Genomic DNA, 115,343 nt, shown 5'->3' with positions numbered 1-115,343 from the left:
CGTAACGCTGCCGGTGGGCCAAACGTCGGGCAATGCAGGCAGGATATGCATGGCCCCATCGGCGCTTTGCAGCAGCATTTCTGTCATGCCCGACGTACAGCCGAAATTGCCGTCAATCTGGAACGGCGGGTGCGCGTCGAACAGATTGTTGTATGTGCCGCCCCCTTCTTTATTGACACCCAACGGGGTAAGCTGATTTTGAATTAAGGTGTAAGCATGATTACCATCCTGCAAACGCGCCCACCAGTTCACTTTCCAGCCCATGCTCCAGCCGGTCGATACGTCGCCCCGGTGGATGAGCGATGTCTTGGCCGCGCTGTAGAGTTCAGGAGTTCGGTACGGGGAAATCTGGTTTGACGGAAACAGGCCGTACAGGTGCGAAATATGCCGGTGTTTGTCATTAGGGTCGTCGATGTCCTCTAACCACTCCTGCAACTGACCGTGCTGACCAACGTGCATAGGCGGGAGCTTACTGCGCTTTTGTTTCAGCGTATCGACAAAAGCGGCATCGGTTTTCAAAATCTCGGCGGCCCTTATTGTCGTGCTGAATACATCGAAAGCAATCTGATTGTCCATCGTTGTACCCGCATCCAGCGATGAACCACCGTGAGCTGCGGGGGCGTTTTCGGGCGAGGTGCCTGGATTGACTACCAGCCAGTGGTACTTAGGGTGTTCGACCAGATAGTCCACATAGAACAGAGCCGCCCCTTTAAGAATGGGGTAAACCGATGCCAGATACGCCTTGTCGCCGTTGTAGAGGTAATGGTCCCAGAGGTGCTGGGCTGTCCAGCCGCCACCGGCTATCCACATACCCCAGGTAGCCCCGTCGATCGCGCCGGTAGTTCGCCAGATATCGGTATTGTGGTGGGCCATCCAGCCCCGGGCTCCGTACATGACGTGGGCTGTTTCCTGTCCCGCTTCCGACAGTTCTTTCACCATCCGCAGGAACGGCTCGTGCAGCTCAGCCAGATTCGTTTTTTCAGCGGGCCAGTAATTCATCTGGGCGTTGATGTTGATGGTGTACTTGCTATCCCAGGGCGGTCGCATCCGGTTATTCCAGATTCCCTGTAGGTTAGCGGGCTGCCCCGTTGGCTGCGAGGACGAAATCAGCAGGTAGCGCCCGTACTGGTAGTAGAGTGCCGCAAACTGCGGGTCGTTGGCGGTTCGGAAGTTTTTCAGCCGCTCGTCGGTGGGTAGCTTTGTGGCTTCGGCGGATGTTGAGCCGAGATCCAGCCGTACCCGGTTGAAATAGTTCTGATACGCACCGACATGCGGAGCCAGCATGGCCGCGTACGATTTTGAGTAGGCGTTGTTCAGATACGATGCCGCCCGGGCGTTTTCGTCTCCGCTAACGTCCTTGTGATTTTTGAAGTTGGAGGCAATCGAGATGTATACCGTTGCGGCCGTAGCGCCTTTTACGGTGAGCGCGGTGTCATTGGCCGCCAAGCTGCCGCCTTCCGTCCTGATGCGGGTAATGCTCTTGAAGCGCACCATGCCTTTCACGCCCTCGTGGTCCGACGTAGTGCCGGTAAGGGTGAGTTCGTTGGCGGGTGTTGTTTTTTTATCTGCGGTGTTGTGCTGGGTTGAGTAGGAAGCCGAGAAGGCAAGCCGTCCCGGTTGACTGGCCGTAAGGTGCATCACCAGTACCTGATCGGGAAATGATGCGAAAATTTCGCGGGTGTAGGTAACCCCATCAACCGTGTATGTCGTTCTGGCAACGGCCCGTTCGATGTCCAGCTCCCGGTAATAGTTGGTGAACTGGTCGTGCCCCTCGAAAGTCAGGTGCAGATTACCCACGGGCTGAAACATCTGTCCGTGTGCCTTCTTGGTAATGATTGCTTTGTTGGCCAGTTGCTCGGCTTCTTTCTGCTTCCCGTCAAAGATTAATTTGCGGATCTCCGGCAAAGCCGCCAGCGCAGCCGGATTGTCGTTCCGGTTAGGGCTACCACTCCAGACGGTGTGTTCGTTTAATTGAATCGTTTCCCGCGCTACGTTACCATAGACCATAGCTCCCAGCCGACCGTTGCCAATGGGCAGGGCATTCTCCCAAACCTGGGCAGCGGGCTTGGCGTACCACAGCTTCAGGGCGGACTTGTTTTGACAAAACCCGATGGTAGATACTGAAAGAAGGGAAAGACAGACGAATAGTCTCATAGAAGTACTTGCACATTATAAAAAAGCATGCCTTTTAAAGGAAGACGTAAGAGGGGCAATTTCTAACCCTCTTACGTCTATCACTACGTTAATTAAACGCAAGTTCTCAGTAACCAGGGTTCTGTGGGAACTTAGGCCCCTCAACTACTCTGTCAATCTGCGTTTGTGGAATAGGTCGCAGCATATGATAATCCTGTACGTAGGGAGCTGCTTCCGGGTTCCATGCCTTCACGCGACGCACCAACGAACGCGTCCGCACCAGATCATGCCAGCGTTGCCATTCTCCGAAAAACTCGCGGCTACGTTCATCCAGAATAAAATCGACCGTTACGTCGGCAGCCGTAATGGTCATGGCGGTTGCTGCAGTTGCATTCTGAGCGGCTGTGTTCGTTTTACGGAACGAAGCCCGACGTCTTACTACGTTAAGTAATTCGGCCGCCTTCGTGGCGTCGCCTGCTTTCAGATACGCTTCGGCCCCCGTCAGATAAACGTCCGAGAAACGGTACAGCACAACAGGACGGGTAGAGGGATCATTGAAGTTAGCCCCCCGACTGGGATCCATAAATTTCTTAAGGGCCGGGAAGATCCCGTTATCCCACAAGCTGGGTGGTACCACTAGTCCCTTGAAGGGCCGTGTTCCGACAAATTGAGGAGCGCCTTCTACTTCAAAATCGGGCAACCAAACAGCGGTATCTGCCCCTACCACTGTGGTATAGCCGATACCCCGTTTGTTGTTAGCCGCTGTAGGTGTATTCGTCACAGCAGTGTTGGCGATGTAAACCGTATAGAATGAGTTCTGAAACCGCGAATCGGCGTTCCGGTTCGTGAAGGCCTGATCCAGAAAATAGTTCTTACCAGCATTACCACCTGAAGGCCACTTGTAGCTGTTTGGACGCATCCGAACATAAGGGCGTCCATACTGCGAATCCCGGAGCATCAGCGAGGTGCCGCTGTTGACGTAAGCCCCTGCAGCACTCTTGTAGGAGTTGATACCGCTATTGTTTGGGTAATTCCAGTTCGTGAACCAAGGGCTTAGATTTTGCGCGAATCCTCCACCTGCTGCCGCTCCAACTTGGTAGTAACCATACTTTGGATCGAGTACATGATCACTGACAAACATGGTTTCTTTGCCGTAATCGTTAGCCGGTACAAACGCATCACCATAATCCTGCCATAAATCGAGCCCATACGTTGCTTTATTCGCTATGATTTCGCTACAAATGGTAGCTGCCTGCGTAAAATCAGCGGCCGTGTTGTTAAGCCAGCCACGGGTCAGATATGCCTTTGCCAGCAGCAATTGGGCCACGGGTTTGGTGGCTGCTTTACCCAGGAAAGGAGCGGTCGGCTGGTTTGGTAAATCAGCGGCTGCTTCAGTCAGGTCTTTAATAATCAGTTCATATACTTGAGCAGCGGGCTGACGGGAAGCGGCCTGAGAAGGGGTCGTTATAAATTCAGTACTGAGCGGTACGTCACCCCAGGTCTGCACCAGATAAAAATACCAGAACCCGCGCAAAAACTTGGCCTGAGCCAGATACTGTTTCCGGGTAGTTTCCGGCAGATCAATCGTCTGGCCGTATTTAAGTACCCCGTTTATTGTATTAATATCCTGAAACGCTGTGCCCCAGGCCGCTCCGAAGTTACTTCCGTTCAACCCATTATAAGTATAAGGTGGAACTCCTCCGCTACTGGCTCCCTGTAAAAACTCGTCGGTACCCGCCTGCATCTCCACAGTAAAGCCTTCGGTTCCCCACTGGCCCCGGATGTCGTTATAAACACCGGCAATTCCACCTAATACGCCAGATGGACTATTGAAATAAGAAGGAACAATCTGGGACTGGGGATTCTCCTGTAATATTTTTTCGCAACCCGTGCTAAGTATAGCCGTCAGGCCAAGCACGGCACCAACTTTTATTGCTTTCATAGTAGCTTTCAAGATTAGAATTTAAAGTTTACCCCGAGGGTGAATTGCCGTACTGGTGGGTTGTTCAGGTTTACGGCGATCTGGCGCTCTGGTGTACCACGTTCGCTGGCGTTCTGTGGATTCAGAGTTGACTGACCACTTGCATAGCTATTTCCTTCCGGATCAACAGCAAGGTTCTGGCTAACCAATGGGGAGTAAAGAATAAGTGGATTGGTTGCGTTGAAATAAACCCGTGCTGAACTCATCCCAATTTTCCGGATTAGTTCTGAAGAGAAGGTATACCCCAGGTTTATACTTCTAACTTTAATGAACGACCCGTCGTAATAGCCTAACGTTGAGCCAAACCAGGCTACCGCGCTGCCAGCATCGGGTGCCGGGAAGTTGTTGGTCGGGTTTGCTTCTGTCCAGTAATCCGTTTTTATTTGGTTTACCCGGCCCTGGTTATAGAACGCAAAACCGCCCGAACCGGTAGAGTTACCCGTTAAGTAAGGTACAATCACCTTCATGCCCATACGGGCAAAAGTCACAATCGACAGATCAAAGTTTTTGAAGCTGAAGCGGTTGGTAAGGCCACCTTCCCAGGCGGGTTGGAAATTGCCGAGGATCTGACGGTCAGCGGGATCAATCTTCCCATCGCCATTTACATCCTCCACCCGAATTTGGCCGGGGAACTGAACCGGTGACGTTTGTCTAGCTAACGTACCGTTTTCTTTGTCTGAAGTCTGCCAGAGGCCAATTTTTTTATAGTCATAGATTACTGACAGAGGCTGTCCAACAAACCAGCCCGCTCCCAGGTTGGCAAGCTCAGTTGGCGTAGTGAGCTGGGTAATCTTCTCCCGGTTAAAGAAATACGTAACATCGGCGCTCCAGTTAAATCCTTTGGGGTTTCTGAAGATGTCAAACGTCAGCGCGGTCTCCAGCCCTTTTCCTTCTGTTCGTCCCAGGTTTTTCAGGGTCGAACCGGCTCCGTTGCTCGGTGGCAGCGGTACAGACAACAGGATGTCTTTTGTTTGCTGGTGATACCAATCGACAGTACCCGTGATTCGGTTGTTCAGGAAGCCGAAATCAATTCCAAGGTCTACCTGAGCTGTTGACTGCCAACCCAGACCGGTGGCTGGTAGACTGGTAACGGTGTAAGCAAGCTGCTGTCCGGCCGTACCCGTTCCGAAATTGTAGTAGCCAGCCGATAGTGCGCCCAGTGTTGCGTAAGCCCCAACGTTTCTGTTACCCGAAATACCCCAGCTACCCCGTAGTTTCAAATTCGATATGAAAGGAACCCCTTTCATAAAGTTCTCTTCGATTACGTTCCAGCCAGCGCCAATAGCTGGGTAATTAAAATACTGGTTGCCCGGCGATAGGGTAGAGGATCCATCGCGTCTCAGCGTCAGGGTCAACAGGTAGCGATCATTGTAGCTATAATTCACCCGGCCCATGTACGAAAGCAGACCAAGTTCAGAGAATGAGTTGCCAAAATCTGAATTGGCGACGGGGGTTCCGGAAGCCAGCGAGAAATTCGACGTTTTGATGTAGTCGGCCGGTACACCGGTTATCGTAAAGCGGCTGCCCAGTGAATGGTTTTTGGTGATTTCGTACAGCCCGGTAACACCAAATCTATGCTTTCCAATGGTCTTATCGTAATACAGCAGGTGCTGAAGGTTGATGTCCCAGTACTCAGTGTTTCTGATCTCGGCAGAGGATGACGACTGGACCGTGGCGTTGTTGAAATAAGTCAGTGGTCCGCCGTATCCATTGTAATTCGACTGGCTGAAGTTCAAACCCGCATTCATCCGATAGCGTAGGCCGGGTAGAATGTTTACCTCTGCGTATAAGCTGTTAAAGGTACGTATCGACCGGGTACGGCCCAGGTACGAATCTTTCTTGGTAAGGATCGTCAGGGGGCTAACCGAAGCGGCATCAATCGATCCTTCCGCAGGGAACAGGTTCACCGTTCCGTCTGCATTGTACGGCGCTGCCAATGGCGTTAATCGTACTAAACCGCCCGGAATACCGCCACCACCCGGTGTGTTTTCGTAAGTAAGCGTATTCAGCGTATTCAGGCCGATTTTGATGCGTTTCCCGATTCGCTGGTCGATCGTCGCCCGGATGTTGTATCGTTCAAACTTTTGACTCGGAACAATACCGGTTTCATTAAAGTAACCCAGCCCCAGTGAGTATTGCGTATTTTCAACTCCACCCGCCATGCTCAACTGGTGGTTGGTATTGAAACCCTGCCTGTACAGTAAATCCTGCCAGTCGGTAGAGATGCCAGCCGCTAAGGCGTCTTTTTCTTTCTGGGTAAGCGGGTAGGACGTAGTGCCGGGACTGGTGCGATTGTACTTAGTGGCATCCTCTTTGAACTGGGCATACTCGGGCCCATTCATTACGTTGAATTTCCCCATGATATTGGTCACCCCATGATAGCCGTCATAGCTAAATACAGGCTTACCGATCTTACCGCGTTTGGTGGTAATCAGAATAACGCCACCTGAGCCCCGCGAACCATAGATGGCCGTGGCAGACGCATCTTTCAGGATCTCGAGATTAGCAATATCATCCGGATTGATGTCATTAAGACCACCATAAGGTATTCCATCAACAACCACCAACGGCCCGTCCAGCCCGTCTGCCGAACCTGAACTAGTCGTCAGGGTCCGGTTACCCCGGATCCGGATTTGCCCCTGAGAACCAGGTGTAGACCCGTTACTAATAACGGTGACCCCTGCCGCCCGGCCTTTCAACTGATTGACCAGGTTAGGAGCCGGTACTTCTTTCAGCGTAGTTTCATTGACGGAGACAACCGAGCCCGTAACATCCCGTTTACGCTGCACACCGTACCCAACGACCACCACTTCGTTGAGCGTTTTGTCGTCGGCAACCAGCGTGATGTTTACGGCCGACTGAGCGCCTACCGTTACTTCCTGCGTCGCATAGCCAATATAGGAGAAAACAAGTACAGTGCGGGTATCTTCCGGAATGGTGAGTTTATACGTTCCGTTTACATCCGTTGTAGTCCCCCGCGTTGTGTTCTTTATCTGAATGTTTACACCCGGTAATCCCTCGCCGTTTTCGCCCGTAACCCGGCCAGTCAATTGTCTATCGACGGCAGATTCCGTGTTAATTTCGCTGGTAGCATTCGACTGAGGTAGCGTCAGGGGAGCCGCGTCTCGTTTTAAGATAATCTGTTCACCAACAACTTCATAGCTCAGATTGAGTGGCGACAGAATGTGAGCCAGTACCCGCGAAAGCTGTTCGTTTTTGGCCTGGTAATTAATTTTTCGTTTGGATTGAATGATTTCCCGGCTGAATAAAAACTGTATGTTAGCCTGTTTTTCGATGCGTTTGATCGTAACCTCAACATCCTCATTCTGAACGGAAATACTGATTCGTCGGCTCAGTAGTTCCTGCGCCTTGCTGTCGAGTGCAAAGCCTACATGAGCTAGAGTAAAGGCAAGCAGGAGCGGCAGGCATGACATTCTCATAATCCTGATCCAGCCGTTGCAATTGATAAAACGGTAATGCATATAGGTATGCGGTTTTGTTGATTTTAGGAAAAAATGACAAAAAACTTGGCCTTTCTCAGAATAGAAAGGTAATGTGTGTATTTGACACATTTATAAGGCATATAAGCGATCGTGTTGGTCGTACTATCGCTTTTCTGGGGAAAAGAAGATAGATCGTTTTACACCATAGGCACCAGATTAATTAAGGGCACATGAACAATTAGCTACACCCGTGACTGTGAATAACCACGTGGTTGTCAACAACATCGAACGTCGATTCAATGGTTATGCAGATAAGCCGTATTTTTTCCAGAAACGGAACATCATTGAGCTGCCCGGTAAACGTGCAGTTTTTGAGCAACTGCCGATCAAACTGAATCGGCATGTGATAACTCGATTCCAGTTGAGCCAATACATCAGGTACGGGCGAAAACTCGAACTGAAACGATTGATTAACAGGAGCCGTCGGGTTTTCTTTCGACGGGTGGATACGGCCTTTAACAACCTTGTCGGTGCTGGTTTCAAGACTTAGCTGTTCGTTTTTTGTCAGCAGAATCAACCGGCCCGGTGAATCGACTGGAGTTACCGAAACTTTGCCCGCCTTTACCTTCACGTAACTGGCTGGTTCCCGGTCAAAAGCACGTACCTGAAAACTGGTTCCCAGCACTTTTGTAGTCAAATTGGTTGTGTAAACGACGAACGGTTTGGCTGGATTTTTGGCCACTTCAAAAAAACCTTCTCCCCGTAAATACACCTCCCGAAGCCTATTCGGACTTTGTTTGAGATACCGTAACTGGCTGCCAGCCGATAGCAGTACCGAGGAGTTATCCGGCAGGAGCACCACCAGTGGCTGCTCCGTTACGTTCTTTACCAGTTTCCAAACCACCTCGTTTTGCGGTGATTTGTTTGGTTTCGTTCGGTCAGTTAAAGGGCTGAAATCGAATTTGCCAGCCTGCCATAACACAATGATGCTGACTACGGCGGCTGCGGCTGCCCAACGTCCCCACAGCCATATTGGTTTTACGACCGTGAACGGTAAATTAAGCTGATTTAGAATTTCTTTTCTCTTCTCCTTAAGCTGTTGGTTTGATACATCAACCCGCTTCCCCTGAAGCACCAGTAAAGTAGCGACAGCCTGCTCGTACAGGTCCCGCTTTTCGGGATGCTGGTCTAACCAGTGTTGCCAGAATACCGCATCGTCCGGACGTCTTTCCCGAACCCACCTCTGAAATGTGGCGTCTTCCAGGAAGTCGTGGACAGTTGAGAAAGGCTCAGGCGGCAGATTCATTGGTACTTTTCTCTGATTTTTATTGATAGTATGAAGTTGCCGCCTACTTATACCCTACATCAGAAAATTATTTTTGAAAAAATACAAAGCGCCAGTAAGGCCGAGACCTGCCACCGTCTGCGCAGCTTGTTAAGTGCCTTCTGTAGAAAGTTAGAAACCGATTGGCGATTGACGTTCATGACGTCGGCAATCTCCGGTATAGGTAGGTTTTCGTAATAGCGCAGGTATAGGGCTTCTCGCTCACGAACGGGTAAAGCAGTTAACTGATCCTGTATCATTTTCGTCATACTACGTAATGATTCCTGACGAATCAGTAAGGTTTCGGAGTCAATATCTTCCGCCACTGACGTATCCCAGTCCAGTTCTTCATAGCTCAGGCGTTTTTGTTCTCGTAGATGCTGAAGAATATGATGGCGGATTGATTTCAGAAGATAATGTCTGACCGAATCGGTTTCATTGATCTGTAGGCGGTTCTGCCAGAGCTGTAAAAATAGTTCCTGTATACAGTCCTCAACGACAGTTTCCCCAACCATGAATTTCAGTCCATAATGCTTCAGCACGCCATAATAGCGTTCAACGAGCAATCCTAAGGCCTGTCTATCGCCTGCGCGATACGCTTGCCAAAGGACGTGATCTAGGGGAATAGGTGCTGTTTTCAAACTTTGACTAAATAGTTACAATCTATTACTATCAATTTAATGATGTCTATCTGACACAATTTAGCAACTCAAAAAAATACATGTTATTAATTTGACAATCAGCTGTTTTCGTCAGGACAAGCCTAAATAAATTTGGCATGTCTACTGGCAGCATTTTGTACATCTTATGCAGACAGTGAATGCATTGGAAATACAATTTTACAAGGATATAATTATAAAATCTAGAAGGTATTCGATAAATGTCAATTATATTTTAACGGTTTGTCCTTTAGAATATAAAAGAATGCAGTTCTATGAGTTTATTTTTCGTTTATAAGTCTTTAAAACTCACAGGCAACGCTAGAAATCACTTCCATCGACAAGAACCAATTGCGAATTCTTTCTGGTGGAACGGCAAGAGTGATTTTCTGGTCTCTGAAGATAGGGGAGCGCTTTGATTAAATCAGCGAGAGCTTTCAATTAGCGACTGATACACTGTCGCACTGGCATCGATACCATACTTAATCCAATCATGGACGTTGACACAGACCTTCAGACTTTTAGTAGAGAGCAGCTCATCGACGAAATCAAACGATTGAGAGCCGGTATTCGTGAACACCGGGATAGTACAGGGCATGATTTATGCTGGCATCATCCTAAGCTATGGTCACTGTTGCCCGAAAGGACTGACCCTAACATAGCTGTACCTCCATGGCCCGAATTTATGCGCGGTTGCGTTCAATATCGCCAATCGCTTGAAGAGCAGAAACCTAATTCCTGACTACCGTGCTATCTTCTGTATATGCTGGTTTGGATTGGTACTACGTGTAGTTTAATCAGATCAGAATTTGATTTGTTGGTGAGCATGGCGGCTTTGCGCTTTCTATTTTTAGCAAAAAGGGACTAACGTAGCAATGGAGAGCGCGAATGCGCCCGGTGCGCTGTTGTAAGCATTAGCCCCAGCTTATTCGAGCCGTATCCACATGGTGCCTGACATCGTTTCGCCCGGGTTCAGCACAACTAGTCCCTCTCCGTTGTTAAACGCGTTCACATTTGCCGTGCAGGGTTCAATAGCCAGGCTGTCGTGGCGAGGGGGCGTAAAGCAGACCAGGTAATTCAACTTCCCTTCGCCCACCTCCTGACCAACAATCAGCCGAATACCGGTTTTTGTCGCGGTTAGCATTGTTTCGGCAAATGGTGAGCCGCTGGCTGGTACGCCGGTTGGTTCGATGGCAAAAGGCGTATCGAACTTCACGTCGCGCAGACTAAACGTTTCGGCGTTTTCCAGCGGTTGCCGATCGCCGGGCATCATATCGTCATCGAGGTCAATCCGGGAGCGGGCAGGCAGCGAAAGCGTCGTTTCGCTGAGATTTTCTCCGGAAAAAGTAAAATAAGGGTGCCAGCCGAAGGCGGCCGGGCAACGCTTTGTTCCGGCGTTTCGGGCCGCGTAGCTGATACGTAATGCGCACATCCTGTCGGCTTGGGGGTTGCTGCCGTAGTTTAATAAATCGGCCTGAATCAGTTCGTACGTAATCGTAAGGGAGAACGGGAACGGATAGCCCGCAAGATTGCCTGCATAATCATACCGCAAAACGAGTTGCGCATGGGTAGGCGTTACGTCCTGGCTCACGACGGAAAATGTCTGGTCATGTACGAGCCCATGGATGGCATTATAACGCCTGGTTTCGTTGATCGGCAGCGTATAATCTTCACCTTCAAAATGGTACACGCCATGACGAACACGGCTGGCGAAGGGATACAGAAACGCGCTGGCGTAACTTTCGTTGGCCAGCAGGGCCTGGGGTGACTCGGGTGCCTGAATCAGCGACATTAACTCGTTGCCTTTACGTAATACGAGTCGGCGGAGGATTGCTCCATGTTCAGGGATAACACTGATAAATTCGCCTGATTCTGTATGCTCAAGCACGTACTCGGTAAGCGGAGTTGCTTCGGTTGCTAACGGACCGAAGGGTTGGGTGGTGATCTGAAATGGCATTAGCAATCAACAAGTCAGTATGCAATATAGTAAATTCGCGGGGCCGGTTATTGTTTATTCGGTTTATCAAACAGCCTGAACTCAATATGCTTTACCGGGCAACAAGGGGGCCTACATTTCGCCCTCGACCCCGAGACCAAACAAGGCAAAGTCATACTTAACGGGGTCTAGCGGATCAAATTGACGTAACGCTTCGGTAAGCTCCAGCGCGGCTTTCCAATCGGTTTGGGGACGATGTAATAAGCCCAGTAAACGGGCCACGCGGTTTACGTGAACATCAATGGGCATGATGAGCTGACTCGGTTGCAGCCGGGTCCAGAGACCGAAATCAACACCGCGATCGTCCTGCCTGACCATCCACCGCAGAAACATCAGCAGACGTTTGCAGGATGAGTTCCGCGCCGGTGTCGCAATGTGCTTACGGGTACGGACCGGGAAGAAGGGATCGCAGCAAAACCGATAGTGAAAAGCGATTAAGGACGACTCAACGGATGGAACTGCCGTCGGGCCAGCGTTATTTCCAGCCGTTGGGTTTGGCACGAATGCATCTTCCAGCGACTCGTTGGCTTGATAGTACTGATGAAAGAAATGCAGGAAGTAAAGCGCGTCAGTGGCATTAAACGTCCGATGCTTAAACGCCATAAACCGCTTTAAATCGCTTTCTTCATGATTACGCACAAAGTCGTAAGGAGCCCCGTCCATGAGCGCAACGAGTTCGTTTGATTTCTTGAGAATAACCGGACGCTGCCCCCAGGCAAGCACCGCTGCCCAAAACCCCATGATCTCAATATCCTGCTTCCGGCTGAACTGATGCGGAATGCTGATCGGGTCGCGCTCAATGAAGAAAGGCCGATTGTACTGATCGGCCTTGTGGTCAAGAAAATCCTTTAACAATTGATAATCCAGTGCTTCGTCTGCCACTCGATACCTGCTTATTTACTGTTCCCCCCGCTCACGACCCAGGCCATTGCTTTGGAAACGCCCGAAAACAACGCCAGAAACGCCGACATCACGAAGGTAAACACGGCAATAAAAGGATACGCTAACGTAAACATGATGCTGAAAGTGACGTAGCCGGGTGAGGCTTTCATCTGCGCATCCCGCTCCCGGTGGCGACGGGTAATTCGATCTTCTTTCGTTTCTTTTTCCATAACTCGGCTCGTTAGCGAACAATGTAACTTACCTCAGCCCGAAAACGCCGGTCTTCCGGCGAAAGTTTCGCAAAGGCCTGAGCCGACAGTTTAATTAGAATCTTGTCGTTCACGCCTGTATTGGGTAACCGGCCAATTACCTTCACCCACATGCTCTGATTGTTGAATTCGTTACGTACCTGCACTAACGTTCCAATCGGAGCGGTACGGTGCAGGGCGAGGTATTTACCCGACTCGTCGCCTTCAATCATTTCGGCAACACCACTGTCTGAAATTCGCCGTCCGCGCGTAGGCATAGGTGCATCGTTACCCGGCCGGGGCGACTCAACCTCTATTTCAGAGGCCTTTTCGGCTGGCTTTTCCGCCGGTTTGCTGGGGCTTGTCGGGGTTGGTTCCGTACGGCGCGTTTCGGCAACAGGTGTGGGCCGTTCGGGCTTTGACTCGGGCTGACTTTCGGTTCGACGGGTGGGCGTGGGCTTCGGTTCAGAAGGGCGAACGGGTTCGGGCCGGGTAGGTTCGGTGCGATTCGGGGTCTCGGACGTCTTGGCCGCTACTGTTGGACTTGGTGAAGAAGGCACGCGTGCCTGATACGCCTTTTCTGAAACAATAAGGGCCTGGCCAATCAACACATTGTTGCTGGAAAGGTTATTCCATTTGCGTACATCTGATTGCGAGACGCCGTATCGAACCGCCAAGCTATAGAGCGTTTGACCGGGTTCGACCACGTGAATACCCGACCCAGCGGGATCTTCGGCTTTTTTAACGTCCTTTTCCGGGCTTTTGTCAGCCTTCATAACGGCCGATTCATCAACGGGCGTTGGTTTGTCGGCGGCTTTGGCCTCGCGTTTTTGTTCTTTTTCTTCTTTGCGAATGGCTTTGTCGATGGCTTTTGCTTCTTTGCGCGAAAGGCTACTCTCGGGAATCGGAATCCTGACAACCTGATCGTACCGCACGGCGTCGTTCATGTCCGGATTAGCCGCTTTGATCTCGGCCACCGAGCGTCCATACCGGCGGGCTATGGCGTACAGGGTCTGCCCTTCGTCGACGCGGTGGATGATATACCGTTTGCCATCTTTCTTTTCAAGACCGACCGAATCGACAGGTATTGATCTCGGCACCGACGTAACAAACCGGGCCTGCGACGCCTGACAATACCCTACACCAAACAGTAAAATTGTAGTCGAGATAATATGAATTTTCTTCATGAAGCATTCATCAGTAAACGGCCTTCCTTATGGACCTGTCCAGCAGATACGAGTAGAGGCCGGACGTAAATTTACGGTAAAATAGGGCTAATTTCAGTAAAGAACGGATTTTGATCTGTTTTCCGATTATTTAACGAAGCCGCTCTTACCCAGAATTTACCGAACGTAGTGAATAGGGGCTCAGCCAGTCAGTCGGCGCTGACTTTTCTCCTGAACATAACGTCACACGAACTCGAATTAGTGGGGCAACCCGCTCGTCTGGCATTGTTAAAAAACCTTAATACTGAACCGCGCGAACAGAAACCAGCGTTTGGTGTTAAACAAGGAACAGATTTTTCTTTCCCCGCCGGGTACCACTACCAATTAGGCCTGGAACGAGTAAACCTTAATGAACGTATGCAAAATTATTCGATACTTTGGGCTGACGACGAAATTGATCTGCTGAAACCGCACATTTTATTCCTCAAGAATAAAGGCTACGACGTTACGTCGGTAAACAGCGGGGCCGATGCGCTCGATCAGGTCGAACAGGCGAATTATGACGTTGTGTTTCTGGATGAGATGATGCCGGGCATGACCGGCCTGGAAACGCTCTCGCAGATTAAACAACTGCGGCCAAATCTGCCGGTTGTGATGATCACCAAGAGCGAAGAGGAACACATCATGGAAGAAGCCATCGGCTCGAAAATTGCCGATTATCTGATTAAGCCGCTGAATCCCAACCAGATCTTGTTGTCGGTCAAGAAAATACTCGATAACAAACGGCTCGTAACCGAACGGACGAACATCGGCTATCAGCAGGACTTCCGGAACATCTCGATGCAGTATAACGACCGCATGAGTTTCGAAGAGTGGGCCGACGTCTACAAGAAGCTGATTTACTGGGAGCTTGAACTGGATGGATCGCAGGATCGGAGCATGTCGGAAGTCATGAATATGCAGAAGAGTGAAGCAAATGCTACGTTCTGTAAGTTCGTAATGGACAACTACGAAGACTGGCTGAACGAGCCTAAGATGGAGAGCCCGATTATGTCGCACCAGTTGATGCGCAAGAAGGTGTTTCCTCTGCTGGATCAGGGCACCAGTAATCCATCCCCCTTGTTTTTTATTCTGATCGATAACCTTCGCTACGACCAATGGAAGGCCATTGAGCCGCTCCTGGGCGAGTACTTTACGGTAGAAGAAGAATCGTCATATTACTCCATTCTGCCGACCACGACTGGTTTTGCTCGTAACGCCATATTTTCGGGGATGATGCCGAGCGAAATGGAACGCAAGCATCCTGATCTGTGGGTGAACGACGACAACGAAGATGAGGGCCTGAACAACCACGAAGATGAGTTCCTGCGTCGGCAGCTTGAGCAGAGTCGGCTGAACATCAAGATGTCCTACCACAAGATCCTGAACGTAAACCAGGGAAAATCGTTGGTCGACAACTTCAATAACCTGCTTCAGAATCAGCTAAACGTTGTTGTATACAACTTTGTGGACATGCTTTCGCACGCGAGAACCGATATGGCCATGATCAAAGAGCTGGCTCCTGACGAATCGGCGTATCGTTCGATCACCCGGTCGTGGTTCCAGCACTCGCCTTTGCTGGAGTTTGTGCAGAAGATTGCCGCTAAAGGCGGTCGGCTGATTATTACCACCGACCACGGTATGATTCGTGTGCAGAAACCCGCTAAAATTGTGGGCTACCGCGAAACCAACACAAACCTGCGGTATAAGCAGGGTAAGAACCTGGGATTCGAGGAAAACCACGTATTTGTGGGCCGCAAACCTGAACTGCTTTTCTTACCGAAGCCTCACGTATCGACAGCGTACGTGTTTACGCTGGAAGATTACTTCTTTGCTTATCCGAACAACTATAATTACTACGTAAATCATTACCGGAATACGTTCCAGCACGGTGGCGTCTCGCTGGAGGAGATGATCATTCCGTTTGCGTATCTGCGTGCGAAGTAACTAAGCAAAACAGCATAATAAACAAGTCATGGTATAAATGGATGAAGAAGCACAAGCCTCTCTCAATCATTTATACCGTGACTTTTTAGTGTCTTATCTAACCATTTAACTCAACAACCTGGCCATCCTGACAGCGCAGGACCCGAGCGGGGTACTTGTTGAGTAAATCGTAGTTGTGCGTAGCCATGAGCACGGCTGTGCCCGCGTTGTTAATCGCTTGAAACACCTTCATAATCTGATCCGATACGGCCGGATCCAGGTTTCCGGTCGGCTCATCCGCAATCAAAATCTGGGGTTCGTTCAGCATGGCCCTGGCGACAACGACCCGTTGCTGCTCACCGCCCGAGAGCTGATGCGGCATTTTCTTCTGGGCAGTACCCAAACCAACCTGCATCAGAACGTCGGCAATCCGATTGTTCATCAACGCCTTATCCTTCCAGCCGGTTGCTTTCAATACGAACTTGAGGTTGTCTTCTACCGAACGGTCAAAAAACAGTTGAAAGTCCTGAAAGACAATGCCAATTTTTCGACGCAGCTGGGGGACATCGCGCGGCTTCAGCGAATCGAGCGGAAAGCCCGCAACCCGCCCTTTACCGTTCTGGAGCCACAAGTCGGCGTATAAGGTTTTCAATAGCGACGACTTACCGCTGCCGGTACGCCCGATCAAATACACAAAATCGCCCTTATCTATTTCAAACGATACGTCACCTAAAACCAGTTTCTGGTCCTGGTAAATATCGGCATGATCGAGGGTAAGAACGGGCTCGGAGGAAAACATAGGAGAGACGATTTACGATTTACCGTTTACAACGCTGCTCAGGGACAATCGTCTTGTAAACGGTAAATCGTAATTCAACATTATTTCACGGGCAGATTCGCCTTCTCGTGGTCAGCCAGGAATTTAGCCAGGCCACTGTCCGTCAGCGGGTGATTCAGCAGCGCTTTGATTACGCTCAGCGGAGCCGTCATCACGTCAGCACCGATTTCGGCGCACTGGATGATGTGCATGGGGTGACGTACCGAAGCGGCCAGCACTTCCGTCGTGATCCCGTAGTTGGTGAAAATGGTGACGATCTGCTCGATCAAGGCCATACCATCGGTTGAAATATCGTCCAGACGGCCCACAAACGGCGATACGAACGAAGCACCGGCTTTAGCGGCTACCAGCGCCTGACCCGCCGAGAAAATCAGCGTACAGTTCGTCCGAATGCCTTTTTCCGAGAAATACTTGATTGCCTTCACACCATCGGCGGTCATTGGGATTTTTACGACGATATTCTCATCGAGTTCGGCCAGTTCGTCGCCCTCTTTGATCATCTCATCGTATTTAACCGAAATAACTTCGGCGCTGACGTCACCTTCTACGATTTCGCAGATTTGTTTGTAGTGGCGCATTACGTTGTCTTTGCCCGTAATGCCTTCTTTGGCCATCAGCGATGGGTTCGTGGTTACACCATCAAGAATCCCCATATCCTGGGCTTCGCGAATGTCAGCCAGGTTGGCTGTGTCGATAAAAAATTTCATAGTTTAAATTAGAGTTAATCAGTTGGTTCGTGGTTAAGTTGGGTCGCACCAACGACGTCAGCCTATACCAACAGATGCGCAAACTTACTCACTAACCGAGTGGCTAACAACCTGCGTTCCGTTCTGAATTTTGCAGACGTGAATGTACGTATCTTTACCGGTTCTGGTCTTATATTCTTTTGTGATCAGATCTGTGAAGTGGGCGAGTGCATCTTCGCGAATCAAATTGATGGTGCATCCGCCAAAACCGCCACCCATCATGCGTGCGCCCAGTACTCCCGGTTGCTGCCGCGCAATGTCGACAAGAATATCCAGTTCGGAGCAACTCACCTCATACCAGTGGCTGAGGCCCTCGTGTGACCCGTACATCAACTGGCCGAAAGCTGTTACGTCTCCCGATTCAAGGGCCGCTACGCCCTCGAGCAGCCGTTGGTTTTCCTGTACCACGTAGGCACACCGGCGATAGATCAGGGGTTGTGTGTCGCGCAGATGCGTATCGAGCATATCCATCGTTACGTCGCGTAGACTCTTTATATCCGGATAAAAAGCCTGCAAGGCGCGAACGCCAGATTCGCACTCCGCCCGGCGGGTATTATACTCCGACGTAACGAGGGCGTGTTTTACGTTGGAATCGCAAAGCACAATGCTGATACCTTCCATCTGAAGCGGAGCGTAGGAATAGTCGAGCGACCGACAGTCGAGTTTGATGACGTGATCGGCTTTGCCCATCATGCTGGCGAACATATCCATGATGCCTACTTTGGCTCCGACAAATTCGTTCTCAGCCCGCTGCGACATCCTGACCATGTCAATGCGTGAAACCCCCAGCGAGAAAAGTTCATTCAGGGCAAAACCAACGGCGTTCTCCAGGGCTGCCGAGGACGACAAACCCGCACCCATTGGAATCGTGCCCGCGAACACACAGTTGAAGCCCCTGAGTTGGTGACCCGCCTGGTTGAACTGCGCTACGACGCCCAACAGATAATCGGCCCAGGTCCGGGAAGGAGTGAGCGACGCCAAAGAACCCTGGTAGGTTTCGTTCAGGTCGTGCGCTACAAAATGAAGTTCCTCGTCCTGGCGCGGGCTTACGGCTAAATAAATGGCTTTATCAATGGCAGCCGGTAAAACGAAGCCTTCGTTGTAGTCAGTATGTTCACCAATGAGATTAACGCGGCCGGGGGAACAGATCAACAGCGGCTTGGAACCGAACGTGGCTTGAAATGACGCGTTGAGTTGGTTGAGCAGGTCCATGGTAGTTTAAGAAATAAAGCGACCTGATCCGCTTAACGTATACAAACCGCTAAACAAAGCAACGGCCCAGCGGACATGGGCGGAAACAAAAAATGGCAAACCAATGTCTCACCGCTACGACCACCTACCCTTGCTTCGGTCAAGACCTGGGGGATTCAGCAGGAGCTGGTAGCACCGATTTGCCGATGCAAAGTTAAGCATTTGTTAGTCAAACGACCAAATTTCCCTCATACCTTTGCCTTTAAAATCAGAGAACATGAAGCGTTTATTGCCGAGTATCGTTAGTATAGTATTCATTCTCAGTGCCTGTAATTCCTCAGAGGAATACGTTGAGCAGGGTAGAAATTATTTAAAAGAAGGAAAATTTCGCGAAGCGATCACGTCATTGAACCAGGCGATCGAGGCTGACGATGACAACGCCGAAGCGTTTAACTCCCGTGGGGTGGCTTATTTTGAGTTGAAGGAGTACGCCAACGCGACCCTGGATTATGATCAGGCGATCAAATTAAAACCCGATTATTACCGACCGTATTACAACCGGGCGCTCCTGAAGGTTGCTCAGAATGATCAGGCCGGAGCCTTGAAAGACTATTCGGATGCCATTCGGTTCGCCCCTGACACCAGTAAAAGCATCAGCGCCGATCTATACGTGAACCGGGGGCAGCTATTTGCGGCACAGGGCCAGATCCAACCCGCTTTAACGGATTTTTCCCAGGCTATTTTGTTAAATTCAACCAACGTACTGGCTTTATATAACCGGGGAAACCTCAGGTTCCAGCAGAAAGATCTGCCGGGGGCAACGGCTGATTTTCAGCAGGCGGTTCAGGCAGATCCGAAGTTTGGGAAAGCGTTCTATGGGTTAGGCATCGCCCAGATCCTGCAGGAACAGCGGGAAGCAGGTTGTTTGAGCTTAAAACAGGCGCAGAACCTAGGTTACTCGGATGCTGCTGCGGCCATCACGGCCTACTGTGACTAAAACCCTGTTTGTTTTGTTATTCATTAAACTTGAACGAACGTGCAAAAAATTCTGAGCATCATTTTTGGCCTGCTGTTCCTTTTATTTGCTGCTTTTCAATACAATGACCCCGACCCCGAAATATGGGTGCCGATTTATGGATTCGCGGCCGTAGCCTGCTTCATGGCCTATGCCAGTGTCGGGCGTTGGTGGTTCTTTGCCGCAATGACGGTGATTTATCTGGTCGCAGCGTATTACCAGTGGCCTCCTCGGTTTGAAGGCTTCTTATTCGATGAGCTGGGTATGCGAAGCGTAAATATTGAAATGGCCCGGGAGGCTGGGGGACTCGCTATCTGCGCGGCTATTATGCTGATGTTCGCCATCCTTACCCGTCAACCCGCCCGCCGATGAAACTGGTCGAATGCCCCCGCGATGCCATGCAGGGTTTGCACCAGTTTGTGCCGACCGCTCTTAAAATCAGCTACCTGAACAGCCTGTTGCGGGTTGGTTTCGATACCCTGGACTTCGGCAGCTTTGTGTCGCCGAAAGCGGTTCCGCAAATGCAGGACACGGCCGACGTACTGGCCGGTCTGAATGTGTCGTCTACTACAACCAAACTGCTGGCCATTGTCGCGAACCTGCGCGGGGCTGAGCAGGCTGTTGGCTATTCGGCGGTTCAATACGTCGGGTTTCCGTTATCGGTTTCCGAAACGTTTCAGCAGCGAAACACCAACAAGTCCATCGCCCAGGCTCTGGACGAGGTGAAGGAAATCCAGAACCAGTGCGTTAGGGCGGGTAAAAAACTCGTAGTGTATCTCTCGATGGGATTTGGCAATCCGTATGGTGATCCCTATAGCCCCGACCTGGTTGGAGCGTTTACTGAACAGTTGGTGCAGCTCGGAGTAGGGACGATAGCCCCATCGGATACGGTCGGCTCATCGACTCCGGAGGCCATTGAAAATCTGTTTCGGCAGTTGATCCAGGCGTTTCCGCAGGTTGAATTTGGTGCGCACCTGCACGCCAAGCCCGGCGAAGCCGCCGGTAAAGTCAGAGCCGCTGTCCGGGCTGGGGTTCAACGTATTGACGGAGCTTTACGGGGCTTTGGTGGGTGCCCGATGGCGGCCGATGACCTGACCGGAAATCTGCCGACCGAAGAAATCATCCAGACACTGACTACCGAAGGCATAATCGTACCCATCAATGCCGATGCCTTTCAGCAGTCACTGGCTTTGTCAACGGGGGTGTTCTATTGATTTGGCCGCTTACATAAACATGGTCTGTATCTCTTCTTTCACAGCTCTTAAAGCCCCGGAAGTGGGTTGCTTTTCGCGCTGAATGATCCGTTCGAAAATGCGCTTCGACAGGTCCAGCGCCGGAGCTTCGGGGCTCGTATCGCCGGAGGCCTGATTGATGAGCGTAATGACCTCGTTCATGGCTCCCTGAATCTGATCCCATACCGCCTGGCTCATGTATACCTGCTGCGATAGATTGTGGTTATACTCGTCCCGAATTTCCTGAAGCAGCCGCTGCTGAAACTCGAGCACGGTGGTGGAACTGCCGCCCAGCCGAAGCAGCAAATTGTTGGGACTGATCCGTTCCAGAAACAACACCATCCGCTCGTAGGCCTGCAAACGAATCGGTACTACGGTTTCGGTATACCGCGTTTTGACTTCATACTGATGCCGATCGGCTTCTCGTTCCAGCAATAACTTGACCGTTAAATACATTCCGTACAAAACCAGGCCAGCCGGGACAATTAACTTCAGAAAATCACTTAAAAGCTCCATGTAAAGAACAACGTTGTTTTAACAAAAAAAGGTAACTTTGAAAAAAGGCTATTAGTGAATTGGAGTATGTTTTCGATATGAGTTACCTGGTAAACTATGCGAAAACGTAAGTAAACATAATGTAATGACACTTGAAAATCCCGTTCGTGTACGACCCGACGCGCGACAACAGATTCTGGACACGCTGCAGGCCAACCGGATTCCCGAAGAATATGGCCTGAGGGTCGGTATTCGGGGTGGCGGCTGCGGATCGTCCTGGCTCCTGGGATTCGATCTGCCAAGCCCTGCCGACGAAGTATATAACGTAGAAGGCGTGCGTGTCATTATTGACCGGAAGCATTTGCTGTATGTGCTGGGCGCTGAGATTGGCTACGAAACCGGTGGCTATACAGTTGAAAAAGATACCGCTGCTCCTTGAAAACCAGAGTTGCTAAAACGTTACGTTCTAGTAACTCACCCGAAATGTCTCTTTAACGACTCGCCGGTCAAGATCGTTAAAACTGGCATGATTTTAGGTCTATTCCTGACCAAGAAACTTCCTCCGGTATTGTGAAGCGTATCGAAGAACATATTTTTTTGTTGCTGGCTGTTCTGGCCGTTAGTCTGTCAGTGCTGTGTTTTCTGTTCCTGGAGCAGAACGCGCCGGGGGCCACCGACGAACAATATTTAAGCGCTGTTCAGCAGCGGGTGAAAGAAGAAACGCTGGTAAGTGCCAACGAACTGAGCATTGTTGTCTCCATGCTCAGGGAGAAGCGGAAGCCTGATTTCTCTGATCTTGATACCACAACCCGGTATCCGTATTTCGTGTTTAAAAACGGGAAATTGGTGTTCTGGTCAGATCATCGATTCATTCCTGAGTACGCCCGAATTGCCTCCATAAAAAGCCCTAAACTAATCGACTTCGAGCAGGGACGGTATATCGTTAGTCATGAGCCCGTACGGGCCGGTACCGATCGACTGGATGTCTTTTCGCTGATTAACATATACCGGACGTACCGTAGTACGAACGCGTATTTACAATCAGGTTACAATCCGGAGCTGTTTGCGCTTGACCCGCAATTGATCACCGATGAGCGAAAGAGTACGTTATACGCCATCTACGACCATGCTTCCGATTTTCTGTTCTCGGTAATTCCCCCAAAGGTCGACGCCTACCGAAATCATTCGACCCCGGTTAATACGGTCATTCTGGCGTCGCTGGGGGTAATTTTTCTGGGACTGTATGTTTTGCGGCTCATGAAAAGGCTGAAACAGCAGCGCCGGTACGAGGTCGGGTTTGTCTGGCTGGCGGGGTACCTGATTCTGTTGCGGGTTGTTATGCTCTACTTTGGCGTTCCGTTCCTGTTCGTCGAGACGGATCTGTTCAACCCGAAATTTTATGCCTCTTCGTTACTGGTGCCTTCACTGGGTGATTTGCTCTTGAACGCGGTGGTTGTTGCCATATTGGCCTTTTACTGGGTTAACCACTATTACCGGTCCAGGAGTTATGGCTTGCTGGTCCACCTGCCCGAAGGAGCCAGGGCCGTTATTTCGGTAGCCTGCGTTGTGCTGAGCTACGGTATATTTGCGATATGCTTCGCCGAGTTAAACAATATCTATGAGAAGTCGCAGTTTACGCTCGACATCACGCTGAACATTCGGTTTTCCTTTCTGAAGGTGGTGTGCCTGCTGGTTTTCATTACCATATCCTTTATTTACTTTCTGCTGACGCATCTGCTGGCTATCCTGTTCCTGCGGTATAATCGACTGAACAACGTAGCGCGTGGTGTTTTGCTTTTCCTGGGAGGGACTGGCATTGCCGCTGGCTTGTTGATTGCCTTCGACGTTACGTTAGCGTGGGTGTTTCTGCTGAACGGCGTGTATTTCCTCGTGATTTACATTAGCCAGTTGCCTAAGACGCTCTATACATTCCGGTATAAAACCTCGATCTACCTGTTTCTGGCCGCGTTTATCTGTGCGGTTACTACCTCCAACGTAGTGTATAACCAGGAGATCAAAAAACAACTGGCTCACCAGCGGGATTTTGCCGCTGAACTGCTGGCCGAAAACGACAAGTTTGGCGAGTTTCTGTTGAGCAAAGCCCGGGAATCGCTATCCAGAGATGCCGACATTGCCCGGGCGCTGCGGGCCGATACCCTACTCGTCAGGGAACGGATTCAACAACGGGTTAAAAGTGTGCACCTGGACAAATACTTCGACAAGTACGATGTAGAAGTATTCTCGTTTCGCTCCAATGGCTACCCGCTCGACATCAGCCCGAACGCTTCCGCCTTTGCATCGTTCGCGAAACGGTACCGCAAGCCGATATACAAGACTGAATACCCGGGCGTTTATTTTGTGAATGAGGTTGGCAATCAGTTTATCAAGCAATACGTATGTTTCGTTGCCATTCCGCGGTCGGCTTCGTTGTCGCCTGCCTACCGCTTAAACGTACCCGCATCCGATACCATTGGGTACGTTGTTCTCGATCTGCGGCAGCGGGGGGAGTGGCCAAAGAGTGTGTATCCTGAGCTGTTGTTGGATACGAAGTTTATCCAGACGGCCGATGCGCAGGAGTATAGCTACGCTATTTTTGCCCGCCAGCCTACGTCTCAACCGGCGGGACATTCCCAGTACAGCATGACGTACAATAATCCGGGTAGTTACAACTACGACCGGAAGTTTCCGATGCGCCTGCTGACAAATCCGGTATTGTTTACGGATGGCATTTCGGTGAATAAATACCTGCACGTTGCGCAGCGGGGCCAGAACGGACGTATCGTCGTTGTATCGTCACCGGGTTATCCCCTGCAAAATGTATTTTCTAACTTCTCGTTCCTGTACCTGCTTCTGGTGCTTACTGTCATCGTCGTTATTGTGGCTTACGCGGTCAACTACGGCTTTTCGGAGTTTAAGGTCAATTACTCGACCCGGATTCAGATTCTGCTGAACGTCGCGTTTTTCCTGCCGCTGCTCTTCGTTATCGTGATTGTGCTGAGCGTAATCAGCTCGAACTATATTACTAATCAGGAGAACACCTATATCACGAATACCCGGAATATAGCAGTCAATTTTCTGACGTACCTCGACGAGCACATGCTGGCCAAGAAACGCAGTAAAGCGTCGATGGAAGAGGAGCTGAGCAAAATTGCCCGCGACGCCAATATTGACATCAACCTGTTTGATACGCAGGGTCGGCTGTATACGTCAACGCGGCCACTGATTTACGAAAGTGGCTATCTCTCCAAACGCATCAATCCGGAGGCTTATATTCACATTATTGAAGGAAAAGAGAACCAGTATCTGGCCAACGAATCGCTCGGCGAAAAACAATACCGAACGGCTTACGCCGGCATCAAATCATACGATGGGCGGCTGCTGGGCGTATTGAGTGTGCCTTATTTTTACGCCGGGCCTGAACTCGACCGGCAAATTATTGAGGTCATTGCGTCGGCCCTAAGCATTTTTACGGCGCTGTTTCTGTTCTTCCTGGTGCTGTCGTACTTCGCGTCGCACGTGTTGACGAAACCGCTGCGGCTACTTACCCAAAAGATTCGGAAAACGAACCTCGAACGGCCCAACGATCCGCTGCCCTGGCAATCTGACGATGAGATTGGTCTGCTGATTCGGGAGTATAACCGGATGCTGGTTAAGCTCGAAGAAAGCAAACAGGCCCTCGCCCAGAACGAAAAACAGTCGGCCTGGCGCGAGATGGCCCGGCAGGTTGCCCATGAGATCAAGAATCCGCTGACACCGATGAAGTTGACCCTGCAGCATCTACAGCGCACATTCCCGAACACCAACGGCGGCTCGGTCAGCACCAACGACTCGGCTACGCGCCGGGTTATTCAGCGCACGTTCGATTCGCTGCTGGATCAGATTGATAACCTGAGCGATATTGCTACTTCGTTCTCGGACTTTGCGAAAATGCCGATGCCTAAAAAAGAAGTATTCGAAGTTACGTCGGTGCTGAACAAAGCCGCTGATCTCTACGCGGATGATAACAGGATTACGCTCCGGCGCCAGATCACTGCCGGACCCGTGATGGCCGAAGGGGACCGGCAACTGATTGGTCGTATCCTTACCAATCTGCTCATCAATGGGATTCAGTCGGTGCCGTCTGACCGCAAGCCCACGATTGACTTGCGACTCTACACCAACGGCGAAGAGGTACAGATTGAGGTGCACGACAACGGCGCGGGTATTCCCGAGGCCATACGTACGAAAGTGTTTTTACCCAACTTCAGCACCAAACGGGGTGGTTCCGGGCTTGGACTGGCTATTGCAAAACGAGGAGTTGAACACGCAGGCGGTACAATCTGGTTCGAGACCACCGAAGGCGTTGGTACGTCGTTTTTCTTCTCCCTGCCGCTGGCTAACGTAACTGAACCAACAGCTCTGAGTCCGGTGAGGTAACAGGAGGCCAGCTTATAAAAAAAGTCAGCCGGTCTGGAATCCAGACCGGCTGAAACTTATACTCTCAAACATCACTTAAATTTATTTCAGAAAGCGCAGCCCTACTGACTGCGCAACGAATGACTGACCATATCGTCGTCAATCGTTACGTGCTTCCAGTTCTCGCCCGATCGAATGCGGTTTAATTGGGTATGCGTAATGCCGAATTGCTTGGCGATCATTTTCAGCCGGTTTTTGTCATTACGTAACAGCTTCTTGATAATCTTCACCTTGCTCTCGGTCAGCTTATAATTGCGGGTTTGACGCGGAATCTGACGATTCTTGAGACTCGGATTGTTCCGATTGTGCTCAATCATATCCTCCTTTGTCACCCAACGCAAATTTTGGTAATAGTTATTCTGCTTGTCGTGGTCGAGGTGAATCACAAACGTTTGCTCGTCCTGATCGCGACCGACAAAGTGCTCGGCGACTAACTTATGAACGTACCGGTTGAGCGTTTTGCCTTCGGTACGAATGTTTAACGAACGATAGCCCTGGATAACCGACCCTTTAATCAGCGTGCTCTTCGGGGTGTCGCTGCTCGGGCTACGCCGACGAGTCGATGCAACGGCCTGGAAGCTACGCAGCCGTCCGTAATTCGAGACTTCATAGTGGGGTGGGTTCTCGATACCGTCGAACACGATAGGCACCCACTTTTCATTCCAAAAGCTCTGGTTTTTTTTATCCTCCATGGCCGGGCGTTCGTAAAACGATTTAAATAAGCGATGAAACGAATCTTGTTTTGTTTAACAATCTATTAACAAAGTTATAACAAAATGGTTGAATAATCGCACCATAAAATTTCTGATAATCAATCTGATAGTCAGATTTGGCAACGTATATACCCCTGTTCAGCAGGAAAGGCTAAGTTTAAAGATGAAAAATAGTTTACCAAGGTTAAACAAATGTAGGGGCACGGCTTTGTCTTGAAACCGGTTGGCGCTCCGGTACGTTATCGAAACAAGATAACTCAATTATTCCGACAGAAACCGATGGATACGCAAGCAAAGAAAACACTTATAGTTGGAGCCACTGAGAACCCAGGCCGCTACGCGAACCGGGCTGCTCACAGTCTACTTCGATATGGTCATAATATTGAGTTGTTAGGCTTACGAAGCGGTGAGGTTAGCGGGCATCCGATTCAAACCGGCTTTCCCGATCTCGATGGTGTTGATACAGTGACTATGTACGTAGGAGCGCGTAATCAGCCACCGCTTTACGAATACATAAAGCAGTTAAAGCCCCGGCGCGTCATATTCAACCCCGGCGCTGAGAACCCTGAGTTCGAGAAGGAGCTGAAAGCGCAGGGCATCGAACCCATTGACGCCTGTACGCTGGTCATGCTTTCTGTAGGGACGTATTAACCAAGAAAGGCGGAAAAGATTGCTCTTTTCCGCCTTTCTTGGTTAATACTGGGTGAGATCACCATTTGATCAGCGCCGATGCCCAGGTAAACCCGCTGCCGAAGGCCGCCAGGCAAACCAGATCACCGGGTTTGATGCGGCCCTGGTCATAGGCCTCCGTTAAAGCAATCGGAATTGAAGCCGCTGTGGTGTTGCCGTATTTCTGAATGTTGTTAAACACTTTCTCGTCGGGCAGCTTCATCTGCTGCTGAACGTAGCCCGAAATACGGATATTCGCCTGGTGAGGAACCAACAACGCCAGATCGTCGGCCTGGAAGCCATTGGCTGTCAGGCTTTCGTTGATAACTTCCATAAAACGAACCACAGCGTGTTTAAATACGGCATTGCCGTTCATCACTACGTCGAAACCGCCTTCGTCGACCATCTGCTTCGTAGCCGCCCGATCGGGTCGGCTGCTGCCCGGCTCTTTCACGTACAGATCTTCGGCATAACGTCCATCGGCGTGTAAATGCGTCGATAGTACGCGATGTTCTGGGTCAGTGGTCGCTTCAACGACGGCTGCGCCCGCTCCATCGCCAAAAATAACCGCGACGCCCCGGCCAGCCGTACTCTTGTTGATCCAGGTTGACTGAATTTCGGCACCGACAACCAGTATGCGTTTATACATACCGGTTTTGATGAACTGATCGGCAATAGACAGCGCATACACGAAGCCTGAACATTGGTTACGGATGTCAATGACGCCGATGCCTTCCAGCCCCAGTTCGCGTTGCATCAGGAACGCCGATCCCGGAAAGAAATAATCCGGGGTTATGGTGGCATACACAATCAGATCAATATTGGCAGGGGTCAGATTGGCTCGTTCAATGGCCATACGCGAGGCAGCTGTGGCCATGCTGGCGTTCGTTTCTTTTCCATACGTAAAGAAACGCCGTTGCTGGATACCCGTCCGCTCCTGAATCCAGGAATCGGAGGTATCCATATATTGTTTCAGGTCATCGTTGGTGACGACATTGTCAGGTACATAATACCCTAAGCCCGTAATTTTTGAGTAAACCGTATTCATTCGTTGATGGAGACCAGTCGGCAAAAATAGTCTTTTTTCGGGAGGGTATTCTCCCATGTATACCGGCTGTTCAAAGGAAAACCGAATTTAGCCTATTTCGGTGCTAGGCTGCATGAAGTTCAAACGAATAATTCTCCATGATGAGATTGGCCAGTAGCTGACGGCAGGCGGAATCAACGGTTTCACGCGCTTTTTCTTCTGTTTCAGCGTCGACTTCCAAGCGGACGTGTTTTCCGATACGTACGTTGTCAATCGAATCCATCTGGAGATTGTGTAAACCCAGTTTAACGGCTTTTCCCTGCGGGTCCAGAATTTCCGGGCGGGTCATGATGTTAATTTCAGCGATGTATTTCATTTGTAAAGAGTGAATGAGCGAAAGAGTGAATGAGTGAAAGGATATAGGCTTACCCGTACTTTGTTAACCGCCGGGCCGCTCTTTCACTCATTCACTCTTTCGCTCATTAAAAATTAGTGAAACAAGGATATAAAGCAGAATGATCAGGGGTATGGCTGCAAACTGCAAAAATATGAGCAGAAGGGCAGATGCCAGCAAAAAGCTGAACTTAATCCGGTTCTCCGCCCAGCTGAAGGATTTGAATTTCAGGGCGAAAAGCGGTACGTCCGAAACCAGCATAAATGAGAACGCGATCATCATGCCCAGGGCAATGTCGTTTTGCCAGATCGCATCAAACTGAGGCTGGTAACGCCCCATCAGCGGAAAGGCCCCAATCAGCATAGCGTTCGCCGGAACGGGAAGTCCAATGAACGATTCCGACTGGCGCGTATCGATGTTGAAATTAGCCAGCCGCAGCGCCGACAGCACGGCGATCAGGAAGGCCAGGTAAGACAAGGAACCTAACTCCTGAAACCAGCATAGCTGGAAGACGATCGTTGCCGGAAGAACCCCGAACGTAACCACATCGGCCAGGGAATCCAGCTCTTTGCCAAAAGGTCCCGATACGTTAACCAGCCGAGCGACAAAGCCATCGCCAAAATCGAGAATGGCGGCAATTCCAATTAACCAGGCCGCCCACTCCAGGTGACCGCGTAAGGCCATAACCAGCCCGATGCAGCCGCACAGCAGGTTGCCGCAGGTCATGGCGTTGGGCAGGTGTTTCAGTAGTGCTTTCATGCCCGTACGAATGGATTAGTGCGCTTTTCCTGCCCAATCGTTGTGGGGTCCATATGGCCCGGATAAACAACGTAATCGTCGGGTAAGGTAAAAAATTGCGTTCGAATGCTGTTAAGCAAGTCGGCGTGGTTGCAATAAGGGAAGTCCGTGCGGCCAACGCTGCCCCGGAATAAAACATCGCCCCCGACAACGTATCGATCGGCGTGATTGATAAACGCTACGTGGCCCGGCGCATGACCAGGCGTAAACACTATGTCCAGAACGGTATTGCCCACGTGAATCTGTTCGCCTTCTTTCAAAAACCCATCGATGGTAGAGGGTTCGTAGGCACGCAGTCCATACAGCGCGCAACGGGCGGGTACGTCATTATAAATCACCATATCCAGCTCGTGCAGGTACGCCTTAACCCCATATTTGCGCTTCAGGTACGCACAGCCGAACACGTGGTCGAGGTGAGCGTGGGTAAGCAGGATAGACTTGACCGTTAGCTTACGCTCGTCGATGAAGCGGCTAAGTGCTTCTTTCTCCGCTTGTTCGTAACAGCCGGGGTCGATCACGACAGCCTCGCCGGTTGCGTCATCGGCGATCACGTACGTATTTTCCTGAAAAGGCGAAAACTCAAAAGCCTGAATCATAAGCTAACGCGGATGAAGCCGCGTTTGAGAAGAATAGGAGCGGGGTTGGGCCGCGTTACGTTACAAAAGTAGGAACACCGTCGGTTTTTTGCGCAAATCGGGGGTCTGCGATTTCCATTCCCGAATCGTCAGCGTGCGTACGAACGCATCCGGAGCCGTTACGTTACAGGCTACACACAGGCGTGTGTTGGGCTGGCAGTTTGCGACTACATCTGCGAACAGAGCATCATTTCGGTACGGCGTCTCCATGAAAATCTGAGTTTGCTGCCGTTGCTGCGCTTCTTTTTCGAGGTGACGTATCGACCGGGCTCTGTCCTGCCGGTCGATGGGTAAATAGCCATGGAAGATAAACGATTGCCCACTCATGCCGGAAGCCATGAGCGCCAACAGAATTGAGGAGGGGCCTACTAGCGGCTCTACACGCCACCCCAGCGTATGAGCCATACTGACAACAACCGCACCTGGGTCGGCTACGCCCGGACAGCCTGCTTCGGAAAGCACTCCTGCGTTCTGTTTTCGCTCCATCAGTTCCTGAATCTGTCGGCGCGTATCGGCAGGGGGGGTGTCTTTGTTGAGTTCGTGAAACAAAGTCCCGTCGATGACGCGGCTCGTTTTCAAGCCCGTAATAAACCGACGGGCCGACCGGAGGTTTTCCACAAAATACGCATCCGTCTTATCAATTATTTCCCGAATAGTAGGCGGAAGAACCTGCTCGAACGTATCGTCGGCGAGGAGGGTAGGAATCAGATACAGCGTTGGCATTCGTAAGCTTTAACTGTGTTCAACAAATTTTATCAGCGTTTCGACAAACTCAACCGGTTTTTCGGCCTGCACCCAGTGGCCTGCGTCCTGAATGGTTTCAATCTGCGCCTTGGGAAACATACTTTTAATGGCGGGAATATCGGTATCTAGGATGTACGGTGACTCACTGCCCCGGATAAACAGCGTCGGTTCCGTCACGATACGTGGATTTGTAAGCTCTTCGCCAATGCCGTGCAGTTCCCGCTCAATAACGGGCAGGTTCAGTCGCCAGTCAAATCGCCCCTGGCTATCCCGATACAGGTTCTTCAACAGAAATTGACGTACCGTCAGCAGCGGCTCGTACTTACTCAAAATGGCGTCGGCTTCGCTGCGGCTGGTTATACCGGCCAGGTCAATCGCTTTCAGGCCCCGTATGAGCTCAGCGTGGTGAACCGGGTAAAACTTAGGCGCAATATCGACCACAACCAGCTTCGCGAACGTACCCGGATAAGCCATTACGTACTGCATCACGGCCTTTCCGCCCATCGAATGGCCCACCAGTATAGGGCGGTCGATCTGGTGGTCAATTAGAAATTCGTGCAAATCATCGGCCATACCGTGATAGTCGTGATCTTCAGCGCGGGGGGACTGACCGTGGTTTCGCTGATCAAGCGCGAATACGCGGCAGCCTCGGGCGGCTATTGCTTTGCTGGTGGTGAGCCAGTTGTCCGATGAGCCAAAAACGCCGTGTAGAATGACTATAGCCGGACCCGTGTCGCCCGTTTGTCGATAAAATAGCTTCATATTCGTTCGTAAGGCTGGGTCAGATAACCAGAGGACGCCAACCTTTTCTTGGTTGATTTACGCTCAACTTTCGAGAATGGTTCGAAGTCTCGTTTTTTTCTAAATCTGAGCAAAAAGTGGCTTAACACAAACTTAACATATAAGAATAGCACCTAAACCGCTAGATTTTGGCTTATTCCACGTTTTTTGGCCGAAAACTTATTATATGTAGTATTATTTTAAGGAGAGATGCTTTGTATGCCCCAAAAAAATAACTGATCTTTGCATTAAAATTGGACCGTTCCCTAAGTAATGGACCCCAAACAAAAATCAATCAAACCAAACACTTCTATGTTTAAAAAATTACTGCATGGGAAGGCAGCCTCGTTGCTGTTCAGCAGTATGCTCTTCGTGCTATTCTGTAGCAGTGGGGTGATGGCACAGGTTACGACCGCAGTGATCAATGGGCAAGTAAACGATGATAAAGGCGCGCCATTGCCCGGTGCTACCGTGGTCGCCATTCACGAACCTTCCGGGAGTCGGTATGGGACCACGACAAACGCATCAGGCCGTTACACGCTTCCTGGTGTTCGCGTGGGTGGACCTTTCCGGATAACGACTACGTTTGTTGGTTTCAGGGATCAGGTTAAAGAAGGAGTCTTTACGAATCTGGGTACTGCCGCTGACGTAAACTTTATTCTGTCAGATGCTAGTGCGCAATTGCAGGAAGTTGTTATATCAGGCACCCGGAGCGATATTTTCAGTTCCGAACGGACTGGTGCAGCAACCTCGTATGGTCGTCAAACGATCAATACCATTCCGACGCTGGGCCGGACTATCAACGACATTACGAAGTATAACGCTTATGGTAATGGCCAGTCATTTGGTGGTCAGGATCCTCGCTTCAACAATATCACTATTGATGGGGCGGTTTTTAATAACGGATTTGGATTAGGTAGTTCAGCACAGGCTGGTGGTCGCACAGGTACTACGGCCGTTTCGTTGGATGCTTTAGATGAAATTCAATTAAACGTAGCACCTTATGATGTTCGCCAGACGGGCTTCTCAGGGGCTGGTATCAATGCGGTTACTCGTTCAGGAACGAACGATTTTTCAGGATCGGTTTACTACCTATTCCGTAACAACAGCTTAGCTGGTAAGAAAGCGGATGGCAGAGATCTGCCTCCGGTTACGATCAACCAGAAGACGCAAGGCTTCCGGGTTGGTGGTCCGATCATTAAGAACAAACTGTTCTTCTTCGCAAACGTAGAACAGTACAACAGCAGCAATCCCGCTTTGGATTGGGTAGCTAATCGGCCGGGTGCAACGGGTAACGTTTCTCGCGTAACAGCGGCTGATCTACAGGATCTTAGCCAGTTCATGAAAACGAACTTTAACCGTGATCTTGGCGCAATCGATAACTACAACAATGACGTTAAAAGCATAAAAGGGCTGCTACGTCTTGACTGGAACATCAACGACAATCATAAACTTGCGGTGCGGTATTCTCACCATAATTCTGAGTCGGATCAGTCGATCAGCAACAGTAACAGCAGCGGTACCGCAGGTTTTGGTAACCGTACCGGTTATTCTACCGGTGCTTATTCTGGTAACCTCGCTCTTTCTCCGCAGAATACAGGCTATAAGATTGCGGATAACACCCGCTCGATTGCTGTAGAATTGAACTCTACGTTCGGCGGTAAGTTTGCTAACAAATTAGTCGCTACGTATAACAAGCAAATCGAAGACAGAACTTATCGGACAGATATATTCCCGACCATCGATATTCTGAAAGACAATACGACTTATACGTCGATTGGCTTTGATCCCTTTACGCCAAACAACAAGCTGAACTATTCGACGCTGAATATCACCAACAACTTCAGCTACTTCGCAGGAAAACACACGCTGACGTTAGGTCTGTCGTACGAGAAATATACATCGAACAACGTGTTCTTCCCGGCGTCGAACGGTGTGTATGTGTATAACTCGATTGAGGATTTCAAAACTGCAGCGCTGGCTTCACTAGGTGGAACACCACCTGCTACGTCGCCTGTAACGGTAAGACAGTATAACCTACGTTACTCGCTGGTGCCAGGAGGAGCTGAACCACTGCAAACGTTGCGTCGGAGTACGTATAGTGCATACGTACAGGACGAGTTCCAGGTCAATCCTACGTTTAAAGTGACCGCTGGTGTACGGGCGGATATCTTCGCTTATGATAACTCAACGGCTGCCAACTTTAATAACCCACGGGTAGCCGAGCTTAATTATAAAGACGAAAACAACCAGCCATATAAATTAAACACGGGTGCATTCCCTAAAGCGCGTCTGCTGGTTTCGCCCCGGGTTGGTTTTAACTGGGATATTAAAGGAGATAAAACCACGCAGCTTCGGGGCGGTAGCGGTATCTTCGTTTCCCGTATCCCTGAAGTGTTAGTTTCTAACCAATTGGGTAATAATGGTGTAAATACTGGCGTATATAACTTCCAGAATACCAACATTCCATTTGTTACGGATCCTAGCAAATTGCCAGCCGGTTTATTACCCGCGGTCACCACTGATGTCCGGAGTTTGACCGGTTATGCGGTTAATGCAACTGATCAAAACTTAAAATACCCAATGGTTTGGAAAACGAACCTGGCTGTCGACCAGCGTTTACCCTGGGGTTTGATTGGAACGGTTGAAGCCATTTATAATAAGACAATTCAGGCACTTCGTTATATCGACGCTAACTTAGCTAGCCCAACCCGTCAGTTGAGCGGCCCAGACACACGAAATCTTTTCCCGGCTTCAGGTGTAACAGGTACTGCTGCAATTAACACCGCTCGTTACATTAATTATCCATACAATACGAATGCCTTTGTGTTGAAAAATACAAACGTAGGTGATTCATATACATTGACTGGTAAGCTGGAAAAACCCGCCGTAAATGGTTTTGGTGGAATGGTAGCGTACACCTATGGACAGGCAAGAGACTTGCAATTAGTAGGTAGCACGGTTGTTGGTAACACGCCGACCATACAGGGTCAGAACTATCTGACCATGTCTTACGGTGACAACGATCTGCGTCATCGGATTATCGGCTATGTGAACTATCGGTTGAACTACGGTGGCAAATTCGGTGGTTCGACCACCTTTACGCTGGGTATGCAATCAACCAGTGGCTATAAAGCTTCTTACGTCGTTGGTGGCGATTTGAACAGCGATGGTCAGACAAGCAATGACCTGATCTATGTGCCAAAGAGCGCATCTGAGTTGACCTTCGCTCCTCTAACCGTAGGATCGGGTACATCAGCTGTAACCTACTCGCCTGAACAGCAGCAAGCGGCTTTTGATGCTTATATTAATGGTAATGAGTACCTGAAGACTCGTCGTGGTCAGTACGCTGAACGGAACGGTGGTTACGCGCCCTGGTTGACCCGTTTTGACTTCACGGCTATACAGGAGGTTTACGTACGCGTTGGTTCTAAAGGAACCCGCCATACACTGCAATTCCGGGCTGACATTCTGAACGTTGGTAACCTGCTCAATAATAAATGGGGTGTAGGCTGGCAGAATACATCATCGAGCCCATTGTCGCTGGCGAGTGTTAGCGCAGCTGGTGTACCAACCTACCGCATGGGAACGCAGTCAGTTGTCGAAAATGGCACTAACCGGACAATCCTGTTGAGAGATTCGTTTGTAAAGAGTATAACGATCGATAACGTTTGGCAGGCTCAGCTTGGCGTTCGTTACTTGTTCTAACTAATTGCTCACAAGTAAAAAGGAAAACCGCCGGATTGCTCCGGCGGTTTTTTTATACCGTGTTGAAACCTACATTCGGTCCTTCTTATTTTGACCGTTTATACGAGGCTGTACACACGGAGCTGCAGGCCTTCAGAGTCCGTGTTCGAAAAAGTGTTAGCGTATCGCCCTAACCGGGCAAAGCCAGCTGACTTAAGGCCTTTTTATTACGTTAACAGGAACAGATCAGGGTAGAACGGGCGCTTCACTGTCCAGCGTTCGCATACGCAGTACGTCGACACCTGCCTGATAACCCGCTACGATTACGCGGCCGATGTCTTCAGACGTAAATTTCATCAAATTAAGCGAGAGCGGCTCGGTAGGTCGAATGATGGTGAGTTTCAGCGTTCGGCCGTGGAGGTGTTCTCGCTCCGCAAATCGTTCGGCCCAGGCAATGTCATTGTTTACCAACTGATTGACGGTAATATCTTTCACCCGATCCATCAGGTTAAGCAGATTCCGGTAATTAAATTTCTCGTTGTAAATTTTCTTCGCGTGGCAGGCGACACAGGCGATGTCGGTGGCACCATCTTCAATCGCAACCCGTAAGGGAGCTACCTCCCGTAACCCGCCGTCCAGGAACGCTTTTCGGTGATCGCCCCCGATCTGCACCGCGGGCATTAGAAAGGGTAGCGAACTGCTGGCGTACACAAAGTCGAGAAAGTTCGGGTCATTCGCATCGGCATACAGCATATCGCCATTGACAATATCGACGGCACCCACTTTAAGGCAGACTGGGCCGGTTTTGAGGGCTTCCAGGTCAACGTGATTACGAATCAGGTTCTGAATAGGCGAGTTGTCGAGCAGGCCGTCAAAGCGGCTCATGAGCGTATTGTAGCCCATCCGGAAGCGCGATCGAATAACCGCTACGTCGTCGGGTTTGGTAATATTCCGAATCCAGAATTCGATCAGATATTTGCCAACTTTTGTCCAGTTGACCTGCCCGGTTTCGGCCTGCTGGCGAGCCGCTTCGTTGGCAATAAACGTAGCGTTCAAACTACCTACTGAGATACCGTACAGCTGATCGGGCACAAAGCCTGACTCGAAGAGTGCCATGGCCGCCCCCGCCTGGAAAGCCCCTTTCAGTGAGCCGCCACCCAGAACGAGTGCTTTGCGAGGAGGAATGGATGGCGAGGCCGCTGCGTTGGAGGAGGGTGAAGGTGGGGTTGGATTATCGATCATAGAAGAAAGGGCTGCGCCACAGTACGGTAGTAAGTTGGCAATTTTTGATTCGTAAACAAAACGAATTTTACCAGACAATACGTAGTCACCGATCTGCTTTTGCGGGTGCGTTTTTTCCGGTCTGCACTTTCCTTGCTATACTTGCCAAAAATTAGGCGGCTGTTTTTCGGAAGCGGTGAACCATTCATAAGCGTTCATTCCTTTTTAGTGTAAACCGCCCACCGAAGATTACCACCTGCTTCTTAAAAATGGCCCTTACCGTCGCTGACATCCAAGCTCCGATTGCTGCTGAAATGAAGTTGTTTGAGCAGAAATTCCGGGACTTAATGAAAAGTGACGTTATGCTGCTCGACCAGATCATGAATTATATCGTGAAACGGAAGGGTAAGCAACTGCGGCCCATGTTTGTGTTTCTGACGGCGGGCGTGTGCGGTCAGATTACCGAATCTACCTACCGGGGTGCCTCGCTCATTGAACTGTTACACACGGCTACCCTCGTCCACGATGACGTAGTGGACGACTCGAACTACCGGCGCGGTTTTTTTTCCATCAATGCACTCTGGAAGAACAAAGTTGCCGTTTTAGTTGGTGATTATCTGCTGTCGCGCGGGTTACTGCTGTCGGTCGATAACGGGGATTTTGAATTGCTTCAGATTGTGTCGACTGCGGTGCGCGAGTTGAGCGAAGGCGAACTGCTGCAAATCGAGAAGGCCCGTCGGCTGGATATTACCGAAGCCGTTTATTACGAGATCATTCGCCAGAAAACAGCCTCGCTGATTGCGGCCTGTTGTGCAGTAGGCGCCCGTTCGGCGGGTGTCGATGCGGAAACAATTCAAAAAGCCCGGTTCTTCGGCGAAAAAGTAGGCATTGCGTTTCAGATCAAAGATGATCTGTTCGATTACGGCACGGCAGAAGTTGGCAAGCCGCTGGGTATCGACATTAAAGAGAAAAAAATGACCCTGCCACTTATCTACGCGCTTAACAAAGCTGGTTTTCTGGAAAAGCGCCGGGTCATCAACATTATCAAGAACGAGAGTGGTAATCCTAAAAAAGTGAATGACGTCATCGCGTTCGTCAAAAACTCAGGAGGTATTGAGTACGCAACCGAAGCCATGAACCAGTACGTAGCGCAGGCTCAATTACTATTAAATTCCTTTCCGGAATCTCCCTACCGGCAATCCCTGCATCAACTGGTGCAGTACACCATCGACCGAAGTAAGTAATCGTTGGTTCGATACGTTCATCCCTTCATTAGTCAGACTCTACTTTCTTCGCCGTCTTCTGCGTGAAAAGTTTGTGAAAATCCGGGCTCTCAGTGTTCATCCACTTGTCCCAGAAGGTAAAGTACAGCCCATAATTGAACCGAAACTGAGCGTGGTGCAAACTATGATGCGTTGCGCCAATGAGCCAGCGCCCCAACCAGTGCCGATCGAAATTGCGCGGATAAATTTCGGTGTTCAGGTGGTTTACGGCGCTCGAAACAGTCATAATCAGCAGCAACAACCCTACGGCTGATAAGTGAAGTGGCAGAATGAACGTAAGCGCCGGAATCACAATGGCCTGCAACGTGCTTTCGGTCGGATGAAACGAAAAGGCCGTCCAGGGAGAGGTTGTAATACTGTCGTGATGGGTTTTATGCACCCACTGATACACTCCGGGTCGGTGCATCCAGCGGTGCAGCCAATAATAATACGTTTCGTGAATGAACATGACCAGAACGATACTAACCGGGTACCAGATCAGCGGATACGCCCTGATATCCGTATAGATCCTGGTGTAGCCGTTCTGGTACGCCAGGATCAGGCCGACGGCAATAGCCGTGAAAATGAGCGATGTCAACAGCGACCAGCCTATTTCCCGCCGATCCTGACCGGGTTTGCGGGGGCGCGTCTGCACGGCACGATGCGCAAACTGCTCTTTCATGGATACCTTAAACAGCCACCAGAAAGCCAGAGAAAATAAAACGTATCGCCCAAAAATCGCCAGGAAAAACAAGAGGGCTGTTAGCCACAATGTAGCCGGGCTGTTAATTTCAATCATGACACCAAAAGCTAGTTGCAAGGCTCTAGTATACTCAACTGAATCGGTTCGTCAGTGTTCACTCAGTCGGAATGTAACCCAATCAATTTAGTGAAAATCGTTAGAATCCGGTGCATTACGTTCGCCAAACGCGGTGCGGCTACCCACTAAATTGTTTATACATTTGCGGCAGTTTCTAACCTTCAACGGAACGGCCCATGCGTCTGCGTCTTTCGATCTTAATGCTACCGATGTTTGTGGTAGCGACCTCTTTTGCCCAAACCCCTAAATCAGCTGGAATTGCCCGTCCTAAACTTGTTGTCGGCATTGTTGTCGACCAAATGCGGTATGATTACCTCTACCGCTATTACGATAAATATACGACCGGCGGGTTCCGGCGTCTGATGGATGGTGGCTTCAATGCCCGTAACAACCACTATCATTATGCCGCTACGTATACCGGTCCTGGCCATGCCGCAATTTATACGGGCTCGGCACCAGCCTTAAACGGTATTGTTGGTAATGATTTTTATGATCACCGACTTGGTCGTATTATGTACTGCGCCGAAGATACTACGGTCACTACGGTAGGAAATACCGGATCAGCCGGCAAGATGTCGCCCCGAAACATGCTCGTAACCACCATCGGCGATCAGTTGAAATTAGCGACCGATGGCCGGGCTAAAGTAATTGGCATTGCCCTGAAAGATCGGGGGGCTATACTACCAGCGGGGCACGCAGCTAATGCCGCCTACTGGTTCGATTCGAAAGACGGTAATTTCATTTCGAGTACATTCTATCAGAAGGAATTGCCGCAGTGGGTGCAGGCGTTTAACGCGCGCAAGCTGCCCGAGCAATTCATGCAACAAAAATGGACTCCGCTGCTGGCGCTTGATAAATACACCGAAAGTACTACCGACGATCAGCCCTACGAAGCAACGCTGCCGGGCGAACCGAAACCTGTATTTCCGCATGAATTTGTGGTGCAGACTGGCAGCAACAAATATGAGGTGCTGCGGTCCAGCCCATACGGCGATCAGTTGACCAAGGAATTTGCCCTGGCCGCGTTGAAAGCCGAAAAGCTCGGTCAGCGCAACGTAACGGATATGTTATGTGTGAGCTTCTCATCACCCGATTACATCGGTCATGCTTTTGGTACCCACGCCATCGAAACAGAAGATCAGTACCTGCGGCTTGATCGGCAACTAGCCGATCTGATGAACCAGCTCGATGCTACGGTCGGCAAGGGGCAGTGGGTCGCATTTCTGTCGGCGGACCACGGAGCGGCCGATGTGCCGGCTTTTTCCCAGCTGTACCGGATCCCAGCGGACGTTAAGGGGTATGGAGAGGTGAGCGAAGCGGTCAAGTCAGCGCTCGAAAAAGCATACGGTCCGGGGCAGTGGGTGCTCACGTACCTGAATCAGCAGATTCACATGAACCATGCTCTGCTGGCCGAAAAGAAAATTGCGTTACAGGACGTATATGAACTGGTTCGGACTACTTTGTTGAAACAGCGGGGCGTGGTGAACGTAATAAACCTGCACAATCTGGGGGCAGTAGCTATTCCTGAACTTCACCTAAACCTGTTCCGGAACGTGTATCATCCCAACCGAAGCGGTGATTTCTACGTCATGCAGCAGCCCGGCTGGTTTGAAGGACGTAGCCGGGGCACTACACATGGCACCGTATACGCCTACGATACACACGTGCCTTTTCTGCTATACGGCTGGGGAGTGCGGCCCGGACAACTGCTTCGCCGGACCCACATTCATGACATTGCGCCGACCATTGCCGCTTTGTTAGGCATTCTTGAGCCAAGCGGCTCGATCGGCAATCCCGTACCCGAAGCCATCGCTACGAAGTAAACACTAGCTACTAGCTCCTCACGGACCTTCGTCCTCAGTTAACACAGTTAGCTCAGGACGAAGACAATCTCTTTAAAGTCAAATGTCTTCTCGCCGGTAACCGTCGACACAACGAGTCTGCCTACGGCGTCTACTCCCGTGATGATACCGCGAAAAGAGATGCCATTCGCCACGAAGGGATGTTCTTCCCGATACCGGAACAGACTTTGCAGGTACGCGGCTTTTAAGGCGTCGCGCTGCCCGGCTCTGAGTTGCAGGTACCGCTGCTCGAGGCTTTCGCTCAACCGGCTTAGCAGGCCCGGCAGATCGTACCCGGCGGATAGTGGGGCTTGCTGTTGCAGGGACGTTGCGGTTGGATACGTAAATTCTGTCTGATTTACGTTCAATCCGGCACCAACTACCGACCAACCGATGTTATATCCCTGCAAGGTGTTCTCAATCAGTATACCGCCCAGCTTTTGATTGCCAACGTAAAGATCGTTTGGCCATTTAATGCGGACGTTGTTGAGCAGAGAGGCCAAAGTGTCGTGGATGCCCAGCGAAACAGCGATGTTTAGCCAAAACTGTTCAGTAGCTGACAAAAACGACGGCTTTAAAATCAGCGAGAATGTCAGATTCTCGCCGGGTTTAGCTTCCCATTGGTTACCTCGCTGCCCCCGACCGGCTGTTTGGTTATCCGTTACAACGATTAAGCCTTCGGCCGGATCCTGAGAAGCAATCAAATCGGACGCTTCGTCGTTAGTTGACTGACAGCTTGGCAGGTATTGGACTATTTGCCCAACAAAAAGCGTTTTGGGATGGATTTTGTACAAAATTTGTTTAGTTTAGTAGAGGGAAGCAAATGAATGGTGCCGGGGGTATTTGAGCCCGCAAGCAACGCACCCGCTGATACGCTTATCGTGCAATGTTAAACCGAAAGCATGAGAATTAACAAAACCAGTGAATACACCGCCGAGCAAATCCGGGATTTTGTTGTCCGGGGCATGCAGGAAAAAAAAGGGCAGGACATTGTAATCATGGACCTGCGCAACGTTAAAAACGCCATCTGTGATTACTTTGTAATCTGTTCGGGAAATTCCGATACGCAGATCGACGCGATCTCAACATCTATAGAAGAGGAAGTTTACAAAATAAGCCATCAGGACCCTTGGCACCGGGAAGGTAAGATGAACCGGGAATGGATTCTGCTGGATTACGTAGACGTAGTGGCCCATGTGTTCAAGAAAGACCGACGGTCGTTTTATGATCTTGAACAGCTCTGGGGCGACGCCGAAATTCAGTACATTGACGATAACGACCTGGTACCTGTATCTTGATAGCGTTTTGATAAAGAGGCCTTTGATGGCGGGCAATTGTTCCGCATAAATGGCCGTTTATGGGATGAGTTTACCGCTTGTCCTAACCGTTTCACAGCAGAAACAATCGGCTGTGAAACGGTGTTACCCTTTGAAATCCGTTTGTACAACCTGAGGAAATGGCAGAAAACAATAATAGAAATCCTTTAGTACCCCGTGGAGGCCCACGCAAGCCCAACTTTCAGGGGTGGATTGTTGCGTTGCTGATTGCCGCCATCCTTGGCATTACGTTCTTCAATAAAAGCTCAGCCACTCGTGAAACCTCGCAGAAGCGGTTTGAGCGAATGGTTAAAGATCGTGAAGTAGCCGAAGTGGTGGTCGTCAACGATAAGATTGCTGAAGTTACGCTTACGCAGCAGGCTGCGCAGAGTCCTAAATACCGTAACTTATTTTCCGATAAGCCGTATTTCGGTTCCAACCATGGCCCGCACTTCCAGTTTCAGATTGCATCTGGGGAGACTTTTAAGAAAGACTTAGACGCTATCCAGCAGGGCGTTCCTGACAACGAAAAGATTGATTATCGATTCGAGCAGCGAAGTGACTTTGGCAGTATCATCAGTACGTGGGGATTCCTGATTGTGATGATTCTGGCGATGTACTTTTTGCTCGGACGTATGTCTGGAGCTGGTGGCCCCGGTGGTCAGATCTTCAATATTGGTAAATCCAAAGCGGCTCTGTTCGACGCCGATAACAAGGTGAAAATTACCTTCAACGATGTAGCGGGTCTGGATGAAGCCAAGGAAGAAATCAAGGAGATTGTCGATTACCTGAAAAACCCGACGAAGTTTACCAAACTCGGCGCTAAAATTCCGAAAGGAGCTTTGTTGATAGGCCCTCCGGGTACGGGTAAAACTCTACTGGCGAAAGCCGTTGCCGGGGAAGCCGGTGTTCCGTTCTTCTCCCTGTCGGGTTCTGACTTCGTCGAGATGTTCGTAGGAGTCGGGGCGGCACGGGTGCGTGACTTATTCAAACAAGCAAAAGAGAAAGCGCCTTGTATCATCTTTATCGATGAGATCGACGCGGTTGGTCGCTCGCGGGGCCGTGGTTCAATGCCGGGTGCCAACGATGAACGCGAAAACACGCTGAACTCGCTGCTGGTAGAGATGGACGGGTTTGCCACTGATTCGGGTATCATTATCCTGGCTGCCACCAACCGCCCGGACGTACTGGATTCGGCTTTGCAGCGTCCCGGCCGTTTCGACCGTCAGATCAGTATCGACAAACCAGACATCGTTGGTCGTGAAGCCATTTTCCGGGTTCACCTGAAGCCGATTAAACTAGCGTCTGATGTAGATCCTAAAGAATTAGCGGCTCAGACACCGGGTTTTGCCGGGGCTGAAATAGCCAACGTTTGTAACGAAGCTGCGCTGATTGCCGCACGTAGTGATAAGGAAGCCGTCGATATGAAAGACTTCCAGGACGCTATGGACCGGGTAATTGGTGGGTTGGAGAAAAAGAACAAGCTCATTTCGCCGGAAGAGAAAGAAATCGTTGCGTATCACGAAGCGGGCCACGCAGTGGCTGGCTGGTACCTTGAACACGCCGATCCGCTCGTGAAGGTGACGATTGTACCCCGCGGTGTTGCCGCACTTGGCTACGCTCAGTACCTGCCGCGTGAGCAGTATCTGTACCGGACCGAGCAGCTAATGGATGAAATGTGCATGGCGCTGGGTGGTCGGGCGGCCGAAGACCTTATTTTTGGTAAGGTCTCGACAGGAGCTTTGAGTGATCTGGAACGGATTACTAAGCTGGCCTACAGCATGGTAACCATGTACGGTATGAATGATGTGATTGGTAATGTTTCATTCTATGATTCGAAACAATCGGACTATGCGTTCAACAAGCCGTATTCGGAAGAAACAGCCAAGCACATTGACGAAGAGGTTCGTAAGATTGTTGACATAGCATACAATCGCACCAAAGATTTGCTGACCGATAAGCGGGAAGCCTTGGAGGTGATTGCGAAGGAATTGCTTGAAAAAGAAATTCTTTATCAAAATGACCTCGTTCGCCTGATTGGCAAGCGTCCGTTCGAGCGCGAAACCGTTTATCAAGCCTATAAAAACAAAGGTGTTGCTGAAGAAGTGAAAGAGGAAATTGGTAAAGAGGCAAAACCTGCCGAAACCGAACCCGAATCACTGCCTTTATAGAGTATAAATTGTTTAGCAAAAAGCCCCTGCTCACTGAGCAGGGGCTTTTTGCTGTAGATGGTTTCACGCTTTATCGTTTGCCTAACTCGATCGCCTGCATATCGGTGACACGACCCGCATCTAATGTAAAACGAACCGCCGTTCGGGTTAGATGAAACCCGGTTTTGCCAGCCGCTCCCGGATTAATGAATAAAAGATTGTTTCTGGCGGAGTCACGGGTAACCTTTAAAATATGGGAGTGCCCACACACAAATACATCGGGCGGGTTAAGCCGAATCTCTGATCGAACAGCCGGATTATAGGTTGGGGGCGTACCGCCGATGTGAGTCATCCAGACCCTCACGCCTTCGAGGGTAAAGTGCAGATGGGCGGGTAGCTGAATACTCTCCTGATCAATGTTTCCGCTGACAATTCGCAGGGGGCGGAAGGCACTCAACTGCTCAACGATAGCTAAGTTGCCGACATCGCCCGCGTGCCAGATTTCGTTACATTCGGCGAAATGCGTAAAAATCTGCGGGTCGAGGTAGCTGTGTGTGTCAGAAAGTAAACCGATACGTATCATAACAGGAAGTAGCCCAGATTCATCCGGGCTACGTTTTACTCGATTGAAGCTGATCCTAAAATTAACTCTTTCATCTCGGCCCGTATCTTTTTCTTATCGATTTTGCCGACACTTGTTTTAGGGATTTCCGGAACGAAAACAATGCGGTCGGGTACGTACCATTTGTGAAGTTCGCCCGTATCAACTTTGGCTTGCAGATCTGCCTTGATGCCTTCGGAAGAGAGCGTATAGCCCGGTTTTTGCACAATCAACGCGTGTGGGCGTTCGCCCCAGCGTTCGTCGGGCAGTCCGATAACCGCCGATTCAGCCACGCCCTCAACCTGCGACAATACGTCTTCCATATCCAGCGACGATACCCATTCGCCCCCGGTTTTTATTACGTCTTTAGTGCGGTCAGCAATCATCACCCAGTAGTCGGGCGTAATACTGGCTACGTCACCGGTATGCAGCCAGCCACCTTTCCAGAGTTCGGCGCCCCGCTCGGCGTCGTTATAGTACCCCTGCGTTGCCCACGGACATTTAACGACAATTTCGCCCAGGGAATGACCATCGTGCGGAACAAAGTTACCGTCATCGTCCATCAGGCGCATCTCCACAAAGGGCGAAATGCGACCAGCCCGCGTCCGTAAATCGATCTGTTCATCAAAGGAGAGTTGCTTTTCAAGTTCGTTTAAATACACAATGGCGGTCACAGGAGCCGTTTCGGACATGCCATATCCCTGCGAAACGGTAATGCCCAGTTCCGTAGCCGCTTTAGCCAGCCCTTTTGTGAGTGCAGAGCCGCCAATCAAGACTTTCCAGCGGCTCAGGTTATCTCTGTATTTCTGCGCGGCCGGACTACTGACCAGCATGTTCATTATAGTGGGTACACAGTGGGATAAGGTTACGCCTTCCGTAACCAGTAGCTTTAGCAGAAGCTCCGGCTCATAACGACCTGGGTATACCTGTTTGGCTGACATCATCGTCGCCAGAAACGGGAAGCCCCAGGCATGTACGTGAAACATGGGCGTAATGGGCATATACACGTCTGTAGACCCTTTGAAGGGCATAGCTTCGTACCCGATAATGTAGGTTAAAAGTCCAACCGTGTGCATGAACAACTGGCGGTGTGAAAAATAAACGCCTTTTGGATTACCCGTTGTACCCGTTGTATAGAACGTAGTAGCCCAGGTATTTTCGTCAAAGTCCGGAAATTCGTATTGATCGGAAGCACTCTTCAGCATGGCTTCGTATTCGCCGGAAAAGCCTTCGGAGACTTCGGTGGTTGCAGCAGGGGCTGTATAAACCTTATCGCTGAGCAAGACGTATTTCTCAACCGTGGTCAACTGCCCTTTGATGGCCGTTAAAATGGGTAGAAAGTCTTCATGAATCAGTACGATCTTGTCTTCGGCGTGATTCATCGTGTACAATATCTGCGTTGGGGATAGACGCACGTTGACGGTATGCAACACAGCTCCCATACTCGTTACGCCAAAAAAGCACTCCAGATAGCGGTGGCTGTCCCAGTCAAGCATCGCAACCGTATCGCCTGGTTTAACCCCGAGTTCAGTCAGTACATTAGCCAGTTTCCGAACGCGCTGATTGAACTCGATATAATTCATCCGAAACAGATCACGATAGACAATCTCGCGCTGAGGTTCGTATTTTAACGATTGAGCGAGCAGACTCTTAATTAGCATCGGTGGTTCATGGGCCTCAGCCGTGCGGGGAATCAATTTGGTTTGTATCATGGTCATTGACGGTACATAATGTCTATATTACTAGTAACTCTTTGAATAAACCAAAAGTATGGCCGAATAAGCCTACATGATAAAGTTGGAAACAAAAGTTAATTTTAGACAATCTTACTGGTAGTATACAAATGAGGCTGTTACTCATCGTGTTCCTGTTCAGCGCAACTCTGGCTCAAGCCCAGTTTGCGAGCAAAATTACCTGCTTCTTTCCGAAAGCCTGGAATGGTAAACAAGCGATTCTTGTCAGCAGTCCGCTGGGACGTAAACAGGGTATTGATACCGCTACGATTGACAACCGGAGTGCTACGTTCATCGTAAAGCTCGCCGAACCCTGCCCTGCCTACGTTTGGGTGGAGGGCAACAAGGAAGATATTACGTTGTTTCTTGACTCGCCCCAAATCGCTGTTGCCTATGATCCAGAGGCCGCCGTTCAGACTGTGATTTCAGGATCCCCGGAATCAGAACTGTGGCGTCAGGAGAAAAATAAAGCTTCTGAGAGAAATGAATTCGCGACGGAACTGTATAGGCAGGCTTATGAAGCGTTTAGTGCGAGCGATTCGTTAACCGGCCTGCGCTACAGGAGAATGATAGATTCTCTGCAGGTTGTTATAGAAAAAATGCTTGTGCAGCAAATAGAAAACAACCCTACATCGGGCCTCAGTTGGTACAAGTTTAGTGATAGCTACAACAGATTTCCGTACAAACAGGCCTGGAGTTTATTCATTAAGCTATCCACCTTTTCAAATTATCCGACTTACAAATCCATCCAGCAGGTATTGTTGCAAAGACAACCTGGTAAAAAAGCGCCTGATTTCAGTCTTATAAGCCTGACTAATGATACGATAACTTTATCAAAATTAGAAAGCCGATTAATCCTGATTGATTTTGCCAGCCTTACGCTGCATACGTGCCAGGAACGTCATTCTGCGTTAAGAAAGCTCTATGAAACGTACCATTCACTTGGACTGGACATAATCACGATCTGCTTTGAGCCTGACCGGCAAACTTGGCAAGCGAATCGGGTAAGAGATTGCTTGCCGTGGCGTCAAGCGTTTAGCTTGTTGAAGCCTTCAGACCCGGTCATAGACGCGTTTGCGGTTAAACGGATGCCCGACAACGTACTGCTCGGCGCAGATAAAACGGTGCTTGAGCGTGATCTGTCTGTATCCGAACTTGACGCCAAACTAAAACAGCTACTTAACAAACCCTAATTTGTTGAGTAGCTGTGTGAAAGCTGCATGAATCGAGTCGAGTTATAGCAACAGACCGGCCAGCGTAGCCGACATATAGCTGGCGAGTGTGCCGCAGATCAGAGCTTTAAACCCAAGTCGGGCGAGGTCGCTTCGGCGATGGGGGGCTAACTCACCAATACCGCCCACCTGAATAGCGATTGAGCTGAAATTGGCAAAGCCGCAGAGCGCAAAACTGGTAATGGCAATGGTTTTCGGGTCGAGTGTTGACCGAATTTTTATGAGATCCAGATAGGCTACAAACTCGTTAACTACCATTTTGGTACCCATCAATGCCCCGGCGGCCTCAATGTCTTTAGACGGTACGCCCATGGCCCAGGCGAACAACGAGAATAGCTTGCCTAACAGCATATTCAGGCTGAGGTTGTCCATACCCAACACATAAAAGCCAAACCGGAACAGCAGGCTGTCGATCAGGGCGATCAAAGCAATAAAGCCAATCAGCATGGCTATTACGTTAAAGCCCACTTTCAGGCCTTCACTGGCACCAGCGGCAATGGCGTCCAGCAGGTTTGCGTGCGATTTTTTGATTTCGACCTTAACCGTACCCTGCGTTTCGGAAACGCCAGTTTCGGGCATTACGATCTTGCTGATTACTAACGCACCCGGAGCGGCCATAATACTAGCGGCCAGCAGGTAGGGGGCGGGCACCCCCAACGAAATATACACGGCTAATACGCCCCCGGCAATACAGGCGAACGACCCACTCATTGAAGCCAGCAGCTCCGAGTTCGTCATCCCGTTCAGATACGGTTTCACCATGATCTGAGCTTCGACTTGACCAACGAACGTACTGGCCACGTTCGAGAGTGCTTCTGCACCGCTTACCCCCATCAGCCACTTCATGACCCGAGCCATTACCGCAACGACCCGCTGCATAATGCCCAGGTGATAGAAAATGTTCACCAGCACCGCTACAAAAATGATGGTCGGAATAATCTGGAAAAAGAAAATTAAATTATTGTCGGTGCCGAAAGCCTGGGAAAGTAAATACCGCTTCACAAGCGGACCGAAGACGAACTCAGCACCAGCACCCGCCTTTTGCAGGAGCTTGTCGACATACACGCCGAGCGTCTGGAAAACTTGCTGGCCGACGGGGGTTTTTAGAATAAACACCGCAAGGCCAAACTGGAGCGCTAAGCCAACGCCGACGGTACGGAAATTTATAGCTTTACGATTATCAGAAAGGGCATAGGCTATGCCAAGAATTAATACAATGCCAATCAGGCCGGTAAAACGATCCATTAATGAAGGTAAGACGAAGTTTCAGTTAAGTTGGCGAAGATAACGAATTCAGCGTTAGCAGCGAGGAACGGACAGAGAGAATAGTACCTCAACCTGGGAGGGCAGAAACCTCCGATTTGCTGACTGCTAACGCTGCGTTCGTCATATATTCGCGATGGCCCGTTCGGCCCCTTCCTGATATTCCTCCTCAATCTGAGCGATTTCTGCTGGCTTGATTTGGGGATCAAACAGCCGCGACTCCATCACTTCCTGTTCGGTAACGCTAAAAAACCGCTGGTGCATGTTGAAGGGCTGCACATTGGCGGGTACTTCACATTTCTTAAAGTTACCGTCTTCTTCCAACTCGAAAGCGTTGACGTTATCGAGCAAATTATACGTTAGAATCAACGTAGCTAACTGCTTAACCCGCGGATCGGCCAGGAAAAATAGGGATTCGATACGTCGGTCGAAGCTACGTACCATAATGTCGGCGCTGCCACCGTATATTTTTGGATCGCCGTTGTTATGGAAATAGTAGATCCGGGTGTGCTCCAGAAAATCGCCAACGATTGAGCGAACCGTAATATTTTCGCTCAGACCCACCCGATGAGGACGCAGGCAGCAAATGCTGCGAACGATCAGCCGGATAGGCACACCCGCCTGCGAGGCTTTGTACAATTCGTCGATAACCTCTTTGTCTTCCAGCGAGTTGACTTTGATGCAGATGCCGCTGGGCAATCCATGCCGTGCGTTTTCGGCCTCCATCTGAATCAAGCCCAGCAACTGCTGGCGCATACCGCGTGGGGCCGTAATCAGGTACTGGTACTCGTTCGGCAACGAGTGGCCGGTAATGACGTTGAAGAACTCTGATATATCGTGGGTGTAGATTTCGTTCGTCGTTAACAGGCCAATATCGGTGTACAGGCGTGAGGTATCCTCGTTGTAGTTGCCAGTCGCCATGTGTGCATACCGCACTACGCGGCTTCCTTCATTTCGAACAACCAGCAACAGCTTTGTGTGCGTCTTATACCGGCTGATGCCGTAGATAACGAAACAGCCCGCTTTTTGAAGCCGCTGCGCTTCACGTATGTTGTTTTCCTCGTCGAAACGGGCCTTCACTTCAAACAGTACTGATACGTGTTTTCCGTTTTCGGCCGCTTTCAGCAAGGCTTCCGTAACGCGTGACCGTTTCGCCAGTCGATATACGGTAATCTTTATAGCCAGCACATGCGGATCTTCAGCAGCTTGTTCAAGTAGCTGCAACACTGGCTCAAAATTGTTGTAGGGATGATGGAGCAGTAAGTCGCGTTGCTTAATTACTTCAAATATATCATCGGTTTTATCCCGCCCCAGTCCCAGCGGAGGAACCGGTGCCTGTGGACGCGGCATATCGTCTTTGAAGTCCGGATGGCCAATGATCTGCCAGAACGCCGAAAAATCAAGCAATGTCTGGGTTTCGAAGATGTTCAGATCATCAATTTCCCAACGCTTCTTTAATAAATTAAGCATCCAGGGCGAGCCGATTGAATTCTTAGGACTCGTTTCCACCTCAACGCGCGTAACTCGCCCTAACCGCCGATTCTTAATTTTTTGACGAACTTCGTCGATAAAATCAACTTCGTCGTCGTCGTTCTCATCAAGCGTAAAATCGCCATTACGGGTAATCCGAAACAGATTGATCGACAGGATTTCGATGTTTCGGTACAGCTTTTTGATATTGTGCCGAACGATCTCCTCAATAGGAACAAATACCATTCGGTCATCCCGCTCGAACGACAGGAACCGGGGAAGGTTGGCGGGAATCTGAACGAACGAAAGCCGCTGCCGCTCGTCTTCATCTTCCGACCGTAGACTTTTCAGATCGGCACCATCCGGGTTTTGTGTGACAACCCCGAAAATGAGAACTTTTGCCAGCAACACTGGGAACGTATGCGTGTAGTCGTACAGCATTGGCGTCAGCGTCGGGTAGATAGCGCGGTCAAAATAATCGGTAGCAACGTCCTGTTCCTCAGCGGTTAACTCTTCGTACGTAGCTAACTCAAGGCCATTCTCGGCAAACAATGGCAGCAACTGTTCCAGGAAAACGGCTTGCTGGTCGCGGCAAAATTGCTGAGCGGTTGTGTACAAGGCTTTCCGGAAGGGTACTTCCCGCAAACCGGAGTAATCGACCCGCTGCTTATGGTAATCCAGATAGTTATAAAGACTACCCACGCGGATCATGAAAAATTCGTCCAGATTAGAGGCTGAAATAGCTAAGAACTTTAGCCGTTCCATGAGCGTACGGTTTGTACGACGAGCCTGATCCAGAACGCGCTCGTTGAATTTCAGCCAGCTGAGGTCGCGGCTAAGGTAGTTGCTCTGATCAATAACGCTGCTAACTTTTTCGCTAACCTTTGCCATCTTGTCGGGTACCTGTTCAGGGGTATTTGCCTGTCGATGCGTGAGTTTGGAAACTAAGTTGCCCAAAATTGTACGGTTGGGGTTTAAGGAATAACGCATACACGTATTTGAACTTTGAATTACAACAAAAAAGCGGGCATTTCGGCCCGCTTTGTGTTATCATTCGGTTAAACATCCACTCGGGCGTATTTCGCGTTTCGTTCGATGAAGTCACGTCGGGGAGCGACTTCGTCGCCCATCAGGGTTGAGAAGACGTGGTCGGCATCGGCGGCCGACTCGACCGTAACGACTTTCAGACTGCGGGTGTCAGGATTCATCGTCGTACTCCAGAGTTGTTCGGCGTTCATCTCACCTAACCCTTTGTAACGTTGTACACCGACATTTTCTTCCCGGCCACTGCCTGCCAGTTCTTTCACCGCTGCTTCGCGCTGAGCCTCGGTCCAGCAGTACCGCTCTTCTTTACCTTTCTTAACCAGATACAGGGGCGGCTGAGCGATATAGATGTAGCCGTTGTCAATCAAGGCTTTCATATTCCGGTAGAACAACGTCAGGATCAGCGTCCGGATGTGGCTGCCATCGACGTCGGCATCCGTCATGATGATGATCTTGTGGTAACGAAGCTTATCCAGGTTCATCACCGTCTCATCGTCTTTTTTCTCCAGCCGGACGCCCAGGGCGGTCCAGATATTCTTGATCTCTTCGTTCTCGTAGATTTTGTGCTCCATGGCTTTCTCTACGTTCAGGATCTTGCCACGTAACGGCAGAATAGCCTGGAACGCCCGGTTACGGCCCTGTTTCGCCGTACCGCCCGCTGAGTCACCCTCTACCAGGTAGAGTTCACACTTTTCCGGATCGGTGTCGGAGCAGTCGGCCAGTTTGCCGGGTAAACCCATGCCACTCATAAAATCTTTACGGTCGGCCATGATACGTTTATACGCCTGTTCAGCCGCAATACGTGCCTGAGCGGATACCAGCACCTTTTTGACAATGCCCTGGGCCGTTTTGGGGTTCTCTTCCAACCAGGTTTCGAGCAGATCAGCCATCGCCTGACTTACGGCGCTCACTACGTCCTGATTGCCCAGTTTGGTTTTTGTCTGGCCTTCGAACTGAGGTTCCTGTACCTTTACCGATACCACCGCTGTTAATCCTTTCCGGAAGTCTTCGCCCGTAAAGGTCAGTTTGCCGAGGTTTTTAAATTTGTCCGTGTTTTTGTCCGCGTAATTTTTCAATACGCGGGTCAGCGCCGACCGGAAGCCTTGTACGTGCGTACCACCCTCGTGGGTGTTGATGTTGTTGACGTACGACAATACGTTCTCGCCTGCTTCGTAGTTGTAAACTAAAGCTACCTGAACGGGTGTGCTGCCTTTGGTGCTTTCCATATACACCGGTTGCATGCCATCGAGCGAAGGGCGGGTTTCGTCCAAGTACTTAACGAACTCTACTAAACCGCCTTCCGAGATAAATTCAGTCTGATTGATGGGCTCACCCTGTTCGTCAAGCTCACGCATGTCTTTCAGGGAAATGCGAATGCCTTTGTTCAGATAAGCCAGTTCGCGCAGGCGGCCTGCTACGGTATCGTACCGATAAACCGTTTCGGTGAAGATGCTGCCATCGGGTTTGAAATGCGTAATGGTGCCGGTATCGTCAGCGTCGCCAATTACACGCACGTCGTACTGGGGAACGCCGATTTTGTATTCCTGCTCAAATATTTTGCCTTCGCGGTGTACTTCTACGCGTACGTCGGTTGAGAGTGCATTCACGCAGGAAACGCCCACACCATGCAAACCGCCCGATACTTTATACGTGTCTTTGTCGAACTTGCCACCGGCGTGCAGCACCGTCATTGCAATTTCAAGCGCTGACTTACCAGTTTTCGTATTGATGCCTGTCGGAATGCCCCGGCCGTTGTCCCGCACCGTGATGGAGTTATCGGCGTTGATGGTTACGTGAATCGTATCACAGTAACCCGCTAACGCTTCGTCAATAGAGTTGTCGACGACTTCCCAAATCAAGTGGTGTAAACCTTTCACGCCAACGTCTCCGATGTACATGGCCGGACGTTTGCGGACGGCTTCGAGACCTTCTAAAACGGTAATGCTGTCTGCTCCATACGCCTTAGCTTCTGGAATAGCGACGGGAGCATCTGCTTCAATCAGTTCGTTGGTCATAGTATGCTATTAGATGTCAGAAAGTATACTTTATCGGGCTCTTATTCTGGTCCCGTAAGGTGGGTTTACAGATTGTAAAAATACAAAAAAAAACGATCGTTTCCTACTCATTTCGGCAAGATTGCCTGAATATACATAAAATTGATTATACGCCCAATTGTTCGCCATGTCCTTGGTTTTTCGAGCGCAAAAAGGCCTAAATCATAACGTTGAGCGCGTTTTTGAAATCAGTTGTATCGACCGGATAAACCCAAGACAAATGGATTACAGGCCGTTGGGCTAAATCATGGAAAAGTATTATTATGGACGAGGGTAAGCGGAGGTACGAACGACAGCGCTGTCGGCTTCCGGCCGGTGTATTGCTCAGCAGGAACATTGTCTAAAAGAAAAAGCCGAATCAGCAACTGATTCGGCTTATAAACAAAGCTGAAAACGGGTCAATCTTCGGGGTAGGGGACATACACAAAACCCGCAAAGTCACCGTGAACGACAAACAGGCAGCAATACTCGTCCGGCTTTTTGTAATTCTCTTTCCACAATTCGATCGACTCCTGTCCAATCAGGGCGCGCTGAATAAACTCGTCAAGAAATGAGGCCTTATAGGTCCACTGGTTTTCGAGTTCCTGGGGGCCAATCAGCAGTTGCCCTACGGGTACCTCCCGGCGGGATGCGACAAAGACCGGATACTCCGAGAAGCCGCGTGTCCGAATCTGATACGACGCTTCTTTCAGTTGGTCGGCCACTTTTACAAAATCTGACGAAATCTCACCCATCAACCGTTTGTTAATTTCGGGAGAATTTGCGTCGTCGAGTATGGTATTTTCGTTGCTGTGGTGTATCATTTTACGGGAGTTAGAAGTGGGGAGAGAGGAGTGAGAATAATCTTAAGTGTCGACATTCTCGCTCCTCTCTCCCCACTTCTACTGACTAAAAGTTAAAACCTCGCGGCCAACAGTAAATCAAGGTCCTTGAAGCGCATATTGAACTTCCGGGCGATATACGCGTTGGTGAGCGTTCCTTTATGAGCATAAACACCTTTCATAAACCAACGGTTCGCGTACATCATCTGCTCAATACCACCGGTTGTGCCCGTTTCGAGCAGAAAAGGCAGAAAGATATTGCTGAGTGCCATGCTAGCCGTATAGGCCACGCGGGCTGCGATGTTTGGAACGCAGTAGTGAATGACATCCATGTGCTTGTACGTAGGCTGCTTGTGGGTCGTCATCCGGGACGTTTCAAAGTTGCCGCCCTGATCGATGGATACGTCGATGATAACCGAGCCTGGTTTCATACGTCCGATCATTTCTTCGGTTACCACAACGGGGCTCAGGCCGTCTTCGGCCCGCATAGCACCAATTACTACGTCGGCCCGCTGGATGGCCTCGGTCAACGTATCGGAGTCGATGATGGACGTGTAGATGTGCTGGCCAACGGCGTATTTGAGCCGCTGGAGTTTATACAGATACTTGTCAAACACTTTCACGTCGGAACCCATGCCGAGGGCCGTTCGAATGGCATACTCCGTAACCGTTCCGGCTCCGAGCATCACCACTTTCGTAGGCGGAACCCCCGTGATTCCTCCCAGGATAATGCCCCGGCCGTTATCGGCATTGCTGAGGTATTCGCCCGCGATGAGCATAACCGTACTGCCCGCTATTTCGCTCATGGAACGAATAACGGGCATATTACCAGCTTTATCTTCAATGTATTCGTAACCGAACGCGGTCAGGTTTTTTTCGTTGATTTTTTCGAAATAACCCCGTTCGTGAGCCGGTAGATTAAGGGCTGAGATGACGGTACTTCCCGATTTGATGTGCTCGAATTCACCGTCGATGAGGGGCTCGATTTTTAGAATCAGATTAGCCTCGTACACCTCCTGGGGGGAATACGCGATCTGAGCGCCCGCTTCACTGTATTCACTATCCGGAAATTTTGCTTTTTCACCAGCTCCCTGCTCAACGATTACGTTATGGCCGTGTCGGACAAGGATGGCAACCGCTTCCGGGGTGAGCGCGATGCGGTTCTCCTGAAGAGAAACTTCCTTCGGTAACCCGATGAGCAGGCTATTCCGGCTTGTTTTTACGGCCAGTGGCGCTTCCTTCGGGTAAAGGGCCGTTTGCTTGGCCAATTCCTCAAATCCAGTCAATGCGATGACGTTTATGGGTTGGGCTTACCGGCGAGCCTTGGCAACTCACCGGTAAGCTTGCTTAGTCGACTAATTTAGTTTCTACCGTTCGACGACCGTCGGGGTCGGCCGACAGCTGTACCTGGAAATACGTGGCGGGCCATAATGACGTGATGCGTTCCGGCCATTCAATAAAACAGTATGCGTCTGAATCAAAATATTCTTCGATACCAATATCCAGCGCTTCGGCTTCATTACGTAGCCGGTAGCAATCGAAATGATACACCGATTTGCCTTCGTGTGTAGTATACTCGTTTACAATCGAAAAGGTTGGGCTTTGTACCATACTAATCACGCCCAGTGCGCGGCAAAGCGCTTTAATGAGTGTGGTTTTACCCGCTCCCATCTCGCCTTCAAATAACCACACCGACTCGGTACGCCCCTCTGCCAGTAGCTGGTGGGCTACGGTATCGAGTTCATCGAGTCGGTGGAAATGGCGTTTCATAGGCTATACTGAGTACAGGCCGCAAAGATACAGATTTTAGGCGGACCATTCTTTGCGCATGGGTCGGCTAAGCAGACGGTTTGCTTCGGCGTCGTTTTCAAACTTTTCTTTATCGGGATTCCAGCGTAGTGGGCGGTTGAGCCGGTATGCGATATTACCAATCGTACAGACGGAAGCGGTGCGATGACCGACCTCTACGTCGCTGATCGGGTTTTTGCGGCTGCGGATCGCATCCAGAAAGTCTTTATAATGATTATCGCTGAAGTAAACGTGCTTCTCGGTTGCGCCGATGACTTTGTCTTTCAGCGCAGCGGGTGTTGTAGTCAGTTCGCCCCTGGCCACTTTTACTTCCCCTTCTGTACCAATAAACTGGCAGAACTGCTTGCCCTCGACCGGCTTGTGGTGCATTTCTACGCCATTGGCATAGCGATAGATCAGCCCTTTTCCGCTTTTGTCCGAAGCGTCGGACCGGGCGGGGGGCGTCAGCTCAACCGGTCCCGAGTTATCCATATCTAACCCCCACTGCGCAATGTCGAACATGTGAGCGCCCCAGTCGGTCATTCCGCCACCGCCAAACTCGTCGATGTCGCGCCACTGACCCCAGAACGTATCTTTTGGGGTTGGCAAAAGCACGTTGTTATACGGCCGATTGACCGTATTCGGTCCCAGCCAGGCATTCCAGTTTATGCCAGCCGGTAGGGGCTGGGCTTCAAGATCCCACGGCCGCGGTGGGCCACCTACATTTACGTTAATGGTTTTCACTGTGCCGATGTAGCCGTTACGTACCAGCTCGACTGCCTGTCTGAATTCTTTCCAGGAGCGCTGCATATTTCCGGTCTGAAAAACGCGTTTGTGTTTGCGGGTGGCTTTTACCATGTCGCGGCCTTCTTCTACGGTTAAAGCAAGCGGTTTTTCGCAGTAGATGTCTTTACCCGCTTTAGCCGCCTGAATAGCGATGACACTGTGCCAGTGGTCGGGCGTGGCAATCACCACAGCGTCAATATCCTTACTGCCGAGCAACTGGCGGTAATCGTCGTACCGCTGGCAGCCGTTGTAAGCGCTTTTGTCGGTTTTGCTGGCGTAGAACGTATTAACGGCCTCAACGAACGTGACCTGTTTCGACTGGTCTACGTCGCAGGCGGCAATGATTCTGGCGTCGTTTTTCAGAAACTGATTTCGTAAGCCTCCGCTTTGCTTGCCGAGGCCAATAAACCCGACCGTTATCTGGTCGCTGGGGGCCAGATAACCGCGGCCCAGCACATGACGGGGGACAATGTAAAACGCCGACAGGCCGGCCGCTTGCTTGAGAAACGTTCGGCGGTTGGGTTGAGCAGAGAGTTCTTGCATGAGTTTAAAGGTTTTGACAGAAGCAAAAGTGGGCAATAGGCAACCTTTACTGCCTACTGCCCACTAGTTTACCAACTGACTAAATCAATACCCTGGGTTCTGCTTCAGCGTTTCCTTACCGGCTACTTTACTGTTCAGGATTTCCTGGAGCGGAATGGGATAATACTCATGTTTACCTTTTACAAAAGACGCGCCGTTGAAGTACGTACGAAGGCGCTTTTCCTTGCTCATGTATTCGTTCAGCACCTGATCGGCCATACCCCAGCGAACCAGATCGAAGAAGCGGTGGCCTTCCATCGCGAACTCCAGCCGGTGCTCAAACCGCACGGCCGTGCGGGCTGCTGCCTTGTCGGCCCAGGGCGTTGTATACTGGCCAACTACGTAGTTAGCGGCTGGTTGACCCGCATCCGTTTTCACGAACCCATCTGGATTAGCGGCCCGCTTACGGATGATGTTCACGTATTCACGCGCTTTTTCCAGACTTCCTACCTCTACCTCTGCTTCGGCCAGCCACAGGTATACGTGCGACAGACGAATCATGCGGTAGTTGTTGGCATTCAGGCGGGAGTTGCTGGAGAACGTATTGGTGCCGACATCGGTCCGGTAAAACAGGTGCTTCTTCCCTTCGTATGGACCGCCATTCCCCTGGTCACGAACCCAGGCCTTACCCGGCATCACCCCCCAGTCCAGGAAAGGAATGCCCCGGCGACCAACCGTCCAGTCGAGCCGGGGGTCAATCGTTCCGGCGTAAGGCGTAAACGCCTGGGTTGATTCGATACCCTGATCGCTGGTTACGTCCGAATCATTGAACGTAGCGGGTAAAGGCAGTCCATTAGCATCGGTTTTAAAGGCATTCACCAGGTTCTGAGCGGGCTGGAAGAAGCCGCAGCACGTAGTAGGGCCCGCGTAGGGGTAGTTCAGCACGGCTCCGTTGTTGCCATTCTCACCCGTACCATCATTTACCGAAAACTGGATCTCGAAGATCGACTCGGCGTTGTTGTTGGTAACCGTCCTGAAATTATCGTGGTACCGATCCATCAGCCGATATTTACCGCTGTTGATGATCGCTTCCAGCAAGGGCTTCGCTTCGGCCCACTTCTGCTGAAACACATACGCTTTCGCCAGCATAGCCGCAGCAGCCCATTTGGTAGCACGGCCTTTCTGCGATTGTACTTCCGGCAGATTATCGTAGGCAAACTTAAGGTCGTCAACGATGTTCGGCCAGATGTCCTTGTCATTCGGCACTTTGGTGCTATTCAGATTGAGCGGATCGTAAAGCTTATCGTCGATGTACGGCACCATGTTAAACACCTTTTTGACTTCAAAGTGATAATGGCCCCGTAAGAAGCGTGCCTGAGCAATGGCCTGCGTCTTTTCATCATTGCTCATGTCAGTGGCTTTGCCAACGGCCTGGATCACGTCATTGGAACGCGCAACACCGTCGTAGACCGCCCGCCATTTCCCCCGGAAATACGTATTGTCGGGCTGGATATTCTTGGTTTCAATGTAACCCGCTTCCGGTTGGTCACCCGAGGTAGAGCCTTTATAGGCATCGTCGGCAGCAATGCTTCCATACACCCAGTTGTCAGACGAGCTGTGGTAGGACGTACCGCCAGCTCCCCAGCCGTCGAGTAAGGAATAGGCGCCTACCAGCAGGTAGTTTACCCCAACCCGATTGTTAAAGTTTTCAGCACCCAGCACCGCTTTCGGCTGTACATCCAGGAACTTCTCGCTGCAGCCGGTCACTATACCGAATGTCAGCAGGCTTACGAATATGGTTATTTTTTTCATGAGATAAAGTCAGATTAACGGATGGGTTAGAACGCCAGGTTTAGCCCTACCAGGAAGGTGCGTGCCACAGGATACGCGGCTTCGTCAACGCCAATGTGGCGGTCGTTGCCTGATCCGCTCGAATCACGCAGGTTGATTTCCGGATCAAGACCCGTGTATTGCGTTACCGTCAGCAGGTTTTGGCCCTGTACGTATACCGTTGCGTTGCTCACGCCTAGTTTGCTCATCAGCGTGCGGGGTAAGTTGTACGACAACTGAACGTTTTTGAGCCGCAGGTAGCTGCCTGGTTCCAGGTAGTACGTCGATGGGTTCGAGCTGATGTTGTCGTTCGAGCGCAGAATTGGGAGTTTGGCATCGGTCTTGCCCGGCCGCCACGACTCATTGTACATACGGGTGCTGCGGTTACCGCCGAAGGTGGGGAAATCCGTCCAGTACCGAACGTAGTTGAAGATCTGGTTACCCTGTACGCCCTGCCCAAACAGCGTTAAGTTGAAGTTTTTGTAGCCAACGTTTACGTTCACGCCGTAGCTGTAGCTTGGGTGCGGGTTGCCGATAATGGTCCGGTCGTTGGCGTCAATTTTCTTGTCGCCGTTCACATCGCGGAAGATAAAGGCACCCGCCAGGTTGTTCTGGCCACCGCCGAATTGTACCGGTCCCGCTTTAGCGGCTTCGTCAGACTGGTAGATGCCATCGATGACGTAGCCGAAGAACGACGAGATCGGATAACCAGCCTGCGTAACGGTCATGGCGGGCAGACGAGTGCCGAAACCGAAGTACTGGGTAGATGGGTTTCCGTCGGTTTTCGTTACCAGGTTCCGGTAGGTCGATATGTTGGCGCCAATGCTGTACGTCAACTGACCACCCACGGTCCGACCGTTGTGATTTATACCTAGCTCAATGCCTTTGTTGGTAAATTCCGCAATATTCTGGAAGGGGTTGGTGGCAACGCCTTGGGTAGACTGCACTTCGACCGGGAAGAGCGCATTGGTCGTTTTCCGGCTGAACCAGTCGAAGGTCAGGTCGATTTTTCCTTTGAACAGCGATGCATCCAGACCAAAGTCAACCGAGGTTGTGGTTTCCCACTTCGCGTTTGCGTTCCCGAATTGATCGAGCTGGTAGCCCTGAATCGAAGAGGTCCGGGACCCGTTGAGATCATAGAAGGAGTTGGTTGGGTTCGTCGCGTAAATCAGGAACGGGTTGTAATTCCCGATTTCCTGGTTACCCGTTTGTCCATACGCAGCCCGTAATTTGAGGTCATCGAGCCATCCTGCCATAGGTGCCATGAACGATTCCTTCGAAACACGCCAGCCCGCCGAAACGGCCGGGAAGTAAGCCACCCGGTTTGCCGACGCGAAGCGGGAGGAGCGGTCCCGACGGAGTGTAGCATCAATCAGGTATTTATCGAAGAAGGCAAAGTTGGCTTTGGCAAATTCAGAGGCCAGCGCCCAGTTCGACGCGCCGTTGGTGTTGGTCGACGTACCGGCGTTACCGGCGTCGAGGTAGCGGTTTTCGAGCCCATCGTCGGCAAAGCGGCTCCGGTCACCCCGCAGGAATTCGAAGTAATTCTTAATGGACTCCGTTCCCGCGATCAGGCTATAGCGAATGTTGCTGCCAATTTCGCCGTTGTAGGTCAACGTATTATACCAGGTCCAGGTGTAGCCATACTCGTTCCGGGCAAACATGCTGTTGGCACCCGCTGACTCCGACGATTCGACGTCGCGTGGCGTATAGGCCCGGATGTTGAACGTATTGTAGTCGATCCCGAAGCTGGTTTTAGCCGTCAGTCCTTTCAGAATGTCGATCTCAGCGTAGGCATTACCGAACACCCGCATGTCTTTATTGACGTTGTCTTTGTTCCGGTACAGCAGCGCAACCGGGTTCCGGGCGTTATCGAGGTCACCCCCTTTGGTACCGGCAAAATTACCCGCTACGTCGTATACCGGAATGATGGGCTGAATCCGGAAGGCCATCGAAATGGCGTTGCTTTCGTTGTTGTTCGCCGTTGCACTTTGGGTTGAGTTACCGCCCCCAACGCGCTCGCCAAACGCAATTTGCAGGTTCTCGCCAATCCGAACCCGCTTGCTGACGTTGAACTCCGTGTTGGCCCGGACCGAATACCGTTTGTAGCCGGTGTATTTCAAGATACCCTGCTGGTTGAAATAGTTCAGCGACATGGCGTACCGACCACTTTCATTACCGCCTGACACGCCCAGCTGGTGGTTCTGAATGGGAGCCGGATCGAAAATCTCGTCCATCCAGTTCGTACCCTCTTTATTAGCTTTGGTAATTAAAAACTTCGTTTTGCGGAAGTCAGCGGCATCAATGTCATTCGAATAGTTGACGTAGCTGCCATCCGGGTTACGGGCCAGGCGTGGGTCGCCTTCCGAGGCACCATCCGGAAAAATGTAGTCAGGAATAACCGGCTTTGACCCGCTGCCAAACTGGGCATTTTTTGGATAGATCAGCGCCGTCTGACCAGCGTTTGGCGTGGCCACACCATTTACCAGTGTATTGGTAGCGTTAATCCGGGATTCCCAGAGCAGATCAGCGTATTGCTGCGTATTGAGGAGGCTGAGCGTTTTGCCGGGTTGCTGGCTGCCGTAATAAACGTCATACGTAAACTTGGGCTTACCCGCTTTTCCTTTTTTGGTGGTGATAATCACAACCCCGTTACCGGCGCGTGAACCGTAAATCGACGCAGCTGACGCATCTTTCAGGACCTGAATGGATTCGACATCATTCGGGTTAATGGTGTTGTTCGAGCCTTTGGTGGGAACACCATCAATGATGTAGAGTGGCGAGTTGTCGTTCAGCGTACCGAATCCGCGGATACGTACCATGACGCCACCACCCGGTGAGTTATCGTTTCCGATCTGTACACCGGCCACTCGTCCCTGCAAGGCTTGTGATACGTTCGTTACGGGGACTTTCAGGGCTTCTTTTACGTCTACCGTAGCAACCGCTCCGGTAATGTCGCGTTTCGCCTGCGCGCCATAGCCCGTTACGACCACTTCGTTCAGCGTCTTTATGTCCGGCACCATCGCGATGTTGATCGTGGTCCGGTTTCCTATGTTCACCTCCTGCGCTGCAAAACCGATCGCCGAAATAGTCAGTACATCGCGGCCGGGAGCAACACTTAACGAAAACTGCCCGTTCGCATCGGTGACCATCCCTGTCGACGTGCCTTTGATAACGACGTTAGCACCTGGTAAGGGACTGTTGTCGTTTCCGTCCGTTACCCGACCCGTAATCTTACGGTCTTGAGCAAACGCACTTACGCACAGTAGCCAGCTCAGGACAAGCAATGGCAAACTGCGGTACGCTTTGCGTAAAGCATTGTTCATAATGAATAGATTGGTTAAAAATGGGAGATATACGGTATAGAGATTAAGTAATAGTACCCTAAAGAGGGTATAAGCATACTTCTAACCATGCTTTGAAGAATAATATTTTATAATGGATAATGTATATGAATGATACAATATATACCTATTTGTCGTAAATGCGGTGGTAAATTGTAATTGTATACTTCTGAAACAGTATTGTATAAATACTTAGGCATATAAATAAAAAAACAGGTAATAAGTAAGTTTGCCCTACTTATTACCTGTTCTAGATTAATCTTAGTACGTACGTGCTTTAGCGTGTGCTATAAGTGCATCAACTACGCCTTAGTTTGGATAACCCGGATTCTGAGTTTTCAGATTAGGGTTATTCAGCAGCTCCTGGCGGGGGATCGGTAGCAGCAGATGCTTCTGTTCCAGCGCTTTATTCGTGCTGAGGTTAACGTGGCCAACGAATTCGTCGAAGCCGTTGGTTTTCTCGTTATACACTTTCCGCAGACGAATCATATCGAACCAGGTGATCTGCTCGTAGCACAGCTCGTGCCAGCGCTCCCGCCAGACCGCTTCCCGGAACGAAGCCTGGTTAAAGGCACCTAAAGCGGGAGTTGTTAATTTGGCCCGGTCGCGAATGCGTTTCAGGGCGTCGTAAGCTTCAGGGGTTGGTCCGCCAACTTCGTTCTGAGCTTCGGCATAGAGCAGCAACGTTTCAGCGTACCGGATCTGTGGTACGTTGAGGTTGTTCAACCGCGTGCCGGGTACGCCAAACGTACCGTTAGCCGTGCGGTTAAAATGCTTGAACACGTAGGGAGCGCCTAAGTCAAAGCGGGCACCCGTACCGTTCGTGAAGTACGTAGTGTAGAAATACCCTTCCTGATCTTTAGCCCGCAGATCGCCCGGTTCATACGAATTGTAAAACGAAGCCGTTGGTACCGAACTTCCCGTTCCTGTTGGCCCGTTGTAGTTGATTGGCTTAAAGTTTCCGTAGAAGTTTTCCATTGGGTTACCGGCCACAACAGTGTTGTACTGAAGCATGAACAGGTGCTCCAGCCGATTTTCCGTACTTTCCTTATGTACGTCTTCGTAGGTCGTGAACAGGTTGATTTCCGACGGCTTCGAGTTTGCGTACGTAATGACTTCGTACGCTTTGTCGGCAGCTAGTTTGTAATACGGTGCCCCTTTACTTAGCGGAAATCCAGCCATGGTCAGATAAACTTTGGACAGCTGTGTTTTCACGGCCGCCTGGTTGACGCGACCACTCACGTCCATCCAGGGCAGACCGGCGCTTTCCGCTGCAGTCAGGTCTTCTACGATGAGCTTATACACATCTTCCTGCGGAGCGCGCGTAGGTCGGAAATCTTCCGACTGAATGGTTTGGGGTTTTGTCACAAGCGGCACATCGCCCCACAGCCGAACGGCTTGGAAATACGCCCACGACCGCAGGAATCGGGCTTCACCCAGGATCTTGGTACGTTGGGTTTCCGGCATCGTAATAGTTGGGACCTTCGCAATGACCTGATTGGCCTGCGCAATGACCCGGTACAACCCGTTCCAGTAGTTAACAATATGGGTCGTGTTGCCGTCGTGCGACAGGCTATACAAGTTGTTAAGGTCCGAGTTCTGGGCTGTCTCGGTCGTAGACGTACCGGTAAGGGCTTCCAGCAACTGCCAGTTATTCGAGAAGATATTGGCACCGTCGCCGATAAACCGCAGGCTGGCGTATACCGAAGCCAGCGCGGCTTCTGCGTGGTCAGGGATGGTGTAGAAGCTATCCGATGTCAGGTTCGAGGGTGCTTTCTCGTCCAGGAAATCAGAGCAGCCAACCGGGCCGATCAGCACCGATCCACATAACACCGCTCTGGTTATATGTTTTATAAGGGGAGATTTCATAATAAGCATCAATAGTTGAGATCGTTACCGAATTAAAGAGAAAGCTGGAGGCCCAACATATACGTCGTTGGTTTTGGATAGTTGTGCCAGATCATCCCTTGTGAGAAGGCACTGTTGTCGTTGCCCTGGTTGGTCGGGGTTACTTCCGGATCGCCCACAATCGGATCGTCTACCAGCAGGAAGAAGTTCTGAACGGTAGCGTAGAAACGCAGTCGGCTCACTTTAATCCGGTTGGCAACCTGGCTGGGCAAAGTGTAGCCGAACAGCAGGTTGCGGCCCCGCAGGAACGAACCGTCCTTGATCCAATGGCTGTCTACGTTGGTTACGTAGCCTGCGCGGGTCTCCCGAACTTCAGCGATTGGCGTGTTCTGGTTCTGCGGTGTCCAGGCGTTGAGTACCGACGTATAGCTGTTGGCCAGGGCCTGGCGGTCTTCGCTGGCGTGCAGGTTCATCAGCATTACGTCATTTCCATACATGAACTGGAGTTCAAGCGTAGCATCGAAGTTCTTGTAGCGCAGGTTGTTGGTCAGGGCACCCCAGCCTTTCGGGCTGCCGTTGCCAATGATGCTCCGGTCGGCATCGGTGATCGCCTTGTCGCCGTTCACGTCCAGATACTTAATGTCGCCGGGCAGGATGGTCAGGTTGTTGCGGTAGCTGGTAAACTTAGCGGCTTCTTCGCGTTCGGCTTCACTCCAGGTACCAACGCGGGTCAGGCCCCAGAACGAACCGACCGGCTCTCCAACGCGGATGATGTTTGTTGGGTTTGTGAAGTTAGGACCGCCCACGTTGAAGATGTCCGAAGGTGTAGCCAGCGAAAGAACCTTGTTGCGGTTGAGCGAAATGTTGAACGAGGTGTTCCAGGTAAAGCCGCCCCGGTCGATGTTCACCGTATTTATCCCAAATTCGAAACCGGCGTTTTGCATCGAACCGACGTTCCGACGGATGGTGCCATAGCCGCTGGTGCGGGGAACCGGAGCATCGAGCAGCATGTCGGTAGTCAGCCGGTAATAGTAATCGGCTTCCAGCGATACCCGCCCTTTGAACAGGCCGATTTCTAACCCAACGTCGGTTTGAGCCGTTTTTTCCCAGCGCAGATCGGGGTTAGCCAGCCGGTCAAGACCCGTTCCGCCAACGCGTGTATCGTTATAGAGGGTCGAAAAGTTCGAGCTGAGCAGTGCCAGGGATGAGTAGGGCGGAATCTCCGAGTTACCCGTTAAGCCGTAACTGGTACGTAGTTTCAGGTTAGAAATAATCGGATTTGTTTTCAGGAAATCCTCTTCCGATACGCGCCAGGCCAGGGCGGCCGACGGGAAGAACGCAAACTTGTGGTTTTCTCCGAATTTAGACGAACCATCAGCCCGGCCCGTAACCGTCAGCAGATACTTGTCTTTGTAACCGTAGTTGATACGTCCGAAATACGAGTTAAACGCAAAGCGACGCGCTTCCGATTGAACCTGAGGGTTCGTTGCCCCGGCACCGAGGTTATTGAAGCCAAAGTAATCCGTGGCGAAATTCTGTACCGTAGCGCTGATCCGGAAGAAATTGGTTTCCTGCCAGGAAATACCCAGCAGCCCCGTGAACGAATGGTCTTCGCCGATTTTGCGGTTGTAGGTCAGGTAGTTTTCGAGCGACCAGAAGGTTTCTTTCTGATTCCGGCCGGCTGCGTTCCCAAACTGACCGGGGTTCAGGGTGCGGGTTTGCGACTCGTTGTTTTCCTGCGTCAGGATGTTCACGCCCAATACCGTTCGCATCTCCAGCCCTTTAGCAATGTTGATGTTGCTGTATAAGCTACCCAGCGTGGTTTGTGTGTTCAGGATATAGCGCCGGTCCATCAGCCGGTGCATCGAACTGAATGAGCCTTCAGCACTCGGATAATCCCGGTTGCTGGCATACGTACCATCTGCATATTTTACGGGCAGAAACGGGAAATCCTCGACAATCTGACGAGCAACGGCGTCGTTGATGTCGACCAGGTTTTCAGACTGGTTGTTGTAACTAAGCGTACCGCCCACTTTCAGCCATTTCTTTACCTGATCGTCGATGGTGAACCGGGCAGAGTAACGCTTCATATACGACGTTTTGATGAGCCCTTCGTCGTTCCGATAGCCCAGCGACAGCGAATACTGCGTGCGTTCGTTGCCACCGCTGAAGCCGAGCTGGTGGTTCTGCGACAGTTTGTTCTGGGTTGTTTCTTTGAACCAGTCGGTATCGTACAGCGGATTCAGGTTAGCGTCGAATACGCCGGGGTGATCGGCGCTGAATTTCCGGCGACGGGCCACGGGGTCCAGGTTCGTGTATTTACCAGCCGCCCAGCCCGCCGGGTCGTATTTGGCAATGTTTGCATAGGCCAGGTCTTCCGTTGCCAGATATTCGCGGGCGTTCAGCACCCGGGGCCGGTTCGGGCCAATGGTGTTTACGCTAAAATCGGCGTTATACGTAACGGTACCTTCACCGGCCTTTCCTTTCTTGGTCGTTACCAGAATGACACCGTTGGCTCCTCTGGCTCCGTAAATCGCCGTTGACGAAGCGTCTTTAAGTACTTCAACCGAGACAATATCATTCGGGTTGATGTAATCAATGGCCGAGCTAAACTGGCTTTGGGTACCCTGGGGCAGCATTACGCCGTCTACTACGTATAAAGGGTTGTTCGACGAGTTAATCGAACTGAACCCCCGAATCCGGATGGTGCTACGTCCGCCGGGCCGCCCGGAGTTAGTATTTACCTGCACGCCCGGCATCCGGCCTGATAGTGCCTGATTCAGCGAGGACGCGGGCCGTTCCAGCAATTGGGACTGCTTTACGGTGGCAACGGCACCCGTAAGGTCTGATTTACGTTGGGTACCGTACCCAATGACGACAATCTCATCCAGGGTTTTATCGTCTGCTTTGAGCGATACGTCAACAGTGGATCTGCTGCCGACGGCTACTTCCTGCGATAAATAGCCCACGTATGAAAACACAATAACCGGATTCGCTCCCGTAACCGCTACTGTGTAATTCCCTTCTGCATCGCTGGTGGTTCCCTGCGTGCTGCCTTTCAGCACAATGCTGACACCTGGCAAACCGGTTCCGGTTTCGTCTTTTACCTGACCGGAAATCCGGCGGTCCTGGGCCATACCCTCTACGCATAACAGCCAACTCAGGAAAAGCAGCGGAATAGCGCGGAATGTCCGTTGTAAATAGTTTTTCATCGTAAGGTTGATTAATGGAACATGTTATTATTGATACACAGTGTATCATTCCTTAAAGTCAACCCCGGCAAACTTCTAATTAATCCTCTTTTAATCTAAGCTCGAGATTTGTTCACGAAAAAGGCTCAACTGTTTATAAACAGTTGAGCCCCAATGAAATAATTAATTAAAAATAAAAGCGTAATTTTTAAATTATTTTAAATTAAGATCCTCAATAACGCGTTGAACCTTGGCTTTTAGCTGGGCGTACGTATCGTCGAACGCTTCCTTACTGGCCAGCGGCTCACGGACGCTGACGTAAAACTTGATCTTAGGCTCGGTCCCCGACGGACGGGCCGAAACCTTGGTGCCATCGGCGGTAAAGAACTGTAGAACGTTCGAAGACTCGATGCCCATACTACCCGCTTCAATGGGGCTGGTGGTATTGCTGCTCAGGTCCAGGCGGGTCAGGGCTTTGTAGTCGTCAACCCGAACTACTGTCGAACCCGCGATTTCTCTGGGCGGATTGGCCCGGAAATCGGCCATCATCTGCTGAATTTCTTCGGCTCCGCTTTTGCCTTTCTTGGTCAGCGACACCAGCGCTTCATAATAGAATCCGTTCTCCTGATACATCGTCATGAGCAGATCAAACAGGCTCTGTCCCTTATCTTTGGCATAGGCGGTCAGTTCCGCAATCATTGCGCAGGACGCAATGGCGTCTTTATCGCGCACAAAATCGCCGATGAGGTAGCCGTAGCTTTCTTCGCCACCGCCAATGAACTGCTCTTTGCCTTCCAGCTCCCGAATGACTTCGGCAATGTATTTAAAGCCCGTCAGGGTGTTGTAACACGTAACGCCGTATCGTTCACACATCCGGTCAATCAGATCCGTGGTCACGATGGTTTTGGCGACGAACTCCTTACCGGTCAGTTTACCCGCGTCTTTCCAGGCGTTGAGCAGGTAATAAATAATCAGGCTGGCCATCTGGTTCCCGTTCAGCAGCTCAAACTCGCCGTGGTGATTCCGGGCACCCGCACCAACGCGGTCGGCGTCCGGGTCGGTGGCCATTACCAGATCGGCGTTCAGCGCCAGCGCCATATCGAGGGCCAGCTGCATGGCGGGCTTTTCTTCGGGGTTGGGCGACTTAACCGTTGGGAAGTTGCCGTCGGGGGTAGCCTGCTCTTCCACGATATGAACGTTGGTAAAGCCCAGGGCCTCCAGTGCGCGCGGCACCAGCGTAATGCCTGTACCGTGTATCGGCGTGTAAACGATGTTCAGATCGGCCTGGCGCTTAATCACGTCCGGATTAACGGCATTCGATTTGATCCGCTCGATATAAGGCGCGTCGATCTCTTCGTCAATCAGTTGGATTTTCTCCGGAACGCCTTCAAACTTGATGTCGTCGACGGATGTGATCTTACTCACTTCGGCGATAATCGCTTTATCGTGCGGAGCCACCACCTGCGCGCCGTCGTTCCAGTACACTTTGTAGCCGTTATACTCGGGCGGGTTGTGCGAAGCCGTGACCACAATGCCGCTCTGGCAGCCCAACTGCCGAATGGCGAAGGAAAGCTCCGGCGTTGGACGTAACGCGCTGAACAGGTATACTTTGATGCCATTGGCCGAAAAAATATCGGCCACCAGCCGGGCAAACTCCGGGCTCATCCGGCGGCTGTCGTGGGCAATGGCCACACTGATGTCCTGCCCCGGAAAAGCCGCATTGATGTAATTAGAAAGACCCTGGGTAGCGGCTCCGACGGTATAGCGGTTCATGCGGTTGGAACCTACACCGACTACGCCCCGCAGCCCGCCCGTACCAAATTCGAGGTCACGGTAGAACGAGTCGGTCAGCTCCGTAACATTACCCGAATCGAGCAGGTGTTGAATGGCCTCTTTGGTATCGGCATCGTAATTACCGCCCAGCCACTGGTCAATACGTTGTTGAGTGGCAGAATCAAAGGTGGTTGTCATATTGAAGGGTTATTTTAAGTCAATGATTGTCTGCCAAAATTACGATTACCTGATTGCCCGCCAAATCCGCACGGTAGATTGGCGACTAATCCCCCAGCCTTAGATATGAAACAGTCATAGATGTGGTCACTTTGAACTGGGTTTAGGGTAAAGGTACTTATACACCAAAAAAGTAAAAAAGCGTTAGTGTAGTAAAATCTCAGCCATATATGAATAAGCTGTTCCTATTGTTATCTCTACTTGGACTGTTGGGTTGTCAATCGGAAGAGCAGCCTCTAGATGTGGCTGCCCGTGCTTCGGGCAAATACATTGTCCAATATTATAATGTGTTTGGCGACACATTGTACTCCCTGAGAGGGATCAATAAGATTGGAGTCAGTGATTTTTATGTAGTTGTAGACCGAAAGGGACCCGATTCGGTAAGAATAGGAACATTCTATACTCGGAAGGGATTACCCGTTCGTTTTCTGAAAGACGTTCGGGTTAGTGAGACTAATGGCAAGTTTCAACTGTCAGCTAACAACTATGTTTCTTCCGGTTATCAGGGGATTATAGAAGGGAATACCTTGAACGAGCAAAGCGTAAGTGCAGGATTGCTCATTCCGCTTGTTGACTCATCAAAAAGCACGTATATGCCTTCTCCAGCCGGTATCATCATTTCAGCCAAGAAGTAACTTGTTTCAAACTATTACACCGGCAAGTTTGCTAATAACCACTTGCTATTGGTTAAGTTATGAAGGTGATTCCAAACGTTACTCCCGCCAGCCTTCCGGCTTGAAAGAGGTACGGGTATCGCTTAACCGACAAACGGCCGTTGGGGGGCGGGGAGGGCCGTCGATGATAAAACTGGGGCCAAATGGTGGAGGTGGTTCTGAAACCGGGTTTCGCCCATTTAACGCCAGAAACAAACCAGGTGCTGGTTCATAGGCATCTTTCCGATCCAGCCAGTAACGTACTTCGGTCACGGCTGAGGCCGCGAAATAGCCAATTACATTCTCTCGCGCATTTGCCTGATTCCGCACGTTGCCGACTAAAGCCGTAGGCGGTGTATCGGCTAATCCACCCGTGTTCTGAGTTTGCTGTCGAAACGAGTTGAAATACCGGTAGGCGTCGGCGGTGAGCGATGTCTGACGGAGTGCCACCAGGGCGGGCCGGTATTGGTAAAGCGGAATTTGAGCAACCAGACGATGGCTAATGAGCCCACCATTGGCTAAAGCATCATCAAACAGATTTAGAGTGTAGTTCTGAATAATCTCCCAGCATTGGGTTCGGCACTCATAATCGAATCATACGTTTTTGATTTGTTGATACGCTTCAGAAGATAAGGGTGGAAAGAAACAGTCCCCGAAGGGTTCCGTGCCTGATTTGTAGGCAGTAGCGCCAATTGGATACAAGATCTCATTAACCGCATATATGCCTTCGTAACAACTCCGGCACCACTCCTGCCTTTCGTACAAGCGCCAGTCCCAGCGGTAGTAGTTGTGCTGGTCAGTGGGATCTTGCGTAGTCAGGTATATATCATGCCCGGCCCGGTAAGCCCCATCGGCAAATGGTTTCACAAAGCTTGCCGGATTAAATTGCGCCGAAACACTGGTTACAGGCGGTACGGGCTGTATGACCTGTTGAGTCGATACGTAACGGCTACCGTCGCTCAGCGTAAAACGAAGCTGGTAGGCATGGCCGATCTGCCCCCAAAAATCGCTGGGCAACTGATACGTACCGTCTACGGTCTCGTGGGCGGCAACACGTTGGCTGGAATCAACCACAACTTCAACCGTAGCTTTGGTAAGAGGTAAGCTGCCGAATCGACCGGTAAGCGGGTCAGCTTTGGATCGGTTGAGCCTGACAAGCTGAGGCTCAGCCAGATTGGTAATCGTACCATCAACCACAATCACGTCAACTGTGCCCCGCAAGCGCAGATCAAGAATGTCGACGCAGGAGGTAAGCAACGCGATAAGTAGAACAAACAGAATCCAGCCGCGCATGGCTATTTTACGACTCTCATTGTTGCCAGCCTTCCGGCATCAACGGAGTGCGGTTTTGGTTAGGAATACATGGGGCGGTTATGAATCGCTTTAGTCCGCCTGCTTTAAATGGATTGCCTTCGGGACCCGGCCTCGGTATACGTCGGGTCTGAACGTAAAATAGCTCATCAGTAGATTGTATGATTCCACCCCGATCGTCATAGGCACCCAACGAAAGAACGGTAGCATCCTTCTTATCCATAAAGCGACGAACCGTGGCAATTGAACTAGCGGTAAAATGGCCGACGACGGCTTCTCTTGCATCAGCCAGATTGGTTACATTCCCAACAATGGCCGTTGGTGGTGCATCCGCCAATCCTCCCGTATTTTCCGTTTGCTGCTGTAAAAGCTTATAAAACTGGTAAGCTGATGCCGTCAGTGCCACCTGCCGTACTTCCAGCAAGGCGGGCTGACGGGTCAGCAACGGCACCTGTGCGACCTGCCGACCATTGACAGCCCCACCATTGGCCAGTTGATCATCAAAAACGTTGAGGTAATAGTTCTGAATAATATCCCAGCATTGCGATCGGCAGGGATAGTCATTCCAAACGTCAATGGCGGTTTGGCTAAAGTCTCTGGGAGCTTGCTGACAATCCTCAATGGCTTTTCGGACGGATACGTAAACGCCGTTTTGTATATAATCCTGCTGCACCGAATCAACATAGAAACCCTGATAACAACTCCGGCACCACTGCTGTTTCTCCCATAGTTTCCAGTCCCAGCGGTAATAATTTCGCGTTTCAACTGGGTCTTTTGTCCTGATAAAGCAGTCGTAGCCCGCCCGAAAACCATTAGGATAGAGACCAGCTTGAAAGGCGGTTGCATTAAAGCGAATCGTTAGGTTATCAATTGGTGGCACATCTGGCATAACCTGCTGGGTTGATACGTAACGGCTGCCGTCGCTCAGTGTAAAGCGAAGCTGGTAGGCATGGCCGATCTGCCCCCGAAAATCGCTGGGCAACTGATACGTACCGTCTACGGTCTCATGCGCTGCAACACGTCGACTGGAATCAACTACAACCTCAACTACGGCCTTGGTGATGGGTAAACTGCCAAATCGGCCCGTTAGCGGATCGGCTCTTGACCGATTGAGCGTGATCAATTGGGGCTCGGCCAAATTGGTGATGGTACCATCCACAACAATTACATCGACCGTACCTGTCAGGTCAGCTACAAACGGATCGATGCAGGCCAGGGTAAGCAAAACTATTGAAAAACAGCTTAGCAGAAGCGTAAACGGAAAGCGCATGTGCGATCAGTGAAACCGTTGAGTAGACCGAAGCTAGTAACCTATGGTAGATTCAAGTAAAAATAGGATATAGTTGATATATTTAAGCAACTTTGAGCAAGTTAATCCACTGGCCTGAATCGCTCGTTGATGAGTTGATTCTACCGACGATATCTCATAGCTTAAAGCCAATACCTACATCCACTTACCTTTCTTTTCATGAATCAACGATTAGTCGTTACTACGTTTCTTCTTTTCCTTGTTTCTACTGGCTTTGCTCAGATCACCTATACCCTTTCTGGTGTGGTTCGGGATTCGGCTACCAACCAGCCCCTAAGCAGGGCGGCCGTCGTCATCAATTATGAGAAGTCGACAACCGGGGCGTACACCGACGCTGCGGGTACCTATTCCATCAACCTTAGAGCAGGCCTGCACGTAATCGTTGTGCGGCATGTGGGGTACGTGCCCTTCCGCCAGTCGATTCGCATTCGCGGCAATACGGCCCTCGATATTCGTCTGCCGAGTGTAGCCAGCCAACTGGAAGAGGTTGTCGTTACGAGCAAAGGCTATGACCGCAATGTTCGGCAGCCGCTGCTGGGCGTAAGCCAGATTAATATCACTACGTTAAAGCGCATGCCGGCTGCGCTGGGCGAAGCCGATATTCTGCGGAGTCTACAACTCTTGCCGGGCGTTACCAGCGTCGGTGAGGCCGCTAACGGCGTTAACATTCGGGGCGGCACCACCGATCAGAACCTGATTCTGATGGACGATACGCCTATTTTCAACCCGACCCACATGTTCGGGCTGTTCTCGGTGTTTCCACCCGATGCGGTGGCGGGGCTGGATTTATACAAAGGCAACGTACCCGCCCGTTACGGTGGTCGGGCGGCTTCGGTGCTCGATATCAACCTGCGCAATCCGGACCTGGATCAGACCCGACTCAGCGGAGGGGTCAGTCTGGTGGCAAACCGGCTGACGGTAGAAACGCCGATTGTGAAGGGAAAACTGGGGCTGCTGGTGTCGGGTAGGGGCGCCTTCAACGACTTTCTGCTCCGGCTGGTGTCGCCCCGTTTCGACGATATTCGAGCCAAATTTGGTGATGGTACGGCCAAGCTGTTCTGGCGCGTCAACGAACGCAACACCGTAACGGCTATGGGCTACTACAGTCAGGATTTATTTCAGACGAACTTACTGGGCAGTCTGGCCAATGTCAACGCGACGGGAACTCAGTATGAACACCAGACGACCAACGGAATGGTACGTTGGTTTCACGCCTTTACGCCCCAAGTGAACCTACAGACAACAGCATTGATCGCCCGCTACGTACCGACGATTCTGTCGATTGAAGACAGTACGAACAATAAAGTTGCCCTACGGCAGAGTCTGTTGCAACGTCAAATCAAGTCGAACCTGAATTATCAGCTAACGAATCATAAGCTGGAGGTCGGCATCAGCGGAGCGCATTATCAGATCAATCCGGGGGAGTTACTGCCAGGGAGTAGTCCCAGCGTCAACTATCGTAAAACGCCCGTTGAGAACGCACTCGAACTGGCTCTGCACGCCGAAGACGAATGGAGTGTATCGGATAACCTATCGGTCTCGGCGGGTCTGCGGTACTCCCATTTCCTGAACCTGGGGCCCATCACGGTTCGGCGCTATCAGACAGGAGAGGGCGTCGACGAAACAAGTATCATTGATTCGGTGCAGTACGGAGCCGGACGGGTCGCGTATCAGTACGGTGGTCTGGAACCCCGACTCGGCCTGCGCTACGCATTAGGTGCCAACTCGTCGGTCAAATTTGGCTATAATCTAATGCGGCAGTACCTACAGGTCATTACCAACACCACGACGCCCTTGCCCACGGCCCGCTGGAAGACCGCCGATGCTCACATTCAACCGCAGATCAGCCAACTCTTCTCAGCGGGGTATTTTCACAATAGCCGTAATAACATCTTTGAAGTCTCAGCCGAAGTCTACTGGCGAAGCACCCAGCACGTACTGGATTACAAGCCGGGCGCTGATTTTCTGTTGCAGCCCTACCCCGAAACACAACTGCTGGCCGGGCGAAGTAAGGCATACGGCGTGGAGCTGATGGTGGCTAAAAAGAAAGGAGAGTTGACAGGCTGGATCAATTATACCTATGCGCGTACGCTGAACCAGGTTGATGAAGGCGCGAACTTTCGGCAGCGCATCAACGGGGGCGACTGGTACGCGGCTAACTACGACCGACCCCATAGCTTCAACTTCAGCCTGAACATCAACCAGACGCGCCATCATAGCTTCTCGTTCAATTTTTCCTATAGCACCGGGCGACCCTATACCGCACCGGAGGGCTTTATTCGCTACCAGGGCCGCACGTATCCGTACTACAACGAACGGAACCAGTACCGACTGCCCGACTACCACCGGCTGGATTTTGCCTGGAACATCTACAATCCTAGTCTGAAGAACCGTCGCTGGCAGGGGCACTGGACCTTTACGGTGTATAACCTTTACGGTCGGAAGAATGCCTATTCGATCTATTATCGCACCGAAGGGCAGGCAACGAACCCATATCGACTCGCCATATTTGCCGCTCCCATCCCGAGCTTGACGTATAACTTCGAGTTTAAGTAAATCACCAGCTATATGCGCTCGTTGCTCTTTTTAGGACTGCTTTGTTTAGTGACGGTGCTCATTCCGGCCGCCTGCGTTGACTCATTTGATCAAACGTTGCGGGGGACAAACGACCTTCTGGTTGTTGATGGTACGATCATTAATCTGGCCGAACCGCAGCTTATTCGCATCAACCGCTCAACGGCCGACCGACTCACGGGGCGCTTTGGTTCTACGCCCGTGACGAAAGCGGCCGTTGAAGTCGTAGTCGATTCAAGTTTGCGAATTGCCTGTCATGAAACGCTGGATGGTACGTACCAACTGCCTGCGGATTTTAAAGGCAAAGTTGGACACGCATATCAGCTTCGTTTTACATTAGCCAACGGTACGTCGTACCAGTCCGATCAGCAGATTATGCAAGCTGTACCAACAATCAGTAGGGTCACGGCCAAGTTTAATCCAACCAGTTTAAGCCCTGGTCAGGCATTAGACCATTATTTTAGAGCAGGTCATGACTTGTTTGTTGACTTTCAGGACCCTGTAAGCCAACGTAATTATTACCGCTGGGACTGGAAGTTATATGAAAAGCAGGGTTGGTGCCGTACTTGCCAACAAGGTGTCTATGCGGTCTACAACATTGTACCCCATGTTTATATGTTTCCTAACTATTACGTTTCGGGCGGCTCCTTATATGAAGATTGCTTTGTGCCGGTAGACTACCATGATGTGGGTCAACCAACTTTGGTTACTAAATCCTACCAGTACGATTATCCCTGCCGAACCGATTGTTGGGAAATCCTATACAATTATGAAGTAAACGTCTTGGATGATCAAAACAGTAATGGGGGGCTAATCCAAGCATTCAAGGTCGCCCAAATTCCGTTTTATACCCATGAGCCCTGTTTGGTGGAAATTCGTCAAGGCTCATTATCTGTTGATGCGTATCGCTATTTTCGATTACTTCAGGAGCAAACTCAACGATCAGGGGGACTAGCCGACGCCCCACCAACGGCCTTGGCGGGAAACATACATAATATAAGTTCGGTCAATGAAATAGTAGTGGGGTATTTCACAGCATCAGCAATTGCTAGGTTTCCATACTGGCTTGACAGAAAAGACGCAGTTGGATTGCCATTGGGCAGTAGTGATCCATCAGGTCCCTCGGACCTTGCTAATGCGGAGTTGTTTTATGCGCTAAACCTGCGCCAACCTCATCCGGAACCTACCTACCCACAACCGAATGTGAGAATTTGGGGTGGTCCCTCCCGACCGCCTACGGCCGTCTGTAAGCCTAGCGATAATCGAACGCCTTACAAACCCGAAGGCTGGCGTGATTGATGGGCCCAAAACGTTATACTGCCAGCCGGTGGAACGGGGCGGGTCAACCAGTTCGCCGTTTTTTACGGTCTAATCATGCCAGGGCATATAATACTTGTCTATTCTTAGAAAGATGTTGCCATGAAGAGGCTTGTTAAATTTTCTAAATCCTGATCGGCATGAACCCATTAATAGTACCTTACTTCTCAATTTTAGCCTTTAAGTTATGAAAAACATTCTTCTCCATATCTACGCTTTGATAGGCATCATCAGTACAGTTAGGGCTCAACAAACCATCTTTCCTGAACCTGTAAAAACTAAGACTTCAGCCGGGCGCTGGGTAATCGGTCTGGAAACGGAGAATCTGTTTCTTTTAAAGAAGGTAGCCGGCTCTGGAGATGACTTCTTCTTACGCAAAATAGCGCCTACTGTTGGGTTTGCGGTGACTCCTAATCTTGTAGTTGGCCTTGGAATACCCCTGGGTTGGGCTCCGCAAAAAGGAACATACTATAGTAATGGAACAGTTAGCCAGGCAGGTATTTACAGTACTTATATATCACCTAAACAGGTAGGAGTATCTCCGTTCATTCAACAGTTTATCGGGAAGGGTAAGATTAAGCCTTACGTAGGGGTAGCTTACAGATACACTTATCAACAACTTGACCTCAGTATTCGTGAATTATCAGTTTATCTGAAACAGCCTGGCAATGAATCTGAATTGTCTGTTTTTGCAGGACTAACTTATTTTATAACACCCCGATTTGGTATAGACGCCAAGTTCCGATATGGTTGGCAACAGGGTAATCATCCATACATAATCTTTCCGAATCGATCCAATTTGGGGTATTCGGCAACTTTTGCCTATAGTGGTCAGACCGGATCGGCCAATGTTGGGTTTCGCTATCAGCTTGGCCGGTAAGACGTAATGCCGATCTGATGCAAGATGAAGCTGAATCAGTGTCCGTTACGTACGTCGCTGAAGATCTTAATGTATGACGTAACGTTTTGATTGAATAGTTAAAAGCATTCGAAATTACGTTCGGCGGTTCGGCTTATTGCCCAGCCTTAACGCTTGCAACTGCCACTTACGTAACAACACTGAGTTGTAAACGTATCGGCAGGTTATTTGAGTAGCGTGACACTGAAAATGCGAATCCGACAGATTGGAGGTTAGCCACTAATCTGTCGGATTCTTCTGGGATTAGAAATCGCTATACGTATCGTTCGGTGATGTACGCCGTTCGCTCGCAGGTCTCCAGGAGCAAGGGGTGGCGCGGTTGGTTGAGTGCCGCTTCTAACTCCTCAATGGTTTCTTTGAATAGCATATAGACTGGGATCTCGTGCGATTCCTGTTTGCCTTTAATATACATCAGCGACGGACGTACCGTGCCCGATGCGGCCAACTCATTGTATTGCTGTTTAGCCGCTACCCACTCTTCGTCACTTGTTCCAAAGGAAACCACACGTTCGGATAATGGGGTCGCTTTGCGGTCAGCCAGCTTCGCGTCGAGGTCGGCCAGCATACGCTTTAAGTGGAATGTATCTTTTCCGGTGCGAATGCGCTCCCGCAGCGACTGACGGATCAGGTACGTTAGCGAGTTCGACAGGTTCAACCCAATTTCCGCCATTTGTTTGAATATAAGCGACGAGGGCGACATGCCGGGAATGGTGTTCGGGTCGTGTAGTAAAACCCGTCCATCATGTGTCAGGAACCCGTCGATTCGCGAGTAGACATTGATACCCAGACGGCTGAATGCCTGCTCAACGGCTAGCTGTATCTTCCGGTTATTCTCCAGACTTGTATCAACCGGAATGCGCTTGCGGGCAACATTCGTCTTGTATTTCGTCTCGAAATCGAAGGAAAGAGCATTGTAAATTTCCGTTGGAGGCAGCGCGATGGCCCGTTGGTCGTCATCCTGAATAACTCCGCAGGAGAACTCCTGTCCGCTGATAAACTCCTCAAACAGGACCTCATCTTCCGCATTGAGCGAAGCCAACGTAACGGGCTGACTTGCCGAAAGTGCATCCAGCCGTTCAACAAAATCCTTCGGGTGTTTGATCACCTCGCCGGTTTGTTCGATCACCAGCGGGAAGCTGATACCGGAATCCAGGCTCACCATTTTCTGGGCAAGTTCACGCTTCTCGTTGGTCGACAGCTCTGCCCATTCGCTGAGTTTGCTCCAGCCATCGGGTTGAATGCTCAACGTAAAGAAGCACTGCTCAACGGCCCGGCAGAATTGGGCAAGGTCAGCTTCGCGGACAATAGCCACACCGATTGACGAGCCCTGGTGAGGAGCTTTCACAACGATTGGCAAGCCGAGGTGTTCAGTAAGTGACTGAAAAAACTGGGCCTTATCAGAACGCTCATAGGCGTCGCGGCTAATGGTAGCTGTTTTCTTTTGCTGGCCGGTAGCCAGGGCGATCAGCTCGTTTTGAAGAATTTTATTTATGCCAACCGCCGACCCGACTAAGCCCGGACCCGTATACGGCATTTTGTACCATTCTAAGAGGCCCTGAATAGCACCATCTTCGCAGTCGGGACCGTGCATGGCTAGAAATGCCATGTCGAAATGGTTTCGGAAATGTTCAGGACGTACCTCAGGTAACGTAGCGTGGAGCGCAGCGACGTCGAGCGATTCATCATAAACGGAGAAGCCTGAATCATCCTGTGGTAGCGCATCGCGTAGGGAGGGAGCTTCTAAAAACGCTGGCGAAACCAGCCGGAATCCGCCACGGCCGTCGACAAATACTAACACCGGTTCAAACAAACCTTTGTCTAAATTGGCTAAGGCCGTACGACCACCGGCAAACGATACCTCGCGCTCACGCGCCGGGCCACCGAAGAAGATACCTATTTTCACTGATTAATAGAAATACGTGCGAACCGCAAAGAAACAAAAAAACGCCTGATTCGGCGTTTTAATGAGCGAAAACTGGTGCTGATTAGTCAGGGGAAATAATAGTAACCCCTTTAGGAAGCTCACCTGCCAAACCTGCCGAACCTTTTCGACAAGAGGAAGTAAAAACTCGTAGTCGCTATAGTTAACCCATAAAACCAGAACTGGAATCGGATATTTTACAAAGTTCTGCTGATGTTCGAAGCCCTTGTCCAACGCAATCAATAGATCGAAACCCGTTTCAAGCAAAAGCTTCATTCAATTCGAGAAGTTTACCGTCCAAGATGGTCTGGCGCATCAGATGAAAAAGGGCAACCGCTTGATCTTTTGATACGGAAGGGAAACCTGCCAAAAACTCATCAATTGTTGCATTATTTTCGAGGTGATCCAACAAGTGCTGTATCGGCACTCGGGTCCCCCGAAACACAGGTGTTCCCCCCATCAATTCCGGATCGATATTGATTAACTCCTTCGCCGTCATAGCGTTACGTGTTAAAACGCAGGCGTGATATTTATAGCCTCTACTTTTGTGATCTCTGGGACGGCCTTCAGAATAGCTTCTTCCAGCCCACCCTTGAACGTCATCGCCGACATAGGGCAGGAACCACACGATCCCATGAGCTCAAGCCGGACAACTTTGTCATCTGTTACTTCCAGCACTTTCACGTTGCCACCGTCTGCTGCCAGATAGGGCCGCATTCCGTCAAGGGCTCGCTCGATTTGGTTAATTAGGTGGTCGTTGTTTATTGCCGTCTCCATTGAATACTACGATTTACGGTAAATTTACACGTTCGCAAGGTTTTATGCAACTTCTACACGCTTTGTACGGTCGACTGTTGCATTCCGGATCGCTACCTGCTGAGCCAGGGCTTCGGCCGTTTGCTGAAATGCTTCGCTGGCTACGGGTTCACCAACGCTGATAGCGGGTCGCCCTTCATCGCCCGCTTCCCGGATGCTCTGCACCAGCGGAATTTGCCCTAGCAATGGTACGTCGAACTGATCGGCTAACTGCTTACCACCGCCTTTGCCAAATATGTAATATTTATGATCGGGTAACTCGGCTGGGGTGAAGAAGGACATGTTCTCAATAACGCCTAATACCGGTACGTTAATCTGCGGTTGCCGGAACATAGCCAGGCCCTTTGTAGCATCGGCCAGCGCTACCTTTTGGGGCGTCGTGACAATGATTGCACCCGTTACCGGAACGGTCTGTACCAGCGTCAGGTGAATATCGCCAGTGCCCGGTGGTAAGTCGATCAGTAAATAATCCAGTTCGCCCCAGTCAGCATCCGAAAAGAATTGCTGCAAAGCCCGACCAGCCATCGTACCCCGCCAGATAATAGCCTGACCGGGATCTACCAGGAAGCCCATCGAAAGCAGTTTGATACCGAACTGCTGAACCGGCTCCATCTTCGTCAGACCGTCGACCTGATAAATGCGCGGCTGAATGGCTTCGGCACCAAACATAGTTGGCATGGAAGGCCCGTAAATGTCGGCGTCGATGATGCCTACTTTTGCGCCTGATTTATAAAGCGCAATAGCCAGATTCGCCGTTACCGTTGACTTACCAACGCCCCCTTTACCGGATGACACGGCAATGATGTTTTTCACACCCGGCAGCGTTGGTGTATTTGACCGGGTTGACGTCACATTCGATGTCATGTCGATTGTGACCTGTACATCAGCACCGATATGCGTATGAATGGCGTCTTCGCAGCGCTTGCGGATAACTTCCTTTAACGGGCAGGCCGGAGTGGTCAGAACAACCGTAAAACGAACGGAGCTGATTCCCAGCGTTACGTCGCGCACCATGTTGAGCGAAACAATGTCGCGTTTTAAATCGGGTTCTTCAACCGTACCCAGTGCTTGCAGAACGGCTTCTTTACTTAATCGATAATCAGACATAATGGAAGGGAAAAAAGAAGGAAGGTAAGAAGGGGAAGAAGGAAAAGACTACGCTACCGCCCGTTCTCCTTGTTCCCGTTCTTCGGTATTCCCTTGACGTAAACGACTTCGCACTTCAGCCAGTTCCGCTGTTACATCAACGCGCTTCGACAACGTATCGAGTTGATCAATCAATTTAGTCAGAAACTGCTGATAAGTTGGGCTATCGTCCCCATATAAGGGACGGTGAAGCAGCGATTTGCTAAGCTGCGCCCACTGGGCAACGAAGCCACGAAGTTCAGCGTCGAACGCGCTCTCGGCAAATTTCTCAAAAATATACGCATGCGCCTGAGCGTTGGGATGAATCAGATCGGCTTCGTAGAAGCGATAGTCCCGCAGATCGTCAATCATTAGCTCGTACGCTGGAAAGTAGTGAACCCACTCGTTCCAGACAGTTAACTCATGCGCAATAACGCGTAAGGTCGACTTGCTGACCTGATTCAGGGGTAACGTATCACGCGTGTGCCGCACCGGACTAACGGTAACAATGACCTTAAGTCTGGCATTTGCCTTACGTAGCGTCCTGAGCAGCCGCGTCAGGTCGTCCTGTAAGTGCTCTACCTGATAGAGGTACTTTTCAAACAACGGACCGGGCATTTTGTGGCAGTTGGCGACAACCTTGCCCGTCTCGATATGCCGGTAAACAACCGCTGAGCCCAACGTCAGCAATAAGAAGTCGGCTTTGCGAAGGGCGTCGGCGACCTCTGCCAGTCGATCCACAAGTATGTTCCGGAGCTCATGGCGGCTGTTCGCCCAGAGCGATGAATGAAAGTCATAGTGAAACCAGACTCCATCCCGTTCAACATAGCGATTTTCGTCTGGGGCGGTTCCATACAGAGCCATGGTGAGCAGCTTGGCGATGGAAACCGGATTAAATAGGGTGCCAAACGGATTGGTTAATACGTTCAGTTTACTACTGGCCAACCGTTGTCCTATTACCTCAGCAAAGCATGACCCAATGGTCACAATCCGACTGTTCAGGCCAATGCGATGAGAGAGTAGCTCGGGTGAAAATTCGGTATGAAACTGCATACCAGACTAACAACAATACGACCTGTTTAGGTCCTTTCGGGCTCGGTATTTTCAGACGCTATTTGTTGATTCAGAAGTTATTAGCCAGGCTGCTGCCACGAGCAGATATGCTACGTTCAGCCGCGTTACTTCTGACCTGTTCTTCGCAAACAGAACCCTACTAGTGAAGGCTGCTAAGCCATAACGTGGGCAAAGAGCAAATAAAAAAAGGGCTAAATTACTTTAGCCCTTTTTAGTTTGTCGCGTAGTGCTTAGTCAGCGGCTACTACGTCAAATTTCACCTTGTGTTTAACATCCTTGTGCAGGTCGAGAGTAGCCTCGTACGTACCAAGCGTTTTCACGTCATCAACCGCAATTTTCTTCCGGTCAATGTCGAATCCTTTTTCGCGCAGGGCATCAGCGACCTGCGTGTTGGTCACGCGACCGAAGATTTTGCCACTGTCGCCTGCTTTTGCCGGGATGGTCAGGACCATTTCGCCAATGCCTTCGGCGATTGTCTGCGCGTCATTTTTGATTTTCTCGGCTTTGTGAGCCGCCTGGCGGATGTTTTCAGCAACGATCTTCTTGTTCGAATCGGTTGCCATCATCGCGTATCCTTGCGGAATCAGGTAGTTGCGGCCGTAACCAGGCTTCACCGTTACGGTGTCATTCTTATAGCCCAGGCCAGCGATATCGGTTTTTAGAATAATTTCCATGAGAAAAATGTTTGGCTGTTCGGTCGTTTGCCTGTTTGTCTGTTACGGAGACAAAACACCGAACGACAAAAACAGACGAACAACTAAACAATTATTTCAGTGAATCGCCTACGTAAGGTAGAATGGCCAGGTGACGAGCCCGCTTAACGGCCTGAGCAACTTTGCGCTGGTTTTTCAGGCTGGTGCCGGTTAAACGGCGGGGCAGAATTTTGCCCTGCTCGTTCAGCAGCTTCAGCAGGAAATTGCCGTCTTTATAATCGATATATTTGATACCGGCTTTCTTGAAGCGGTCGTATTTTTTGCGGTTCTCGGTTTTCGAGACAGATTCGTTTTGCAGACTCATGATTACTTGGCCTCCCCGGCGTTTTCGGTTTGTTTTTTCTTACCCACTAAGCCATTGCGCTTCCGATCGTTGTAAGCCACAGCGTGCTTGTCGAGCGAAACCGTCAGGTGACGGATGATGCGCTCATCGCGAAGATACTCCGTGTTGAGTTTCTCGATGATGGTACCGGGCGCCGTAAACTCGAAGAGCTGGTAGTAACCGGTGCTTTTGTGCTGAATTGGATAGGCCAGCTTGCGAAGGCCCATATTCTCTTCGTGAACGAGTTCCGCGCCGTTATCGGTCAGCACTTTACGGAACTTGTCAACGGCGTCCTTCATCTGAGCATCAGATAAAACGGGAGTTAAAATGAACACCGTTTCGTAGTTATTGGGAAACATTGCTTGTAATTGGTTTGAAATGAGGGCGCAAAGGTACAAAAAAAGGAGAAATAACGCAAGGGGAAATTGGGAAAAGGAGGACAGGGAGAAAGCAGGAACGGGAAGAAAGGGAGATTAACGTCGTTTGCGTTCTCCTAGTCCTTTATTTTTCTCTCCTCCTTCCGTCTCCTTTTCCTCCTCTTATTTTACCGTAAACTCGCCATCGCCGATGCGGAAGCCTTCGCAGTAAATTTCGATAGTATGACGGCCTTCGTTAAACCGCTGTGCACCCCGACCATATATAAAGTCCACCCGCTGACGGCTGTTATCGAACGTGAATCGCTGCATAGCGGTATAAATCATGCCCTGGCTATTATACGTAAATTCACCCGAGCCGGTGGCTAAATCCGATATGACGGCTCCCATCGGGTCCAGAATCCGCATGTACAACTCTTTATCGTTCTGCTGGGCCAACCCGTTCGGTGCCATTCGTACTGATACTTTAATCTTGTCGATTTTCTTGGCTTTATAGCTGCCGCCATCCCGTTCTTTACCGCGCGAATTAAGTGCCGTAACTACGATCTCTTCTGCACGTAAGGCCGCGGCAATACTAACTTTCTCGCTCAGTTCCTGATTTTTGGCCGAGACGGCTGCTACGGAGTCGTTCAACGCCTGCCGTTCGGCTTTCAGGCCGCTATTTTCCTGCGTCAGCGTTTCGTTCTGCTGAGCTAATGCACCATTTTCCTGCTTCAGACGGGTAATCTCCTGGTCTTTCTGAGCCAGCAGAGCCTGGTAATTCCGGATTTTCTGGTCGTATTTACGGCTATCGAACGAGTTGACGTTACGTAGTTCGCGCTTGTCGACTTCCAGTTGCTGCTTTACTTTTAATAACGAGTCAACACTGCCACCGAGTTGCTGAATTTCTGCAATTTTAGCGTCTAACTGGGCCGATATAGAGTCGAGTTTTGTTTTCGTAGTGAGTACTTCCTCGGTTTTGGCGGCAATGTTGGCGTCTTTCGTTTTGCTATCCTGACGTTCCTGGTAATAAAAATAAAGAAGAAGTACGTTTAAGGCGGCCAAGATCAGTAACGCGGCTAATAAATAACTACGACTACTGTTCTGGGTTTGAGGTCTAGGTTCCATTGGAGTCATAAACTAAGCAGAAGGGTTGCACTTAAAATCCATTCCAAAACTAAAACACCCGTGCAATTATTGTCTTCTTCAAATGCTTTAGGGCCAAAAACTACGCCTTTCTGCGTAGTTCTCAAACTTATCTTTGCACAATCTTTATAAAGAAACAGGGCAGCATTCGCTGCCAGGTGCTTATGATCGCGGATACAATTCATCAGATAGAAACGGAGCTGCACGGGCGGGCTCAACTCATTGCCGTTACAAAAACAAAGCCGGTTGCGCTGCTCCAGGAAGCGTATGAGGCTGGCTGTCGGCGCTTTGGCGAAAACAAGGTGCAGGAAATGGTGGACAAACACCCCCAACTGCCCGCCGACGTTGAGTGGCATTTAATTGGTCATTTGCAGACGAATAAAGTGAAGTACATTGCGCCGTTTGTTACGTTGATTCATTCTGTTGACGGCTTGAAGTTGTTGCAGGAGATCAACAAGCAGGCCGCCAAGCACAACCGGATTATTGACTGTCTACTTCAGATTTATATTGCCGATGAAGAAACAAAGTTTGGCCTCTTGGCCGGGGAAGCTGAAGCGCTGCTGAATGCCGGGGAACTTGATACGTTGGGTAACGTTCGTATTGTAGGGCTGATGGGTCTGGCTACCAACACAGACGATACCGAGCAAATTCGCCGGGAGTTTCGGGGATTGAAGCAGTTGTACGATAAGTTAGCCGCTATTTCGCGACCGAATGTAGCCTTCCGGCATCTTTCGATGGGGATGAGTGGCGATTATCAGATTGCCGTCGAAGAAGGAAGTACGTTGGTTCGCGTAGGGAGCGCTATTTTTGGATCAAGAAACTAATCAAAACCGGGATTGAGAGGATTTAAAGGATGGACAAGATTTTGTTCGTAGTTTCTGTAGGAACAAATCCTGTAAATCCATCTAATCCTCTCAATCCTGCGGGGCCGCCCTTGCGGTTTAGACTAATCATATGAAATTTTTCATTCAATCGGGAGCGGTTTTGGGGCTGCTGGGTGTTGCCCTCGGTGCGTTTGGAGCTCATGCGCTACGTACCATGCTGGAGTCTACGGGCCGGACGGCTACGTTTGAAACGGCGGTTAAATACCAGTTTTATCACGCGTTGGCGCTCGTGCTTATCGGGGTGCTGATGCAGTTGTTCGGCAGTAATCCGGCGATTGTTAAGCTCCTCAACTGGGCGGGCTATTCGTTTCTGGGCGGGGTGCTGGTCTTTTCCGGGTCACTGTATATCCTGTGTTTCACTGGCATTACGTGGTTAGGAGCCATTACGCCTATTGGTGGAGTGGCCATGATTGCAGGCTGGGCGCTGCTGCTGTGGGCGTTTTTTTAGAAGGAGAAATGGGAGTAGTGGGAGGAAAGGGAAAAGAGGGAGAGTCTTTTTTTGCGGTCTTGATTCCCCTTCTTCCCTCTCTTCCCACTACTCCCTTTTCTCCCTCTTTTTTCGTATCTTTGTCGTCTGATTCTGAGAATAATGCAAACGAATATACAGGCAGAAACCGCCCGTCGGCGGACCTTCGCCATCATTAGTCACCCCGATGCCGGGAAAACCACGTTGACCGAAAAGTTGCTGCTTTTTGGGGGGGCCATTCAAACCGCTGGAGCTGTAAAGTCGAATAAAATCAAGAAGTCGGCTACGTCTGACTTTATGGAGATCGAAAAGCAGCGGGGTATCTCCGTCGCTACGTCGGTCATGACGTTTGAATACGATAATCTGAAAATCAATATTCTGGATACGCCTGGCCACAAAGACTTTGCTGAAGATACGTATCGGACACTGACCGCTGTCGATAGTGTTATCCTGGTGATTGACTGCGTAAAAGGCGTAGAGGAGCAAACCGAGCGGCTGATGGAAGTCTGCCGGATGCGCGACACACCAGTTATCATTTTCATCAACAAACTCGACCGCGAAGGACAGAATCCGTTCGACCTGCTCGATGAGCTGGAAGAGAAGCTGAACATCCGCGTGCGCCCGATGACCTGGCCCGTGAATATGGGTTCTGATTTCAAAGGTGTTTACAGCCTGATCGAGAAAAAATTATATTTCTTTAAAGTTAACAAGACGAAAGTCGAGGACGACGTATTACCGATTGAGCTCGAAGATTCGCTGCTTGATGAGAAAGTCGGCCAGCGGGATGCGGCCCAACTCCGCGAAGACGTTGAGTTAATCGAGGGCGTTTACGATACGTTCGATCGGCAGGCGTATCTGGATGGCAAGCTGGCACCGGTATTCTTTGGGTCGGCCGTTAACAACTTCGGTGTAAAAGAACTGCTCGAAGGCTTCTGTCAGATTTCGCCCGAACCAATTGCCCGCCCGACCGATAAGCGCGAGGTGTTACCCGGCGAGAAGAACTTCAGCGGGTTCGTCTTTAAAATTCACGCCAACCTCGATCCCCGCCACCGCGACCGGATTGCGTTCCTGCGTATCTGCTCGGGCGTGTTTGAGCGGGGTAAGTTTTACCACCATACGCGGCTGGACAAAAACGTTCGTTTTGCCTCTCCCTTTAGCTTTATGGCCGATAGCAAGAGCGTGGTCGAAGAAGGTTTTCCGGGGGACGTAGTGGGTTTGTATGACACAGGTACGTTCAAGATCGGCGATACGTTGACGGAAGGCGAGGAGTTACAGTTTCAGGGCATTCCGAGCTTTTCACCCGAGATATTCAAAGAATTGGTGAACCTGGACCCTATGAAGTCGAAGCAACTGGACAAAGGGATTCAGCAGCTTACCGACGAGGGGGTGGCGCAATTGTTTACGCTTGAACTGGGTAACCGCAAGTTCGTGGGTACGGTGGGTGAACTCCAGTTTGAGGTGATCCAGTACCGTCTGGAAAATGAATATGGTGCTAAATGCCGCTGGGTGCCTCTGAATTATACGAAAGCCTGCTGGATTACGGCGGAGAACCCGGCTAAACTGGCCGAGTTTATTCGGTTGAAAGGCAATCAGATCGCCTACGATAAAGACAACAACCCTGTTTTTCTGGCCGAGTCAGACTGGATGCTGCGGATGAATCAGCAAAACAATCCAGACATTCAGTTTCACCTGACCTCTGAATTTAACGTAACGGCCTAACGGAAACAAGTGCTTCCGCAGGCTTGGTTAGTTGCTTTTTTTGAACTACTGCTGTTGAGTAGAGTTATGTACAGGAAAAGTGCATAACCATACTCAACGCAGATGAAAACAATACTTGCCACCTTCGCCCTTGGGCTTGCTATTACCGGTTCGGCCGCAGCCCAGCAGAACTCCTCCCAGAGTTCATCGACCAACGGGTCGACAACCAACACGAGCGTAAGCCCGTCGACTAACCAGGGCTCCGGCAATGCCGCCCGGCCCAACTCCCCCAATACGTATCCAAATAACGGCACTACTCCGACTGCCGGAACGGGCAACACCGTAGACCAGAACTATGGTTCAGGCAGTGCGGTTGGCCCGGCTGGAAACGGCGGCATTACAACGACCTCGACTGACGCCCGCAGCAGCACAACCACGGGAGCAAGCCCGGTTAAGGCGAAAAAGAAAAAACCAAAAGTCGATAATCAACGATAGGCTGTCTATAGGCTACGTTTCTCTTAACTCAATTGTTATGAAACATACATTGCTAAAAGTCGCCGTCCTGATGGCCCTGATGGTACCTGCCGTTGCGTTTGGCCAGTCGCGGGAAAGCGTAAAAAGCAGCTCGCCGTACAATGGCAGTGCGGCCCGCGTCAGTGATAAAGAAAAGGCTAAGGTGGCCGCCGAAAAGTTCAACGGCCAGCGGAGTACGCCTGCTCAGCCTGCAAAGCCGCAAAGTGGTAAGCCGCGCGTTCAGGGACCGACAGAAAATGGCGGGCGCGTAAAGAATCCGAAAACAAACAACGGCAACAGTTGATGGACGCATTACGTCGGCTTCTGGTCAGCTTTGACGGAGAACCGACGTTTAATAAATGTTTAATAACCTTTTGTCGATTAGCCTGTTTCTGTACGTGAAAACGTAATTGATTAAACACACTTAACTCACTGCCGTATGAAAAAGATAATTGGGGTAATAGTCGCAATCTTGCTGATGACCGGCGTGTCGTTTGCGCAGGATGAGGTGAAGAAAGAAGCTAAGGCCGCGAATAAAGAAATGAAGCAGGACGCTAAGCAGATGAAGAAAGATGCCAAAAGTGTGGGCAACGAAGCAAAAGCGGATGCGGCCAAGGAGATGAAGCACATGCACAAGAGCATGAAAAAGACTGAGAAGAAAGTCACAAGCCAATAACCGGATGGTATTCTATTAAAAAGCCCTTCCTGAAAAGAAGGGCTTTTTTCGTGCGCAAAGACATAACTTCTTCGGCACTAACCGGTTTACTGGCGCAACCAGACTGACAACGGTATGAAATACCTAATGTATGTGGCAGCCTGTACGCTGCTACTGGCCAGTGATGCGTTGGCACAGGACGTAACGCGTAAGGAAGCAGTGAAAACCACAAAAATTGTTGAAGAGAAGGCGAAAGGAATGAAGCAGGACGCTAGGGCTACGGGCAATAAAGTCAAAGAAGAGGAAGCCGAACAGTCCTCAAAAGCTGCCAAAGAAGCTAAAGAACAGGCTAAAAGAAATGCCTGGTCTCCGCCAATAGCAAACGCCTGACTATCCTGTCGGGCGTTTGCTTTAATAGTCGGTTTTGACCGGCTGATCTTCCGAAAAGCCCGTTGGCGAGAGAGCGGTAGCCCGGTAGGCGATGGGGAACGTAATGCGGAAAGTGGTTCCCTGGCCAACCGTAGAGTCTACCACAATCTTGCCCCGGTGTAGTTCAATAATCCGCTCGGTCAGTGCAAGCCCAATGCCGTGACCGTTCACGGTCATAGTGGTATTGGACCGGTAGAACGGTTCGAAAATATGGGGTAGGTCATCCGGCGGTATGCCGTAGCCGTGATCGCTGATGGTCAGATGAACCTGTCCGAGTTCAAATGAAATACGTACTGAAACGCGCCCGTCCGGTGAATATTTGCAGCCGTTTTCCATCAGGTTCTGAAAGGCCGTTTGCAGCAGCGACTCTTCGCCATTGATTACCAGCTCTTCTTCGTGATCGGGCAAGTTATCAAAGTCAATATCGATCTGATAGTCGGCTCGTTTCTGGAGAATCTGACTTTGCGCCAGCCACAACAGTTCATCGATTCGCACGGGCTGGTAGTTGAGCATAGCCGCATCGGCGCTGGCGCGGGCCAGTTCGAGCAGGCCATTAACGAGCCTGATCATACTTTTTACTTCGTCCAGTAACGCATCAAAAGCCGCTTCGTATTCGTGAGTCGAGCGGGCCTGTAAACGCGTTACTTCAATCTGGCCCATCATAACCGTCAGGGGAGTACGTAACTCATGCGATGCGTGGGAAACAAAACTTTTCTGGGATACAAATGCTTCTTCGAGCCGGGTCAGCATGTCGTTAAATGTATGCGCCAGATCAGCCAACTCGTCGCGTTGCCGCCCGACCCGCAGCCGTTCGTGGATGTTGGTCGCCGAAATTGTGTTTACCTGATCGATAAGTTCAGATACGGGCCGAAGTGCGTCGCTGGCAAATAAATAGCCTGCAATTCCGACAATCAGGAGACTCGAAATCCAGCCAAAAAACAGGATGCGCCGGAGTACGTCGAGTTTACTTAACCCATACCGATCATTTGCCGATGCAACAACCGTCAGGGGTTCCCCTTTGGCGTTTATATGTCGGACACCAACCGCTTCCAGGTCATTAGTCCGAAAGTACCGGTATTGGTCAGCTTTAATTGTATTGAGGAAATCGGTAGGGATCGCAAAGCGAGGACGTTGACTGTACTGATTGTAAACCACCTTACCCGAGCTATTGTAAATCGTGATCTGCTCGTCATTCATCTGGGGCAAATCGGCCTGAGCAACTTCGCCGACATCTTCGCGGAGCCGCACCGAAGTAACGGCTCGTTCTTTCAGCCTGTTTTCAAATTCCTGCTGCCTGAACTGATCGTACAGATAATACACCGATACGGTAAAAAGCAGCATAATCGAAGCGACCAGCAACACGAACAGCAGCGTCAGGCGAGTACGAATATTCATGTCTTCAACCGATAATAGAATAAGCCCAAAAAAGCGTGTTCCGAAAAGGAAACGCCAGGCTCAGCTGGTCCAGGGTAAGGCGCTCGGGCTTACTCTTCTTTAAGCATATAGCCCATGCCAATTACCGTATGAATAAGTTTATGGGGAAAGTCTTTATCAATTTTTTTGCGCAGAAAATTCACGTATACATCAATGACATTGGTGCCGGTATCGAAATGAATATCCCAGACTTTTTCGGCAATGTCTACGCGTGAGACTACCCGGCCCCGGTTGCGCATCAGGTATTCGAGCAGGCCAAACTCCTTAGCCGTCAGCTCTATCCGTTTGCTGCCCCGGCGGGCGACTTTTTCGTTCATGTCCAGTTCCAGATCGGCTACTTTCATGACGTTGGCCTGAACGCCTGCTTCACTGCCGCGTTTGGTGAGGGCACGGAGCCGGGCCATCAGCTCGCGAAACTCGAAGGGCTTTACCAGATAGTCATCAGCACCCGCTTCGAAGCCGGTAAGTTTATCATCAACCGAGCCCATTGCCGTCAACATCAGCACAGGCGTAAGGACCTTCTGCTTCCGAATCGACTGAACGACGTCGAAGCCATTCATTTTCGGTAGGTTAATGTCCATGATGATTACATCGTACAGGTTATTGAGGGCCATTGCGCGGCCAACCTGCCCGTCGAACGCAACGTCAACGTCACAGGCTTGTTCTTCTAACCCCTTCTTCACAAACGAAGCCAGTTTGGGCTCATCTTCTACCACCAGGATCTTCATATCGGCAACATACATAGCTCTTTTCTTATTTGAAAATGGGAAACGGAATTATTAGTAAACGTAGAGATATGGATACGGGTCAACGGCTTCAGGGCGAGATCAGTACAAAATTATAGTGCTGACTAAGGCCAGTTGAGCGGGAACACGATGCGCCAGTACGTACTGCTACAGGTGTGTTTGACTGAACGCCGGAAGTTCGAGCCGATAGATTAAAAGCGCTTGAAAACTACGTTAAATATGGGTTAAACCTAGCTTACTGCCTTACGCAAGACAACAAAAAAGCCGTCCCGAAATTTCGGGGCGGCTTTCCGCTTCTATCCACACCATTTCAAGACTGGCGACCGGGCGGCCGCCAAATCTTGATGTTCAACCTTCCCTTTGTAAAGGATCGTTATGCTAAACTAAGCAATTTCTTTAGTAGCGCAAAAAGACCTCAAACTTTGGTCGGCTACGTAATATCGCAAATTTGCGAACTTCTTATTAATTTAACGTTAATACGTAGTTAAAAATTACCTAATGTTGAAAAAATATTGCGCTATTTTTCATAGCAGACTGCACTTCCTGCCGTAAAACGCAGAGGAAATAAGTGATAAGATGGAGAGTGTGAGTAGGTTCGCTATTGGCATATCGCTAATCATATTGGTGATATGCGATATGTTTGTTTTGTGCGCAGCCCCCGTTGGAGTAAGCCTCGTAGCCCGAGGGGAATACCCACAGTGATTCCGGGCAGCTCGACGCCATATAATAGGTTATTGGCTTGCTGTCCAGCAAAGGCGGTATTAATGCCATTCTCAACTTGTATTTTTAGGACGTAGCGCGAATGTCAGTCCGTTTCGAACCGGATGGAATTTACTATTAGTAGCAATCGTAACAAACTTTTAACGTCTTCAAGCGGCCCACCCACTGCCTTTTTTGCACGTTAGTTACGTCGGCAAGGACTTTCGTATGTAAACGTCCAGGTGGCGAAAATAATCTTAATCTATACTTAGAAGATGTTCAACTGGGCCTGCTGCTCAGGGGATTTTGAGTGCACTATAAACAAAAAAGAAGCTCAACAAGTAGGTATAATATGAAGCATATCAATGAAGTGGTGAATCACCAGGGTTCAATCACCCATCTGACCGGGGCCAGCAATTATACGTGGCTGCATTTTCGGAATGGGGGAACGATGCTTTTATCGAAGCCCCTGTCTTCGTTTGAAATACTATTGCCCGCTTTTATTCGGGTGCATAAGACCGCCCTGGTGAATCCTAAGTATGTTCATCAGATCAAAAGTCCAGCCCGAACCAAAACGCCGGGTTCTATAACTATGCAGGGGGGAGCCATATTGCCCATAAGCCGTCGGCGCTGGAGCCAGGTGGCTGATAGCCTGCTCGAACATTCAGAATTTACGCAGATCGTTACGACGCGGTCAGCGGCCGATGAACCACAGTATGGCCAGTCGGAATACAATGCTGGGGTGGCTAAACAAGTGGTTACGGTGCCAAACCAGCAGGTGTACGCTATGATCAAAGATGACGTAAAAAGCGTATTGATCAGGCAGCTTCTGGAAGAGAAGTGGCCGCATTGCACGGTCCGGTTCTTCGCCAATGGGGCGGGCCTGACGGACTACGTTTCTCAAACAGCCTCGCAGCAGTTACCAGCCATGGTTCTGCTCGATGTGCGGTCGGTGAACTGGGCCGGGCTGGGTACGCTGGAGCAGCTTAAAAGCAATAAGCAGTTACGGATGATCCCCACTGTTGTGTTCATCAACGACCAGTCGGGTAATGATATAGAAGTGTGCTACGCTGCCGGGGCTAATTCGGTCATCCCGCAGATGGCCGACAACGATGAGTTCGCAAAGGTAATTGAACGTATATGCCAGTACTGGCTGTCGTTTGCTGCCCTGCCGACCGCCTTATTAGGGTAAGAGCGCTCTATATGCAACAGTCCAGGCTGAGCAATTGCTCAGCCTGGACTGTTGCATATAGAGCCGTGCGTAATCTGGTTGTTACGTACCGGTATCGGCTGGCCGTTAAGACATGAAACGATCACTGGGTAGGGTTACGGTTTCCCACCAGTACGTTCGCAGGTTTTTACCGAAGTCGATCCAGGCCTGGCTTGTGTCGGGCTTCGTCAGGTAGGAGGTGCTGCCGTGATAGTAAGATTTGGTAATATCCTGCGGGTCGTTGGAGTAGCTGAGTACGATTACGGGAACCTGCTTGAAAGACGACGCTGGGTCTTTCAGTTCTTTCAGCAATTCCCATCCGTCCTGTCGGTTCGGTAGGTACAAATCGAGCAAAATTAGCTTAGGCAGGTCATTACCCTGGAGGGTACAGTCATTCAAATAGTGCCAGGCTTCTTCGGCTGTGGAGAACCAAATCACCTGTACCTCCGGCAGAAACTGTTCGAGTGCTTTTTCGATTAAATGCCACTGATCAGAATTGTCATCAATTACTAAAATGCTGGCGTGGTTAAAGTTCCGCTGGCTAGTCGGCTGGATGCGCCGGTTTATCATAATCTGTTCAACTTAATTAATTACCAAAAATAGCCTTTTATTCGGTTTAAGCACTATGTTACCCACCTAAATTCGCTTGCGGACCTCAACAAATACGCACTATTTACGGTAGAAATTGAGTTTGGAAACGCCTTGGGTTCGTTGGCCAGCTGGCCGCTCTGGCAAATACCTGAAGTAGCGCAGAGGGTACTCCACCGGGCCGTTCAAGCAGTAATTCGGGTTGATCTGATGATAAATTCGTTAGGAGAAGTATCTAAACTCACGAAAAGACGGCATTTGGTTGATTTGCTATGCTTGACCACCAATCTAATTTTAGCTTCGCCCGAAGCCGGGAAGAAGCCGCTACATTCGACGAGCCTATAAATCCACTACCCAGAGCGGTACTACGTCCGACTAATCATATTCTGCTCGATGGCGAGTGGAAAATTGCCTTCGATACGGACGATTGTGGCCTCCGTGACCGATGGTATCTGGGCTACAAGTACGAGCAGAAAGCGCATTGGCCGGGTTCTGTTGAAGAACACATGGCTGAGGCAAAAGGTCTGCCACATCCGGCCGCCTGGCAGGATCGGGTAATTGTCTGGTATGAGCGGGAGTTCGCCCTGCCCGAACGTACTGAACCGGCCGATCTGTCGATAATTCAGCTCACCTTCGGAGCCTGTGGTTACGAAACCCGGGTCTGGTTGAATGGCTACCTGCTTCAGACCATTGAGGGTGAAGAGATTCACTACGGTGAGTATACCTCGTTTTCGTACGAACTGGCCGATGAACTTCTTCGGCCCGTAAACCGGCTTACGGTACGTATTGCCGATACAATGGATGCCGAAACGCCCCGTGGCAAGCAGGAGTCGCACGTGTATAAGCGGGGCGGAATCTGGTACCAGACCTATACCGGGGCTGTGCGCAGCGTGTGGCTGGAAACGGTTGAGCGTAACCGGCTACGTTCCCGAATTGGCGTCGTGAGTATTGTGGAAGATGATCTGGTGCGGTTTACGGTTTCGACCCGCATTCACGATCCGGGCAACTACACATTGCGGCTGAAGGTGTTTGACCGGAAAGCTCCGCTGGATTCGGAGCCAATGGCCACGTCTGACTTTTCGCTGAAACTGGAAGCTGGCCAAAAGCAGCAGCGGGTGGTACTTGGGCTGCCCGACGCGCAGTTGTGGTCGACCCAGTCGCCGACCTTGTATAAACTCGTGGCCCAGTTGATCGATAGCAACGGTTATATCGCCCAGATCGAAACGCAGTTTGGCCTTCGGAAGATAGAAGCCCGCGGCTGCTGTGTGTATCTGAACAACAAGCCGGTTTATCTGGATGGGATTCTGTATCAGCCCGGCACGGCTACATACGAGGAGATGAAGCGCCATATGCAGTCGATGAAGGATCTGGGCTGTAACCTGGTACGGGTTCACATTGCCGGGGTTGACCCCCGGATTTATAACCTGGCCGATAAGCTCGGACTCCTGCTTTGGGTGGAAGTACCGAGCCCCCATAGCTCAACGCCCCGCAGCCGGGAGAATCACCGCGCCGAACTCTTACGGATGGTCTCCCTGATCGGCACGCATCCGTCGGTAGTGATCTGGAGTTTGTACAACGAAGACTGGGGAGCGCAGGATATTGCGGTAAATACTGAAACGCGCCAATACATCATTGATATGTACCACTATATGCAGCTTGCTTACCCGCAGTTTCTGGTGGTCGATAACGATGGCTGGCACCACATCTCGTATGAAGGAAGGCTTAAGTCCGACCTGCTTACGGCTCACCTGTATACCCCCGATCCGGACCGCTGGCGTTATTTACTCGATCGGCTCGTTGCGGGCGATCTGGAAGGGGTGGCCGCTTTCCCATTGGTCGTAGGCGATCCGTTCTTTTACCGGCGTCAGGTTCCGCTCATCGTGAGCGAATGGGGCGGGTTTGGATTCGCTGATTACGGTGGACCGCAGGACGCTGAACAGCGCGAAGAACGGATTCGGCTGTTCAAGCAGGAGATGCGCAAACGGCCGATTGCGGGTGACGTATACACGCAGGCGACCAATATTGAAGACGAACGGAACGGCCTGATTGATCCGCATACGGGTGAATTGTCCGTGGCTGCTGGTTTGCTGGGTTCGGGCGGTTTCGAAACGGGTGACTTTTAGATCGGCTTCCGGGTATGAACACGTACTGGCCCCATGCTGAGTAAGCCACGGATGAATTGGTTGTGGCCTATGATCCGGTGGGTGTTGCGGAGCGTTGTTGGGGTGCTGCTGTTCGCCGTTGGCTATATAGCCTGGCAGAGTCCCGGCAAAACCAGTCCGATTCTGGATGAGGACCGTAAGCCCTTGCCCAACAGCGTTGCTGAACTGCTGACGGTGCAGATCAATGGTACTACACAGTGGCTGCTTATTCGGGGGCATGACCGGCGAAAACCGATTCTGTTGTTTCTGCACAGGGGGCCAGGTTTGCCTGAACTTTCTCTGCTGGTCGGTTATACGCTGGAAAAGCAGTTTGTGGTGGTCAATTGGGAGCAGCGCGGGTTCGGCAAGTCGTACGATGCCGCGTAATACGTACCTACGGGCGTTTTTCGCCGGTGCTTATTGCCGACTTCGCTGCCGCCTTCGAACAGGCAATTGCCCGGCACGTAGAGCGCCAATCCAACGACTGGGCAGACGTAGATACTTACCTGCGCGAAAACACATGGGACAAAACCCGGGTTAGTATGCAACGGATCCTGCAGTCCCAGTTATCCGCTATTGCTGAACAGTAAACACCTGAATATGGCTATAAGCACTACAACCGCACCGATGGCTTTATGGGGTGGTATCGAATGTACCGTGAACCGGGTAGGGGAGCGGTATCAGGATCAATTAATTCGCAATGGCCACCACGACCGACCCAGCGATTTGCGGCTGCTGGCCGAATTAGGTCTTAAAACGCTGCGGTATCCGCTATTGTGGGAACGTACGATGCTGGGTGGGCCCGACAAACCGAACTGGCAATGGGCCGATGAGCGACTCCCCATGCTTCAACAATTGGGGATTAATCCCATTGTCGGTCTGGTGCATCACGGATGCGGCCCCTGCTACGCAACCTTCGATACCCATGCGTTTGAGGAAGAGCTTCCGAAATACGCCCGGCAAGTGGCTGAACGCTACCCCTGGGTGAACGCCTATACGCCCATCAACGAACCACTTACCACCGCCCGCTTCTCCGGGCTTTACGGATTCTGGTATCCACATACGCAGTCGGATCGGGTATTTGCCGAAATCCTGATTCGCGAGTGCAAAGCTACGGTTAAGGCCATGCAGCAGATCCGGCTTGTTCGGCCCGACGCGCAGCTTATCCAGACGGACGATTTAGGACAGACGCATAGCACACCCTTACTGACTTGTCAGGCCGACTGGGAGAATAACCGGCGCTGGCTCACCTGGGATCTGCTCTGCGGGCTGGTTAAACCGGGCCATCCCTTCTGGGATTATTTTCGGCGGGTCGGTATCCCCGAAAATGATTTATGGTTTCTGGTTGAAAACCCGTGTCCACCTTCCGTAATTGGTGTTAACCACTACATCACCAGTGAGCGCTACCTCGACGAGAACCTGGTGGATTATCCTCCGCATCTGCATTGTGGTAACAAGTTCCATCGGTACGTCGATACGGAGGTTGTGCGGGCTGCTCCCGAACAACGTATTGGACTGGCGGGGCTGCTGATGCAAACCTGGGAACGCTACCATCTGCCCATCGCTGTTACCGAAGCGCATTTAGGCTGCACCGTCGATGAACAGATGCGATGGCTCTGGGATATGTGGCAGGAAGCCCAGCAGGCCAAAGAAGCCGGAGTCGACGTTCGGGCCGTTACTGCCTGGGCGCTATTGGGCTCTTACGACTGGCACTGCCTGCTGACGCGGGAGGACGGTCACTACGAAGCCGGGGCATTTGACCTGAGTTCGGGAGAGCCACGACCTACGGAGTTAGCCGACTTAATTCAACGGCTGGCAACCGGCAAAAATCCGCGGGAACTAGTACCCGAAGGGCCGGGCTGGTGGCAGGAGCCGGTGCTGGTGTCGTAGCGAAACCGGCGTTACGTAGTAGGGTGAGTGAGTGATCCATTCGTCGCCGATAACCAGTAAATATATATACCATTCGTCGGCAATTCTGTAACGAAAAGCCGCCTGGATCGGGCAACCTTTGTGGCGTTGATCGGAACGAACCGGTCGACGCCACGTTTCGTTTTATACATATACATTCTGCAAAAACATGGAAACTTTAACATTCAAAACCAATATCAAATGTGCCGCCTGCGTGGCGACGGTGACTCCATTCTTAAACCAAGCCGTTGGCGAAGGACACTGGCGGGTAGATACCCAGAATCCGAACAAGGTCTTGACCGTGGAAACCGGCAGCGAGCAAGAGGTTCGTCAGGCCCTTGAAAAAGCGGGGTACAAAGCGGAGTTGTTAGCCTGACCGGCACGTTCGAGACGTATTTATCATTCTTTCCTATGGCTACTAACACAATTGCCCCAGCCCGATCTGCCGCCGATGTGCGCAAGACGTATCCAGTGCTGGAAATGTCGTGTGCAGCCTGCGCCGTTAGCGTTGAGTCGATGCTGAAGAATACGCCCGGCGTGGCCGACGCTGGGGTGAATTATGCCAATCAGTCGGCCTGGGTGCAATACAACCCCTCAGTGGTAACGCCCGCTGAATTGCAGAGCGCCGTGCGGTCGATTGGTTACGACATCATTGTCGATGCTGGAGATCCGCAGGAGGTGCAACGGGAAGCCCAGCAACGGCACTACCAATCACTTCGCCAGCGAACGATCTGGGCCTTTATCCTGTCCATACCCGTTGTCATTATCGGTATGTTCTTTATGAACGGATCGGGAGAAAGCTCAATTCCTTTCGCGAACGAGATCATGCTGGTGTTGTCGGCTCCGGTGGTGTTCGGGCTGGGTCGCACTTTCTTCACCAATGCCTGGAAACAGGCCCGCCACGGCAAAGCGAACATGGATACGCTGGTGGCCATGAGCACCGGTATTGCCTTTTTGTTCAGCGTGTTCAACACGGTTTACCCGGAGTTCTGGTACCGTCGGGGTATTCACCCGCACGTATATTTTGAAGCCGCATCGGTGGTTGTCGCCTTTATTCTGCTCGGGAAATTGCTGGAAGAACGGGCTAAGTCGAACACCTCGGCGGCTATCAAAAAACTGATGGGGCTTCAGCCCAAGACGGTACGAATTCTCGAAGGAGGACACGAGCGGGAGATTTCGATTGCGGCCGTACAGGTCGGCCATCAACTGCTGGTCAGACCTGGCGAAAAGATTCCCGTCGATGGGCTGGTTGAGTCCGGACAGTCGTTCGTCGACGAAAGTATGATCAGTGGCGAGCCGGTACCCGTTGAAAAACAGGCGGGTGCCAAGGTATTTGCCGGAACAATCAACCAAAAGGGAAGTTTTCAGTTTCGGGCCGAAAAGGTAGGAGCCGATACGTTGCTGGCTCAGATTATCCGCATGGTGCAGGACGCCCAGGGTAGTAAGGCACCCGTACAGAAGCTGGTTGACAAAATCGCCGGAATCTTTGTGCCGGTCGTGCTGGGCATTGCCCTGCTGACCTTTGTTGCCTGGCTGATTTTTGGCACATTCACTACGGCCTTGCTTACGTCTGTAACCGTACTGGTTATTGCCTGTCCCTGTGCGTTGGGATTAGCTACCCCCACAGCCATTATGGTTGGGGTGGGTAAGGGAGCCGAGAATAACATTCTGATCAAAGATGCGGAAAGCCTGGAGCTAGGCTACAAAGTGAACGCGGTTGTGCTGGATAAGACCGGAACGCTTACGGAGGGGAAACCGCAGGTAACGGATCTGATCTGGGTGCCCGACGCTGCCGACGACGCCAATCTGAAAGCTTTGCTGAACGCCATTGAGTCCCGATCAGAGCACCCGTTGGCCGAGGCCGTAACTGCCTATATTGGCCAGAAAGGTACAGTTGAACTCACAAGCTTTGAGAGCGTTACAGGCAAGGGCGTAATAGCTAGGCATGGGGCAGATACGTATTACGTTGGCAACCGGAGTTTGCTGGCTGACCATGCTGTTCCAATGTCGGACCAATTGCTGGCCGAAGCTAACCAGTTGCAGCAACAGGCTAAAACGGTGGTGTTCTTTGCCGACCGAAGCCAGGTACAGGCCATCATCGCTATCGCTGATCCCCTCAAGTCGACGTCGCGCCAGGCGGTTGCTACGTTGCAGCAGCGCGGTATCGACGTGTATATGCTCACGGGCGATAATGTACAAACAGCAGCGGCTGTAGCGAAACAGGTTGGCCTGACGCATTACAAAGCCGAGGTTATGCCATCGGATAAGGCCGACTTTGTCAAAGAGTTACAGCAATCCGGAAAAGTCGTCGCGATGGTGGGTGACGGAATTAACGACTCCCAGGCGCTGGCCCAGGCTGATGTAAGCATTGCCATGGGGAAAGGCGCGGACATCGCCATGGACGTAGCAAAAATGACCTTACTAACTTCCGATCTGACCAGCGTTCCGAAGGCATTACAACTTTCAAAACAGACGGTGCAGGTGATCCGGCAGAATCTATTCTGGGCATTTATCTACAACCTGATCGGTATTCCCATCGCGGCCGGTATCCTGTATCCATCATTTGGCTTCCTGCTGAATCCAATGATTGCCGGCGCGGCTATGGCCCTGAGCTCAGTATCGGTAGTTACCAATAGCCTTCGGTTAAAGAGTCTGCGCCTGGAAGATTAGTCCTGACTGAGTCAGTTGGATATAAAAACACCTCGCTGGTTCTCCAGCGAGGTGTTTTTATATCTATTAGCCTGACTTGTACGCTTATTACTTGGCCGAAACCGTACCACGCAGCGCACGTGGAATTTCAATACTGGCTACTGGGTTCGACGCTTGTTCGAGCAGTTCGAAACCGCTTACCGGAATTTGACCTACGCGGACAGATTTGCCTAAATCCAGGCCAGATACGTCTACGTCGATGAAATCAGGGATATTCTCGAGGTTGCCTTTCACGCGCAGTTTCCGAACGCGGGTTATCAGCTTACCCCCTTTTTGAACACCCGGAGCCGTACCGACCAGACGAACCGGAACGGCAATTTTAACCGGCTTATCATCCGTTACCAGTAAAAAGTCGGCATGGAGCAGCGAGTCGCTAACGGGGTGGAACTGAGTTTCCTGAAGAACCGCCCGGTACTCAGTACCTTCGATGTTCAGGGCTACTTCATACACGTTTGGCGTGTACAACAAATCACGGAACAGAATAGCGGGTGCGTAAAAATGCACTTGCTCCTGTCCACCATACAATACACACGGAACGTTACCTTCGGCCCGAATCGCTTGTGATTCCGTGCGGCCGAGATTCGCTCGTTGATACCCTACAATCTCGATTTTTTTCATGTTTGTAAACTTTAAAGAGTGAAAGCGCGGAAGAGTGAACGAGAGAAAACCGTCCGCTCCGGCGGTCCAATTTCGCTCTTTCATGCTATCGCGCTTTAATACCTTATAAATAAAGAACTAATAGATTCATGGTCTCTGATACGGCCGATAGCTTTGGCAAATAACTCGGCCACCGACAGTACTCTGATTTTCGGATTGGGCTGCTTCATCGGCAGCGTGTCCGAAACCACCAACTCTTCTAACACCGAGTTGGCAATGTTTTCGTGCGCTTTGCCCGACATGACGGGGTGCGTACACACCGCCCGAACTGACAACGCCCCTTTTTCCCGAATGATCTGGGCCGCCTTCGCCATTGTGCCACCCGTATCGATCAGATCGTCTACGAGTACTACGTTGGCCCCCTCAACATCCCCGATGACCTGCATAGAAGCAATCTCGTTGGCGCGCTTGCGGTGTTTATCGCACAGCACGATGTCGGCGTTGAAATGCTTCGCAAACGTACGGGCCCGATTAGCACCACCTACGTCCGGCGAAGCAATCACCAGGTTCTCCAGATTCAGGCTTTTAATGTACGGCACAAAAACCGACGTACCTTCCAGATGATCCACCGGAAAGTCGAAAAAGCCCTGAATTTGCCCGGCATGCAAATCAATCGTCATCAGCCGATCGACGCCCGAAGCCGCCAGCATGTTCGCCACTAACTTGGCGGCAATAGCAACCCGAGGCTTATCTTTACGATCCTGACGAGCATACCCAAAATACGGAATGACAACCGTAACGTAGTGCGCTGAAGCCCGCCGGGCCGCGTCGACCATGAGCATCAGCTCCATCAGATTGTCGCCCGGTGGGGGGGTCGACTGAATCAGGAACACGTCGCAGCCGCGGACCGACTCCTCGAAACTTGGCGACATTTCACCGTCGCTAAACCGTCGGCAGGTGTAGCCGCCTAAGTCTTTGCCGTAATAGTGAGCGATTTTTTCGGCCAGATAGGTGGATTGACTACCTGAAAAAATCTTGACCGGATTAAACGAAGCCATGGGTGGCGTATAAATTTCCCGCAAAGATACGGAAAAAATGGGCAGATGCAGTACCGCGTTCACATATTCTGTCTGCCAGATAGAGGACAACGGCAGTCTGAACGGGTGATTAAAGGCTTATTAACTAATCGTACGGCACCGGATCAAGAAAACAATTAGGTAAAACAAAGCTTTTTGTCTTTATGACATTACTACCACGCTCGTCTGGTTCTGGCACAACGGTAGCGACAAACCTGGATCAGGATAGCCTAAACAACCTTGTTACGCGTATCGCATCCATTGCGGCCGATACAGATGATGAACAGCGTTTCCCGAGTGAAGCGTTTCAGTATCTGGCTGAAGCAGGGCTGCTGGGTGTTACGTTGCCGGAACAACCTCTTGACAGCCAGCTCCCAACTACCGCTCAGTTGCTGCAACTGTTGAAGCTGATGGGAGCGGGTAACCTGGCGGTGGGACGTATCTACGAGGGCCATATCAACGCCTTAAAGCTGATCAGTTTATATGCGTCCCCCGATCAAAAACAGCTTTGGTATGCCGATGTAGCTGCGCATAATCGTCTGTTCAGCGTCTGGAATACGCAGGCGGCCGACGGGGTGAAAATTCATGCTATTGGCAATGGACGGTACGTACTCGAAGGAGCAAAGACGTTCTGTTCCGGAGCCGGCTGGATTCAGCGGCCGTTAGTAACGGGCGAGCTGGTCGGTGGAGAGAAAACCGGCTGGCAGATGTGTATCATTCCAACCGAACAGGTGAAGGCCATTCCACAGGACGATCGCTTCTGGCAGCCGCTCGGTATGCGTGCATCAGTCAGCTATAAGCTTGACTTTACGGGCGTTGAGCTTAGCGAAAGCGACTTACTTGGCCAGCCCGACGATTACTACCGGCAGCCGCATTTCAGCGGGGGCGCCATCCGGTTTGCGGCTGTACAGTTAGGGGGAGCTGAGGCTTTATTCAACGCAACGCGTGACTATTTATCAACACTCAACCGCACCGACGATTCGTTTCAGCGCACGCGGCTGGGTGAAATGGCGTATCTGATCGAATCCGGAAATCAGTGGATCAATCAGGCGGGAGCAAAGGCTGACGAATGGCTGAATCGAACGAATGAATCGGCCAAGATCATTGCCTATGCCAACATGACCCGCGTGGCGATCGAAGAAATTTGCCTGCGAACCATGCAACTGGCCGAACGGTCGGTGGGCGCACGGGGGCTGATGCGGCCTCTGCCGTTCGAGCGTATTCACCGCGATCTGACGTTCTACCTGCGCCAGCCCGCGCCCGACGCTACTATCGTTGATCTGGGCCACTATGTGCTGACTAATTCAACAAACGCGCATGATCTCTGGCAGTGACAAAGCTGACTTTCTGGACGCGATTGCTCGCCGGATTGATCCGGCCGACCTTTCTCCGATTGGGAACGCCCTGGTGATTGCCCCGCATCCCGATGATGAATCGCTGGGTTGTGGAGGAACGGTGGCCTTGCTGCGTCAGCAGGGATACGTCGTGCAGGTGCTGTTTGTCAGCGATGGCACGATGTCGCACCCGAACTCGCCGAGTTACCCGGCCGAACGGCTGCGCCAGCTACGGGAGACCGAAGCGATGGATGCGATCAAAATTCTGGGTCTGTCGACTGCAGATGCCATGTTCATGCGCCTGAAAGACCGACAGGTTCCTACTCCGGAACAGCCGGGATTTGCCGAGGCCGTTAGGTTCGTGCAGAATCAACTCAATACGTATCAGCCAACGACCGTGTTCGTGCCCTGGCGACGCGACCCGCATCCGGATCATCGGGCCTCCTGGCAGATTCTGCGGGAAGCCCTGACGCAATTGCCGACGCAGCCGCGTGTGTTCGAATACCCGATCTGGCTGTGGGAACTGGGTAACGAAGCCGACCGGCCCCGCCCGGATGAAATGACGGTATGGCAAGTGCCGATCGAGTCGGTTATGACGCAACGTAATCAGGCAATTGCTGCTCACCGATCGCAGGTTACCCGGCTAATTGACGATGATCCAGCCGCGTTCTTTCTGTCCCCCGAATTACTGACGCATTTTGAGGCTCCACGGGAATTGTTTCTGGAAGAAAAACCGATCAATACTTAAAACGGCTTACCCAAACGCCGACTGTGCATAACCTAACAAGTACGATCAGTTGGTTGCTTAACTAATCCCGATTCTTATGTCCAGCGCTACCCTTTCTACTACGTATTTCGACGATGTCTATCGTGCCAGCGACGATCCGTGGGCCTTTGCCACCAGTCCCTACGAGCGTGCAAAATACGAGGCTACCCTGGCTGCGTTACCCAACGACCGCTACGCAAATGCGTTTGAGATTGGCTGCTCCATTGGAGTGCTGACCGAGATGCTGGCTCGCCGGTGCGATCAGCTGCTGTCGGTAGATGCGAGCGAACTGCCGCTGAAAACGGCCCGGCAGCGGCTGGCTCCCTATCCGAACGTAACAATTGAGCAAATGAGCATTCCTGACCAGTTTCCGGATGGCCTGTTCGATTTGATTGTACTTTCGGAAGTAGGCTATTATCTGGACCTGAATGACCTCGACCGAGCACGCCAGTTTATGCTGGATCACCTGACCCAGCGTGGGCACTTGCTGCTGGTGCACTGGACGCCCGTCGTACCGGATTATCCGCTGACGGGCGATCAGGTACATGAGCAATTTATGCACGTAGCCGGTGAAGGGCAACCGCTTGTTCACTTAGTAAATCAGCGTACGGAAAAATACCGGCTGGATTTATTTCAGAAGCAGTAACTAGGTGATGTGCTCAACTGCACCCGCAGGTCCTGAATGGCCTGGGTAATGGGAACGGGTTGCCAATGCTGAGCCCAGCCACTGGTTTCCATCCGGTGCTTCACTTTTTCCCACAAATCGCCAAAAAACAGGGCCTGACCAACCTCCTGTCGAAGCCAGTCCGCATCAAGCTGTAGGGCGCTGGCCACACTCGCCAGGCTACTGGTTGAGCTGGATGCGAATCGACTCAGCCAGATGCTGCGCAGCCGTTGCCGGTTATGCAGCCGGATCATGACCGCTTCGGCTGGTTCTGCCAGCTGGCATGAGGTTTTGCTCTGGCTCATGTCTGCCCAATACCGTAGTTGCTGCGAGAAGCCTACTTCAACCCGGCCTTGCTGGCGAGCTGACGTAATGACTTTCACGTTGGGACTGTGCCTCACTTTCGCATCGGCCCGAAATAAGGCCCAGTAAAAAGCTTCATCTTCCAGATACGGCTTTGGTGGAAGTCCACCAACGCGCTCGTACGTTTGGCAGGTAACGGCTACACTCGCCCCAAAGTGCTGAAAATGACGGGGCCACGGATCGTGCGCGCTGGGGTCTAGCAGTGCTTCGGCTTTGGCGACTAAAGTTCGGTACATTACGTCGCGCAGGTGATAGAGCCGCACGTTGCTTGCGTCGCGGTGCGTGAGAATGCGTCCGCCAACGGCGTCGTTGCCATTGGCAATCTCCCGCATAATGTGATGCAGCCAGTACGTATCAACAACGGTATCTCCATCTGTTGATGCAATGATGCCTTCTGGTTTGCCGATACTCATCAGCCGACGGTGGGCATCGTCCATCAGCATCCGCCGAACCGTACCGATGTTCGCCTGGGGCGCTGGCAGCTTGATTTGAGCAATGTGCAACGAAAAATCCGGGTGTTGCTGCTGATAACGAAGGGCAACATCATACGTCTGATCGGTGCAGTTGTTCGCCAGCAGCAACACTTCATAAATGGCCGGATTGAGCGGCTGACCATCGGCGTCTTGTTGATGACGAAGGGCGTCGAGGGTAGACGTAATGTGATGGGCTTCGTTACGCGCGGGTATAATTACGCTGATCTGAAGCTGGTCAGAGGGTGGATTCCGGGAAAACAAATGCGGTTCGTTGATACGTTGAGTATACTATACGTACAGTCTTTTGAATAGGGCTGCCGCCGTACAGCACTGCCGCCTGGCAGCTACGTTCGATGTAACCGAGTGTAGATGAATAATGTTATTTAAGTTCGAAAAGAGTATTTTCTATGTGTTGATAATCAGTTTACTACGTAGAGTTAAGATTGGCAGACCGGGTTTGCAGGCGCTGAAGTACCCATACGCACAGCAGAGCCGCCAGCGTACCAATGCCCGCACCAGCAAGTATATCGAGGGGGTAGTGCGCACCGACATAGATGCGACTATAAGCAACCAGAACGGCCCATAGATACACCCACTTCGCCGACGGGTGCTGTTTGCCGACTAATAACCACAGCCCCGTTGCCAGAGCAAACGTATTGGCCGCGTGCGATGAGGCAAAACCGTACTGACCGCCACATTCCAGCACCGGATGAATCAGACGCTGTAGGGCGGGCTCATGGCAGGGACGAAGGCGCAAAGTCAGGGGTTTCAGCAAAGCAGAAGCCATCTGGTCGCTGATGGCCACAGCCGAAGCTAAGCTTAAAATCATCCAAAGCGCCTGCTTTTTATACTGGTAGATGAGCCAGCCAATCAGCAGGGCGTAAAACGGAAACCAGGTGTTGCGCTCCGTGGCAAATACCATGATGGGGTCAAGCCAGGGCGCATATTGGCCATTGAGCCACAAAAAGAGATCAGTGTCGAGTCGGTTAAGCGTTTCGCGCATTCAGTGTACGGCGGTAGGGGGGCTGCTTTTGCTGTTAAAAAATGTCCTGGCAAAATTCGACACTTTGGCCGGGCTGAACAAATGCATTTACGGTAACTAACAAACCTGACCGTTCACAAAATCAACAAGCTGTTTTTCTGGGACTAAGTTGCAGCTTTGAATGAACGCCAAACTGATACGCTCATTTATGCTACGAGAAGATATTGTTAGTTTTCCAGAACTCGCTCATCAGGAGTTTCAGCATTCCCTGGATCGGGATGCGACCGGTATTCTAAAAGGGATCGATAAATTTAAATCGATCATCGGGACGCTAAATTCATACGTCGAACACGCTCAGCATTATCATAATAGCTCATCCTGCGTTCGGGTTAGTGACGTCCAGTATCCATCATTGTACCGAGCTTATACCAAGATGGCACAGGTGCTTGACGTTCAGAAACTACCAGACCTATACATCGAGACTATAGACGAGATTAATGCCTACGCCAGCGGTATTCAACGGTACAGCATTACCGTTAACTCCGGGTTGCTAGACATTCTGACGGAGCGGGAAGTGTTGGCTATCATTGGTCATGAGTTAGGCCATGTGAAGTGTGACCACATGTTTTATAATACATTTACGTACTTCATTCGGTATTTTGGAGGATCCGTAACCGGTATGATTCCGCCCCCGTTCAACAGCGCGCTGGATTTAAGCGTTCAGTTGGCTTTGCTCGAATGGAGCCGCCGGGCGGAGTTTTCGGCCGATCGGGCGGCTCTGCTCGCTACCCAGGACGTAGTCGCTGTTACCGAAGCCTTAGGTAAGATAGCTGGCTATTCGAAAACCCTTAGCGACCCAATCAGTGTAGAAGCCATTCAGCAGCAGGCTGATGCGTTTCAGGAATACGTTGACGATAACTGGATGGCAAAGTTTATTAAAGTACAGTCGATGTTGAGACAAACGCACCCCTACACGGTGCTACGGGTGAAAGAGATTCTGAGTTGGTCCGACTCCGAACACTATAAACAGATCCTGAGTGGTAATTATCAGAAATTAGGCGCTCAGCCCGCTGCATTGCCAAAAGATCCAGCCAGTCCGGAGGAACCTAATGCGGCCCAAAAAGCGGCTTCGGCGCTTACGGCCTCGCTGTCGACGGGACTGAAAGGGTTTGGTAGTTTCGGTAAGAAGTCAGCAGGCGCAGACGAAGTGAATTGAGCCTGGTTATCACGTAATGAGTCTACTTGATGCTACGCCTTCAAGAAAGTAGACTCATTACGTGGCATGTAATCATCCAGACGACTTGTATTACAATAACGTGAGTTATCGGTATAAGTGACAGACTGAGTCTTGCTGATGCCGTCTGAGGCTACCTCAGCTTTTTATCCATTATTCAGATTACAACACCAGAAACTGACTCAGGTAATTGCGGGCGGTCAGAATCGCGGTCTGAACATCTTCGGGACTGCCTTCGTAAGCTTTATCTTCTACTTCAATGCAGATCGGTCCGCGGTAGCGCACATCGGTTAACGCAGCAAAGAAGTCGCGCCAGCGAACATCTCCCAGGCCGGGGAGTTTTGGCGAATGATACTCCAGCGGATTGGCCATAATACCGACCCGGTCAAGCTTCCCCCGATACAGCTTTACGTCCTTGAGGTGGATATGGTGCAAACGGTCGCGGTAGTCGTAAATGGGCTGAACCTCGTCCATAATCTGCCAGATCATGTGACTTGGATCGTAGTTCAGTCCGAGCGCGCGCGACGGAATAATCTCGAACATACGATCCCAGACAGCGGGAGTCGTAGCCAGGTTTTTGCCACCCGGCCATTCGTCGTCGGTAAACCACATCGGGCAGTTTTCGATGCCAATCCTGATGTTGTTCTCTTCGGCAACCTTTATGATGGCTGGCCAGTGTTCGGCGAACAGCTTCAGGTTGTCGCTGATGCTGAGCGATGGGTTTCGGCCGATGAACGTATTGACCACCGGAATGCCCAGTTTAGCCGCTGCCCGGATAATCTTTTTGATGTGTTCGCGGTAGAACTCAGCCTGCTCGGCATTCGGATCGAGAGGGTTGGGGTAGTAGCCTAAGCCTGAAATATAAATGCCGTTTTGCTGCGTTAACGACTGGATCTGCTCGACATTGAGGTTATCGACATCAATGTGCGTAACGCCCGCGTAGCGTCGGGCATCCGCGTTACCGGTGGGCCAGCACATGACTTCAACGCACTTAAACTTATGGTCAGCGGCAAACTTAAGCACGCTATTCAGATCATAATCGCCGAGAATGGCAGAGACAAAGCCGAGGTCGAGCATATAAGAAGGGGTAAAGGAGAAATAAGTTACTGGGCAAAATTAGCAATCAGATGCAATGGACGTACCATTCGAGCAGTTGGCTTCTGGATCAATACCCTTTTGGTTCGGCAATCGGAGGAACGGGGGAATCGGCCATGACAACGCCAAATCGCCGATACGCTTCTTCCAGAATAGCGGCCGTAGCGGAGGTGCCCAGGCGCGTTACGCCCATTTCCTTAATCCTGAGCAGACCATCGAGGGTGCGAACGCCACCGGCTGCTTTAACCTGAACACCCTGGTCAACGTGATCGAGCATCAACCGAAGATCGTGTTCGGTGGCTCCTTCGTAATGGTACGTACCATCCGCTGCTTTTACAAAACCGTAGCCCGTGGAGGTCTTAACAAATTCGGCACCGACAGCCGTACAGATTTCGCAGAGCCGGATTTTAGGCATGTCATCCGGTAGCAGGTTGTTCTCGAAGATAACTTTCAGAATTGCACCATGTTCCCGGCAGGTTTCGTGAACCGCCTGTATCTCGCTTTGCACATAAGCCCAATCAGCGCTCAGCACTTTACCGATATTTACAACCATGTCGATCTCTACGGCTCCGTCGCGACAGGCTTGTCTTGTCTCAGCTACTTTTAGGCTAATCGTGCTACTACCATGCGGAAAGCCGATCACCGTCCCGACCAGAACACCAGAACCAGCGAGCAAGTCCTTTGCCAGGGAGACTGCATAGGGTTTGATACAAACTGATGCTACGTCGTACGCGAGTGCCAGCATACAACCCGCCCGAAGTTCGGCGTCGGTCATCGTCGGATGCAGAAGCGCATGATCGATCATTTTAGCGATCTCCCGAACACGTAACGCGTTGGAATTTGTCATGATAACTTGAGGGAGTTGACGTGGGCTATAACCACATAACCACCTTTTATATAAAAACGGAGTCCTGACTAGTTAGCTTTAGTCAGGACTCTGGTTTACGATTAATTGAACCCTAGTTTCTCGCGTACACGGGCGATGGTCTGGCTGGCGATGGCGTGGGCTTTTTCTTCGCCACGCCGAAGTTCAGCTTCCAGCGCGTCATTATTGTCCATGTAGTACATAAAGCGTTCGCGCTCGGTGGCAAACCGATCAACAATGAGTTCATACAACGCTTTCTTGGCGGTGCCGTAGCCGAAGTTGCCGCCTTCATACAGCCGACGCATCTCCGCGGTTTGCTCGTCTGAGGCCAGCAGTGAATACAACTGGAACGTAATGTCGGTATCTGGATTCTTGGCTTCTTCGAGCGGTGTCGAATCGGACTTGATCTTTTTGATTACTTTCCACAGCTCGTTGTCGGGCAGAAATACGTCGATGTAGTTGTTATACGACTTACTCATCTTCTGGCCGTCGATGCCGGGAATGGTCATCAGGCGGTCGTCGATCTGCGCATCAGGGAGCACAAATACGTCTTCCTCGTACTGCCGATTAAAAGCGCTGGCAATGTCGCGCGTCATTTCAATATGCTGGCGCTGGTCTTTACCGACCGGAATAATTTCGGCATCGTAGAGCAGAATATCAGCCGCCTGTAGCACCGGATACACGAACAGACCGGCGTTTACAACGGAGAGCTTATCCGATTTTTCTTTAAACGACGTAGCGTTGTTAAGCATCGGAAAAGGCGTAAAGCAGCTTAAATGCCAGGCCAGTTCCGTATGCTCCGGTACGCGCGATTGCCGCCAGAACGTATTTTTCTCCGTGTCAAGCCCAAAGGCTAACCAGGTAGCGGCTACAGCGCGGGTAAACTCCCGGCGCATGGACCCGTCCTTAATGGTCGTTAACGAATGCAGATCGGCAATGAATAAAAACGACTCGTTGTCGGGTTGTTTCGATAAGTCAATAGCGGGCTTAATGGCCCCCAGTATGTTGCCTAAGTGCGGTCGACCGCTGCTTTGAATTCCAGTTAAAATGCGTGCCATTATTAAATTATAGAGAGCTATATAGCTGCAAAGTTGTCGAGTTAAATCTGCGTTAGCTAACCCGACAACTTTACGACTGCGCAACTGTAAACCTTACTTTCCCTGCGCTTCGACAACGGCGATGGCGACCATATTGACAATCTCGCGCTCCGATGAACCCAATTGCAGGACGTACACCGGCTTGCGAATACCCAGCAGAATCGGCCCGATGGCGTCGAAACCAGCGGCTTCGCTCATCAGGTTGTAGGCGATGTTGGCGGCAGACAAGTTTGGGAAAATCAACGTATTGGCCCCTTCGCCCACAAGCTTGCTGAACGGGTGATTCTGCTGAAGCAACTCCGTATTGAACGCAAGGTGAGCCTGAATTTCGCCGTCAACGATAAGGTCTGGATGCTTACGTTGCAGGATTTCGACCGCCCGATTCATCTTTTCGGCGTCTTCGCCTTTAGCGCTGCCGAAGTTCGAATACGTCACCAGCGCGATGCGTGGCTTGATATTGAATCGCTCGACGGTGCGGGCGGTCATCTCCGTAATCTCAACAATCTCGTCGGCCGTGGGGTTGAAATTAACCGTTGTGTCGGAGAAGAAGAGCGGTCCGCGCTTGGTCAGCAGAATGTACATGCCCGCCACTTTCTGAACGCCCGGTTCTTTACCGATCACCTGCAAAGCGGGCCGGATCGTATCGGGGTAGGAGCGGGTCAATCCTGAAATCAGCGCGTCGGCCTCGCCCGTTTCGACCATCATGGCCCCGAAGTAGTTGCGGTAGTACATCAGTTTCCGCGCTTCGGTCGCGTTGACCCCTTTGCGCTTCCGCTTGTCGAAGTAGACATCGGCAAACCGATCGATCAACTCACGTTGCTCCGGCGCTCTCGGATCAATGATCGGAATGTTGCCAAGATCGAGACTATTATCCGTAATAATCTGCTGAACCTTATCGATCTCACCCAGGAGAATCGGGTAGGCAATGCCTTCATCACGAACCTGCTGGGCCGCTTTCAGTACCTTCAGGTTCTCGGCATCAGCGAAGACAACCCGTTTGGGATTCGTTTTCGCCTTGTTCAGAATTACCCGCGAAATCTGGTTGTCGTGACCTAACCGACGGGCAAGCTGGCCTTCGTACGCTTCCCAATCGGTAATCGGCTGGCGGGCCATGCCTGAATCCATTGCGGCTTTCGCAACGGCGGGTGCTACGGTCGCCAACAGGCGTGGATCAACCGGTTTGGGCAGAATATAGGTACGGCCAAACACCATGTTGTCCTGGCCGTAAGCGAGGTTCACAATATCAGGGACCGGCTTTTTGGCTAAGTCCGCCAGGGCGTACGTAGCCGCCAGCTTCATAGCTTCATTAATTTCGGTGGCCCGAACGTCCAGCGCACCCCGGAAAATGTAGGGAAAGCCGAGTACGTTATTAACCTGGTTCGGATAGTCGGAGCGACCCGTAGCCATGATGATGTCCGGCCGGGCGGCCATAGCCTCGTCATAGCTGATCTCGGGATTGGGGTTAGCCATCGCAAAGACAATGGCATCTTTCGCCATCGATTTGATCAGATCCTGAGTAACGATATTTCCCTTCGATAACCCCACAAATACGTCGGCTCCGGCAAAGGCATCGGCCAACGACTGAATGTCCCGCGACGTAGCGAACGGACGCATAATCTCATTGAGATCGGTACGGTCGGTACGTAACGGCCCGTTTACGTCGAACATGATGATGTTCTCGGTTCTGGCCCCTAACGCTACGTATTGACGGGCGCAGGAAATAGCCGCAGCACCCGCGCCCAGGAATACGAACTGCGCCGTTTCTATCCGTTTGTTAACCAGTTCCAGGGCGTTCAGCAGGGCCGCGCCACTCACAATGGCCGTACCATGCTGATCGTCGTGCATCACCGGAATGTTCAGCTCCTGACGTAACCGATCTTCAATGGCAAAGCATTCGGGCGCTTTAATGTCTTCGAGGTTGACACCGCCGAACGTCGGTTCGAGGATCTTGACCGTCCGAACAAACTCGTCGGGGTCTTTAGTATTTAATTCGATGTCGAATACGTCGATATCAGCGTAGATCTTGAACAAAAGCCCTTTCCCTTCCATGACAGGCTTACTGGCCGAAGCACCAATATCGCCCAGCCCTAAAACAGCCGTTCCGTTACTGATAACGGCAACGAGGTTTCCTTTGGCGGTGTACTTGTATGCATCGTCGGGATTGGCTTCAATGGCCAGACAGGGCTCGGCCACGCCGGGCGAGTAAGCAAGCGACAGGTCGCGCTGGGTGCTATATTCTTTGGTCGGAATGACTTCAAGCTTACCCGGACGCCCCTTGGCGTGGTAATCAAGGGCATCTTCGCGCCGGATTTTTTGCTGCATAACAATTGAAGTTGATGATGAACGTTCTGTAGTTCAGTTTGGGAAGGCGAAGGTACGGAAAAAGTTAGCGGGGTTCGCGGTCAACCTGGCCGGAGTACCTTGAGCCGGTCGACATAGACCCAGCCCGTCCAGCACAAGAGAAGCAGAATACTGGAGAGAATGGTACGTTGCAGCGGGTTCGTATGCGTCGGTTCCTGAACCGGTCCGGGCGTTTCCAATTGGACTCTGGTGCTTTGTTGGACGCCAAAAACCATAATCTGTTTGTAGTTATCGTACTTGTCGCCAAAGGTAAGTGGCTCTGTGCGGGCTATCTTTTTGCGAAAATCACTCTCCCGGATACGTAACGCAATGGGCTGGTTCAGTTCAATAGCCGACTTTACATGCCGAATATTTGTCTCATAGGATTTACGACTTACGTAGAATGTGAAGGCTGGGTAGTTGTGCAGCTGTACGAATAATCCTTTAAAAATTCCTTTCGGGTTATTGAGTGTAACCCGTTTCACGAGACCGTTGACGTTGACAAGTTTAGCGGGTTGTTTCCCATCTTGATTGTGGGCAAGGTAGCCGTATGCGATGTTGGCCGAAATTAATAACGCTAATCCACCGATGAGCCAGCGAAGACGGTTCCGTTGAGCTACGTTTATTGCCTTTTGATAGGGTAAAGGCTGACCGTAGTCACTGAGCTGCTCTTTCAACAACTCGTAATCGGCAAATTCATTCGACTTAACGACGAAAACATCATCGGTTAGGTATACCGTGAACACGTTAAATTTACGCCCATTCTTATCGATGTCTGCCCGCTCGTTATAGCCGACTATAACGTCATAGCCGAAGCGCTTAGGCGCTTGTGCGACCCTCTTGACGACAAATGAGTCATCAAATAGCCGTACAGAAGTCGTTTGCTGGCCGAACTCTTTAACAAGTGAGACCCAGATAAATCCGCACAGCGAATAAAAGAATAATAACGTATCTAAATCTGGATAGGCTTGCCCGGCCGTGGCGATCATGAAGGGGACAAATACTGTTGACCCGAACAGCAGTATAAACACCAGCCACAGAAGAGATAAGGCTTTCGGCTTGATCGTGAACTGATTCTTACGTTGAGTGACAATGGCCATGCACAAATTTGCGATTTACGAATACAATTTACGGATGGAAAAAATTATATTCCCAAGTTGATCCGCAAGCACGTCTACAAAGTTTGTATTTACTCAATGGCGCTACTACTGGCCAATTGTTTCATGAACTACGTCGTGCATCCTTATACGGTGAGAAGTAGACGTAACAGAATGGAGTTTAGTTTGCCTGCGTATTGCTCTTTATTGGCTGTTTGTAGTGTTACCTTTATCTGTAAGTTAACATGAACTGTGTTAAAAGTCAAGTTAAAGAGCGTATAACGGGCTGATAATTCGGATCATAGTCTTCGTTGAATTTAACCACTGCATACGCCTGGCGAAGCAGTTTGTTGACCACCGCCAT

Annotated in this window: 97 protein-coding genes (1 of these 97 running past the window's edge); 35 read left to right on the top strand and 62 right to left on the bottom strand. The window is 50.9% G+C overall.

Annotated features, from left to right (window positions below; all coding sequences use genetic code 11):
- The 9 genes from ACYVBJ_RS13505 to ACYVBJ_RS13465 all read right to left on the bottom strand — a co-directional run.
- Positions 1-2,154, bottom strand: the 5' portion of a protein-coding gene (locus tag ACYVBJ_RS13505; protein WP_460982829.1) for a glycoside hydrolase family 95 protein. The gene continues 312 nt to the left of window position 1, outside the view; 2,154 of the gene's 2,466 nt are visible here — the first part of the coding sequence; the start codon lies at positions 2,152-2,154; its stop codon lies beyond the left edge, outside the window.
- Between the two features lie 106 nt (positions 2,155-2,260).
- A complete protein-coding gene (locus ACYVBJ_RS13500) occupies positions 2,261-4,075 on the bottom strand; it encodes a RagB/SusD family nutrient uptake outer membrane protein (protein ID WP_460982828.1) in 1,815 nt (604 codons plus the stop codon).
- Between the two features lie 14 nt (positions 4,076-4,089).
- Complete coding sequence (locus ACYVBJ_RS13495; RefSeq protein WP_460982827.1) at positions 4,090-7,554, bottom strand: TonB-dependent receptor; 3,465 nt, start codon at positions 7,552-7,554, stop codon at positions 4,090-4,092.
- A 241-nt stretch (positions 7,555-7,795) separates the two neighbouring features.
- Positions 7,796-8,863, bottom strand: coding sequence for a FecR family protein (locus ACYVBJ_RS13490; protein WP_460982826.1), 1,068 nt, complete (start codon positions 8,861-8,863; stop codon positions 7,796-7,798).
- 59 nt (positions 8,864-8,922) lie between these two features.
- Complete coding sequence (locus ACYVBJ_RS13485) at positions 8,923-9,522, bottom strand: RNA polymerase sigma factor (protein ID WP_460982825.1); 600 nt, start codon at positions 9,520-9,522, stop codon at positions 8,923-8,925.
- Positions 9,523-10,465: 943 nt separating this feature from the next.
- Positions 10,466-11,497 carry an aldose epimerase family protein gene (locus tag ACYVBJ_RS13480; protein ID WP_460982824.1) on the bottom strand — a complete coding sequence of 344 codons (1,032 nt, stop codon included), beginning with the start codon at positions 11,495-11,497 and terminating at the stop codon, positions 10,466-10,468.
- A 111-nt stretch (positions 11,498-11,608) separates the two neighbouring features.
- A complete protein-coding gene (locus ACYVBJ_RS13475; RefSeq protein ID WP_460982823.1) occupies positions 11,609-12,418 on the bottom strand; it encodes a TIGR02757 family protein in 810 nt (269 codons plus the stop codon).
- Positions 12,419-12,429: 11 nt separating this feature from the next.
- Positions 12,430-12,648 (bottom strand): hypothetical protein, encoded by a 219-nt coding sequence (locus ACYVBJ_RS13470; RefSeq protein ID WP_460982822.1) that lies wholly within the window; start codon positions 12,646-12,648, stop codon positions 12,430-12,432.
- 11 nt (positions 12,649-12,659) lie between these two features.
- Positions 12,660-13,853: a septal ring lytic transglycosylase RlpA family protein gene (locus tag ACYVBJ_RS13465; RefSeq protein ID WP_460982821.1), complete on the bottom strand. Its 1,194-nt coding sequence runs from the start codon at positions 13,851-13,853 to the stop codon at positions 12,660-12,662.
- A 396-nt stretch (positions 13,854-14,249) separates the two neighbouring features.
- Here ACYVBJ_RS13465 and porX point away from each other — a divergent pair, with 396 nt between their 5' ends.
- A complete protein-coding gene (porX, locus tag ACYVBJ_RS13460) occupies positions 14,250-15,818 on the top strand; it encodes a T9SS response regulator signal transducer PorX (RefSeq protein WP_460982820.1) in 1,569 nt (522 codons plus the stop codon).
- A 97-nt stretch (positions 15,819-15,915) separates the two neighbouring features.
- Here the strand turns inward: porX and ACYVBJ_RS13455 are convergent, their stop codons facing one another.
- The 3 genes from ACYVBJ_RS13455 to ACYVBJ_RS13445 all read right to left on the bottom strand — a co-directional run bounded on the left by ACYVBJ_RS13455 (position 15,916) and on the right by ACYVBJ_RS13445 (position 18,593).
- Positions 15,916-16,596, bottom strand: a complete 681-nt coding sequence (locus ACYVBJ_RS13455; RefSeq protein ID WP_460982819.1) for a cell division ATP-binding protein FtsE — start codon at positions 16,594-16,596, stop codon at positions 15,916-15,918.
- An 80-nt stretch (positions 16,597-16,676) separates the two neighbouring features.
- A complete protein-coding gene (gene fsa / locus ACYVBJ_RS13450; RefSeq protein ID WP_460978865.1) occupies positions 16,677-17,342 on the bottom strand; it encodes a fructose-6-phosphate aldolase in 666 nt (221 codons plus the stop codon).
- Between the two features lie 84 nt (positions 17,343-17,426).
- A complete protein-coding gene (locus ACYVBJ_RS13445) occupies positions 17,427-18,593 on the bottom strand; it encodes a galactokinase (RefSeq protein WP_460982818.1) in 1,167 nt (388 codons plus the stop codon).
- Between the two features lie 256 nt (positions 18,594-18,849).
- On the opposite strand from ACYVBJ_RS13445, the gene ACYVBJ_RS13440 reads away from it, so the two are divergent.
- The 3 genes from ACYVBJ_RS13440 to ACYVBJ_RS13430 are packed head-to-tail and all read left to right on the top strand — an operon-like array spanning position 18,850 to position 20,801.
- Positions 18,850-19,569: a tetratricopeptide repeat protein gene (locus ACYVBJ_RS13440; RefSeq protein WP_460982817.1), complete on the top strand. Its 720-nt coding sequence runs from the start codon at positions 18,850-18,852 to the stop codon at positions 19,567-19,569.
- Between the two features lie 39 nt (positions 19,570-19,608).
- Complete coding sequence (locus ACYVBJ_RS13435) at positions 19,609-19,959, top strand: transmembrane 220 family protein (protein ID WP_460982816.1); 351 nt, start codon at positions 19,609-19,611, stop codon at positions 19,957-19,959.
- Positions 19,956-20,801 (top strand): hydroxymethylglutaryl-CoA lyase, encoded by an 846-nt coding sequence (locus ACYVBJ_RS13430; RefSeq protein WP_460982815.1) that lies wholly within the window; start codon positions 19,956-19,958, stop codon positions 20,799-20,801. The genes ACYVBJ_RS13435 and ACYVBJ_RS13430 overlap by 4 nt, the downstream gene beginning before the upstream one ends.
- 9 nt (positions 20,802-20,810) lie before the next feature.
- On the opposite strand, the gene ACYVBJ_RS13425 is transcribed toward ACYVBJ_RS13430, so the two are convergent.
- Positions 20,811-21,335, bottom strand: a complete 525-nt coding sequence (locus ACYVBJ_RS13425; protein WP_460982814.1) for a DUF7935 family protein — start codon at positions 21,333-21,335, stop codon at positions 20,811-20,813.
- Between the two features lie 124 nt (positions 21,336-21,459).
- Between ACYVBJ_RS13425 and ACYVBJ_RS13420 the strand changes: the two genes are divergently transcribed.
- Both ACYVBJ_RS13420 and ACYVBJ_RS13415 read left to right on the top strand, forming a co-directional pair.
- Positions 21,460-21,753, top strand: coding sequence for a HesB/IscA family protein (locus tag ACYVBJ_RS13420; RefSeq protein ID WP_460982813.1), 294 nt, complete (start codon positions 21,460-21,462; stop codon positions 21,751-21,753).
- Positions 21,754-21,884: 131 nt separating this feature from the next.
- Positions 21,885-25,730 (top strand): sensor histidine kinase, encoded by a 3,846-nt coding sequence (locus ACYVBJ_RS13415; RefSeq protein ID WP_460982812.1) that lies wholly within the window; start codon positions 21,885-21,887, stop codon positions 25,728-25,730.
- A gap of 101 nt (positions 25,731-25,831) precedes the next feature.
- Here the strand turns inward: ACYVBJ_RS13415 and ACYVBJ_RS13410 are convergent, their stop codons facing one another.
- Entirely contained in the window at positions 25,832-26,461 is a 630-nt protein-coding gene (locus tag ACYVBJ_RS13410) for an HNH endonuclease (protein ID WP_460982811.1), read from the bottom strand.
- A 300-nt stretch (positions 26,462-26,761) separates the two neighbouring features.
- Between ACYVBJ_RS13410 and ACYVBJ_RS13405 the strand changes: the two genes are divergently transcribed.
- A complete protein-coding gene (locus tag ACYVBJ_RS13405) occupies positions 26,762-27,133 on the top strand; it encodes a CoA-binding protein (RefSeq protein ID WP_460982810.1) in 372 nt (123 codons plus the stop codon).
- A gap of 58 nt (positions 27,134-27,191) precedes the next feature.
- Here the strand turns inward: ACYVBJ_RS13405 and ACYVBJ_RS13400 are convergent, their stop codons facing one another.
- From ACYVBJ_RS13400 to ACYVBJ_RS13375, 6 genes are all read right to left on the bottom strand, one after another.
- A complete protein-coding gene (locus ACYVBJ_RS13400; protein WP_460982809.1) occupies positions 27,192-28,199 on the bottom strand; it encodes a 3-oxoacyl-ACP synthase III family protein in 1,008 nt (335 codons plus the stop codon).
- Positions 28,200-28,302: 103 nt separating this feature from the next.
- Positions 28,303-28,554, bottom strand: coding sequence for a phosphoribosylformylglycinamidine synthase subunit PurS (purS, locus tag ACYVBJ_RS13395; protein ID WP_460978882.1), 252 nt, complete (start codon positions 28,552-28,554; stop codon positions 28,303-28,305).
- An 87-nt stretch (positions 28,555-28,641) separates the two neighbouring features.
- Entirely contained in the window at positions 28,642-29,331 is a 690-nt protein-coding gene (pssA, locus tag ACYVBJ_RS13390; protein WP_460982808.1) for a CDP-diacylglycerol--serine O-phosphatidyltransferase, read from the bottom strand.
- The gene (locus tag ACYVBJ_RS13385) at positions 29,328-29,966 is read right to left on the bottom strand and encodes an MBL fold metallo-hydrolase (protein ID WP_460982807.1); all 639 of its coding nucleotides are present in this window, start codon (positions 29,964-29,966) and stop codon (positions 29,328-29,330) included. The genes pssA and ACYVBJ_RS13385 overlap by 4 nt, the downstream gene beginning before the upstream one ends.
- A 60-nt stretch (positions 29,967-30,026) precedes the next feature.
- Entirely contained in the window at positions 30,027-30,728 is a 702-nt protein-coding gene (locus ACYVBJ_RS13380; protein ID WP_460982806.1) for an SAM-dependent methyltransferase, read from the bottom strand.
- A 9-nt stretch (positions 30,729-30,737) separates the two neighbouring features.
- Positions 30,738-31,511, bottom strand: coding sequence for an alpha/beta fold hydrolase (locus ACYVBJ_RS13375; protein ID WP_460982805.1), 774 nt, complete (start codon positions 31,509-31,511; stop codon positions 30,738-30,740).
- A gap of 330 nt (positions 31,512-31,841) precedes the next feature.
- Between ACYVBJ_RS13375 and ACYVBJ_RS13370 the strand changes: the two genes are divergently transcribed.
- A complete protein-coding gene (locus tag ACYVBJ_RS13370; protein WP_460982804.1) occupies positions 31,842-35,237 on the top strand; it encodes a TonB-dependent receptor in 3,396 nt (1,131 codons plus the stop codon).
- 225 nt (positions 35,238-35,462) lie between these two features.
- Here ACYVBJ_RS13370 and ACYVBJ_RS13365 read toward each other — a convergent pair whose 3' ends face one another.
- Complete coding sequence (locus ACYVBJ_RS13365) at positions 35,463-36,458, bottom strand: patatin-like phospholipase family protein (protein ID WP_460982803.1); 996 nt, start codon at positions 36,456-36,458, stop codon at positions 35,463-35,465.
- A 248-nt stretch (positions 36,459-36,706) separates the two neighbouring features.
- On the opposite strand from ACYVBJ_RS13365, the gene ACYVBJ_RS13360 reads away from it, so the two are divergent.
- On the top strand, positions 36,707-37,681 hold the full coding sequence (locus ACYVBJ_RS13360) for a polyprenyl synthetase family protein (RefSeq protein WP_460982802.1): 975 nt from the start codon (positions 36,707-36,709) through the stop codon (positions 37,679-37,681).
- Positions 37,682-37,709: 28 nt separating this feature from the next.
- Here the strand turns inward: ACYVBJ_RS13360 and ACYVBJ_RS13355 are convergent, their stop codons facing one another.
- On the bottom strand, positions 37,710-38,498 hold the full coding sequence (locus tag ACYVBJ_RS13355; RefSeq protein WP_460982801.1) for a sterol desaturase family protein: 789 nt from the start codon (positions 38,496-38,498) through the stop codon (positions 37,710-37,712).
- Positions 38,499-38,695: 197 nt separating this feature from the next.
- Between ACYVBJ_RS13355 and pafA the strand changes: the two genes are divergently transcribed.
- On the top strand, positions 38,696-40,342 hold the full coding sequence (pafA, locus tag ACYVBJ_RS13350) for an alkaline phosphatase PafA (RefSeq protein WP_460982800.1): 1,647 nt from the start codon (positions 38,696-38,698) through the stop codon (positions 40,340-40,342).
- Between the two features lie 47 nt (positions 40,343-40,389).
- Here the strand turns inward: pafA and ACYVBJ_RS13345 are convergent, their stop codons facing one another.
- Entirely contained in the window at positions 40,390-41,154 is a 765-nt protein-coding gene (locus ACYVBJ_RS13345) for a biotin--[acetyl-CoA-carboxylase] ligase (protein ID WP_460982799.1), read from the bottom strand.
- Positions 41,155-41,262: 108 nt separating this feature from the next.
- Between ACYVBJ_RS13345 and rsfS the strand changes: the two genes are divergently transcribed.
- Together rsfS and ftsH are read left to right on the top strand one after the other, a co-directional pair.
- Positions 41,263-41,658, top strand: coding sequence for a ribosome silencing factor (gene rsfS / locus ACYVBJ_RS13340; protein WP_460982798.1), 396 nt, complete (start codon positions 41,263-41,265; stop codon positions 41,656-41,658).
- A 158-nt stretch (positions 41,659-41,816) separates the two neighbouring features.
- Positions 41,817-43,847, top strand: coding sequence for an ATP-dependent zinc metalloprotease FtsH (gene ftsH, locus ACYVBJ_RS13335; RefSeq protein ID WP_460982797.1), 2,031 nt, complete (start codon positions 41,817-41,819; stop codon positions 43,845-43,847).
- 70 nt (positions 43,848-43,917) lie between these two features.
- Here ftsH and ACYVBJ_RS13330 read toward each other — a convergent pair whose 3' ends face one another.
- Together ACYVBJ_RS13330 and ACYVBJ_RS13325 are read right to left on the bottom strand one after the other, a co-directional pair.
- Positions 43,918-44,409 carry a metallophosphoesterase family protein gene (locus ACYVBJ_RS13330; protein ID WP_460982796.1) on the bottom strand — a complete coding sequence of 164 codons (492 nt, stop codon included), beginning with the start codon at positions 44,407-44,409 and terminating at the stop codon, positions 43,918-43,920.
- Positions 44,410-44,444: 35 nt separating this feature from the next.
- Complete coding sequence (locus tag ACYVBJ_RS13325) at positions 44,445-46,139, bottom strand: fatty acid--CoA ligase (protein ID WP_460982795.1); 1,695 nt, start codon at positions 46,137-46,139, stop codon at positions 44,445-44,447.
- 131 nt (positions 46,140-46,270) lie between these two features.
- On the opposite strand from ACYVBJ_RS13325, the gene ACYVBJ_RS13320 reads away from it, so the two are divergent.
- A complete protein-coding gene (locus tag ACYVBJ_RS13320; RefSeq protein WP_460982794.1) occupies positions 46,271-47,353 on the top strand; it encodes a DUF4369 domain-containing protein in 1,083 nt (360 codons plus the stop codon).
- A gap of 42 nt (positions 47,354-47,395) precedes the next feature.
- Here the strand turns inward: ACYVBJ_RS13320 and ACYVBJ_RS13315 are convergent, their stop codons facing one another.
- The 12 genes from ACYVBJ_RS13315 to ACYVBJ_RS13260 all read right to left on the bottom strand — a co-directional run bounded on the left by ACYVBJ_RS13315 (position 47,396) and on the right by ACYVBJ_RS13260 (position 69,324).
- Complete coding sequence (locus ACYVBJ_RS13315) at positions 47,396-48,637, bottom strand: NupC/NupG family nucleoside CNT transporter (protein ID WP_460982793.1); 1,242 nt, start codon at positions 48,635-48,637, stop codon at positions 47,396-47,398.
- Positions 48,638-48,778: 141 nt separating this feature from the next.
- Positions 48,779-51,115: a polyphosphate kinase 1 gene (ppk1, locus tag ACYVBJ_RS13310; RefSeq protein WP_460982792.1), complete on the bottom strand. Its 2,337-nt coding sequence runs from the start codon at positions 51,113-51,115 to the stop codon at positions 48,779-48,781.
- Between the two features lie 68 nt (positions 51,116-51,183).
- Complete coding sequence (gyrB, locus tag ACYVBJ_RS13305; protein WP_460982791.1) at positions 51,184-53,184, bottom strand: DNA topoisomerase (ATP-hydrolyzing) subunit B; 2,001 nt, start codon at positions 53,182-53,184, stop codon at positions 51,184-51,186.
- A 437-nt stretch (positions 53,185-53,621) separates the two neighbouring features.
- Positions 53,622-54,026: a hypothetical protein gene (locus ACYVBJ_RS13300; RefSeq protein WP_460982790.1), complete on the bottom strand. Its 405-nt coding sequence runs from the start codon at positions 54,024-54,026 to the stop codon at positions 53,622-53,624.
- Positions 54,027-54,118: 92 nt separating this feature from the next.
- The gene (locus tag ACYVBJ_RS13295; protein ID WP_460982789.1) at positions 54,119-55,330 is read right to left on the bottom strand and encodes an alanine dehydrogenase; all 1,212 of its coding nucleotides are present in this window, start codon (positions 55,328-55,330) and stop codon (positions 54,119-54,121) included.
- A gap of 61 nt (positions 55,331-55,391) precedes the next feature.
- Complete coding sequence (gene tsaE / locus ACYVBJ_RS13290) at positions 55,392-55,814, bottom strand: tRNA (adenosine(37)-N6)-threonylcarbamoyltransferase complex ATPase subunit type 1 TsaE (protein WP_460982788.1); 423 nt, start codon at positions 55,812-55,814, stop codon at positions 55,392-55,394.
- A 36-nt stretch (positions 55,815-55,850) separates the two neighbouring features.
- Positions 55,851-57,161, bottom strand: coding sequence for a Gfo/Idh/MocA family protein (locus ACYVBJ_RS13285; protein WP_460982787.1), 1,311 nt, complete (start codon positions 57,159-57,161; stop codon positions 55,851-55,853).
- 84 nt (positions 57,162-57,245) lie between these two features.
- Complete coding sequence (locus tag ACYVBJ_RS13280) at positions 57,246-58,952, bottom strand: RagB/SusD family nutrient uptake outer membrane protein (RefSeq protein ID WP_460982786.1); 1,707 nt, start codon at positions 58,950-58,952, stop codon at positions 57,246-57,248.
- A 26-nt stretch (positions 58,953-58,978) separates the two neighbouring features.
- Positions 58,979-62,296 carry a SusC/RagA family TonB-linked outer membrane protein gene (locus ACYVBJ_RS13275; RefSeq protein WP_460982785.1) on the bottom strand — a complete coding sequence of 1,106 codons (3,318 nt, stop codon included), beginning with the start codon at positions 62,294-62,296 and terminating at the stop codon, positions 58,979-58,981.
- A gap of 327 nt (positions 62,297-62,623) precedes the next feature.
- Positions 62,624-64,183: a RagB/SusD family nutrient uptake outer membrane protein gene (locus ACYVBJ_RS13270; RefSeq protein WP_460982784.1), complete on the bottom strand. Its 1,560-nt coding sequence runs from the start codon at positions 64,181-64,183 to the stop codon at positions 62,624-62,626.
- 32 nt (positions 64,184-64,215) lie between these two features.
- Positions 64,216-67,374, bottom strand: coding sequence for a SusC/RagA family TonB-linked outer membrane protein (locus ACYVBJ_RS13265; protein ID WP_460982783.1), 3,159 nt, complete (start codon positions 67,372-67,374; stop codon positions 64,216-64,218).
- 192 nt (positions 67,375-67,566) lie between these two features.
- On the bottom strand, positions 67,567-69,324 hold the full coding sequence (locus ACYVBJ_RS13260; RefSeq protein WP_460982782.1) for a phospho-sugar mutase: 1,758 nt from the start codon (positions 69,322-69,324) through the stop codon (positions 67,567-67,569).
- 209 nt (positions 69,325-69,533) lie between these two features.
- Here ACYVBJ_RS13260 and ACYVBJ_RS13255 point away from each other — a divergent pair, with 209 nt between their 5' ends.
- The gene (locus ACYVBJ_RS13255; protein WP_460982781.1) at positions 69,534-69,998 is read left to right on the top strand and encodes a hypothetical protein; all 465 of its coding nucleotides are present in this window, start codon (positions 69,534-69,536) and stop codon (positions 69,996-69,998) included.
- Between the two features lie 78 nt (positions 69,999-70,076).
- Here ACYVBJ_RS13255 and ACYVBJ_RS13250 read toward each other — a convergent pair whose 3' ends face one another.
- The 3 genes from ACYVBJ_RS13250 to ACYVBJ_RS13240 are packed head-to-tail and all read right to left on the bottom strand — an operon-like array spanning position 70,077 to position 72,597.
- Positions 70,077-70,574 carry a DUF4249 family protein gene (locus ACYVBJ_RS13250; RefSeq protein ID WP_460982843.1) on the bottom strand — a complete coding sequence of 166 codons (498 nt, stop codon included), beginning with the start codon at positions 70,572-70,574 and terminating at the stop codon, positions 70,077-70,079.
- Between the two features lie 36 nt (positions 70,575-70,610).
- Entirely contained in the window at positions 70,611-71,309 is a 699-nt protein-coding gene (locus ACYVBJ_RS13245) for a DUF4249 domain-containing protein (RefSeq protein ID WP_460982780.1), read from the bottom strand.
- A 16-nt stretch (positions 71,310-71,325) separates the two neighbouring features.
- Complete coding sequence (locus ACYVBJ_RS13240; RefSeq protein WP_460982779.1) at positions 71,326-72,597, bottom strand: DUF4249 domain-containing protein; 1,272 nt, start codon at positions 72,595-72,597, stop codon at positions 71,326-71,328.
- A gap of 198 nt (positions 72,598-72,795) precedes the next feature.
- Here ACYVBJ_RS13240 and ACYVBJ_RS13235 point away from each other — a divergent pair, with 198 nt between their 5' ends.
- The 3 genes from ACYVBJ_RS13235 to ACYVBJ_RS13225 all read left to right on the top strand — a co-directional run bounded on the left by ACYVBJ_RS13235 (position 72,796) and on the right by ACYVBJ_RS13225 (position 77,407).
- Positions 72,796-75,192, top strand: a complete 2,397-nt coding sequence (locus ACYVBJ_RS13235) for a TonB-dependent receptor (protein WP_460982778.1) — start codon at positions 72,796-72,798, stop codon at positions 75,190-75,192.
- 12 nt (positions 75,193-75,204) lie between these two features.
- On the top strand, positions 75,205-76,509 hold the full coding sequence (locus ACYVBJ_RS13230) for a DUF4249 domain-containing protein (protein ID WP_460982777.1): 1,305 nt from the start codon (positions 75,205-75,207) through the stop codon (positions 76,507-76,509).
- Positions 76,510-76,714: 205 nt separating this feature from the next.
- Entirely contained in the window at positions 76,715-77,407 is a 693-nt protein-coding gene (locus ACYVBJ_RS13225; RefSeq protein WP_460982776.1) for a hypothetical protein, read from the top strand.
- A gap of 292 nt (positions 77,408-77,699) precedes the next feature.
- Here ACYVBJ_RS13225 and ACYVBJ_RS13220 read toward each other — a convergent pair whose 3' ends face one another.
- The 10 genes from ACYVBJ_RS13220 to ACYVBJ_RS13175 form a co-directional block, all read right to left on the bottom strand.
- Positions 77,700-79,349, bottom strand: a complete 1,650-nt coding sequence (locus ACYVBJ_RS13220; protein ID WP_460982775.1) for a D-alanine--D-alanine ligase family protein — start codon at positions 79,347-79,349, stop codon at positions 77,700-77,702.
- 3 nt (positions 79,350-79,352) lie between these two features.
- Positions 79,353-79,643, bottom strand: coding sequence for a hypothetical protein (locus tag ACYVBJ_RS13215; RefSeq protein WP_460982774.1), 291 nt, complete (start codon positions 79,641-79,643; stop codon positions 79,353-79,355).
- Entirely contained in the window at positions 79,627-79,866 is a 240-nt protein-coding gene (locus ACYVBJ_RS13210) for a DUF433 domain-containing protein (RefSeq protein WP_460982773.1), read from the bottom strand. The genes ACYVBJ_RS13215 and ACYVBJ_RS13210 overlap by 17 nt, the downstream gene beginning before the upstream one ends.
- An 11-nt stretch (positions 79,867-79,877) precedes the next feature.
- Positions 79,878-80,144, bottom strand: a complete 267-nt coding sequence (locus tag ACYVBJ_RS13205; protein ID WP_460978929.1) for a NifU family protein — start codon at positions 80,142-80,144, stop codon at positions 79,878-79,880.
- Between the two features lie 42 nt (positions 80,145-80,186).
- Positions 80,187-81,290 carry an Mrp/NBP35 family ATP-binding protein gene (locus ACYVBJ_RS13200; protein WP_460982772.1) on the bottom strand — a complete coding sequence of 368 codons (1,104 nt, stop codon included), beginning with the start codon at positions 81,288-81,290 and terminating at the stop codon, positions 80,187-80,189.
- Between the two features lie 48 nt (positions 81,291-81,338).
- On the bottom strand, positions 81,339-82,361 hold the full coding sequence (locus ACYVBJ_RS13195) for a GSCFA domain-containing protein (protein ID WP_460982771.1): 1,023 nt from the start codon (positions 82,359-82,361) through the stop codon (positions 81,339-81,341).
- A 251-nt stretch (positions 82,362-82,612) separates the two neighbouring features.
- Complete coding sequence (gene rplI, locus ACYVBJ_RS13190) at positions 82,613-83,056, bottom strand: 50S ribosomal protein L9 (protein WP_460982770.1); 444 nt, start codon at positions 83,054-83,056, stop codon at positions 82,613-82,615.
- Positions 83,057-83,147: 91 nt separating this feature from the next.
- A complete protein-coding gene (gene rpsR / locus ACYVBJ_RS13185; protein ID WP_012925715.1) occupies positions 83,148-83,399 on the bottom strand; it encodes a 30S ribosomal protein S18 in 252 nt (83 codons plus the stop codon).
- Positions 83,400-83,401: 2 nt separating this feature from the next.
- Positions 83,402-83,776 carry a 30S ribosomal protein S6 gene (gene rpsF / locus ACYVBJ_RS13180; protein WP_460978934.1) on the bottom strand — a complete coding sequence of 125 codons (375 nt, stop codon included), beginning with the start codon at positions 83,774-83,776 and terminating at the stop codon, positions 83,402-83,404.
- Positions 83,777-83,956: 180 nt separating this feature from the next.
- Positions 83,957-84,898, bottom strand: a complete 942-nt coding sequence (locus ACYVBJ_RS13175) for a hypothetical protein (RefSeq protein WP_460982769.1) — start codon at positions 84,896-84,898, stop codon at positions 83,957-83,959.
- A gap of 182 nt (positions 84,899-85,080) precedes the next feature.
- Here ACYVBJ_RS13175 and ACYVBJ_RS13170 point away from each other — a divergent pair, with 182 nt between their 5' ends.
- From ACYVBJ_RS13170 to ACYVBJ_RS13140, 7 genes are all read left to right on the top strand, one after another.
- Positions 85,081-85,740, top strand: coding sequence for a YggS family pyridoxal phosphate-dependent enzyme (locus ACYVBJ_RS13170; protein ID WP_460982768.1), 660 nt, complete (start codon positions 85,081-85,083; stop codon positions 85,738-85,740).
- 130 nt (positions 85,741-85,870) lie between these two features.
- The gene (locus ACYVBJ_RS13165; RefSeq protein WP_460982767.1) at positions 85,871-86,248 is read left to right on the top strand and encodes a DUF423 domain-containing protein; all 378 of its coding nucleotides are present in this window, start codon (positions 85,871-85,873) and stop codon (positions 86,246-86,248) included.
- A gap of 141 nt (positions 86,249-86,389) precedes the next feature.
- The gene (locus ACYVBJ_RS13160) at positions 86,390-87,985 is read left to right on the top strand and encodes a peptide chain release factor 3 (protein WP_460982766.1); all 1,596 of its coding nucleotides are present in this window, start codon (positions 86,390-86,392) and stop codon (positions 87,983-87,985) included.
- Positions 87,986-88,087: 102 nt separating this feature from the next.
- Positions 88,088-88,459, top strand: coding sequence for a hypothetical protein (locus ACYVBJ_RS13155; RefSeq protein ID WP_460982765.1), 372 nt, complete (start codon positions 88,088-88,090; stop codon positions 88,457-88,459).
- Between the two features lie 37 nt (positions 88,460-88,496).
- A complete protein-coding gene (locus ACYVBJ_RS13150; protein WP_460982764.1) occupies positions 88,497-88,781 on the top strand; it encodes a hypothetical protein in 285 nt (94 codons plus the stop codon).
- A gap of 135 nt (positions 88,782-88,916) precedes the next feature.
- The gene (locus ACYVBJ_RS13145; RefSeq protein WP_460982763.1) at positions 88,917-89,153 is read left to right on the top strand and encodes a hypothetical protein; all 237 of its coding nucleotides are present in this window, start codon (positions 88,917-88,919) and stop codon (positions 89,151-89,153) included.
- Positions 89,154-89,267: 114 nt separating this feature from the next.
- Positions 89,268-89,522, top strand: coding sequence for a hypothetical protein (locus ACYVBJ_RS13140; RefSeq protein WP_460982762.1), 255 nt, complete (start codon positions 89,268-89,270; stop codon positions 89,520-89,522).
- Positions 89,523-89,543: 21 nt separating this feature from the next.
- On the opposite strand, the gene ACYVBJ_RS13135 is transcribed toward ACYVBJ_RS13140, so the two are convergent.
- A complete protein-coding gene (locus ACYVBJ_RS13135; protein ID WP_460982761.1) occupies positions 89,544-90,956 on the bottom strand; it encodes a sensor histidine kinase in 1,413 nt (470 codons plus the stop codon).
- 89 nt (positions 90,957-91,045) lie between these two features.
- Positions 91,046-91,723, bottom strand: a complete 678-nt coding sequence (locus ACYVBJ_RS13130; RefSeq protein ID WP_460982842.1) for a response regulator — start codon at positions 91,721-91,723, stop codon at positions 91,046-91,048.
- Between the two features lie 1,069 nt (positions 91,724-92,792).
- On the opposite strand from ACYVBJ_RS13130, the gene ACYVBJ_RS13125 reads away from it, so the two are divergent.
- Positions 92,793-93,632: a response regulator transcription factor gene (locus ACYVBJ_RS13125; RefSeq protein ID WP_460982760.1), complete on the top strand. Its 840-nt coding sequence runs from the start codon at positions 92,793-92,795 to the stop codon at positions 93,630-93,632.
- 105 nt (positions 93,633-93,737) lie between these two features.
- Here the strand turns inward: ACYVBJ_RS13125 and ACYVBJ_RS13120 are convergent, their stop codons facing one another.
- A complete protein-coding gene (locus tag ACYVBJ_RS13120; RefSeq protein ID WP_460982759.1) occupies positions 93,738-94,220 on the bottom strand; it encodes a response regulator in 483 nt (160 codons plus the stop codon).
- 290 nt (positions 94,221-94,510) lie between these two features.
- Between ACYVBJ_RS13120 and ACYVBJ_RS13115 the strand changes: the two genes are divergently transcribed.
- From ACYVBJ_RS13115 to ACYVBJ_RS13090, 6 genes are all read left to right on the top strand, one after another.
- Positions 94,511-96,361, top strand: coding sequence for a glycoside hydrolase family 2 protein (locus tag ACYVBJ_RS13115; protein WP_460982758.1), 1,851 nt, complete (start codon positions 94,511-94,513; stop codon positions 96,359-96,361).
- Positions 96,362-96,394: 33 nt separating this feature from the next.
- On the top strand, positions 96,395-96,766 hold the full coding sequence (locus tag ACYVBJ_RS13110) for a hypothetical protein (protein ID WP_460982757.1): 372 nt from the start codon (positions 96,395-96,397) through the stop codon (positions 96,764-96,766).
- 26 nt (positions 96,767-96,792) lie between these two features.
- Positions 96,793-96,969, top strand: coding sequence for a hypothetical protein (locus ACYVBJ_RS13105; RefSeq protein WP_460982756.1), 177 nt, complete (start codon positions 96,793-96,795; stop codon positions 96,967-96,969).
- Between the two features lie 10 nt (positions 96,970-96,979).
- Positions 96,980-98,269, top strand: coding sequence for a family 1 glycosylhydrolase (locus ACYVBJ_RS13100; RefSeq protein WP_460982755.1), 1,290 nt, complete (start codon positions 96,980-96,982; stop codon positions 98,267-98,269).
- A 187-nt stretch (positions 98,270-98,456) separates the two neighbouring features.
- Complete coding sequence (locus ACYVBJ_RS13095) at positions 98,457-98,663, top strand: heavy-metal-associated domain-containing protein (protein ID WP_460982754.1); 207 nt, start codon at positions 98,457-98,459, stop codon at positions 98,661-98,663.
- Between the two features lie 35 nt (positions 98,664-98,698).
- Complete coding sequence (locus ACYVBJ_RS13090; protein WP_460982753.1) at positions 98,699-100,957, top strand: heavy metal translocating P-type ATPase; 2,259 nt, start codon at positions 98,699-98,701, stop codon at positions 100,955-100,957.
- An 87-nt stretch (positions 100,958-101,044) separates the two neighbouring features.
- Here the strand turns inward: ACYVBJ_RS13090 and ACYVBJ_RS13085 are convergent, their stop codons facing one another.
- Complete coding sequence (locus ACYVBJ_RS13085) at positions 101,045-101,614, bottom strand: 50S ribosomal protein L25/general stress protein Ctc (RefSeq protein WP_460982752.1); 570 nt, start codon at positions 101,612-101,614, stop codon at positions 101,045-101,047.
- A 95-nt stretch (positions 101,615-101,709) separates the two neighbouring features.
- Complete coding sequence (locus ACYVBJ_RS13080) at positions 101,710-102,651, bottom strand: ribose-phosphate pyrophosphokinase (RefSeq protein ID WP_460978956.1); 942 nt, start codon at positions 102,649-102,651, stop codon at positions 101,710-101,712.
- Between the two features lie 182 nt (positions 102,652-102,833).
- On the opposite strand from ACYVBJ_RS13080, the gene ACYVBJ_RS13075 reads away from it, so the two are divergent.
- From ACYVBJ_RS13075 to ACYVBJ_RS13065, 3 genes are all read left to right on the top strand, one after another.
- Positions 102,834-104,003, top strand: a complete 1,170-nt coding sequence (locus tag ACYVBJ_RS13075) for an acyl-CoA dehydrogenase family protein (RefSeq protein ID WP_460982751.1) — start codon at positions 102,834-102,836, stop codon at positions 104,001-104,003.
- Positions 103,987-104,751 carry a PIG-L deacetylase family protein gene (locus ACYVBJ_RS13070; protein ID WP_460982750.1) on the top strand — a complete coding sequence of 255 codons (765 nt, stop codon included), beginning with the start codon at positions 103,987-103,989 and terminating at the stop codon, positions 104,749-104,751. The genes ACYVBJ_RS13075 and ACYVBJ_RS13070 overlap by 17 nt, the downstream gene beginning before the upstream one ends.
- Positions 104,752-104,827: 76 nt before the next feature.
- Entirely contained in the window at positions 104,828-105,415 is a 588-nt protein-coding gene (locus ACYVBJ_RS13065; RefSeq protein WP_460982749.1) for a class I SAM-dependent DNA methyltransferase, read from the top strand.
- Here ACYVBJ_RS13065 and ACYVBJ_RS13060 read toward each other — a convergent pair.
- Positions 105,403-106,530: a glycosyltransferase family 2 protein gene (locus ACYVBJ_RS13060; RefSeq protein ID WP_460982748.1), complete on the bottom strand. Its 1,128-nt coding sequence runs from the start codon at positions 106,528-106,530 to the stop codon at positions 105,403-105,405. The two genes, ACYVBJ_RS13065 and ACYVBJ_RS13060, sit on opposite strands and share 13 nt — an antisense overlap.
- Positions 106,531-106,696: 166 nt before the next feature.
- Positions 106,697-107,272: a phosphatase PAP2 family protein gene (locus ACYVBJ_RS13055; protein ID WP_460982747.1), complete on the bottom strand. Its 576-nt coding sequence runs from the start codon at positions 107,270-107,272 to the stop codon at positions 106,697-106,699.
- 187 nt (positions 107,273-107,459) lie between these two features.
- On the opposite strand from ACYVBJ_RS13055, the gene ACYVBJ_RS13050 reads away from it, so the two are divergent.
- On the top strand, positions 107,460-108,467 hold the full coding sequence (locus tag ACYVBJ_RS13050) for a M48 family metallopeptidase (RefSeq protein WP_460982746.1): 1,008 nt from the start codon (positions 107,460-107,462) through the stop codon (positions 108,465-108,467).
- A 180-nt stretch (positions 108,468-108,647) separates the two neighbouring features.
- Here the strand turns inward: ACYVBJ_RS13050 and ACYVBJ_RS13045 are convergent, their stop codons facing one another.
- The 5 genes from ACYVBJ_RS13045 to ACYVBJ_RS13025 all read right to left on the bottom strand — a co-directional run bounded on the left by ACYVBJ_RS13045 (position 108,648) and on the right by ACYVBJ_RS13025 (position 114,982).
- Positions 108,648-109,562 (bottom strand): sugar phosphate isomerase/epimerase family protein, encoded by a 915-nt coding sequence (locus tag ACYVBJ_RS13045; protein ID WP_460982745.1) that lies wholly within the window; start codon positions 109,560-109,562, stop codon positions 108,648-108,650.
- An 88-nt stretch (positions 109,563-109,650) separates the two neighbouring features.
- A complete protein-coding gene (deoC, locus tag ACYVBJ_RS13040; protein WP_460982744.1) occupies positions 109,651-110,427 on the bottom strand; it encodes a deoxyribose-phosphate aldolase in 777 nt (258 codons plus the stop codon).
- 101 nt (positions 110,428-110,528) lie between these two features.
- Positions 110,529-111,503 (bottom strand): tryptophan--tRNA ligase, encoded by a 975-nt coding sequence (trpS, locus tag ACYVBJ_RS13035; protein WP_460982743.1) that lies wholly within the window; start codon positions 111,501-111,503, stop codon positions 110,529-110,531.
- A 93-nt stretch (positions 111,504-111,596) separates the two neighbouring features.
- Positions 111,597-113,864 carry an NADP-dependent malic enzyme gene (locus ACYVBJ_RS13030; protein WP_460982742.1) on the bottom strand — a complete coding sequence of 756 codons (2,268 nt, stop codon included), beginning with the start codon at positions 113,862-113,864 and terminating at the stop codon, positions 111,597-111,599.
- An 80-nt stretch (positions 113,865-113,944) separates the two neighbouring features.
- The gene (locus ACYVBJ_RS13025) at positions 113,945-114,982 is read right to left on the bottom strand and encodes a hypothetical protein (RefSeq protein WP_460982741.1); all 1,038 of its coding nucleotides are present in this window, start codon (positions 114,980-114,982) and stop codon (positions 113,945-113,947) included.
- Positions 114,983-115,343: the final 361 nt, after the last annotated feature.

The organism is Spirosoma fluminis (assembly GCF_054778895.1).
This window is presented reverse-complemented; position numbering and strand designations above follow the sequence as displayed.

Excerpts from the sequence above, each read along its gene's own strand:
- ACYVBJ_RS13465 (WP_460982821.1), bottom strand. The coding sequence starts at position 13,853 with ATGAAGAAAATTCATATTATCTCGACTACAATTTTACTGTTTGGTGTA.
- ACYVBJ_RS13200 (WP_460982772.1), bottom strand. The coding sequence starts at position 81,290 with ATGTCTGATTATCGATTAAGTAAAGAAGCCGTTCTGCAAGCACTGGGT.
- rplI (WP_460982770.1), bottom strand. The coding sequence starts at position 83,056 with ATGGAAATTATTCTAAAAACCGATATCGCTGGCCTGGGCTATAAGAAT.
- ACYVBJ_RS13375 (WP_460982805.1), bottom strand. The coding sequence starts at position 31,511 with ATGAAGCTATTTTATCGACAAACGGGCGACACGGGTCCGGCTATAGTC.
- ACYVBJ_RS13115 (WP_460982758.1), top strand. The coding sequence starts at position 94,511 with ATGCTTGACCACCAATCTAATTTTAGCTTCGCCCGAAGCCGGGAAGAA.
- ACYVBJ_RS13280 (WP_460982786.1), bottom strand. The coding sequence starts at position 58,952 with ATGAAAAAAATAACCATATTCGTAAGCCTGCTGACATTCGGTATAGTG.
- ACYVBJ_RS13150 (WP_460982764.1), top strand. The coding sequence starts at position 88,497 with ATGAAACATACATTGCTAAAAGTCGCCGTCCTGATGGCCCTGATGGTA.
- ACYVBJ_RS13260 (WP_460982782.1), bottom strand. The coding sequence starts at position 69,324 with ATGACAACCACCTTTGATTCTGCCACTCAACAACGTATTGACCAGTGG.
- rsfS (WP_460982798.1), top strand. The coding sequence starts at position 41,263 with ATGAGAATTAACAAAACCAGTGAATACACCGCCGAGCAAATCCGGGAT.
- ppk1 (WP_460982792.1), bottom strand. The coding sequence starts at position 51,115 with ATGCGTTATTCCTTAAACCCCAACCGTACAATTTTGGGCAACTTAGTT.
- ACYVBJ_RS13365 (WP_460982803.1), bottom strand. The coding sequence starts at position 36,458 with ATGATCGATAATCCAACCCCACCTTCACCCTCCTCCAACGCAGCGGCC.
- ACYVBJ_RS13430 (WP_460982815.1), top strand. The coding sequence starts at position 19,956 with ATGAAACTGGTCGAATGCCCCCGCGATGCCATGCAGGGTTTGCACCAG.
- ACYVBJ_RS13205 (WP_460978929.1), bottom strand. The coding sequence starts at position 80,144 with ATGGAGACGGCAATAAACAACGACCACCTAATTAACCAAATCGAGCGA.
- ftsH (WP_460982797.1), top strand. The coding sequence starts at position 41,817 with ATGGCAGAAAACAATAATAGAAATCCTTTAGTACCCCGTGGAGGCCCA.
- ACYVBJ_RS13225 (WP_460982776.1), top strand. The coding sequence starts at position 76,715 with ATGAAAAACATTCTTCTCCATATCTACGCTTTGATAGGCATCATCAGT.
- ACYVBJ_RS13455 (WP_460982819.1), bottom strand. The coding sequence starts at position 16,596 with ATGTTTTCCTCCGAGCCCGTTCTTACCCTCGATCATGCCGATATTTAC.
- ACYVBJ_RS13110 (WP_460982757.1), top strand. The coding sequence starts at position 96,395 with ATGCTGAGTAAGCCACGGATGAATTGGTTGTGGCCTATGATCCGGTGG.
- ACYVBJ_RS13085 (WP_460982752.1), bottom strand. The coding sequence starts at position 101,614 with ATGAAAAAAATCGAGATTGTAGGGTATCAACGAGCGAATCTCGGCCGC.
- pafA (WP_460982800.1), top strand. The coding sequence starts at position 38,696 with ATGCGTCTGCGTCTTTCGATCTTAATGCTACCGATGTTTGTGGTAGCG.
- ACYVBJ_RS13325 (WP_460982795.1), bottom strand. The coding sequence starts at position 46,139 with ATGATACAAACCAAATTGATTCCCCGCACGGCTGAGGCCCATGAACCA.
- ACYVBJ_RS13500 (WP_460982828.1), bottom strand. The coding sequence starts at position 4,075 with ATGAAAGCAATAAAAGTTGGTGCCGTGCTTGGCCTGACGGCTATACTT.
- ACYVBJ_RS13065 (WP_460982749.1), top strand. The coding sequence starts at position 104,828 with ATGTCCAGCGCTACCCTTTCTACTACGTATTTCGACGATGTCTATCGT.
- ACYVBJ_RS13355 (WP_460982801.1), bottom strand. The coding sequence starts at position 38,498 with ATGATTGAAATTAACAGCCCGGCTACATTGTGGCTAACAGCCCTCTTG.
- ACYVBJ_RS13125 (WP_460982760.1), top strand. The coding sequence starts at position 92,793 with ATGAAGCATATCAATGAAGTGGTGAATCACCAGGGTTCAATCACCCAT.
- ACYVBJ_RS13255 (WP_460982781.1), top strand. The coding sequence starts at position 69,534 with ATGAATAAGCTGTTCCTATTGTTATCTCTACTTGGACTGTTGGGTTGT.
- fsa (WP_460978865.1), bottom strand. The coding sequence starts at position 17,342 with ATGAAATTTTTTATCGACACAGCCAACCTGGCTGACATTCGCGAAGCC.
- ACYVBJ_RS13240 (WP_460982779.1), bottom strand. The coding sequence starts at position 72,597 with ATGCGCTTTCCGTTTACGCTTCTGCTAAGCTGTTTTTCAATAGTTTTG.
- ACYVBJ_RS13405 (WP_460982810.1), top strand. The coding sequence starts at position 26,762 with ATGGATACGCAAGCAAAGAAAACACTTATAGTTGGAGCCACTGAGAAC.
- ACYVBJ_RS13070 (WP_460982750.1), top strand. The coding sequence starts at position 103,987 with ATGATCTCTGGCAGTGACAAAGCTGACTTTCTGGACGCGATTGCTCGC.
- ACYVBJ_RS13445 (WP_460982818.1), bottom strand. The coding sequence starts at position 18,593 with ATGGACCTGCTCAACCAACTCAACGCGTCATTTCAAGCCACGTTCGGT.
- ACYVBJ_RS13155 (WP_460982765.1), top strand. The coding sequence starts at position 88,088 with ATGAAAACAATACTTGCCACCTTCGCCCTTGGGCTTGCTATTACCGGT.
- ACYVBJ_RS13045 (WP_460982745.1), bottom strand. The coding sequence starts at position 109,562 with ATGCTCGACCTCGGCTTTGTCTCTGCCATTCTCGGCGATTATGATCTG.
- ACYVBJ_RS13145 (WP_460982763.1), top strand. The coding sequence starts at position 88,917 with ATGAAAAAGATAATTGGGGTAATAGTCGCAATCTTGCTGATGACCGGC.
- ACYVBJ_RS13490 (WP_460982826.1), bottom strand. The coding sequence starts at position 8,863 with ATGAATCTGCCGCCTGAGCCTTTCTCAACTGTCCACGACTTCCTGGAA.
- ACYVBJ_RS13230 (WP_460982777.1), top strand. The coding sequence starts at position 75,205 with ATGCGCTCGTTGCTCTTTTTAGGACTGCTTTGTTTAGTGACGGTGCTC.
- ACYVBJ_RS13385 (WP_460982807.1), bottom strand. The coding sequence starts at position 29,966 with ATGATTCAGGCTTTTGAGTTTTCGCCTTTTCAGGAAAATACGTACGTG.
- ACYVBJ_RS13030 (WP_460982742.1), bottom strand. The coding sequence starts at position 113,864 with ATGCAGCAAAAAATCCGGCGCGAAGATGCCCTTGATTACCACGCCAAG.
- ACYVBJ_RS13300 (WP_460982790.1), bottom strand. The coding sequence starts at position 54,026 with ATGATACACCACAGCAACGAAAATACCATACTCGACGACGCAAATTCT.
- ACYVBJ_RS13410 (WP_460982811.1), bottom strand. The coding sequence starts at position 26,461 with ATGGAGGATAAAAAAAACCAGAGCTTTTGGAATGAAAAGTGGGTGCCT.
- ACYVBJ_RS13215 (WP_460982774.1), bottom strand. The coding sequence starts at position 79,643 with ATGAAGCTTTTGCTTGAAACGGGTTTCGATCTATTGATTGCGTTGGAC.
- ACYVBJ_RS13285 (WP_460982787.1), bottom strand. The coding sequence starts at position 57,161 with ATGCAAGAACTCTCTGCTCAACCCAACCGCCGAACGTTTCTCAAGCAA.
- ACYVBJ_RS13075 (WP_460982751.1), top strand. The coding sequence starts at position 102,834 with ATGACATTACTACCACGCTCGTCTGGTTCTGGCACAACGGTAGCGACA.
- trpS (WP_460982743.1), bottom strand. The coding sequence starts at position 111,503 with ATGGCACGCATTTTAACTGGAATTCAAAGCAGCGGTCGACCGCACTTA.
- tsaE (WP_460982788.1), bottom strand. The coding sequence starts at position 55,814 with ATGAAACGCCATTTCCACCGACTCGATGAACTCGATACCGTAGCCCAC.
- ACYVBJ_RS13090 (WP_460982753.1), top strand. The coding sequence starts at position 98,699 with ATGGCTACTAACACAATTGCCCCAGCCCGATCTGCCGCCGATGTGCGC.
- ACYVBJ_RS13100 (WP_460982755.1), top strand. The coding sequence starts at position 96,980 with ATGGCTATAAGCACTACAACCGCACCGATGGCTTTATGGGGTGGTATC.
- ACYVBJ_RS13245 (WP_460982780.1), bottom strand. The coding sequence starts at position 71,309 with ATGCGCGGCTGGATTCTGTTTGTTCTACTTATCGCGTTGCTTACCTCC.
- rpsR (WP_012925715.1), bottom strand. The coding sequence starts at position 83,399 with ATGAGTCTGCAAAACGAATCTGTCTCGAAAACCGAGAACCGCAAAAAA.
- ACYVBJ_RS13315 (WP_460982793.1), bottom strand. The coding sequence starts at position 48,637 with ATGGATCGTTTTACCGGCCTGATTGGCATTGTATTAATTCTTGGCATA.
- ACYVBJ_RS13275 (WP_460982785.1), bottom strand. The coding sequence starts at position 62,296 with ATGAACAATGCTTTACGCAAAGCGTACCGCAGTTTGCCATTGCTTGTC.
- ACYVBJ_RS13140 (WP_460982762.1), top strand. The coding sequence starts at position 89,268 with ATGAAATACCTAATGTATGTGGCAGCCTGTACGCTGCTACTGGCCAGT.
- ACYVBJ_RS13265 (WP_460982783.1), bottom strand. The coding sequence starts at position 67,374 with ATGAAAAACTATTTACAACGGACATTCCGCGCTATTCCGCTGCTTTTC.
- purS (WP_460978882.1), bottom strand. The coding sequence starts at position 28,554 with ATGAAATACATCGCTGAAATTAACATCATGACCCGCCCGGAAATTCTG.
- ACYVBJ_RS13055 (WP_460982747.1), bottom strand. The coding sequence starts at position 107,272 with ATGCGCGAAACGCTTAACCGACTCGACACTGATCTCTTTTTGTGGCTC.
- ACYVBJ_RS13080 (WP_460978956.1), bottom strand. The coding sequence starts at position 102,651 with ATGGCTTCGTTTAATCCGGTCAAGATTTTTTCAGGTAGTCAATCCACC.
- ACYVBJ_RS13095 (WP_460982754.1), top strand. The coding sequence starts at position 98,457 with ATGGAAACTTTAACATTCAAAACCAATATCAAATGTGCCGCCTGCGTG.
- gyrB (WP_460982791.1), bottom strand. The coding sequence starts at position 53,184 with ATGACCAACGAACTGATTGAAGCAGATGCTCCCGTCGCTATTCCAGAA.
- ACYVBJ_RS13130 (WP_460982842.1), bottom strand. The coding sequence starts at position 91,723 with ATGAAGATCCTGGTGGTAGAAGATGAGCCCAAACTGGCTTCGTTTGTG.
- ACYVBJ_RS13420 (WP_460982813.1), top strand. The coding sequence starts at position 21,460 with ATGACACTTGAAAATCCCGTTCGTGTACGACCCGACGCGCGACAACAG.
- pssA (WP_460982808.1), bottom strand. The coding sequence starts at position 29,331 with ATGAAAGCACTACTGAAACACCTGCCCAACGCCATGACCTGCGGCAAC.
- ACYVBJ_RS13025 (WP_460982741.1), bottom strand. The coding sequence starts at position 114,982 with ATGGCCATTGTCACTCAACGTAAGAATCAGTTCACGATCAAGCCGAAA.
- ACYVBJ_RS13175 (WP_460982769.1), bottom strand. The coding sequence starts at position 84,898 with ATGGAACCTAGACCTCAAACCCAGAACAGTAGTCGTAGTTATTTATTA.
- ACYVBJ_RS13320 (WP_460982794.1), top strand. The coding sequence starts at position 46,271 with ATGAGGCTGTTACTCATCGTGTTCCTGTTCAGCGCAACTCTGGCTCAA.
- ACYVBJ_RS13480 (WP_460982824.1), bottom strand. The coding sequence starts at position 11,497 with ATGCCATTTCAGATCACCACCCAACCCTTCGGTCCGTTAGCAACCGAA.
- ACYVBJ_RS13425 (WP_460982814.1), bottom strand. The coding sequence starts at position 21,335 with ATGGAGCTTTTAAGTGATTTTCTGAAGTTAATTGTCCCGGCTGGCCTG.
- ACYVBJ_RS13330 (WP_460982796.1), bottom strand. The coding sequence starts at position 44,409 with ATGATACGTATCGGTTTACTTTCTGACACACACAGCTACCTCGACCCG.
- ACYVBJ_RS13370 (WP_460982804.1), top strand. The coding sequence starts at position 31,842 with ATGTTTAAAAAATTACTGCATGGGAAGGCAGCCTCGTTGCTGTTCAGC.
- rpsF (WP_460978934.1), bottom strand. The coding sequence starts at position 83,776 with ATGTTTCCCAATAACTACGAAACGGTGTTCATTTTAACTCCCGTTTTA.
- ACYVBJ_RS13380 (WP_460982806.1), bottom strand. The coding sequence starts at position 30,728 with ATGCCAACGCTGTATCTGATTCCTACCCTCCTCGCCGACGATACGTTC.
- ACYVBJ_RS13270 (WP_460982784.1), bottom strand. The coding sequence starts at position 64,183 with ATGAAATCTCCCCTTATAAAACATATAACCAGAGCGGTGTTATGTGGA.
- ACYVBJ_RS13050 (WP_460982746.1), top strand. The coding sequence starts at position 107,460 with ATGCTACGAGAAGATATTGTTAGTTTTCCAGAACTCGCTCATCAGGAG.
- ACYVBJ_RS13195 (WP_460982771.1), bottom strand. The coding sequence starts at position 82,361 with ATGCAGTTTCATACCGAATTTTCACCCGAGCTACTCTCTCATCGCATT.
- deoC (WP_460982744.1), bottom strand. The coding sequence starts at position 110,427 with ATGACAAATTCCAACGCGTTACGTGTTCGGGAGATCGCTAAAATGATC.
- ACYVBJ_RS13470 (WP_460982822.1), bottom strand. The coding sequence starts at position 12,648 with ATGGAAAAAGAAACGAAAGAAGATCGAATTACCCGTCGCCACCGGGAG.
- ACYVBJ_RS13400 (WP_460982809.1), bottom strand. The coding sequence starts at position 28,199 with ATGAATACGGTTTACTCAAAAATTACGGGCTTAGGGTATTATGTACCT.
- ACYVBJ_RS13210 (WP_460982773.1), bottom strand. The coding sequence starts at position 79,866 with ATGACGGCGAAGGAGTTAATCAATATCGATCCGGAATTGATGGGGGGA.
- ACYVBJ_RS13165 (WP_460982767.1), top strand. The coding sequence starts at position 85,871 with ATGAAATTTTTCATTCAATCGGGAGCGGTTTTGGGGCTGCTGGGTGTT.
- ACYVBJ_RS13135 (WP_460982761.1), bottom strand. The coding sequence starts at position 90,956 with ATGAATATTCGTACTCGCCTGACGCTGCTGTTCGTGTTGCTGGTCGCT.
- ACYVBJ_RS13360 (WP_460982802.1), top strand. The coding sequence starts at position 36,707 with ATGGCCCTTACCGTCGCTGACATCCAAGCTCCGATTGCTGCTGAAATG.
- ACYVBJ_RS13235 (WP_460982778.1), top strand. The coding sequence starts at position 72,796 with ATGAATCAACGATTAGTCGTTACTACGTTTCTTCTTTTCCTTGTTTCT.
- ACYVBJ_RS13160 (WP_460982766.1), top strand. The coding sequence starts at position 86,390 with ATGCAAACGAATATACAGGCAGAAACCGCCCGTCGGCGGACCTTCGCC.
- porX (WP_460982820.1), top strand. The coding sequence starts at position 14,250 with ATGCAAAATTATTCGATACTTTGGGCTGACGACGAAATTGATCTGCTG.
- ACYVBJ_RS13120 (WP_460982759.1), bottom strand. The coding sequence starts at position 94,220 with ATGATAAACCGGCGCATCCAGCCGACTAGCCAGCGGAACTTTAACCAC.
- ACYVBJ_RS13495 (WP_460982827.1), bottom strand. The coding sequence starts at position 7,554 with ATGAGAATGTCATGCCTGCCGCTCCTGCTTGCCTTTACTCTAGCTCAT.
- ACYVBJ_RS13440 (WP_460982817.1), top strand. The coding sequence starts at position 18,850 with ATGAAGCGTTTATTGCCGAGTATCGTTAGTATAGTATTCATTCTCAGT.
- ACYVBJ_RS13170 (WP_460982768.1), top strand. The coding sequence starts at position 85,081 with ATGATCGCGGATACAATTCATCAGATAGAAACGGAGCTGCACGGGCGG.